The organism is Actinacidiphila bryophytorum, assembly GCF_016916835.1.
GTDB lineage: Bacteria > Actinomycetota > Actinomycetes > Streptomycetales > Streptomycetaceae > Actinacidiphila > Actinacidiphila bryophytorum.
The window spans coordinates 288358-401795 of record NZ_JAFFIX010000003.1 but is presented as its reverse complement, the minus strand read 5'-3'; the positions used below and the strand labels follow the sequence as shown (position 1 = coordinate 401795).

The window sequence follows — 113438 nt, the reverse complement described above, 5'->3', positions numbered from 1 at the left end:
GCGGGCCAGCGACCACTGGGTCAGCCCGATCCCTGCGGTGGCGAGCGGCTCGGGCGGGAAGGGCAGCGGCTTCCTGCGCACCATCTCCAGGCGGGTGCGCTCGGTGTCGGCGCCGGCCAGCAGGTCCAGGACCACCTCGGCGCCGAAGCGGCTGGCGCCCACCCCGAGCCCGGTGTAGCCGGCCGCGTAGCCGACCCGGCCGGCGCAGGCGGTGCCGAAGAAGGCGGAGAAGCGGGTGCAGGTGTCGATGGCGCCGCCCCAGGCGTGGCTGAAGGCCAGGCCTTCGAGCTGCGGGAAGCAGGTGAAGAAGTGCCGGGCCAGGGTGCGGTACGTCTGCGGGCGGTGGTCGTGCTCGGCGCTCATCCTGCCGCCGCGGGGATAGACCGCGTCGTAGCCGCCCCACAGGATGCGCTGGTCGGCGGTGAGCCGGAAGTAGTGGAAGCGGTTGGCGCTGTCGCCCAGGCCCTGCCGGCCGCGCCAGCCGACCGCGCGGCGGTGCTCCGCGGTGAGCGGGCGGGTGACCAGGGCGTAGTCGTAGACGGGGACGGTGTAGGGGCGGATCCTGCGGAGCAGGGAGGGGAACGCGTTGGTGCCCAGGGCGACGCGGTGGGCCAGCACCCGGCCGTAGGGGGTGCGGACCGCCATGCCGGCGCGGTGCCTGACCATGGCGGTGGCGGGGGTGCGTTCGTAGATGCGCACGCCCGCCTCCTCGGCTGCCCGCTGGAGGCCCCAGACCAGGCGGGCGGGGTTGACCATGGCGACACCGCGGCGGTCGTACAGGCCGCCGTGGAAGGTGGGCGAGTCGACCTCGGCGCGGACCTGGTCGCGGTCGAGCAGGTCGACCTCGACGCCGTTGGCCGCGGCAATTGCCGCGGCTTCGCGAAGCTCGGCATATTGCCACGGCTCGGTGGCCACGTCGATCTCGCCGGTGCGCTCGAAGTCGCAGTCGATGCGGTAGCGGGCGACGGCCTCCTCGATGGCGTCGAGGTTGCGCTCGCCGAGCGCGTGGAGCGCTCCGAACTCCGCGGGCCAGCGGGCCAGGCCGTTCATGGTGCCGTGGGTGAGGCTGGCGGCGCAGAAGCCGCCGTTGCGCCCCGAGGCGGCCCAGCCGACCCTGGCCCCCTCGACCAGCACCACGTCCCGGCCGGGGTCGCGCTCCTTGGCCAGCAGCGCCGTCCACAGGCCCGTGTAGCCGCCGCCGACGACCAGCAGGTCGCAGTCCTCCTCGCCGGTCAGCGCCGCCCGCGCGGCCGGCCGCGCGGGGTCGTCCAGCCAGTACGGCGTCTGCTCGGCGTCGGCGAGCGAGCGGGCTGCCGGGTCCATGCTTCCTCCGGTGGAGCTCGTGCGGGCGGTGCGGGCGGCCGGTCAGCTGCGCGCCCCCCTGCGGCGGCCGCCCACCAGCTGCCCTGCCACCACCAGCAGCACCGCGACCGCGAACATGGCCGTGCCGATCACGTTGACCTGCACGGGGGTGCCGCGCTGCGCGGAGCCCCAGACGAACATCGGGAAGGTCACCGTGCTGCCGGCGTTGAAGCTGGTGATGATGTAGTCGTCGAAGGACAGTGCGAAGGACAGCAGTGCGCCGGCCGCGATGCCGGGCGCCGCCAGCGGCAGCGTGATCCGCAGGAAGGTCTGGGCGGGGGTGGCGTAGAGGTCCTGGGCGGCCTGCTCGAGGCGCGGGTCCATGCTCATGATGCGCGCCTTGACGGCGACGACCACGAAGCTCATGCAGAACATGATGTGCGCGATGAGGATGGTCCAGAAGCCGAAGCGGATGCGCATGTTGAGGAAGAGGGTGCCCAGCGAGGCGCCCATCACCACCTCCGGCATCGCCATCGGCAGGAAGATCAGCAGGTTGGTGGCGGCCCGGCCGCGGAAGCGGTAGCGGGCCAGGGCGAAGGCCGTCATGGTGCCGAGCACGGTCGCGCCGAGGGTGGCGTAGACCGCCAGGCGCAGGCTGAGGGTGAGCGAGCCGCACATGTCGGCGACGCCGCAGGGGTGCTGCCAGGCGTCGGTGGAGAAGTGGTTCCAGGTGTAGTTGAAGCGGCCCTTGGGCTTGTTGAAGGAGAAGGCCAGCACCACCAGGTTGGGCAGGATGAGGTAGCCGAGCGCGAGGACTCCGGCGATCACCACGATGTTCCTGCACAGCCAGCGCATCGGACGCGTCTGCATCAGACCAGCTCCTCCGTCCCGGCTCTGCGGATGTAGACGGTGACGATCGCCAGGATGGCCGCCATCAGGATGAAGGACAGCGCGGCGGCCGTCGGGTAGTCCAGCACCCGCAGGAACTGCGACTGGATGACGTTGCCGATCATCTTCTGGTTGGTGGACCCCAGCAACTCGGCGTTGATGTAGTCGCCGGACGCCGGGATGAAGGTCAGCAGGGTGCCGGCGACGACGCCGGGCAGCGACAGTGGGAAGGTCACCTTGCGGAAGGTGGTGAAGGGCGTGGCGTACAGGTCGCCCGCCGCCTCGTGCAGCTTGCCGTCGATGCGCTCCAGCGAGGTGTAGAGCGGCAGGATCATGAACGGCAGGAAGTTGTAGGTCAGTCCGCAGACCACGGCCAGCGGGGTGGCGAGCACCCGGTCGCCCTGGGTGACGTGCAGCCAGGCGGTGACGTCCAGGACGTGCACGCGGTTGAGGAACCGCACCACGGGACCCTGGTCGGCCAGGATCGTCTCCCAGGCCAGGGTGCGGATCAGGAAGCTGGTGAAGAAGGGCGCGATCACCAGCACCAGGACGACGTTGCGCCAGCGCCCGGCCCTGAAGGCGATCATGTAGGCCAGCGGGTAGCCGATCGCCAGGCAGGCGGCGGTGGCGATGCCCGAGTAGAGCAGCGACCGCAGGAAGTGCGGCCAGTACTCGCGCAGCGCGTCCCAGTAGGTCGCCACGTGCCAGGTGACCTTGAAGCCCTTGTCGAGCGAGCCGGTCTGCACGGAGGTGGAGGCCTGGTAGACCATCGGGGCGACGAAGAAGACCAGCAGCCAGGCCACACCGGCCAGCAGCAGCAGATACGGAGTCAGGCGCCGCCGCCCCGCGGTCCTGCGGGGGGCGGCCTGTGCGGTTCCGGGGCCCGGCGCGGTCGGCGGCGGCCCCGCGGCCTGCGCGGTGGCGGCGCTCATGCGGCGGCCTCCTCCGCGTCGGCGTCGATCCCCGCGTCGATGTCCTGGGCCGCGTCGAGGCCGAAGGTGTGCGCGGGGTTCCAGTGCAGGACGACGGGGGCGCCGGGCACGAGCCGCCCGTCGCGTTCGACGTTGGGCACGAAGACCTCCAGCTCCGGGCAGACCGGGCTGTCGATCACGTACTGGGTGGAGACGCCGATGTAGCTGGAGTCGACGATCCGGCCGGGCACCCGGTTGCGCCCCTCGGCGACGGAGTCTTCGTCGTCGCGGTGGGTGAGTGCGACCTTCTCCGGGCGGATCCCGGCGAGCACCCTGCCGCCCGCGGCGACCTCGGCGGCGCAGCGGGCGGCGGGCAGGGTGAGCCGCTGCCCGGCGGCGACCAGCTGGATGTCGCCGCCCGAGGTGCCGGTGACCTCGGCCTCGATCAGGTTGGAGGTGCCGAGGAAGTTCGCCACGAAGGTCGAGCCGGGGTTCTCGTAGAGGTCGGCGGGGGCGCCGAGCTGCTCGACGCGGCCGGCGTTCATCACCGCGACGGTGTCGGCCATGGTCATGGCCTCCTCCTGGTCGTGGGTGACGTGGATGAAGGTGATGCCGACCTCGGTCTGTATGCGTTTGAGCTCGAGCTGCATCTGGCGGCGCAGTTTCAGGTCGAGGGCGCCGAGCGGCTCGTCGAGCAGCAGCACCTCGGGCTTGTTGATGAGCGCCCTGGCGACCGCGACGCGCTGCTGCTGCCCGCCGGAGAGCTGGTGCGGCTTTCGGCGGGCGAGGCCGCCGAGCTGCACCAGTTCGAGCATCTCGGCGACCTGCTTGGCGACCGACTTGATGCCGCGGCGGCGCAGCCCGAAGGCGACGTTCTCGTGGATGTCGAGGTGCGGGAAGAGCGCGTAGTTCTGGAAGACCGTGTTGACGGGGCGTTTGTACGGCGGCAGGGCGGTGACGTCCCGGCCGCCGAGGGCGACGGTGCCCGTGGTGGGCTCCTCCAGGCCGGCGATCATCCGCAGCGTCGTGGTCTTGCCGCAGCCGGACGCGCCGAGCAGCGCGAAGAAGGACCCGGCGGGGACGGCGAGGTCCAGCGGGTGGACGGCGGTGAAGGACCCGTAGGTCCTGCTGAGCCCGGTCAGGCGGACGGCGTCGCCGGGTTCTGCGGTGGGTGCGGTCGTCATGGCAGGTGTCCTCGGGTCAGGCGCCGATGAGCTTGGAGAACTTCTCCTCGTAGCGGGTGTCCTCGTCCTCGCTGAGGGAGCGGAAGCTGTGCGACTTGGCGTCCATCGCCGCGTCCGGGAGGATCAGCGGGTTCTTCGCCAGCGACGGGTCGATCTTCGCCAGGTAGGGCTGCACGCCCGCGACCGGGCACACGTAGGCGATGTACGCCGACACCTGGGCGGCGACCTGCGGCTCGTAGTAGTAGTCGATGAGGCGTTCGGCGTTGGTCTTGTGCCGTGCCTTCGCGGGGACCAGCAGGTTGTCGGTGGAGAACAGGAAGCCCGCGTCGGGGAAGACGTACTCGATGTCGGGGTCGTCGATCCGCAGCTGCACCAGGTCGCCCGCCCAGGCCACGCATGCGGCGATGTCGCCCTTGCTGAGGCCGTCGGTGTAGTCGTTGCCGGTGAACTTGCGGATCTGCTGGCTGTCGACGGCCTTCTGCACCCTGGCGAGCGCCGCGTCGTAGGTGTCGTCGGTGACCGTCTCCGGCTTGTGGCCCATGTCGAGCAGCGTCATGCCGATCGTGTCGCGCATCTCGGACAGCATCGCGACCCGGCCCTTGAGCGAGGGGTCGTCGAGGAGCTGCGATATGGAGGTGACCGCCCGCCCGCCGGTGGCTTTCTTGTTGTACGCGATGCAGGTCGCGATGCCCTGCCAGGGGTAGGAGTAGGCGCGGCCCGGGTCCCAGTCGGGGCTGCGAAAGCGCTGTTCGAGGTTGGCGAAGGCGTGCGGCAGGTGGGCGGGGTTGAGCTGCTGGACCCAGCCGAGCCTGATCATCCGGGCGGCCAGCCAGTCGGTGAGCACCATCAGGTCGCGCCCGGTGTCCTGGCCCGCGGACAGCTGCGGCTTGATCTTGCCGAAGAACTCGACGTTGTCGTTGATGTCCTCGGTGTACTTGACCTTGATCCCGGTGCGTCTGGTGAACGCCTCCAGGGTGGGGCGGTGCTTGCCGTCGTCCGAGACGTCGATGTACTCGGTCCAGTTGGAGAAGTCGACCGTCTTCTCCTGGGCCGAGTGGTCGCTGGACGCGGTGCTGTCGCCGGTGCGGCCTGCCGCGGGTATCCCGCACGCGGTCAGGCCCGCGGCGCCGGCGGCGCCCAGGCCCGCGGCGCGCAGGAACGTGCGCCGGCCCATCGCGCCCCGCCCGCCGCTCATACTGCGCCGCAGGGCCGCACGCAGCGGCGGGGGCAGGGGCTCGTACTGCTCCATGGGTGGTGCCCTCCGCTCTCGGGGCGTTCGCGGGGTTGTCGCCCTCCGACGTGGCCAAACCCCGGATTGGTGGCTGATCCTGGCAGAGGGGGCGCCCCTCAACAAGGGATTCCGTTGTTGCCTTTTGGTTACGCGACGAATTCTGTGCCCGAGGGCGGATTCACGGAGGGCCGCACCCGGGGCGGGCGGTGCTTCGCAGGCGGCGTTCTACGATGACGGGGCAGCACGGCCGCACCCCGGCCGCCGCCGCGCACGTGCCACCAGCCGAATCCGTACCGCTCGTCCAGGAGGACCCCGCATGTCCGACAGCGCCACCGCAGGCGGCCTCGACGCCTTCATCGCCGGACTGCCGAAGGCCGAGCTGCACGTGCACCACGTGGGGTCCGCCTCACCGCGCATCGTGGCCGAGCTGGCCGCGCGGCACCCGGACTCCGCGGTGCCGGCCGACCCCGCGGCGCTCGCCGACTACTTCAGCTTCCGGGACTTCGCCCACTTCATCGAGGTCTACCTGTCGGTCGTCGACCTGATCAGGGACGCCGAGGACGTGCGGCTGCTCACCTTCGAGGTGGCCAGGGACATGGCCCGGCAGAACGTGCGCTATGCCGAGCTGACCGTGACGCCGTACAGCTCGACCCGGCGCGGCATCCCGGAGCGGGAGTTCATGGCGGCGATCGAGGACGCCCGCAAGGCCGCGGAGGCGGAACTGGGCGTCATGATGCGCTGGTGCTTCGACATCCCCGGCGAGGCGGGGCTCGCGTCGGCGGAGGAGACCGCCAGGCTCGCGGTGGACCTGCGGCCCGACGGGCTGGTGTCCTTCGGCCTCGGCGGCCCCGAGATCGGCGTGCCCAGGCCGCAGTTCAAGCCGTACTTCGACCGGGCGCGGGCGGCCGGGCTGCACAGCGTGCCGCACGCGGGCGAGACCACGGGTCCCGAGACGGTGTGGGACGCGCTGCGCGAGCTGGGCGCCGAGCGGATCGGCCACGGCACCAGCGCGGCGGCCGACCCGCGGCTGCTGGACCACCTGGCCGAGCACCGCATCCCGCTGGAGGTCTGCCCGACCTCCAACATCGCCACCCGGGCGGTCGCGACGCTGGAGGAGCACCCGATACGGCGCATGGTCGAGGCCGGTGTCCTGGTCACCGTCAACAGCGACGACCCGCCGATGTTCGGCACCGACCTGAACACCGAGTACGCGGTCGCGGCGCGGCTGCTGGAGCTGGACCACGTCGGGGTGGCGGGGCTGGCGAAGAACGCCGTCGAGGCGTCGTTCCTCGACGCGCCGGGCAAGGCGCGGCTCGCCGCCGAGATCGACGCGTACGCCGCCGCGTGGCGCTGACCGTCGCCCACCGGGGCGACCCTTACGTCCACCGCGAGAACACGCTGCCGTCGGTCCGCTCCGCGCTGCTCAAGGGCGCGGACGCGGTGGAGGTCGACGTGCGGCTGACGCTCGACGGGGTGCCGGTGCTGCTGCACGACCCGTCGCTCGACCGCCTGTGGGGGCACCCGCAGGCGGTCGCCGGGCTCACCTCCGACGAGGTCTTCAAGCTCGGCGGCGGGCAGCTGCCGACCCTGCACGACGCCCTCGCCGAACTGCTGCGCCATGCGCGCGGGCGGATGCTGCTCGACCTGACCGGCGCCGACCAGGCGGCCCCCTCGCTGGCCGCGGTCCGCGACGCGGGTGCGCAGGAGCGGGTCTACTACTGCGGCGAGGCGACCGCGATGCGTGCCGTGCGGGACGCGGACCCGGCCGCGGAGATCGCGCTGACCTGGAAGACCTCGGCGTGGCCCGCGCCGGCGCTGCTGGCCGCCGTGGCGCCGCGCTGGCTGAACCTGCGCTTCGGGCTGGTCGACGCGGGGACGGTCGCCTACGCCCGCGAGCGCGGCCTGCTGGTGGCCGCGTGGACCGCCGACTGGCCGCGCTCGATGCGCCGCCTGCTGGCGCTGGGCGTCGACTCGGTCACCACCAACCGCCTGACGGCGCTGCAGCGACTGACGGGGCCGCCTGCCGCGTGAGCACGAGTGGGGGCCGCCCCTTCCGGAGGGCGGCCCCACTCGCGCGGGTCCAGCGGCTGCCGGACCCAGGCCGTGTTTTGGAAGTGGCGCCGTCCGCCCACAGGGCGGGCCCCGCGGCGTCCGGTGCGTGCGATCGCAAGGCGGAGGGTCGTCCTCGTAGTGGGCCTACTCGGACGACTCCGACAACGCAGCGAGCGTGCGTGCCAGGCGTCGCGGGGCAGGCGGGACTTCCAAAACACGGCCTAGTCGAGCGACGTCATGACGTGCTTGATCCGGGTGTAGTCCTCGAAGCCGTAGCCGGACAGGTCCTTGCCGTAGCCGGACTGCTTGAAGCCGCCGTGCGGCATCTCGGCGACCAGCGGGATGTGGGTGTTGATCCAGACGCAGCCGAAGTCCAGCCGCTTGGACATCCGCATGGCGCGGGCGTGGTCCTTGGTCCACACCGAGGAGGCCAGCGCGTAGTCCACGCCGTTGGCCCAGGTCACCGCCTGCTCCTCGTCGGTGAAGGACTGCACGGTGATGACCGGGCCGAAGATCTCGCGCTGGATCATCTCGTCGTCCTGCCGCAGCCCGGAGACGACGGTGGGCGCGTAGAAGTAGCCCTGCTCGCCGACCCGGTGGCCGCCGGTCTCGATCCTGGCGTGGGCCGGGATGCGCTCGATGAAGCCGCTGACCTGGTCGAGCTGGCGGGCGTTGTTCAGCGGGCCGTACAGGACGTCCTCGTCGTCGGGGCGGCCCGTCTTGGTGTCGGCGGCGGCCTTGGCCAGGGCCGCGGTGAACTCGGCGTGGATCGACTCGTGCACCAGGACGCGGGTGGCGGCGGTGCAGTCCTGGCCGGCGTTGAAGAAGCCGGCCACCGCGATGTCCTCGACGGCGCGCGGGATGTCCACGTCCTCGAAGACCACCACGGGCGCCTTGCCGCCCAGCTCCAGGTGGACGCGCTTGAGGTCCTTGGCCGCGGATCCCGCGACCTCCATGCCGGCCCTGACCGAGCCGGTGATCGAGGCCATCGCGGGCACCGGGTGCTCGACCATCAGCCGGCCGGTGTCGCGGTCGCCGCACACGACGTTGAAGACGCCCTTGGGCAGGTGCTCGCCCAGGATCTCGGCGAGCAGCACGGTGGAGGCGGGGGTGGTGTCGGACGGCTTGAGCACCACCGTGTTGCCCGCGGCGATGGCCGGGGCGAACTTCCACACCGCCATCATCATCGGGTAGTTCCAGGGCGCGACCTGCGCGCAGACCCCGACCGGCTCGCGGCGGACCATGGAGGTCATCCCCTCCATGTACTCGCCGGCCGAGCGGCCCTCCAGCATCCGCGCCGCACCGGCGAAGAAGCGGATCTGGTCGACCATGGGCGGGATTTCCTCGGTCGTGGTCAGGCCGATGGGCTTGCCCGTGTTCTCGCTCTCGACGGCGACGATCTCGGCGGCCCGCGCCTCGATCGCGTCGGCGATCCGCAGCAGCGCCTTCTGCCGGTCCGAGGGCGTGGTGTCGCGCCAGCCGGGGAAGGCGGCGGCGGCCGCGGCCATGGCCGCGTCGACGTCGTCCGCGCCGGACAGCGGCGCGGTGGCGTACGCCTGGCCGGTCACCGGGTTCACCACCTCGGTGGTCCGTCCGTCCGCGGCGGCACGGAATTCTCCGTCGATGTAGTTGCGCAGAGTACGGAGTTCGGTCACGGCGAATGCTCCCTGGTCGTCCGGATCGTGGTGCGGTGTCGGGTGTCCACGCACTGAGACAGCACCCAGCTTAGCCGGTGGACTGCCGTATTCGACATACCCACCTCCCACCGACAACCGAATCGGTATCCGCAGCGGCTCTCAGCGACGAATTTCATCGTGCGGGGCTTGCGGGACCGTCGACCTCTCCTGCACAGTGGGGCGCGTGGCCACACGTGACATGAACGGCACGCAGCCGTCGATAGACGCGGTGTCGAAGGCGATCATCGAGCAGCTCCAGGAGGACGGCCGCCGCCCCTACGCGGCGATCGGCAAGGCCGTGGGCCTGTCCGAGGCCGCGGTGCGGCAGCGGGTGCAGAAGCTGCTGGACCAGGGCGTCATGCAGATCGTCGCGGTGACCGACCCGCTCACCGTGGGATTCCGCCGGCAGGCCATGGTCGGCCTCACCGTCGAGGGCGACATCGACCCGGTCGCCGAGGCGCTGGCCGCGCTGGACGAGGTCGAGTACGTGGTGGTCACCGCCGGCTCCTTCGACCTGCTGGCCGAGATCGTGTGCGAGGACGACGACCACCTGCTCGAGCTGATCAACAAACGGATCCGCGCGCTGCCGGGCGTGCGCTCCACCGAGAGCTTCGTCTACCTCAAGCTCCGCAAGCAGACCTACACCTGGGGAACCAGATAGCCATGAGCGCAGACCTGTCGAAGACGGCGTACGACCACCTGTGGATGCACTTCACACGCATGTCGGACTACGCGGACGCCCCCGTGCCGACGATCGTCCGCGGCGAGGGCACGTACATCTACGACGACCACGGCAAGCGCTACATCGACGGCCTGTCCGGGCTCTTCGTGGTCAACGCGGGCCACGGGCGGCACGAACTGGCGCAGACCGCCTACAAGCAGGCGCAGGAGCTGGCCTTCTTCCCGGTGTGGAGCTACGCGCACCCCAAGGCCGTGGAACTGGCGGAGCGGCTGGCCCGGTACGCCCCCGGCGACCTGAACAAGGTCTTCTTCACCACCGGCGGCGGCGAGGCCGTCGAGACGGCGTGGAAGCTGGCCAAGCAGTACCACCGGCTGACCGGCAACCACAGCAAGTACAAGGTCATATCACGGGCCGTCGCCTACCACGGCACCCCGCAGGGCGCCCTGTCCATCACCGGGCTCCCGGCGCTCAAGGCGCCCTTCGAGCCGCTGGTGCCCGGCGCGCGCAAGGTCCCCAACACCAACATCTACCGGGCGCCGCTGCACGGCGACGACCCGGAGGCCTTCGGCCGCTGGGCCGCCGACCAGATCGAGCAGCAGATCCTCTTCGAGGGCCCCGAGACGGTCGCCGCGGTATTCCTTGAGCCCGTGCAGAACGCCGGCGGCTGCTTCCCGCCGCCGCCCGGCTACTTCCAGCGGGTGCGGGAGATCTGCGACACCTACGACGTGCTGCTGGTCTCCGACGAGGTGATCTGCGCCTTCGGCCGGCTCGGCACGATGTTCGGCTGCGAGAAGTTCGGCTACGTGCCGGACATGATCACCTGCGCCAAGGGCATGACGTCCGGGTACTCGCCGATCGGCGCGTGCATCGTCTCCGACCGCGTCGCCGAGCCCTTCTACCGCGGCGGCAACACCTTCCTGCACGGCTACACCTTCGGCGGCCACCCGGTGTCGGCGGCCGTCGCACTGGCCAACCTCGACATCTTCGAGCGCGAGGGCCTCAACCAGCACGTGCTGGACCACGAGGCCGGCTTCTTCCGCACCCTCGACCGGCTGCGCGACCTGCCCATCGTCGGCGACGTCCGCGGCAACGGCTTCTTCTACGGCATCGAACTGGTCAAGGACAAGGCGACCAAGGAGACCTTCACCGACGAGGAGACCGAGCGCGTCCTGTATGGCTTCCTGTCCAAGGCCCTCTACGACAACGGCCTGTACTGCCGCGCCGACGACCGCGGCGACCCGGTCGTCCAGCTCGCCCCGCCGCTGGTCTCCGACCAGGCGCTCTTCGACGAGATCGAGGGCATCCTGCGGACGGTGCTGACGCAGGCCTGGGCGAAGCTGTGACGCCCGCCGCCCGCGGGCGGTGACGGCTGCTCACCCGAACGGACGGATCGGCGCGGCCGGCCGCCGCGCCTGCGGGCGTACGCGCCCACCGCCTGCCTACGGTGCCGGGGAGTGACCGCCCACTCCCCGGCGTCGGCGACACACCGCCGCCCGCCGCCGGGGGACGACTCGCGGAGGAACGGCATGGTGGCACCGCCCGACAACGACGTGCTCTTCGCCCGCGCCCTGCGCCACTCCCACCGGGGCTCGCCCGCCCTGCTCGGCGTCTCGGTCGGGGTGCGCGAAGGGGAGATCCTCGGTGTCGTCGGTCCGCGCGGCAGCGGCAAGACGACGCTGCTGCGCTGCCTGTCGGGGCAGCTGGTGCCCGACCAGGGCGAGGTGTGGTTCAACAGCGGACCCGTCCACACGCTGTCCGCCGCCGCCCGTGACCAGTTGCGCAGGGAGCGCTTCGGCTGGGTCGGCAGCGAACCGCAGCTGCTGCCCGAGCTGACCGCGTGGGAGAACGCGGCACTGCCGCTGCTGATGCGCGGGGTCAGGTCGCGGGCCGCCCGCGCCAAGGCCCAGGAATGGCTGGACCGGCTCGACATCGGCGCCGCCGCCCGCAAGCACCCGGGGGCGCTGCTGCAGTCCGAGCGGCAGCGGATCGCGGTGGCCCGCGCCCTGGTCTCGGTGCCCGCGGTGGTCTTCGCCGACGACCCGGCCGCGCCGCTGCACCGCTCCGACCGCGCCCAGGTGCTGCGCACCCTCACCAGCGCGGCCCGCTCGCACGGTATGACGGTGGTACTCGCGGGCACGGACCCGGACACCGCCGGCTACGCCGACCGCACGCTGTCGCTGCGGGACGGCCGCCCGGACACCGCCTCCCCCGTCCGGGACCGCGAGACCCCCGACCCGGCACCGGCGAACGCATGACGCGCCCGGCACCCGCGTCCCGACGGGACCTGGACCACGCGACCGCGTACGCCCACCCCGGCACGCCCGGACGGCGCACCGGATGCGGTACGCCTCCCGGCCTCGTCGCCTGCGACGGGCGGGCGAGGGCATCGGCCCTACCGCGCCCGCAACCCCGTACGCTTTCGGGCGGCGTCGCCTGCGCGCGGCGGGCGACGGCATCCCACGCGCCCTGTCACGGCCGCCTTACGGCTCCTGACGTCGTCTCCCGCACCGGGCAGGTGGCGGCATGCTGAGCTGGCGGGTGGTGCGCGGGGCGCGGCTCGGCGCCATGGGGCGCTGGCTGACCGTGGTCGGGGCCGCGGGCGGTGCGGGACTGCTGCTGCTGTCGGCGCTCGGATGGGCGCTGGGCCATGCGCAGCCCGGCACCGGGGCCGGAGTGCGGCTCGTGTGGTGCCTGCTGCCGGTCGCGGTGACCGTGCACCTGGCGGCGGCGGTCGCCCGCGCCCAGCCGCTGGGGTGGCCGGACTCGGGTCTGGCCGCGGTCGGGCTCGGCAAAACCGCGACGGTGCTGATCGGCGCGGCGGGCGCCGCGCTGGCCTGCGCCGTCGGCAGCGGGCTGGCGCTGCTGCTCTTCGTCTACCTGCGCGGCGACCTGGGCGGCGTGCCGTACTCGGGGTCCGCTTCCGGTGTGCTGGGAGCCGGGCACCACCTGCCGGTCGCGGGGGCCGCGACGCTGCTGTCGGTGGTGCCGCTGGCCGCGGCCGGGGTCGCCGCGGCCGGGCTGTGGCAGCCGCGGACGGCACGCAAGCCGGGCGCCGCACCCGTGGGCCTGCCGTGGGGCGTGGCGCTGACCGCGGTCGGGCTGGCCGTGCAGGTGAGCGCGCCGCGCGGCGACGCGCTGCCGCTGCCCAGCGGCCTGGGCTCCGTGTCGCCCGCGACGGCGGCCGGCTGGCTGGTCGCGTCGGCGGGTCTGGTCGTCGCGGGGCCGGGTCTCGTGCACCTGTGCGGGCGGCTGCTCGCCCTGCACCGCCCCGGGGCGCTGCGGCTGCTCGCCGGGCGGGCACTGCAGCAGGAGGCGCGCAGGATCGGCCGCCCGCTCGGCCTGCTGTGCGCGACGGCCACGGCGGCCGTTGCCGCCTACGACCTGCAGAACGGCGACGGGCAGCGGCTCGGCCCGCTGACCGCCTTCGCGGCGGGCCTGATCGGCGTGTGCGTCCTGGCGATCGCGGGCACCGCGGTACTGGAGGCCAGGAGCGCCAGGGCGCGCTCCACCGCCGCGCTGCGCGACCTCGGCGCCTCGCCGGGTCTGCTGCGCGGGGCCGTCGCGCTGCGCGCGGGTGTGCTGCTCGCGGTGGCGATTCCCCTGACGGCCGTGATCGCCGGGCTCGCGACCGTACCGGCCACGCGGTGAGCAGACCGGCGGGCTATCGTGCTGGCGTGCCTGCCGACGCCTCCGCCCCGCCTGTCCGTGAGATCGAGACCCTGGAGGAGTTCGACCGGGTCGCCCTGACCGGCTCCTTCGCCGGATACCGCCTGCAGGCCGTCGACCTGACGGACCGTACGTTCGCGCTGCTGGTCGCCGACACCACGCAGGCGGTCTTCCTCGGCTGTCCGATGGAGCCGCAGGCGCTCGCCCATGTCAGGGCCGGCGGCGCCCTGGTCTTCCCGCCGGTCCCGCACCTGCCCTTCGACCCCTACCGGGCCGCCCTCTACAGCCCCGCCGAGCTGTACGCGGACCTCGCGGGCGGCTACGAGCACACCCCGGACGCGCGGGCGTACGAGTGGTTCACCTCGACCTCGGCGAGCGGCGACATACTCGCGTCGATGCTGCGCTCGATCCACGACGACGCGGTTGCCGACGCCCTGGACGAGCACCTGTCGGGCGCCCGGGTGGTGGGGGTCATGGGCGGCCACGCCATGAAGCGCGGCACCGACGCCTACGCCGGAGCCGCACGACTCGGCCGAGCCCTGGCGCGCGAGGGCCTGACGGTGGCCACCGGCGGCGGACCCGGCGCGATGGAGGCGGCGAACTTCGGCGCCTACGCGGCACCGCACGACGACGTGATGCTCGGCAAGGCGCTGTCGGTGCTCGGCGGGGCGCCGTCCTTCCGCCCGTCGGTCGGCGAGTGGGCGCTGACCGCCTTCGAGGTGCGCGAGCGCTGGCCCGAGGGCGGCACCTCGCTAAGCGTGCCGACCTGGTTCTACGGCCACGAGCCGCCGAACGCCTTCGCCTCGCACGTGGCGAAGTTCTTCGCCAACGCGGTCCGGGAGGACGCCCTGCTGGCCCGCTGCGATGCCGGCGTCGTCTTCCTCCCGGGCGCGGCGGGCACGGTCCAGGAGATCTTCGACGCGGCCACCCCGAACTACTACTCCTCGCGCGGCGAGCCCACCCCGATGGTGCTGGTCGACCGGGCACACTGGACCGAGCAGCTGCCGGCCTGGCCGCTGCTGAGCGCGCTGGCCCGCGACCACCCGATGGCCTGGCGCATCGCGCTGGTCGAGTCGGTCACCGAGGTGCCGGAGGCGCTCGCGCGGCTCGCGGAGAAGTGAGCGGGCGGCGTCCGCCGGGGAAGGCCGGAGCCGGCGGCGGCCGCGGGAAGGTCAGCCGGCCGCGGCGACCGCGTCCTCCAGCTCCTGGATCACGATCTTCTTCATGCCCAGCATCGACTTGACCGCGGCCTGGGACTTGGCCGGGTCGGGGTCGGCGATCAGCTCCTCAAGGCGCCGGGGCACGATCTGCCAGGACAGGCCGTAGCGGTCCTTGAGCCAGCCGCAGGGTCCCTCCTCGCCGCCGTTGCCCGACAGCGCGGCCCACAGGCGGTCGACCTCCTCCTGGTCTGCGCAGTCCACGGACAGCGACACGGCCTCGTTGAAGGTGAACTCGGGGCCGCCGTTGAGCGCGAGGTAGCGCTGCCCCGCCAGCTCGAACTCCACGAGCATGACGCTGCCGGGCGTGCCGGGGCCTGCCTCGCCGTAGCGCTGCACGCTGACGGTCCGCGAGTCCTCGAAGAGCGAGGTGTAGAACTGCGCGGCCTCTTCGGCCTGGCCGTCGTACCAGAGGAAGGTCTTGATCTTCTGCATGGTGTGCGCTCCCGGGTCTCGTCGTCCGGAGGGCGTCGTCGCGCCTCCAGCAGTAGGACGGTCCCGGGCCGGAAAACTCATCGGTCAGCGCGGCAGGACCACGATGTCGCCGGGGTCGAACCCGACGCCGACCGTCTCGCCCTCGCGCGGGGCGTCCCGCAGGGCGCACTCCGCTTCGAGCAGCGGCCCGCGCTCGGGCCGCAGCCGCACCCCGACATGGCCGCCGCGGAAGGTGCGGGCGACGACCTCGCAGCGCAGGGCGCCCCCGGCGGACAGCACGACACCGGTGGGCCGCACGAGCAGCCGGCACGGCCCTTCCGCGGTGCCCTCGGGCACCGGCAGCGGCCCCCACTCGGTGGCGGCGGCGGTGCCGGTGACGACGGCGTCGGCGATGGTGTCGAAGCCGAGGAAGCGGGCCACGAACTCGTCCGCCGGGTGCTGCCACACCTCGTACGGTGTGCCGCTCTGGGCGACCGTGCCGTCCCGCATCAGCACCACCCGGTCGGCCAGTGCGAAGGCCTCGCCCTGGTCGTGCGTCACGGCGAGCACGGTGGTGCCGAGCCGCCCGAAGAGCTGCCGCAGCTCCACCACCAGGCGTTCGCGCAGCGAGCGGTCGAGCTGGCCGAGCGGCTCGTCGAGCATCAGCAGCCGCGGCTCGGGCGCCAGCGCTCGGGCCAGCGCGACGCGCTGCTGCTCGCCGCCGGACAGCGTGGCGACGGCCCGGGCCTGCGCGTCCGGCAGTCCGACCAGGTCGAGCAGTTCCGCCACCCGGCGCTGCCGCTGCTCGCGCGGCGCCTTGTGCATACGCGGCCCGAAGCCGACGTTGCCGCCGACGTCGCGCTGCGGGAAGAGCTGGTGGTCCTGGAACATCAGCCCGACGCCGCGGCGGTGCGCGGGCACGTCGCGCTGGTCGGCGCCGTCGAGCAGCACCCGGCCCGCGTCCAGCGGGGTCAGGCCCGCGACGGCCCGCAGCAGCGTGGACTTGCCGCTGCCGCTGGGGCCCAGGACGCAGACGATCTCGTGCTCGGCGACGTCCAGGTCGAGGGCGTCCAGTACGGTCCGCGCCCCGAAGCGTACGGTCGCCGCGTCCAGCCGCAGCAGCGCGGTGTCCGCGGCCTTCGCGGCGCCCGCTTCCTCAGGTGCCGTGGTGTGTGCGGTGCTGTTTGCGGTGCTGTGTGCGGTCACAACTCCCCCGATCCGGTGGTGCGCAGGGATTCGAGCACCAGCAGCGAGGCGGCGCAGACGAGCATCAGGACGGTGCTCAGGGCCATCGCCTGGCCGTAGTTGAGCGCGCCCGCCCGGCCCAGCAGCCGGGCGACGGCGACCGGCAGGGTCGGGTCGTCGGGGCGGGCGATGAAGACGGTGGCGCCGAATTCGCCCAGCGAGACGGCGAAGGCGAAGCCCGCGGCAATGGCCACGGCCCGGGAGACCAGCGGCAGTTCCACCTCGCGCCAGACCCGCCAGGGGGACGCCCCGAGCACCGCGGCGGCCTCGCGCAGCCGCTCGTCGACGGCCCGCAGCACCGGCAGCATCACCCGTACCACGAAGGGCGTGCCGACCAGCGCCTGGGCGAGCGGCACCAGCAGCCAGGAGTCCCGCAGGTCCAGCGGCGGCTTGTCCAGAGCGATCAGGAAGCCGAAGCCGACGGTGACGGCCGAGGTGCCCAGCGGCAGCATCAGCAGCGCGTCGAAACCGCGGACCAGCCGCCCTGACGACCTGCGCACCAGTGCCGCGGCGGCGAGGCCCCCGACGGCCAGCGCGATGACGGTGGCGATGGCGGCGAAGCGCAGCGAGTTGCCCACCGTCTGCCAGGGGGCGACGCTGAAGGTGCCGCCGTCGGTGGAGCCCAATGCCCGGTAGAAGGCCAGCCCGTAGCCGCTGGGGGTGTCGAAGGAGCGGGCGACCAGTACGCCGAGCGGCAGCAGGATGAGCAGGGCCACCACTGCGAGCACCCCGCCCAGCAGCGTCCGTTCCGCCGCCCCGCGCGGGCGGTGCGCGGTCAGCGCCGGGTCCACCAGGCGCAGCGCGGACTGGCTGCGGCGTACCGCCCAGCCGTGCAGCGCGAGGATCACGGCGACCGCGGCGAACTGCAGCAGCGTCAGCACGGCGGCGGTAGGCAGGTCGAAGACCTCGGCGGTCTGCCGGTAGATCTCCACCTCCAGGGTGGAGTACATCGGGCCGCCGAGTACCTGGATCACGCCGAAGGAGGTGAAGGTGAACAGGAAGACCATCAGTGCCGCCGCGGCGACCGAGGGGCCGAGGGCGGGCAGCGTGACCCGCCGCCAGGCGGCGAGGCGGGAGGCGCCGAGCATCCTGGCGGCCTCCTCCTGCGCCGGGTCGAGCTGCGCCCACAGCCCGCCGACGGTGCGGACGACCACGGCGTAGTTGAAGAAGACGTGCGCGATCAGGATCGCCCACACACCGGTGTCGAGCCGCACCCCGAACAGCGAGTCGGTGAAGCCGTCGCGGCCCAGCAGCGCCAGGAAGGCGGAGCCCGCGACGACGGTCGGCAGCACGAAGGGCACCGTCACCACCGCGCGCAGCAGTCGCCGCCCGGGGAAGTCCAGCCGGGCGAAGACGTACGCGCCGGGCAGCGCGACCAGCAGGGTCAGTGCGGTGGACGCGGCGGCCTGCCAGCAGGTGAACCACAGCACATGGCGGATCCCGGCGTCGCCTGCCACGTCGGCGATCCTGCCCAGGTGCCAGTTGCCGCCCTCGTGCAGGCCGCGGGTGACGATCGCCGCCACCGGGTAGGCGAAGAAGGCCGCGAAGAACAGCAGCGGGAGCGCCATCAGGGCGGCGCGTACCCCGGCCCTGCGCCGGACCGCGGCAGCCGCGGGGTGTGCGGTGCCGCGGGGTGTGCGGGCGCCGCGGCCGTACGCCGTCCGCAGCGCGCTCACCGTGCGCTCACTTCAGGACGATCGAATTCCACGAGCCGACCCAGTCGTCGCGGTCGGCGGCGATCTTGTCGGGCGGCATCGTCGCGGGGTGGTCGACCGTCGCGCCGTACTTGGTGAAGACCGGCGGCAGGGCCGCGTCCTTGCGGACCGGGTCGACGTACATCTGCAGCGGCATGTCCTCCTGGAAGGCCTTGCCGAGCATGAAGTCGATCAGCGCCTGGCCGCCCGCGGTGTTCTTGGCGCCGTGCAGCAGACCGGCGAACTCGATCTGCTGGAAGCAGGTGCCGGTGGCCACCCCCACGGGTGACTGCGCGGGCTCGGGGGTGACGCCGACGACCTCGGCGGGCGGGCTTGAGGCGTAGGAGACGACCAGCGGCCGGTCGCCCTTGGCCTGCTTGCCTGCCGAGGAGCCGGAGAAGCGGTCGTTGTAGGCCTGCTCCCAGCTGTCGACGACCTCGACGCCGTTGCTCTTGAGCTGCTTCCAGTAGCCCTGCCATCCGCCGTCGCCGTAGGTGGCCGCGGTGCCCAGCAGGAAGGCCAGGCCCGGCGAGGACGTCGAGACGTTCTCGGTGACCAGCAGGTTCTTGTAGGCGGGCTTGACCAGGTCGGCGAAGCTCTGCGGCGGCGCCAGGTGGTGGGCGGTGAAGTAGCCGCGGTCGTAGTTCACGCACACCGCACCCGAGTCGATCGGGGTGACGCGGTGCTTGCCCGCGTCGAGCTGCAGCCCGGCGGGCACCTGGCCGAGGTCCTTGGCCGTGTACGGCGTGAACAGGCCGTTGTCGAGCGCCCGGGACAGCAGGGTGTTGTCGACGCCGAAGAAGACGTCGCCGCGCGGGTGGTCCTTGGTCAGGATGGCCTGGTTGACAGCCGCGCCCGCGTCGCCGCCGCGCAGCACCTTGACCGTGTAGCCGGTCTCCTTGGTGAATTCCGCGAGCACGGACTTCGAGGCGGCGAAGGAGTCGTGGCTGACCAGGGTGACGGTCTTCGAGCCGGAGTCCCCCGCGGCCTTGTCGCCGCCCTTGTCCTTGCTGTCGCTGCCGCACGCGGCCAGCACGATGGCGGCGGCGGTGGCGAGGGCCAGCGCGCCCATGGCACGCCGAGCTGTGGTTCTCATCGTCTGTGACTCCCTACGCCGGCATGACCCGGATCAGGTGGGAGGGTCTGCGGCCTGGGATCCTCGGTCAGATCCCTCGCCGCACTCTCAGCGCCGTCTCAGGCGCTCCCCTGTCGGAAATGTTCTGTTGTACGACCGTACGACGGTATGTCTGCCGCCGGTCGCCGACCGTACGATAGCAGCAGGTCAGCGCTCGGCTGCCGCGAGCTGCCCGCAGGCGCCGTCGATCTCCTGGCCGCGGGTGTCCCGTACCGTCACCGGCACACCGTGCGCCTCGAGCGCGGCCACGAAGGCCCGCTCGTCCTGCGGCCTGGACGCCGTCCACTTCGAGCCCGGCGTCGGGTTGAGCGGGATCAGGTTGACGTGCACGCGGTGGTTCTTCAGCAGCCTGCCCAGCCGGTCGGCCCGCCACGCCTGGTCGTTCACGTCGCGGATCAGCGCGTACTCCACGGAGATCCGGCGCCCGGAGACCTCGGCGTAGTGCCAGGCGGCGTCCAGCACCTCGCGGACCTTCCAGCGGGTGTTGACCGGCACCAGGGTGTCGCGCAGCTCGTCGTCCGGGGCGTGCAGCGACACCGCCAGGCGGCACTTGAAGCCCTCGTCGGCGAAGCGGTACATCGCCGGCACCAGGCCCACCGTGGAGACGGTGATGCCGCGCTGCGACAGGCCCAGGCCGTCGGGCTCGGGGTCGGTGAGCCGGCGGATGGCGCCGACGACCCGCTTGTAGTTGGCCAGCGGCTCGCCCATGCCCATGAAGACGATGTTCGACAGCCGGGCCGCCCCGCCCGGGACCTCGCCGTCGCGCAGCGACTTCATGCCGGCCACGATCTGGTGCACGATCTCGGCGGTCGACAGGTTCCGGTCCAGGCCCGCCTGCCCCGTCGCGCAGAAGGGGCAGTTCATGCCGCAGCCGGCCTGTGACGAGATGCACATGGTGACCCGGTCGGGATACCGCATCAGCACCGACTCGACGAGCGTCCCGTCGAAGAGCTTCCACAGCGTCTTGCGGGTGTCTCCGTCGTCGCACGTGGCGTGCCGCACCACGGTCATCAGCTCGGGCAGCAGGTCCTCTGCCAGCTTTCCGCGGGCCGCCGCCGGGATGTCCGTCCACGCGGCCGGGTCGTCGGCATACCGCGCGAAGTAGTGCTGCGACAGCTGCTTGGCCCGGAAGGGCTTCTCCCCGAGCGCGGCCACCGCCTCACGTCGCTCGGCGGGCGAGAGGTCCGCAAGATGCCGCGGGGGCTTCTTGGCCCCGCGCGGCACGGCAAAGGTGAGTTCTCCGGGTGCAGGCATGATTCCCCCAGTGTCGCAGACTCCGCGGGGTCAGCCCTTGCCGACGAAGGCGACCAGGAGCAGCCACACCACCGGGGCGGTGGGGAGCAGGCTGTCGAGGCGGTCCATGATGCCGCCGTGGCCCGGGAGCAGGGTGCCCATGTCCTTGATGTCGAGGTCGCGTTTGATCATGGACTCGCCGAGGTCGCCGAGGGTGGCGCTGACGGCCGCGGCCAGGCCCAGCAGCAGGCCCTGCCACCAGTGGCCGCCGTCGATGACGTACTGCATGAGCAGGGCGCCGGCGACCATGGCGAAGGTGATGGCGCCGAGCAGGCCCTCCCGGGTCTTGCCCGGGCTGATGCGCGGGGCGAGCTTGCGGCGGCCGAAGCGCCAGCCGACCGCGTACGCGCCGGTGTCGCTGATCACGGTGAGCAGCAGGAAGACCAGGACCCGGCGCGGGCCGTCGTCCGCGGCGAGCATCATCACCACGAAGGTGGCCAGGAACGGCACGTAGAAGGCGGCGAAGACGCCTGCGGTGACGTCCCTGAGGTAGCCGTGCGGGGGCTCGGTCATCCGCCACACCAGGACGGCGAGCGAGGTGAGCGCCATCGCCACCCAGGCGCCGTCGGCGCCCCGCAGGTAGCCGGCGACCACCATGGCGGCCCCGCCGACCGCGAGCGGGATCAGCGGGGCACGGATGCCCTTGCGCTCGGCGAGCCGCGAGGTCAGCTCCCACAGGCCGACGACCACGGCGGCCACGACGACGCCGACGAAGACCGCCTTGACGATGAAGAGGGCGGCCAGGACGATCACGCCCAGCCCGACCCCGACCCCTATCGCGGCCTGGAGGTTCCGCCCCGCGGACTTCTTCGCTGGGGCGGGAGGCTGCGGCGGCGGCTGGGGCGCCGAGGCCGGGGGTGGCGGTGGCATAGGAGGAGTCTTCCCCCTGGTGCCGCTTTCCGCGGCGGAACCCGCCGTGGCCGTGACCGTGTCCTCGGGCGCTCCCCAGTGGCCGGCGCGTGGCGAAGCGCCCCAGGAAGAGTCGTTCACTGAGCTTCGCCTCGCGTCGTCGTCGGGGTGGTGAGAGCCGGGACCCGGGCGGGGTCCTGGCGGCGGGTGCCGGGAGCGGGCCGGGAGGTCAGACCTCCAGCAGCTCGGCTTCCTTGTGCTTGAGCAGTTCGTCGACCTGCGCGACGTACTTCGCGGTGGTGTCGTCCAGCTCCTTCTCCGCGCGGCGCACCTCGTCCTCGCCGGTGTCGCCGTCCTTGACCATCTTGTCCAGGGTCTCCTTCGCCTTGCGGCGGATGCTGCGGATGGAGATCTTGGCGTCCTCGCCCTTGGTCTTGGCGACCTTGATGTACTCCCGCCGGCGCTCCTCGGTGAGCTGCGGGAAGACCACCCGGATGATACGGCCGTCGTTGCTCGGGTTGACACCGAGGTCGGAGTTGCGGATCGCCTCCTCGATGTTGCGCAGGCTGCTGCTGTCGAAGGGGGTGATCACCGCCATCCGCGGCTCGGGCACCGCGAACGAGGCCAGCTGGTTGATCGGGGTGACGGCGCCGTAGTACTCGGCCACGATCTTGTTGAACATCGCCGGGTGCGCACGGCCGGTGCGGATCGCCGCGAAGTCGTCCTTGGCGACGGCGACAGCCTTCTCCATCTTCTCCTCGGCTTCGAGGAGGGTTTCTTCAATCACCATGTGCTCCTGGTATTCAGAAGGCGGAGCCCTGGAGGCGCGGCCCCTGCGTGCGTCTGCTCTGCACGGTGTCCGACCGGCAGCGTGTTGTCCATCCCCCGTGGCGGGTTGCGACTAGTCCCGGGTGCCCTGGGTGTTGACCAGTGTGCCGATCTTCTCACCCTTCACCGCCCGCGCGATGTTGCCCTCGGCGAGCAGCTCGAAGACCAGGATCGGCAGCTTGTTGTCCTGGCACAGGGTGATGGCGGTGAGGTCGGCGACCCGCAGGTCGCGGGCGATGACCTCGCCGTACTCCAGGGCGTCGAACTTGACCGCCGCCGGGTTCAGCTTGGGGTCGGAGTCGTAGACGCCGTCCACGCCGTTCTTGCCCATCAGCATCGCGGACGCGTCGATCTCCAGGGCGCGCTGGGCCGCGGTGGTGTCGGTGGAGAAGTACGGCATGCCCATACCAGCGCCGAAGATCACCACGCGGCCCTTCTCCAGGTGCCGTACCGCCCGCAGCGGGATGTACGGCTCCGCGACCTGGCCCATGGTGATCGCGGTCTGCACCCGGGTCTCGACGCCCTCCTTCTCCAGGAAGTCCTGGAGTGCCAGGCAGTTCATGACGGTGCCGAGCATGCCCATGTAGTCCGAGCGTGCCCGGTCCATGCCGCGCTGCTGCAGTTCCGCGCCGCGGAAGAAGTTGCCGCCGCCGACGACGAGGGCGATCTCGTAGCCGTCCGCGACGACCGCGGCGACCTCGCGGGCGATGGCGTGCACGACGTCGGGGTCGACGCCGAGGCCGCCGCCGCCGGCGAACGCCTCACCCGACAGCTTGAGCAGGAATCGGCGGCGCCGGCCGGCGCCGCTGCCGGCGGAGCCGGGTGCGCTGGTCGGGGCCTGTGCGGCGGCTTCGTTCATGGAGTCTCCTCGTGCACGTACAAAGGAGGCCATTGCCGTGGGTCCTTGTGGGTTCCCGGTACGGCAATGGCCTCCTTGTCACATCTGCGGCCGGCCGGCGGGGGGGCCGACCGCCTACGACCCTAGCGGGGCCGCGGGGCGTTCGCTGCCCGGTGGCAGCCGCTGCCGGCCTGCGGGTGTGGCGGTCAGACGCCGACGCGGAAGCGGGCGAAGCGCACGAGCTTCACACCGGCCTCGTCGAGCACCTTCTGGACGGTCTTCTTGGCGTCCTTGGCGAACGACTGCTCCAGGACGACGTTCTCCTTGAAGAAGCCGTTCACCCGGCCCTCGACGATGCGCGGCAGGGCGGCGTCGGGCTTGCCCTCCTCGCGGGCGGTGGCCTCGGCGACGCGGCGCTCGTTCTCGACCGTCTCCGCGTCGATCTCGTCGCGGGTCAGGTACTTCGGCGCGAACGCGGCGATGTGCTGGGCGACGTCCTTGGCGGTCTGCGCGTCGGCCTTGTCCAGCTCGACCAGCACGCCGACCTGCGGGGGCAGGTCCGGGCTGGTGCGGTGCAGGTAGGAGGCCACGTAGCCGCCGGTGAACTGCGCGAAGCGGTCGAGCACGATCTTCTCGCCGAGGGTGGCGTTCGCCTCGTCGACGAAGGCCTGCACGGTCTGGCCCGGCTTGATCTCGGAGGCGAGCAGCACGTCGATGTCGGCCGGCTTGACGCTCGCCACGTGGGCGGCGACGGCGTCGGCGACGGCGACGAACTTGTCGCCCTTGGCGACGAAGTCGGTCTCGCACTTCAGCTCGACGAGTACGCCCTCGGAGTTGTCGTCGGCGATCAGGGACACCACGGCGCCGTTGGAGGCCGAGCGGCCCTCGCGCTTGGTGACACCCTTCTGGCCCTTGACCCGAAGGATCTCGACGGCCTTGTCCAGGTCGCCTTCGGCCTCCACAAGGGCGTTCTTGCAGTCCATCATGCCCGCGGCGGTCAGCTCGCGGAGCTTCTTGACGTCAGCGGCGGTGAAGTTCGCCATGGGTTTGAGTCTCTTCCCGAATGGTCGGTGGATCTACGGGTGGACGGCGGGGGCATCTGCCCCCGCCGTCGTCACGCGTGGTGCCCGGCGGCTGCGGGCCGCCGGCGCCTGGTCAGGCCTGCTCGGCGTCGCCCTCGGCGGCCGGCGCGTCCGCGGCCGGGGCCTCGGTCGCCGGGGCCTCGGTGGCGGGAGCCTCGGCAGCGGGTGCCGCCTCGGTCGCGTCGTCGGCCTTCTTCTCGCCCTCGAGCAGGTCACGCTCCCACTCGGCCAGCGGCTCCGCGGGGGCGCCCTCGGCCTTCTTGTCGCTGAGCGCGGCGCCGGAGCGGGCGATCAGGCCCTCGGCGACGGCGTCGGCGATCACGCGGGTGAGCAGCGTGACGGAGCGGATCGCGTCGTCGTTGCCCGGGATCTTGTAGTCGACCTCGTCGGGGTCGCAGTTGGTGTCGAGGATCGCGACCACCGGAATGCGGAGCTTGCGCGCCTCACCGACGGCGATGTGCTCCTTCTTGGTGTCGACGATCCACACCGCGCTAGGCACCTTCTGCATCTCGCGGATGCCGCCCAGGGTCTTCTCCAGCTTGTCCTTCTCGCGGGAGAGGACCAGCAGCTCCTTCTTGGTGAGGCCGGACGCGGCCACATCCTCGAAGTCGATCTCCTCGAGCTCCTTCAGGCGCTGCAGGCGCTTGTAGACGGTCGAGAAGTTGGTGAGCATGCCGCCCAGCCAGCGCTGGTTGACGTAGGGCATGCCGACGCGCGAGGCCTGCTCGGCGATGGCCTCCTGCGCCTGCTTCTTGGTGCCGACGAACATGATGGAGCCGCCGTGCGCGACGGTCTCCTTGACGAACTCGTAGGCGCGGTCGATGTACGACAGCGACTGGAGCAGGTCGATGATGTAGATGCCGTTGCGCTCGGTGAAGATGAAGCGCTTCATCTTCGGGTTCCAGCGACGGGTCTGGTGCCCGAAGTGGACGCCGCTTTCGAGCAGCTCCCGCATCGTGACGACGGCCATGGCCGTACTCCTTGATGTGCTCGGTTACCGCGGCCGCCGGACGGCGGTCGCGCCTGACGCCCCGGCGCGCCGTGCCACGAGGGACCGAGGGGCGCGGCCACCGTCCCGGTGAGGGGAGTGGGTGGCGGGGCGTGCGAAGTCGACCCGGTGACCCGGATCGCCAGAGAAAGTGTACGGGACCGGCGGAGCCACCGGCGACACCCGAGTTATCCACAGGCTACGACCATGATCATCTCTTGCGGCCGGAATGCGGGATCGTCGTGTCATGGCATTCACGGCGATGTGGTGGACGGTGGTCGCGGTACTGCTGGCGGGCGCGGGCGGCACCGCGCCGCCACGCGAGGCGGTGCCGCAGGGCGGCAGGAGCTGGCCGGTCTCCGGGCACGGTCCGCGCGGGCGGCCGGCGGTACTGCGGGCCTTCGCACCGCCCGCGACGGGCTGGGGCGCCGGGCACCGCGGGGTGGACCTGCGGGCGGGACCCGGTGCGGCGGTACGGGCCGCGGCGCCGGGCGAGGTGGTCTTCGCGGGGCGGGTGGGCGGCACGGGGGTGCTGGTCCTGCGGATCGGCCCGGGCCTGCGGGTCAGTTACGAGCCGGTGCGCGCGACGGTGCCGGTGGGCGCGCAGGTGGCGGCGGGGCAGCAGGTCGGGGTGCTCGACGGCGGGCTCGCGCACTGCCCGGCCAGCTGCCTGCACTGGGGGCTGATCAGCTCGGGGCCGGGCGGCGACGCCTATCTGGACCCGCTGTCTTTGCTGCCGTCGTGGATACGCCGGTCCGGCCCGTCGCGGCTGCTGCCCGTCCGCGGGGTCCCGGCGCCGGCGTGAGCCGGCGCACACGGGGGGCGGGGCGGGGTCAGCCAGTGACGCCGCGCAGGGCCATGGATATCGCGGCCCGGGTGATCCGCTCGGGGTCCTCGGCGGCGCCCAGCTCGATCCGGCGGACCGCCGCGTCGACCACGCCCTGCAGCAGCATCGCGGTCAGCCGCGGCTCCTCGTGGCCGAGGTCGGAGAGCGCGGCGACCACCATGGCGACCAGCCCGCCGTGGGCGGCGCGGATCTTCTCCCGTGCGCCGGGGTCCAACTCGCCCGCGGAGATCGCCGCGACGGCGCGGTGCCTGCGGTCCCCGACCAGGGCGAGCTGGCTGCGGACATACGCCTCGATGCGGCCCTCGGCGGTGTCGGCGGACTCCATCGCAGACTCCACCTCGGCGGCCCAGACCGGGAAGTCGACCGCGCACAGCTCCTCGACGACCGCGGCCCGGGAGCGGAAGTACTCGTAGACCGAAGAGCGGGCCAGCCCGGTCCGCTCGGCCAGGGCGGGGAAGGTCAGTGCCTCGGTGCCGCCCTCGGACAGCAGTGCGCGGGCGGCGTCCAGCAGGGCCCGGCGCTGCATCGTGCGGTGTTCGGCCACCGAGGCCGCTCGAATCCTGGGCATCCCACCACTGTAGACAGTGCGCGGGGGCGCTCAGCGGCCGACGTCGGCGAGCTTTGCCCGCAGTTGAAGCACCGACTTGGTGTGGATCTGGCTGACCCGGCTCTCGGTGACACCGAGGACCTGGCCGATCTCGGCGAGCGTCAGGCCTTCGTAGTAGTAGAGGGTGACGACGGTCTTCTCCCGCTCGGGCAGGGTGTTGACGGCGCGGGCGAGCAGCCGGCGCAGCTCGCGGTCCTCGGCGACCTCGACCGGGTTGTCGGCGCCGGTGTCCTCCAGGGTGTCCACCAGGCTGAGCCGGTCGCCGCTGTCCGCGCCGACGTGCAGCAGCTCCTCAAGCGCCACCACGTTGGCCAGCGACAGGGCGCTGAAGACGCCGTGCAGCTCCTCAAGCCCGACGCCCATCTCGGCGGCGACCTCGGGTTCGCTGGGGGTGCGCCGGAGCTTGGCCTCCAGGGTCGCGTACGCCCGCTCGACCGCCCTGGCCTTCTGCCGCACCGAGCGCGGGATCCAGTCCAGGGCGCGCAGCTCGTCGATCATGGCGCCGCGGATCCTGGTGATCGCGTAGGTCTCGAACTTGATGGCACGGTCCGGGTCGAACTTCTCGATCGCGTCGATCAGCCCGAACACGCCCGAGGAGACGAAGTCCGCCTGCTCGACGTTGGCCGGCAGCCCCACGCTGACCCGGCCGGCGACGTATTTCACCAGCGGCGAGTAGTGCAGGATCAGCTGCTCGCGCAGCCGCGCGTCCCCCGTGGACTTGTAGGTCCGCCACAGCGCGTCCAGCGATGTGGGGGCGGCGGGCCGAGGGGCAGCGGGGGCGGTGGTCGCGGCCGTCGCCCGTTCGGACCCGGGGGTGTACTGGGGCATGCGTCTTTGTGCGCCGTTCTGCCGTGACGTGGACGGGAAATCGAGCCTCCGAGAGCGTAGCGTGACCATAGTGTCGCTTATTGCTACATCCTCCGTATGGGACATGCGCAGATACGTTCCTCTACGGGTGCGTGGACGCCGGCCGCTCGCGGCGCCGGACGCCGGGGCCGCCGGACGTCCGCATCGAGCCATCATGGGGTGCGCCGGCGGCCCCGGCTCCGCCTCCGGCGATTCCCCCAGGTCATGGGCTTCCGCTGTCACCTGATGGTGTAGCCGCCGCGTCAACCGGCGTGCTGTGCGCGGCCGTCCCCTGCGGTACGGACCAACTGCCACCTCCCGTCCAGCCGTTCGACGAAGCCGAGCGCCTGCAATTCGTAGAGCCTGCTCAGCGTGTCGTCGCAGGTGGCCCCGGCGGCCTCGGCGATCTCCCGCACGTCCACCGCACCCCGGCCGGGCAGCATCTCCAGCACCCGGGCCGCCGCAGGGCCGAGCAGGTCGCGGGGCAGCACCGGGCCGCGCCGCAGCGGTGCCAGGTCGGCGCCGATCTCGCCGACCAGCTCCACGACTTCGGCCGCGTCCGTCACCAGCGCCGCTCCCCCGCGCAGCAGTTCGTGCACCCCTTCCGACAGCCCGCTGGTGCACGGCCCCGGCACCCCCATGGTCACCCGGCCCAGCGCCGCCGCCCTGCGGGCGGTGATCAGCGAACCGCTGCGGTAGCGGGCCTCGACCACCACCGTGCCGCGGGTCAGGGCGGCGATGACCCGGTTGCGCAACACGAACCGGCTCCTGGTCGGGTGTTCGCCGGGCGGCAGCTCGCCGACCAGCAGCCCGGCGGCGGCGATCCGCCCGATCAGCTCGGCATTGCCCGGCGGATAGGCCACGTCCACCCCGCAGGCCACCACCCCGATGGTCGCGCCGCCCTCCGCCAGGGCGCTGCGGTGCACCACGCCGTCCACCCCGTAGGCGGCGCCGGACACCACCACCCAGCCTGCCCTGGCCAGCCCCGCGCCCAGCTCCGCGGCCATGTGGGCGCCGTAGTCCGTGCAGGCCCTGGCCCCCACCACGGCGACCGACCGCAGCGCCCACAGCCGCAGTGACGGCCGCCCGCGCACCCACAGCCCGAAGGGGCGTTGCGGCCCGAGGTCGTCGAGCTGGCCCGGCCAGTCCCCGTCGCCGGGGCAGACGAAGCGCGCACCTGCCCGGTGGGCGGCGGCCAGGTCGGCGATCGGGTCGGCGCGGGCCGCCCGCCGGGCGTAGGAGGCGGTCCGCCGCGGGCTCGCCCCCGGCAGCCGGCGCCCGCCGCGGGCCGCCCGCAGCGCACCCTGCACCCCGCGGTCGCGTATCGCCCGCCCCATCACCTCATCCCCCGGGTCGGCGATCCTGGTCAGCGCCGCCCTGGCCAACCGCTCCTCCCACCCGGTGCACTCCGCCAGCCCCTCGGCCGCCGCCCCGCCCTCACCCCCGCTCCGGTAGGCCCAGCGCAACTCCTCGACCAGCCCCTCCTGCCCGCGCAACCTCCCGCGCACCGGCCTCCGGCCCAGCCCGGCGCCCGCGTCGGGCACCCCCGCATCGGGCTCGCCCAGATACGCCCCGCCCGGGCCGGGCTCGCTCACAGGCGCCACCCCGGCCACGCCCGACTGTGCCGCGTCCCCCTCGGCCGCGTCGGGCACCCTCGGGCCGGGCTCGCACGATTCTGGGGCGCCCACCTCCGGCTCGCCCACGCCCACCTCGCCCGGGCCGGGCTCGCCCACATCCGCCCCGCCCGGGTCCGGCCCGCCCGGGTCCGGCACCTGCCGGCTCATCGGGTGCCGGCCGGGGTCGGGCCGCGGCTGACGCCGGTGCGCAGGTGGAGTGCGGCTCTGACGTCCTCGACGTCGGGGCGGTCGTGGCCTGCCAGGTCGGCAAGGGTCCAGGCGACCCGCAGGACGCGGTCGAGGCCGCGGGCGGTGAGCAGCCCGCGCTCCATGTCCCGCTCGGCCGGGTGCATGGCGCCCGGGGCGACCGGCCAGCGGGTGCGCAGCTCGTGCCCGGGGACGTCGCCGTTGGCACTCCACGGGGTGCCGGCGTAGCGGGCGGCGGCCCGCGCCCGGGCCTCCCGCACCCGGGCGGCGACGACCGCGGTGCTCTCCCCAGGGCCGCGGCCGATCAGCTCGGAGCGGCTGACCGCCTCGACCTCGACCCGCAGGTCCACCCGGTCGAGCAGCGGCCCGGACAGCCTGGCCTGGTAGCGGCGCACCGCCGTCGGTGAGCACTCGCACCCGGCGCCCAGCAGTGAATAGCGCCCGCAGGGGCAGGGGTTCGCCGCGAGCACCAGCATGAAGTGGGCCGGCAGCCGTATCACGCCGGCCGAGCGGGCCACCACGACATGCCCGGACTCCAGCGGTTGGCGCAGCGCTTCGAGTGCCTTGACGGTGAATTCCGGCGCTTCGTCGAGAAAGAGCACTCCCCTGTGCGCGAGCGACACCGCTCCGGGTCTGGGCAGTCCGCTGCCGCCGCCGACCAGCGAGGGCATGGTGGCCGAGTGGTGCGGGGCGCAGAAGGGCGGGGTGTCCACCAGGGGGCGGCCCACCGGGAGGATGCCGGCCACCGAGTGGACGGCGGTGACCTCCAGGGACTCCTGCCGGGTCAGCGGAGGCAGGATGCCGGGCAGCCGCTCGGCCAGCATGGTCTTGCCCGCTCCCGGCGGACCTTTGAGGTACAGGTGGTGTGAGCCCGCCGCGGCGATCTCCAGGGCGAGCCGGGCCGCGGACTGGCCCGCCACGTCGGCCAGGTCAGGACCGGCGGGCCGGTCGCCGTCCCCGCGGCAGGACCCGGTGCCGCTCAGCCCCGCGGGCAGTCCCGAGCCCACCCCGCCGCCGTGGGCGGTGAGCCCGGCCAGCATCGGGTCGGGGCGGCCCTGGCCGTAGGGGCCGTCGTCCTCCTCCTCGGGGACGGGCTCGTCGTTGAGCACCGCCACCAGCTGCCGCAGGCTGCGCACCCCGAGCACCGATACGTCCGGCACCAGGGACGCCTCCGCGGTGGTGCGCTCGGGGACCACGACCTGCCGGTAGCCGGCCTCGGCCGCCGCGAGCACCGCGGGCAGCACACCGCGCACCGGCCGGACCCGGCCGTCCAGGCCCAGCTCGCCGATCATCATCAGATCGGCGATCGACGCGGGCGCGATCCGCTCGTTCGCCGCGAGGAGCGCGCAGGCCACCGCCAGGTCGAAGCCCGAGCCGCCCTTGGGCACGGACGCCGGGCTGAGGCCCACCGTCAGCTTCTTCTGCGGCCAGGCCTCGCCGCTGTTGACGATGGCGGCGCGCACCCGGTCCCGGCTCTCGACCAGGCTCTTGTCGGGCAGGCCGACCAGGGTGAAGGCGGCGAGGCCGGGTTCCAGGTCGGCCTGGACCTCGACGACCACTCCCTCGACGCCGATCAGCGCGACCGAGCACGTACGGGCGAAGCCCATCACGCCACCCCCCGCACATGCTCGACCGCGGGGGCACCTCGGTCGGGGAGGATCACGCCGACCAGGTCGATCCGCACCCCGCCCGGCGGCGCCCCGCCGCGCTCTGCGGTCCATCGCTCGGCCAGCGACCGCAGCCGCTCCAGCTTCGCCGGGGGCAGCGCCGCCATCGGGTGCTGGAACGGCCCGGCCCGCCGGGTCTTGACCTCGCAGACCACCAGGGCGTCGCCCTCGGACGCGAGGATGTCGATCTCACCGCCGCGGCCGTGCCGCCAGTTCCGCCCCAGGACCGTCAGGCCCGCTGCCTGCAGGGCGCGGACGGCGACCTCCTCGCCGTACCGCCCCAGCGCACCTCGTGCGTTCATGCGTACCACCTCCGTCACTCACTGTGACAGAGGTGGCCCCACTCAAGATGATCTTGCTCGCCGGCCTGTGGATAACTTCTGAAGGCCCTCAGCCGTTGAAGCCCGAGTCGTCCGACGGCAGATCCAGATCCGCCTTGTTCAGCTCCTCGATGTTCACGTCCTTGAACGTGAGCACCCGCACCTGCTTGACGAACCGGGCGGGCCGGTACATGTCCCAGACCCACGCATCGGCCATCGAGACCTCGAAGAACACCTCGCCCTGCACCGAGTGCACCTGCATCTCGTAGTCGTTGGTGAGGTAGAAGCGCCGTTCGGTCTCGATCACGTACTTGAACAGGCCGACGACGTCGCGGTACTCCCTGTAGAGCTTCAGCTCCATCTCGGTCTCGTACTTTTCGAGGTCCTCGGCGCTCATCGTGTGTTCCCCTTCAGCCGTGCGTTCCCCCATTGTGCGTCACACGGTCTCACGACCGCGCGGAAGTTCCGCGCACCCGGGACGTCCACGGAGGTCACCGGCGCCTGAACAGTCTGGCCACCGGGTCGTAGGCGGCGCCGCCCAGAATCAGCACGGCTCCGGCGATGACCGCGATCGTGAGCGGGCCGAGCGGCCCCTGCCCGGGGGACCCGCTGCCGGGGACCGCGTCGAAGGCGGAAGTCGGCGACAGCAGGCCCATCCGGGACGCGGGCCAGGCCACACCGTCCACCCGTGCGCGTACGTCGCTGACCGGGACGGAGCCCCCCTCGGCGTCCGCCAGGTGGATGCGGGAGTCCTCGGAGACCGCGCGGTTGTCGCCGAGCAGGAATATCTCACCGGCCGGGACCCGGGTGCGGAAGGGTTCGAGCGAGGCGGGGCCGCCGTCCTTGAGGTAGGTCTCGTCGATCGCCTTGCCGTTCACCATGAGCCGGCCCTTGGCGTCGCAGCACGACACCGTGTCACCGCCGACCCCGACGACCCGCTTGACCAGCGGCTCGCTGCCCCACAGCTTGTCCTTGAAGACCACCACGTCGCCGCGGTGCACGTCGGAGCCCGACACCTTCTGGGCCAGCAGCCGGTCGCCGGGCTGCACGGTGGGCACCATCGAATTCGTCGGCACCGTGTAGGGGCGGTAGACCACGGCGGCCCACACCGCGGCGCCCAGGAAGAGCACACACCCCAGCGCGATGACCGCGCCGGACAGCCGGTGGCCGAGTCTTCCCCTGCCGCCGGCTGTGCCGCGTCCTGCGGTGCTGCTCCCTGTGGTGCTGGTCATCGCACCGCTGCTGCTGCTCATGGACCGGAACCCTACCCGGGGGTACGGTCCCCGGTCAGCAGTCTTCCGCGCTCTCCTGCACCGGCCCGGCCTTCGACAGCAGCCGCCGCCTGCGCCACATCACCAGCGGCAGGGCGCCCGCGAGGCCGGCCGCCGCGGGGACGGCCGTACCGGCCGCGGCATTGATGCCGGGCTGCGAGAAGGTCCCGGGGATGGACAGCACGTCCCAGCGGGTGACCGGCCAGGCCACCACGACGGCGCGGCCCACCACGTCGCTGTTCGGGACGGTGCCGCCGCCCGGGAGCGTGGTATGGAAGCGGGAGTCGAGCGAGTCCTGGCGGTGGTCGCCCATCACCCAGATCCTGCCCTTGGGTACGTGCACGGTGAAGGGCACCTCGGGGCTGCACGCGGTGTTGCCCGGGAAGATGTACGGCTCGTCCAGCGCCTTGCCGTTGACCATCACCGGTCCCGTGCCCTTGCACGACACGGTGTCGCCGCCGACCCCGATCACCCGCTTGATCAGGTCCTTCTCGTCGGCGGACGGCATCAGACCGATGAAGCTCAGGCCCTTCTGCAGGCCGCGCACCACCACGTTGCTGCTCGGCGAGGGGTTCTCCGGCAGCCAGCCCCCCGGGTCGTGGAAGACGACGACCTCGCCGCGGGTCGGCGTGGAGCCGAACCACGGGGTGAGCTTGTCGACCAGCACCCGGTCGCCCTTGAGCAGGGTGTTGTTCATCGAGTCCGACGGGATGGAGAAGGCCTGCACCAGGAAGGTCTTGATCAGCAGCGCCAGCACCAGGGCGATGCCGATCAGCAGCGGCAGCTCCTTCCAGAACGACCGCTGCTTGCGGCCGTGCGCGGGCCGCCCCTCGTCCTCGTCGTCGTCCGGGTCACGCCCCGGTCCTGCGGGGCCGACCGGGCCGACCGGCTCGCCGGGAACGCCGCCGGCCATCGCCGGAATGCCGTTCGCGGGCAGACCGCCGCCCTGCGGGCCGCTGCCGGGCACGCCAGGCCCGGGCACGCCGTGCCCCGGCAGACCGTTCCCGGGCAGCCCGGAGCCCACCGCCGGGTCCGCCTCCCATGCGTCCTTGGCGGGGCTGCCGCCCGCCGCCGGGTCAGGCTTGGCGGGAGCCATGTCCGCACCGTCGTCGTAGACCGGCCCGGCCGGGGGGTGTCCGGGGACCGCGGCGTCTGCCGCCGATTCGTCGGCAGGGGGCACCTCGGCATCCCGCTTCTCGGGCTCGCCGGGTCCAGACCGTGCGCCGACCACCAGGTCCCCCACATCCACTCCTCACTCCAGTCCGCCGCCCGCGCCCCATCCGGCGCAGGCCCGCCACTCCCATAACGAGCGAGAGTTCCGCAGGAGTCGGTAGCTGGTTCGTCCTTTGACCGTTGTTGGCCGAGCCCACACTAGTGGGCTCAGCTGTGGCTCCCGCGGCGGCCGACCCCGGGGCCGGCACCGCGGAGAAGGTTGACGGCTCCTTGAGCCGCTGCCAGTGGCCGATCGGCCAGCCGATCGCAAAAGCCCGTCCGACCACCAGACTCTCCGAGATGGTGCCGCCCCCGGGCTCGTCCATGTGGTACCGCGAGTCGGCCGAGTCGGAGCGGTGGTCGCCCATCACCCACAGCCGGCCCTGCGGCACCTTCCTGACGAATTTCGTCAATGAGGGTGGATTTCCCGGATACAGATAGCGCTCGTCGATGGGCTTGCCGTTGACCAGCAGCCGGCCCTGGGCGTCGCAGCACTCGACGGTGTCGCCGCCGACCCCGATGACCCGCTTGATCAGGTCCTGCTCGCCGGTGGCGGGCAGCAGCCCGATGAAGGTCAGGACCTGCTTGACCTGCTTGACGACCACCGGGTCGGGTTTGGGCGCCGGCTCGCCCTTGAGCCAGGTGCCGGGGTCCTTGAAGACGACGACGTCACCGCGGTGCGGCTCGGAGCCGAACCAGGGGGTGAGCTTGTCGACCAGCACCCGGTCGCCGATCTTGATGGTCTGCTCCATCGACCCGGACGGGATCACGAACGCCTGCAGCAGGAAGGTCTTGAGCACCAGGGCGATCAGCAGGGCCACCATGACCAGCAGCGGCACCTCCTTGGCCAGCGAGCGCCGCCGCTTGCGGCGGACCTTGCGGGCCAGCCGGCGCCGCTCGATCCGGGTGTGGCCCGGCAGTCTCGGCGGCTGGGAGTCGTCGGGCGCCTCCTGCTCGGGAGCCGCCTCGCGCGCCCGGCCCGCGGCCGGACGCGCCTTGCCGCGGCTACCCATGTGCGCCGGCCGGGGCGGGGATCGCGGCGAAGGCGGCGGGGCGGCGCAGCCGGGTCCAGTGGCCGACGGGCCAGCCGACCCAGTCGGCCCGGCCGATCACCTTGCCCACGGGAACGGTGCCGCCGCCGGGATCGCCGAGGTGGTCGCGCGAGTCGCGCGAGTCGTCGCGATGGTCGCCCATCACCCAGAGTCTTCCGTCCGGAACCACGATGTCGAACGGTACCCGGGAGGGCGTGTCGCCGGGATAAAGGTAGCCCTCGTCCAGCGGGTGGCCGTTGACCAGCAGCCGGCCCTGGGGGTCGCAGCAGGTGACGCGGTCGCCGCCGACGCCGATCACCCGTTTGACGAAGTCCGTGCCGCCGCCTTCCGTGAACGACCCCTCGCCGTCGAACACGATCACGTCCCCCCGCCGCGGAGTCCCGCCGAAGCGGTACGCCAGCTTGTCCACCAGCACCCGGTCACCGATCCGCAGCGTGCCTTCCATGGAGCCGCTGGGCACTTGGAAGGGCTGCACCACGAAGGTGCTGACCAGCAGCAGCGCGGCCACAGCGGCGAGCGCGAGCAGGATCGTACGCCGCCATTCGGCCCACCACACAGGCACGGAACGCGCAAGGGCCGAGAGCAGCACGACAGAACGCGACCGCTCCTCCGGTTCCGCCTCGTCGGCGGCAGAGGAACGGTCGCGTTCCGGTACGGCTGCTTCGGTGTTCATCGAGGCCAGAGCTTATCCGGCCGCTGCCCCGATACGCCGAGCGGTCAGTTGTCGCGCTTCTCCTTGATCTTCGCGGCCTTGCCGCGCAGCTCACGGAGGTAGTACAGCTTGGCACGGCGGACGTCGCCGCGGGTCACGACCTCGATCTTCTCGACGATCGGGGTGTGCACGGGGAAGGTGCGCTCGACACCGACGGAGAAGCTGACCTTGCGGACGGTGAAGGTCTCGCTGACGCCCGCGCCCTGGCGGCGGATGACGACGCCCTTGAACTGCTGCACACGGGAGCGGTTGCCCTCGATGACGCGCACGTGGACGTTGATGGTGTCACCGGGGCGGAAGGCCGGGATGTCGGTGCGCAGGGACGCGCTGTTGACGCCCTCGATCAGGTTGGTCACTGGTGTCTGCTTCCTCGCCGATGCCACAGGTCATCGGCGGAACGTGGTGTTTCGTCAGGGGGTTCGCCGCCCCTTCCGGTCGGCGTCGTTCCCCCTGTGGCAGGGGCGCGCGCCGGACGGGCAGCAGCCGCTCATTCTTCCACGGCGTAGGGGCTGGGCCCAAATCGCCCGTCGGGTCCCGGCTGCCAGCCCAGGATGCTGAGCATCTCCCGGTCACGCCGGTCGAAGACGGCGGGGTCGCAGCGCTGCACCAGGTCGGGCCGGTTGGCCACGGTACGCCGCAGGGCCTCGTCCCGCCGCCAGCGGGCGATCTTGCCGTGGTGGCCGCTGAGCAGCACGTCGGGGATGCCGCGGCCGCGCCACTGGGGCGGCTTGGTGAAGACCGGCCCCTCCAGCAGGTTTGCCATCGCGCCGGGCGCAAAGGAGTCGTCGCGGTGCGACTGCGCATTGCCGAGCACTCCGGGCAGCAGCCGGGCCACCGCCTCGGTGATGACCAGTACGGCGGCCTCGCCGCCGGCCAGCACGTAGTCGCCGATGGAGACCTCATGGACCGGCATCCTGGTGCGGTACTCGGCGGTGACACGGCTGTCGATGCCCTCGTAGCGGGCGGGCGCGAAGATCAGCCAGGGGTGCGCGGACAGCTCGGCGGCCAGCACCTGGGTGAAGGGCCGGCCGCTGGGGGTGGGTACGACGAGGGCGGGGCCGCCGGCGCCCGCCTCGTATCCCGCGGCCAGGGTGTCGTCGAGTGCCTCGCCCCACGGCCCGGTCATCATGACCATGCCGGGGCCGCCGCCGTACGGGGTGTCGTCGACGGTGTTGTGCCGGTCGTGCGCCCAGTCGCGCAGGTCGTGCACCTGTACGTCGAGCCGGCCCGCCGCGCGGGCCTTGCCGACCAGCGAGACCTTCAGCGGCTCCAGGTACTCCGGGAAGATCGTGACGACGTCGATGCGCATGTCAGCCGTCCACGGCGTCGTCGCCGGCGCCGGTCCCGCCGGGTTCGGTGTCCTGCGGCGCGATGTCGTCCAGCAGCCCGGGCGGCGGGTCGATCACCGCGCGCTGCTCCTCCAGGTCGATCTCCGGCACGATCTCGGCGACGAAGGGGATCAGCACCTCCGTGTCGTCCGGCCGCCGCACGACCAGCAGGTCCTGGTACGGCAGGTGGCTGATCTCGGCGATCCGGCCGACCTCGCGGCCGTCGCGGGTGACGACGTCGAGGTCGATCAGCTGGTGGTCGTAGAACTCCTCGGGATCCTCCGGGGTCTCCTGCGGGTCCACCTCGGCGATCAGCAGCGTGTTGCGCAGCGCCTCGGCGCCCGTGCGGTCGCTGACGCCCTCGAAGCGCAGCATCAGCCTGCCGCTGTGCACCCGGCCCGCGGCGATGGTCAGCGGCCCGGTGGCGGCCGGATCCGTGGCCAGGACGGCGCCGGGCGCAAGCCGCAGTTCCGGCTCGTCGGTGCGCACCTCGACGCTCACCTCGCCCTTGATGCCGTGGGCGCGGCCGATCCTGCCGACTACCAGCTGCATGGAGCGCTTCACCTCTCGTACGTGATCGGTACGTGATCGCCACGTGGTCCGGTCCGCGGTCCGGCCCGCGGCCGTTTCGTACGACCTCGGGTCGTACGGCATACGGCTCGGGCCGGGAGCGGCATCGCCACCCCCGGCCCGAGCCGGTCTTCCGTGCGGTACGGCCGGCGCTCAGCGCACCTGGTCGACGTCGACCAGGTCGACGCGGATGCCCCGGCCGCCGAGCGCGCCCACGACGGTGCGCAGCGCGCGGGCGGTACGGCCGTTGCGGCCGATCACCTTGCCGAGGTCGTCGGGGTGCACCCGGACCTCCAGCACGCTGCCACGGCGCAGGGTGCGCATGTCCACCTGCACATCGTCGGGATTGTCGACGATGCCCTTCACGAGGTGCTCAAGAGCCTCCTCAAGCACGCTCAGGCCTCGGTGGACTCAGCCGCGGCCGGGGCCTCGGCGGTGTCGTCGGCCTTCTTGTCGGCCTTCTTCGCCTTGGGGGTGATCGCCTCACCCTTCGGCTCGTCGGCGCTGTCCTTGGCCGCGGCCTCGAACAGGGCGCGCTTGTCGGCCTTGGGCTCGGCGACCAGCAGCGGCGCGGGGGCCTCAAGGCCCTTGTACTTCTGCCAGTCACCGGTGAGCTTGAGGATGGCGAGCACGGGCTCGGTCGGCTGCGCGCCGACGGAGAGCCAGTACTGGGCGCGGTCCGAGTCGACCTCGATACGCGACGGGTTCTGCACCGGGTGGTACAGGCCGATCTCCTCGATGGCCCGGCCGTCACGGCGGGTACGGGAGTCGGCGACGACGATGCGGTAGTGAGGCGAACGGATCTTGCCCAGACGCTTCAGCTTGATCTTGACTGCCACGGGAGTGGGTTCTCCTGGTGTTGACGTGTTTGGGCACAGCGGACTTCCACGTGGGGTTGCGGGAGTCGTGCGCCCGATGGACGCGTCAGCCGAAGGAGAGAGGGTTCCTGCACGGCTGTCGAGTTCTCAGCTGGACATTCTGCCACACTCAGGCGGCACCCACGACCTCGGGGATACGGAAGGGCTGCCCGCAGGCACCGCACATGATGGGCGCCTGCGCGAGCACCGACGGCACGACGCGCACATTGCGCCCGCAGTCGCAGACCGCCTTGACCCGCACACCGCCGCCCGACGAGCCGTGGCGTGCGGCGGGGCCGCGGAAGGAGCTCGCGGTGTCCGCCGTGGTGGCCACAGTGTGGGCCTTGAGGGCGCGCTGCAGCCGGTCGATGGTCACCCGATATCGCTTGCGGGTGTCCGGGCGCATCACCACGAGCGAGAAGCCGCTGCTGGGGTGCGGCTCCTCGGCGTGGTCGAGGCCCATCTCGTCGGCGATGGCCAGGAATCGGCGGTTGTGGTAGCGGCCGGCACGCGAGGTGTCACGGATGCCGCGCGCTGCGGCGATCCCGTGCACGGCCTCATGCAGCAGCCTTTCGAAGGAGAGTGCGTTTCCGCAGGCGGACGACGACTCTCCGATCAGGGACTCGGGGGCGGCCAGATCGGGCAGCTCGGGGTGGTGCCGTTGAATGTCGGCCCACGCGACTGCCAGCTCGGCGGCGAGAACAGGTGGTGTCGTGCTCACGCCGTGACAACGAGCCGGGCGCTCCCGGTGTTCCGATTCCGGGCCAGCCCAATTAATTTGCACTGATCGGTCAGTTCCGGATGATGCGCCGTGGATGGGCGTGGATGGGCATGACGCAGGGCGGGTGCGGAGGACAGTGGAGAAGCCGCGCACCCGCCCCATCGAAGGACGAACCACGTATTACGTACATCGGTTTTCGGTCAGCGGACACCCGGGGGTGCCGCGCGGGGGCTAGTACGCCCGCGCGACGATCGCCAGGGTGCCGGGAGCGTCGTCCGAGTCGGGCACTGCGCCGTCCTTGGTGACCAGGCAGCGCACGGAAACGCCCTGCTGGGCCAGCTCCTCCTCGCCCACCGGACCGAGGTCGGCCCACGGGATGCGCGCCCAGCCGGTGGCCGCGGCCTCGGCCGCCTCCTCGACGGTCGCGACGTCCACGGTGCGGGATTCCCGGCGCTCGCGGGACTCCCGCAGCAGCTGCGCCTGGTCCTCCTCCAGCACCGTCGGCAGCAGCTGCGCCAGGCTGTCGAGCGCCACCGGCGCCTTGCCGCCGGGGATGCGCCGGGCCAGCATCGCGGTGCCGGCCTCCAGGTCGCGCGGGCCGATCTCGATGCGGACCGGCACGCCCTTCAGCTCCCAGTCGACCGCGCGGCGGCCGAAGGGGGTGTCGGTGCGGTCGTCCACGACGACCCGCAGCCCCGCGGCGGTCAGCTTCTCGCCGACCTCCCGCACCTTGGCCACGACCTCGTCGTCGCCCTTGATCGCCAGGACCACGACCTGCACATGGGCGAGCCGCGGCGGCACCCGCAGGCCGTTGTCGTCGCCGTGCATCATGATCAGCCCGCCGACCATGCGCGTGCTGCTGCCCCACGACGTCTGCCACACGTGCTCCTGCCCGCCCTCGGCCGACAGGTACTGGGTGTGGAAGGCCTTCGCGAAGTTCTGGCCCAACTCGTGGCTGGTGCCCAGCTGCAGGGCCTTGCCGTCGCCCATCATGCCCTCGAGGGTGAGGGTGTTGATGGCGCCGGCGAAGCGCTCCTTGGCCGTCTTGCGGCCCAGCACCACGTCCATGCCCAGCACGTTGGCCATGAAGTCGGCGTAGACCTCGCGGTGGATGCGCGCCGCGTAGTCCCGCGCGTCCTCGTACGTGGCGTGCGCGGTGTGGCCCTCCTGCCAGAGGAACTCGGTGGTGCGCAGGAAGACGCGCGGCCGCATCTCCCACCGCACCACGTTCGCCCACTGGTTGATCAGCAGCGGCAGGTCCCGGTAGCTCTGCACCCACTTCGAGAAGTACTCGTTGATGATCGTCTCGGAAGTGGGGCGGACCACGACCGGCTCTTCGAGGTCCTTGCCGCCGCCGTGCGTGACGACCGCCAGCTCCGGCGCGAAGCCCTCGACGTGCTCTGCCTCCCGGGTCAGGAAGGACTGCGGGATGAAGAGCGGGAAGTACGCGTTCTGCGCACCCGCCTGCTTGATCCGGGTGTCCATCTCCTGCTGCATCCGCTCCCACAGGCCGTAGCCGTACGGTCGGATGACCATGGTGCCGCGGACCGGGCCGTTGTCGGCCAGCTCTGCCTTGTTGATCAGGTCCTGGTACCAGCGCGGGAAGTCGTCCGCCTGGGGGGTGAGAACGGGAGCCTTTGCCATGCAGGCGATGGTACGTGTCGAGGCGCCCGCAGCGTGAATCGGTTACGGCTGCGGGACCGGTCGCGGAACGTGTGAAAAACGCCTTCCGCGGCCCCTGGACGGGGCGGGCAAACAGCAGTTGTCTGGCTCTCGGGGACGAAAGCGGCACACATTCCCACGGGGGCACACGGCGAAGCGTGGCTGATTGGGGCTTCGATGGCACCTACCCTCTATCGCGGATCCAGGCCGGAGACGGCACACCAGGACCGGGCGCGGGACTGGGCCGAGATCCAGGAACGCATGCTCGTACCGCTCTACGACACCGTCAACGACCGGCTCGACGTCGGCCCCGGCACCGGAATCCTCGCTCTGAACTGCGGTTCCGGCCTCGCACTGCTGCTCGCCGCGGCGAGGGGCGCGGCCGTCACCGGATACGACGCAGACCCCGGCCGGCTGCGCCTTGCCGCGGAGCGGATGGCCGTACCGCAAAGGCTCGGTACATTGCCGCGCGGCGCACTCGTGGCGGACACCGCGGCCTGCCTGCGCACCGGCGCACCCACATCGGCGGACGTGCGCGCCGGCGGCTACGACGTCGTCACCGCGCTCGACCCCGCCACGCCCGCGCAGGACCTGCGGCCCGCACTGTCCGCGGTCGCCGCCGACGCCCGGCCCGGCACCGCGGTGGTGCTGGCCGGCTGGGGGCCGCCGGAGCGCTGCTCGGCCGCCAGGGTGCTCGCCGTCGCGGCCCGGCTGGCCGAACCGCGCGGCGAGGCCGCGCCGACGCCGGGGATCGGCGGCAGGGACGACCTGGAGGACCTGGCCAGGGGCGCGGGGCTGCGCCCCGACGGCTCGGGCCGGGTGTCCTGCCCCTTCGGCTACCAGGACCAGGCCAGTGCGGTGCGTGGCCTGCTGGCGACCGGCCTGTTCGAGGCGGCGGTGGCCGCCACCGACCAGCAGCAGGTGGACAAGGAGATCGCCGAGGCACTGCACCCTTACCGGCGCCCCGACGGCACCGTCCGGATGGAGAACGTCTTCCGCTACCTGATCGCCCGCGTCTGACCGCCCACCCCACCGACCCCACCGACCGGCCCCCGCGAATTCGCTGGCCGCCTGCCGCGGCATCGGCAAGGCTGGGGGCATGCCCACCACTCCCCTGCCGCCCGGCACCCCGGTGTCCGTGCGCCTGGTCAAGGCCGGCCGCGACAAGGTCAGCTACCCCGCGACCGTGGTCGCCGACGACGGTGTCCGCGTCACGGTGACCGCACCCTGGTCGCTGCCCGACGTCCGGGACTTCGGCTTCGTACGCTTCGAGCCCGGCGACGTCTTCACCGAGCGCTACTGGCGCGACCGGTGGTATTCGGTCAAGGAAGTGTGCGACGCCCGCGGTGTGCGCAAGGGCTGGTACTGCGACATCACCCGCCCGGTGCTCGCCGCGGGCGGCGAGCTGGTCTCCGAGGACCTCGACCTGGACCTGTGGGTGTCGGCCGACGGCAGCCGGGTGCTGCGGCTGGACGAGGACGAGTTCGCCGACAGCGGCCTGGCCGAGCGCGACCCGGACGCGGCCGGGCGGGCGGTCCGTGCCCTGGACGAGCTGGAGGCGCTGGCCCGCCGCAAGAGCGGGCTGGCTCCCCTGCTGGACTGAACCGCGGCCTTGCGCCGGCAAATGCGCCGGGTACGGGCCGCGGTCCGTACCCGGCTACAGGCCGGGCCATTCCTCCGCGGTCATGGCGAAGCGTTCGTGGTCGCGCCAGGCGTCGTTGATGTAGAGCATCCGCGGTGAGAAGCCCTCGTGCCGGAAACCGAGCCGCTTGGCCATGGCCACCGAGCGGACGTTGTCCGGCTGCACGCTGATCTCCAGCCGGTGCAGGCCGAGTCCGTCCGGCTCGGCGGCGAAGCAGCGGTCCACGACCAGCCGCAGGCCCTCGCTCATCCGGCCGGTGCCGTTGTACGGCACGTAGCTGTCGTAGCCGAGCGCGCCGTTGCGGAAGCGGGCCATGACGATGTTGGCGACATTGCACTTGCCGACGATGCCGCCGTCCTCGTCGTTGATGATCAGGAAGGTCCGCAGCCCGGGGCCCTGCCGCCGCAGCAGCTCGGGCAGGACGTCGGGCTCCACCGGATTCCACGGCGCAAGGTGCTCCACGGACCGCAGCACCGCACCGCGGTGCGCCTCGGCGTCACTGGACCTGGGCTCTCTGATCGATACGCGCATGCACCCATCATCCCGCGAGGCCGCGGCGCCCCCGCATCAGCCCATGAACTTCTTGAACTCGTCGGGCAGTTCGAAGTCCTGGCCGCCGCCGGGCAGGCCGAACGGGCTGCCGCCCTGGCCGGCGCCCTGGCCCTGCTGCTGCTCCTCGCGGCGGGCAGCCGCCGCGGCCGCGTCGGCCTTGCGCTTCATCGGGTTGCCGCTCTGCCGCCGGCCCTTGGCCTGCTTCTGCTGCTTCTTCTGCCGGCCGGGGCCGCCGCCCATGCCGGGCATCCCCGGCATCCCGGGCATGCCGCCGCCCTGCGCCATCCGCGACATCATCTTGCGCGCCTCGAAGAACCGCTCGACCAGGCTCTTGACCGCGCTGACCTCGACGCCCGAGCCCTTGGCGATACGCGCCCTGCGGGAGCCGTTGATCAGGTGCGGGTCGGCGCGCTCGCCCGGGGTCATCGACTTGATGATCGCGGCGGTGCGGTCGACGTCCTTCTCGTCCAGGTTGTTGATCTGGTCCTTGATCTGGCCCATGCCCGGCAGCATGCCGAGCAGCTTGGAGATGGAGCCCATCTTGCGGACCTGCTCCATCTGGGCGAGGAAGTCGTCGAGCGTGAACTCCTTGGGGCCCTTCGCCAGCTTGGCCGCCATCTTCTCGGCCTCGGCCTGGCTGAAGGTCTGCTCGGCCTTCTCGATCAGCGACAGCATGTCGCCCATGCCCAGGATGCGCGACGCCATCCGGTCCGGGTGGAAGGCGTCGAAGTCGTCGAGCTTCTCGCCGTTCGAGGCGAACATGATCTGCTTGCCGGTCACGTGCGCGATCGACAGGGCGGCACCGCCGCGGGCGTCGCCGTCGAGCTTGGAGAGCACCACACCGTCGAAGCCGACGCCGTCGCGGAAGGCCTCCGCGGTGTTGACCGCGTCCTGGCCGATCATCGCGTCGACGACGAAGAGGATCTCGTCGGGGTGGGTGGCGTCGCGGATGTCCGCGGCCTGCTGCATCAGCTCCTGGTCGACGCCCAGCCGGCCCGCGGTGTCCACGATGACGATGTCGTGCTGCCGCGACGTGGCGAACTCGATGGAGTCCTTGGCGACCTTGACCGGGTCGCCCACGCCGTTGCCCGGCTCGGGGGCGTAGACCGCGACTCCGGCGCGCTCGGCGACGACGCTGAGCTGGTTGACCGCGTTGGGCCGCTGGAGGTCGCAGGCGACCAGCAGCGGGGTGTGGCCCTGGCCCTGGAGCCACTTGCCGAGCTTGCCCGCGAGCGTGGTCTTGCCGGCGCCCTGGAGTCCGGCCAGCATGATCACGGTCGGCGGCTGCTTGGCGAAGCGCAGCCGGCGGGTCTCGCCGCCGAGGATGGTGATCAGTTCCTCGTTGACGATCTTGATGACCTGCTGCGCCGGGTTCAACGCCTGCGAGACCTCGGCGCCCGAGGCCCGCTGCTTGACGTTGGCGATGAAGGCGCGTACGGCGGGCAGCGCCACGTCCGCTTCGAGGAGCGCGATCCGGATCTCGCGCGCGGTGGCGTCGATGTCCGCCTCGGACAGACGGCCGCGCCCCCGGAGGGTCTTGAAGGTATTCGCGAGGCGATCAGACAGAGTGTCGAACACGGTGGTCGCAGATCCTCGGGGTCGGGAGTGGGAAACGTCGCCTCCCAGAGTATCCGTCCGGGAAGAAAGCCGGTCCGCTCCCGGCAGGAAGCCGGTCCCGCCCGCCGGGGTGCGGCGGGCGGGACCGGGCTCAGCGCAGCGCCGCCTCGACCTGTCGTGCCACGTCCGCGGCCCGGGGCGGGGGCAGCGGGTTGCCGTCCTTGCCGACGACGTAGAAGGCGTCGACCGCGTTGGCGCCCAGCGTGGAGATGCGGGCCGAGCGCACGGTGACGCCGGTCGCGGTCAGGGCCAGGCCGATGCGGTGCAGCAGGCCGGGGGCGTCGTGGGCGCGGACCTCGATCACCGTCGCGGTGTGCGAGGTGTGCCCGGGGGCGACGGTGACCCGGGGCGGCGGCGCGGTGATGCCGCGGCGCCTGGGGTAGGCGGCCTCCCGCTCCGCGAGCCTGGCCTCGATGTCCAGGGTGCCCTCGAAGGCCCGCGCCAGGTCGGCCCGCAGCCTCGCGGTCTCGGGCAGTGCCCCGTACTCCGCCGAGACCCGCCAGCTGAGCAGCGCGACCTGGCCCTCGCCGATCGGGTCGACGGCCCGCAGGTCGGCGGCCCTGACGCCGAGCCGGTGCAGTGCCAGGACACCCGCGGCCTGGGCGAGCAGAGCGGGCCGGTCCGGGACGGCGAGCAGCAGTTCCACGCCGAGCGCCTCGTCCAGGGCGTCGCCCTCGCCGTCGGGCTCGGCGTGGGCGTGCAGGGCGAGGACGGGGCCGCCGGTGCGGGCGGCCTCGACGGCCAGGCGCTCCTCCTCCGCGGTGGAGTCCCGCTCTGCGGCCTCGGGCAGCGCACCGGTGTCCAGCGCCCCCGCGACCCGCTCGACCAGGTCGGCCAGCAGCGAGGCCCGCCAGGTGCTCCAGGCGGCCGGTCCCGTGGCCAGGGCGTCGGCCTCGGTGAGGGCGGCCAGCAGCTCCAGCGTGGAGGTGTCGCGTACGGTGCCGGCCACCGCACGGATGGTCTCCGGGTCGTCCAGGTCGCGCCGGGTCGCGGTGTCGATGAGCAGCAGGTGGTGGCGTACCAGCAGGGCGAGGGTGTCGGCGTCGGCGCTGGTGAAGCCGATCCTGGTGGCCATGTCGCGGGCGATGACCTCGCCCGCCTCGCTGTGGTCGCCGGGCCAGCCCTTGCCGATGTCGTGCAGCAGGGCCGCGGTCAGCAGCAGGTCGGGGCGGCCGACCCGGCGGGTGAGGCCGGCTGCCTGCACCGCGGTCTCGACCAGGTGCCGGTCGACGGTGAAGCGGTGCACCGCGTTGCGCTGCGGGCGACAGCGGACCCGCTCCCAGTCCGGCAGCAGCCGGGTGACCAGGCCTTCGGCCTCCAGGGCCTCCCACACCTGCACGGTGGACTCGCCCGCCCCCAGCAGCCTGACCAGCTGCTCGCGGGCTTCCGCGGGCCACGGCACGGGCAGCGGGCGGGCGGCGGCGGCCAGCCTGCGTACGGCGTGCAGCGACAGCGGCAGGCCAGCCTGGGCGGCGGCCGCTGCGGCCCGCAGCGGCAGGACGGGGTCGCGGTCGGGTTTCGCCACGAGCGCGAGCACCGCCTCGCCCTCCTGCTCCACGACGCCCTCGGCCAGCGGGACGCGCTCGGGTGTGCCGGCGCCCAGGGTGTTCCTGCCGCGGCCGAGCAGCCGCCGGCGCGGGCGGGACTCGCGGGCCTGCAGCACCCGGCCGACCTCGCGCCAGGTGACGTCGGACGCGTAGGAGATCCGCCGGGCGGCCTCGTAGACCTGGCGCAGCAGGGCGTCGGCGTCGAGCAGGCCGAGGGCGGCGGCGACCTGGTCCTGCTCCTGGAGGGCGAGCCGGTCGGTGGCCCGCCCGGTGACCAGGTGCAGGGCGTCACGGGCGTCCAGCAGCCGGGTGCGCGCCTCCTCCAGGCCCTCGCGGGGGGCGTCGGCCAGCCAGGACGCGGCGACGGCCCGCAGCGCCGTGGCGTCCCGCAGGCCGCCGCGGGCTTCCTTGAGGTCGGGTTCGAGCAGGTAGGACAGCTCGCCCTGGCGCTCGGCCCGTTCCTGGCACAGTTCGAGCAGTGCGGGCAGCCGCTTGGGCGCCTGGTTGCGCCAGTCGGCCAGGACCGCGGTGCGCAGGGCGGAGCCGAGGGCGGGGTCGCCGGCGATGTGGCGGGCGTCGAGCAGGCCGAGCTGGACCTTGAGGTCGTCGGCTGCGGCCTTGCGTGCCTCGTCGGGGGTGCGCACCGAGTGGTCCAGGGCCAGGCCCAGGTCCCACACCGGGTACCAGAGCCGGTCGGCCAGGGCGCCGACGGACTTCTCCGAGTCGTGCAGCAGCACCAGGTCCAGGTCGCTGCGCGGCGACAGCTCGCCGCGGCCGTAGCCGCCGACGGCGAGCAGCGCCCAGCCGCCGGTGCCGGTCGCCGCGGCGGCGTCGGTGGCAAGGCCGCTGAGCCAGCGGTCGGTGAGGGCGGCGAGGGCCGCACGGCGCGGCGGCCCGGACCGCGCCTCCTGGGTGAGGAGGCGCAGCCGGGCCGCCGCGTAACTGTCGTCCTGCGCTTCGACGCTGTCGGTCACTCGTTCTCCAGCGCTGGGTTCGGGGGTCAGAGCGCGTCGGGTCCGCGCTCGCCGGTGCGGACCCGCACGGCCGTGTCGACCGGCAGGCTCCAGACCTTGCCGTCTCCGATTTTGCCGGTTCTGGCCGCTTTCACCACGACGTCGATGAGCTGGTCGGCGTCGGAGTCCTCGACCAGGACCTCTATGCGGATCTTCGGCACCAGGTCGACGGTGTACTCGGCGCCGCGGTAGACCTCGGTGTGGCCGCGCTGTCTGCCGTAGCCGCTGGCCTCGGTCACGGTCAGTCCGTGGACCCCGAAGGCCTGCAGGGCTTCCTTGATCTCGTCCAGGCGGTGTGGCTTCACGACCGCGGTGATGAGCTTCACGCGTCCACCTTCTTGCTCGCCGCGGTGCCGACACCCGCCGGTGCCGCCGCGTGTCCTGTGCTGCCGATGCCGGAGAAGTCGTACGCGGTCTCCGCGTGCTCGGCCTGGTCGATGCCGCTGACCTCGATCTCCTCGGGAACCCTGAAGCCCATCACCAGGTCGATGGCCTTGGCGAGGATCGCGGAGACCACCACGGAGTAGCCGAGGACGGAGAAGACACCGACGGCCTGGACGCCGAACTGGTGCCAGCCGCCGCCGTAGAAGACGCCCTTGACGTCCTGGCCGACGCCGCCGGTGGCCAGCAGGCCGATGAGCAGCGAGCCGACGATGCCGCCGACCATGTGGACGCCGACCACGTCGAGCGAGTCGTCGTAGTTGAAGCGGTACTTCAGGCCCACAGCGGCGGCGCAGATCACACCGGCGATGACACCGACGGCGATGGCGCCCAGCGGGCTGACCGAGGCGCAGGACGGGGTGATCGCGACGAGTCCTGCGACCGCGCCGGAGGCGGCGCCCAGGGTGGTGAAGGAGCCGTGCCTGATCCGCTCGTAGAGCAGCCAGCCGATCATGGCGGCGGCGGTGGCGATCTGGGTGTTGATGAAGACGGTGGACGCGACGCCGTCGGCGGTGATCTCGGAGCCGGCGTTGAAGCCGAACCAGCCGAACCACAGCAGGCCGGCGCCGAGCATGACCCACGGCATGCTGTGCGGGCGCATGGGGTCGCGCTTGAAGCCGACCCGCTTGCCGATCACCAGGATGACCCCGAGGGCGGCCGCACCGGCGTTGATGTGGACCGCGGTGCCGCCGGCGAAGTCGATGACGCCCTTCTTCATCAGCCATCCGCCGCCCCACACCCAGTGGGCGACGGGGAAGTAGACCACGGTGGCCCACAGGGCGATGAAGACCGACCAGGCCACGAACTTGACGCGGTCGGCGAGTGCGCCGCTGATCAGCGCGGGGGTGATGATCGCGAACATCAGCTGGAAGGCGGCGAAGGCGAATATCGGCGTCCCGGTGGCCCCCCACAGGTCATCGGGGGCGATGTCGCGCAGGCCGAGCCAGTCGGTGCCGCCGATGAATCCGCCGTGGTCGCCGTCGAAGGCGAAGCTGAATCCGTAGCCTGTCCACAGCAAGGTGATGATCCCCAGGCTGATGAAGCTCATCATCAGCATGTTCAGGGCGCTTTTCACCCGGACCATACCGCCGTAGAAGAACGCAAGGCCCGGTGTCATCAGCATCACCAGCGCGGAGCTGAGCAGCAGAAACGCGGTATTGCCGGAGTCGAGCTTGGGCGCATCTGCGGCCAGTGTGAAGATGGCTGGTGCCATCGGCGTCTCCTCGTCATCCGAACGGCCCGAGCGGGCTGTGCAGGGGTGGGCCGGTTTTCGCCATGAGAGTGGCTGAGCCGGGTTTCGCCCGATGCCGCAGGGTGTTTCGCCGCCGTGACGAAGAAGTCGCGTGTGTTACGTGGAGATGAACCGTCCCCCGGTGCGGTGAAAGATGTATACGGGTGGGGAAAGAGATCGCGGGCCGCGGCCCGGGGCGCGCGACCGCGCGCTAGGCGGTCTCGGCGACCTCGGGCAGTTCGACCGCGAGCCGGTCGGAGAGCTGCAGGACCGCGGGGACGTCGCCGAAGTCGCGCACCGCGGTGCCGGTGGTTTTGCGGATACGGGTGTTGACCCTTTCCGACCTCACCCTTTTCGCGACCGTCATGGCCTGCTCGGTGAAATGCGCGGCCTGCTCGGGTTCGCGCTGCAGCAGGTGGACGCTGGCCAGCCCGACCAGGTTGAGGGCGTAGGCGCGCTGGTGGACGGGGTCGTTGCTGAAACCCTCGACGGCCTTCTCCATCACCGGGTGGGCCAGCGAGGCGTAGGCGGGGCTGCGGCCCGCAACATAGGCCAGGTCGCGGTAGGAATGGGCGTTCTCCGCGTGCAGCTCGGCCTCGTTGAAGAAGCTGATCCAGCTGGGGTCCTCGGCCGTTCGGGACTCGGTGAAGGTGTCCTCGGCGGCCCGGACGGCCCGGTGGCACTTGTTGACCTGGCCCATGTTGGCGTACGCCCTGGCCTCCAGCGCGTACAGCATCGCCTGGGTGGTGGCGCTCGCGGACTCGCGGCTGCCGTACTGGGCGAGGTGGATCAGTTCCAGGGCGTCGTCCGGCCGGTCCAGGTGGATCATCTGGCGGCTCATCGAGGACAGGATGAAGGCGCCCAGCGGGCGGTCGCCCGCCTCCTTGGCCGCGTGCAGCGCGAGCACCAGGTACTTCTGGGCGGTGGGCTGCAGCCCCACGTCGTAGCTCATCCAGCCGGCCAGCGCCGCCAGGTCGGCGGTGACGCGGTAGAGGCGCTGGGCGACGGCCTCGGGGTGCGACTCCTGGAGCAGGTCGGTGACCTCGTGCAGCTGGCCGACGACCGCCTTGCGGCGCAGGCCGCCGCCGCACTGGTTGTCCCACACGCGGAACATCTCCGCGGTGGACTCCAGCAGTTGCAGCTCCTGCTCGGACAGCCGGGAGGGCCGGGCGCCCCCTCCGCGGGGGCCGCCGATGACGGGGCCGGCGGCGGACGGCGAGTTCGGCACGAGCCAGCGCTGCATGGGCTCGATCAGGGCCGGCCCCGCGGACAGCACCAGGGAGGCGCCGAGGAAGCCGCGGCGGCCGAGCATCAGGTCGCTGCGGGAGAACTCGCTGATCATCTCGACGGTCTGCGGCCCGGCCCACGGCAGGTCCACGTCGCCGCCGGCCTGCGGCTGGTGGGCGGAGCGCAGGCCCAGGTCCTCGACGGGCACGACGCAGCCGAAGCGCTCGGAGAACAGCTCGGACAGGATGCGCGGTATCGGTTCGCGCGGCTGCTCGCCGTCGAGCCAGCGGCGCACCCGCGAGGTGTCGGTGCTGACGTGGTGCGCGCCGAGCTGGCGTGCCCTGCGGTTGACCTGCCGGGCCAACTCGCCCTTGGACCAGCCGCTGCGCACGAACCACGACGTCAGCTGCGCATTGGGCTGCTTTTCTGCTGTGCCGCCCACGGTCAAGCCCCCATCCCGGTCTCGCTCGACCCGTCCACCCAGTGATTACCAGGGTCCCTCGGGTCCTGTCCGCCGGTTGCCGAAAGTGTCGGCGGCCGGTCCGGTGGCCATGGACCGGACGGAGGTGCCTGCGGCACATGCGCAGGATGCGAACGGTTCACTGCCATGAACTCACGAACTGAAAGTAGTCCCAGCATCACTCGTCCGGCGACCACGGGTGGGGAAACGCCACCATTCGCCACCCCTTCGAATGAACTCGGTTGCGACTCCAGGCGATTCACTTGACACATGCCGGTCGCACGAGGTCGGGCGGGCGCGTAACCATCGCGGCGGCGATCCGTTGGAGGTGTCATGGTGTTCACGATCGGCAGCATGCGGGAGTCGCGACAGCAGCGGAACGGCGTACGGGAAGCCCTCGGCGCGGGGGCGCGGCCGGCAGTGCGTACCGGCGTGCGCCGGCGGACGCACGCCGGGGTGTGCACCACGGTCGGCGATTACGCAGGCCGCTGCGGCTGGGCGGTGGTGCCGGGAGCCCGGGTGGCCCGCGGCGGCGGAGCCTGCTCGTGCGGCAACGCAGAGTGCCGCGAACCGGGCGCGCATCCGCTGCCCTTCGCCGACGAGATCCCGGCCGGTGCGGCTCCCGCGGGCGCCGCGGAGGCGTGGGCGCGGGTGCCGGGCGCGGCGGTGCTGCTGCCGGCCGGCCGCTCCTTCGACGTGATCGAGGTGGCCGAGGCGCCGGGCCGCCGGGCACTGGTGCGGCTGGAGCGGATGGGGCTGCGGCTCGGCCCCGTCCTGCTGACGCCGGCCGGACGCGCGCAGTTCTTCGTCGCGCCGGGCGCGGCGGCCGAACTGCCGCACCTGCTCTACCGCATGGGCTGGGACGACGCGGAGCTGGACCTGCGCTGCCTGGGTCCCGGCGACCACGTCACCGCTCCCCCGTCGGACCTCGGCGGCCTCGGCCCGGTGCGCTGGCTGCGCGAGCCGCTGCCTGGCACCGCCCCGCAGCCCCCCGAGGCCAGGCTGCTGCTCGGCACGCTCGCCTTCGTGTGCCACCGTGCCCGGGCGTACGCCTGAACCGGCGGTACGCGTGAGCCGGCCGCCTCGGCCTGGCCGTCCGCATGGCCGAGGCGTGCGCATGACCGGGGCGTGCGCGTGACCGTACGCGTAAGGGGCGCCCGCAAGTACGGGCGCCCCTTACCGCTGTCCTGGCTGCGGCCTACTCGCCGATCAGCGCGTCCACGAAGGCCTCGGGCTCGAAGGGCGCGAGGTCGTCGGCGCCTTCGCCCAGGCCCACCAGCTTGACCGGGACGCCCAGCTCGCGCTGCACGGCGATCACGATGCCGCCCTTGGCGGTGCCGTCGAGCTTGGTCAGCACGATGCCGGTGATGTCGACCACCTCGGCGAAGACCCGGGCCTGGACCAGCCCGTTCTGACCGGTGGTGGCGTCCAGGACCAGCAGCACCTCGTCGACCGGGCCGTGCTTCTCGACGACCCGCTTGACCTTGCCCAGCTCGTCCATCAGGCCGGTCTTGGTGTGCAGCCGGCCCGCCGTGTCGATGAGCACGGTGTCGGCGCCCTCGGCGATGCCCTCCTTGACCGCGTCGAAGGCGATCGAGGCGGGGTCGCCGCCCTCGGGGCCGCGTACGGTCCGCGCGCCGACCCGCTCGCCCCAGGTCTGCAGCTGGTCGGCGGCGGCGGCGCGGAAGGTGTCGGCCGCGCCGAGCACGACGCTGCGGCCGTCGGCGACCAGCACCCGGGCGAGCTTGCCCGTGGTGGTGGTCTTGCCGGTGCCGTTGACCCCGACGACCAGCACGACCGCGGGCGACTCCTCGTGGCTCTCGGTGCGCAGCACCCGGTCGAGCGAGGGGTCGACCAGCGTGAGCAGTTCCTCGCGCAGCAGCCCGCGCAGCTCCGCGGGCGTCCTGGTGCCGAGCACCCGCACCCGGGTGCGCAGCCGCTCGACCAGCTCCTGGGTCGGGGTGACGCCGACGTCCGCGGTGATGAGGGTGTCCTCGACCTCTTCCCACGTGGCGTCGTCCAGGCGCTCCCTGGACAGCAGCGTCAGCAGGCCCTTGCCCAGGGTGTTCTGCGAACGGGACAGGCGGGAGCGCAGCCGGATCAGCCGTCCTGCGGTCGGCTCGGGCTGCTCGACCGGCGGCGCCGCCGGGACCTCCACCTCCTCCAGGGCCTCGGGCGCGAGGGTCGCCCCGGGCAGGGGCACCTCTTCGATGGTCCTGCGGGCTTCCTCCCGCGGGGGCGCGGCCTCGTCCCCGACGTGCGGTTCCGCGGGCGGCGCTGTGGTCTTCCGGATGCTCGGCGGGGCGCTGGGCGGCAGCTGCTGCTTCCTGCGGCGGCTGCCGACGACCAGTCCGCCGGCCGCGAGGACCACGACCAGGGCGATGACTACGACAAGGATGACGATTTCCATAACCCCCCCAGTATCGGGTACGCGGGCGCCGGCACCGGCCCGATACTCCGAGTACCGCCGGCCGGGTCACCGCGTCCGCTACCCCATCTCCTCCAGCGTCTTGCCCTTGGTCTCCTTCACGAAGAGCAGCACGAAGGGGATGGAGAGCACCGCGAAGCAGGTGTAGATGACGTAGGTGCCCGACAGGTTCCAGTCCGCGAGGGTCGGGAAGCTCGCGGTGATCGCCCAGTTGGCGATCCACTGGGCGGAGGCGGCGACGCCCAGGGCGGCGGCGCGGATCTTGTTCGGGAACATCTCGCCGAGGAAGACCCACACCACGACGCCCCAGGACAGGGCGAAGAAGAGCACGAAGACGTGGGCGGCGGCCAGCGCGACGACGCCCTGGGCGTGCGGCAGGGTGTCGCCGCTCTTGGCGGAGAAGGCCCAGGCCTCCAGGGCGAGCGAGACGGCCATGCCGCTGGAGCCGATCAGGGCGAGCGGGCGTCGGCCGATCCGGTCGACGAAGACCATCGCGATGGCCGTGCCGATGATGTTCACGATGGAGGTCGTGAAGGAGTAGAAGAACGAGCCGGACGGGTTGATGCCGACGGACTGCCACAGCGTCGAGGAGTAGTAGAAGGCCACGTTGATGCCGACCAGCTGCTGGAAGACCGACAGGCCGATGCCGATCCACACGATGGGCAGGAAGCCGAAGCGCGAGCCGAGCAGGTCGGAGAAGACCGACTTGTGCTCGCGGCGCATCGCGGTGCGGATCTCGTCCACCCGGGCGTCCAGGTCGGTCTCCTTGCCCTCGACGTCGGCGAGCACCGCCCTGGCGTCGGAGTCCCGGCCGACGGAGAGCAGGAAGCGCGGCGACTCGGGGATGACGAAGGACAGCAGCCCGTAGATCACCGCGGGGATGACCATCACACCGAGCATGACCTGCCAGGCCTCCAGGCCGATGACCTTTCCGCGCTGGTCGCCGTCCGCGATCTGCAGGATGCCGTAGTTCACCAGCTGCGACACCGCGATGCCGAGCACGATCGCGGCCTGCTGGAAGGACGCGAGCCGGCCGCGGATGGCCGGCGGCGAGACCTCGGCGATGTAGGCGGGGCCGATGACCGAGGCCATGCCGATGGCGAAGCCGCCGATGATCCGCCAGAAGGCCAGGTCCCACAGGGCGAAGGGCAGGGCAGAGCCGACCGCGCTGATGGTGAACATCACCGAGGCGATCTGCATGCAGCGGATACGGCCGATGCGGTCGGCGATCCGCCCGGCGGTGGCGGCGCCGATGGCACAGCCGATCAGGGCGATGGCGATGACCTGGGCGAGGGTGCCGGAGCCGATGTCGTACTTGTCGCGGATCGCCTCGACGGCGCCGTTGATGACAGAGCTGTCGTAGCCGAAGAGGAAGCCGCCCATGGCGGCGGCTGCGGTGATGAAGATGACGTGGCCCAGGTGTTCGGGCCGCGGGGACTTCTCGTCCGTCCCCGGGACGCCTTCCGTGCTGGTCACATCAGCTCCTCGTCCCCGGTGTCCGGCCCCCGCACGAGGGCTGGATCTTCAAGTCTTGGCCGACCGCGCGGCGGCCACCACTTGGAGGGGGCCGTCAGGCGGTCTTACGGCCGCCTTCCCGCAGACGCTGACTAATCACCTTGGACACGCCGTCGCCCTGCATCGAGACGCCGTAGAGGGCGTCGGCGACCTCCATCGTCCGCTTCTGGTGGGTGATGACGATGAGCTGGGAGCTTTCCTGCAGCTCCTCCATGATGCGGATCAGCCGCTGCAGGTTGGTGTCGTCCAGGGCGGCCTCCACCTCGTCCATCACGTAGAAGGGGCTCGGCCGCGCCTTGAAGATCGACACCAGCATCGCCACCGCGGTCAGCGAGCGCTCGCCGCCCGACAGCAGCGACAGCCGCTTGACCTTCTTGCCCGGCGGCCTGGCCTCCACGTCGACGCCCGTGGTGAGCATGTTGTCCGGGTCGGTGAGCAGCAGCCGGCCCTCGCCCCCGGGGAAGAGCCGGGAGAAGACGCCCTCGAACTCCCTGGCGGTGTCGTGGAAGGCGGCGGTGAAGACCTGCTCGACGCGCTCGTCGACGTCCTTGACCACCTGGAGCAGGTCGGCCCTGGTCTTGCGCAGGTCCTCCAGCTGCTCGGTGAGGAATTTGTGCCGCTCCTCAAGGGCCGCGAACTCCTCGAGGGCCAGCGGGTTGACCTTGCCGAGCTGGGCGTACGCCTTCTCCGCCGCCTTGAGGCGCTTCTCCTGCTCGGGGCGCACGAAGGGACGCGGCAGGTTGCGCGGGTCCTGCGGGTCCTCGGGCAGCACCTCGCCCTCGGCGGGCAGCGACGGCGGCACGGGCTGGTCGGGGCCGTACTCGGCGACCAGGCCGGCCGGCTCCATGCCGTGCTCCTCCAGCGCCCTGGCCTCCAGCTGCTCGATCCGCAGCCGCTTCTCCGCGCCCAGCACCTCACCCTTGTGGACGTCGCCGGTGAGCCGGTCGAGCTCGCTCTTCAACTCGCGGCCGCGGCGGCGCTCCTGGCCCAGTTCCGCCTCGCGCTCGGCCCTGGCCTGCTCGGCGGCCACGCGTTCCGCCTCGGCCCGGGCCAGTGAGACCTGAACGCAGTCCAGCAGCCCGCGCGCCCCGTCCCGCACCGCGGCGGCCACCGACGCCTCGTAGGCCAGCCGCAGCCTGCGGCGCTCGGCTCTGGCCCGGGTCTCGCGTTCTGCGCGGGCGGCCCGGTCCAGGCCGTCGGCCCGTCCCGCCAGTCCCTTGACGCGCTCCTCGTGCGTACGCAGCTGGAGCCGCGCCTCCATCTCCGTCTGCCGCGCGTTGGCACCGTCGGCGGCGAGCCGGTCGCGTACGGAGGTGTCGGGCTCCTCCTCGCCCGGCTCCTCCTGGGCCTCGCTCAGCCGGTAGGACAGTTCCTCGAACTCCTCGCGTGCCGCGGCCAGCGACTCCTGGCTGCGGCCGACCGCGGTGGCGGCACGGTCCGCCTCGCCCGCGGCGGCCCGGGCCTGGCCGCCGAGCCGGCCGAGCTGCTGGGCGACCGACGACTTGGCCTTCTCCGCGGCCCTGCGCCGCTGGCCCAGCTCGTCCACGGCCCTGGCCGCCGCCGAACGCCGCTCCTTGGCCTCCTGCTGGCGGTCCGCCAGCTGCGCGCACTGCTCTTCCAGCCGCTCCAGCTCCGCGGTCGCCTCGTCCACCTGCGCCTGGACCTCCAGCAGGCTCGGCGCCTTCGCACTGCCGCCGACCGCGGTGTGCGCGGCCAGCAGGTCGCCCTCCGCGGTCACCGCGGTCAGCTCGGGCCGCGCGCCGACCAGGGCCTCGGCGTCCTCCAGCGACTCCACGACGACGACGTCCCGCAGCAGCACCCGAACGGCGGGCATCAGGTCCTCGCCGCCCGCCACCAGGTCCGCGGCATAGCGCACGCCGGCCGGCAGCGACGCCCGCCGCTGCTCGGGCAGCCCCGTCACCGGCGCGGCGACCTGCGGCTCGCCGCCGCCACCCGCACCGGCGGCACCCACCGGGTCCCCGGCGAAGCCGAGCGGCTGCGCGCCGGACGCACCCAGGTGACCCTGCCCGTGCTCGCCGCCGCCCTGGCCGGAGTCATACCGCCCGCCGCCGGGCTGCCGCTCACCGCCGCCGCCCGGGTCGGACGGGGCGTGGCGCTCGTCGCCAGGGCGCGGTTCGGGGACGCCGGGCAGGGGGGTGGGGGTCGCGAGGAGGAGGGCGGCGCGGCCTGCGTCCTCCTTGCGGAGCATCCGCAGGGCCTCGGCGGCGGCCGACAGGCCGCTGACCGCGACCGCGTCGGCGGCGGCGCCCAGCGCCGCGGCGACCGGGATCTCGTAGCCGGGGGCGACCCGGAGCAGGGTCGCGGCGGGGCCGAGGACCCCGGTGAGCGGGCCGCCGGCGCCGTCGGCGGCACCGGCCAGCAGCGCGCCGCTGCCGTCCTTGCGGCGCAGCGCGGGCGCGAGGGCGTCGCGGCGGGCGGCGACCGCGGCCCTGCGGCGCTCGGCGGCGGTGGCGGCCTCGCGGGCGGCGGTGAAGTCCTCGTCGGCCGCGGCCTGGTCGGCGCGGGCCGCCTCGAAGCGGGCCTCGAGCTCGGAGTCGTCGGCGTCGAGGCCCTCGACCTGGGCGCGCAGCTCCTCGTACTCGGCCTGCGCGGACTCGGCCCGGTCGCGGGCCTCGTCGCGGGCGGCGGCCAGCCGGCCGATCTCGGCCTCAGCGGAGGCGGCCTTGGAGCGGGCGGCGTTGACCTGGCCGCTGAGCCGGGCCAGGCCTTCGCGGCGGTCGGCGATGGCGCGGGCGGCGCTGCGCAGCCTGCCTTCCTCCTCCGCGAGCCGGTGTTCCAGCTCGGCACGGTGCCCGACCGTGTCGTCCAGGGCGCGCTGGGCGGCATCCAGCGCCTCGCTCAGCTCGGCCTCCTGCTCGCGGATGCGGGCGGCTTCGCGTTCCATGTCCTCGGGGTCGCGGCCGCGCCGCTCCTCGGCGGGCTGGCCGGTGGCGTGCCGGTGCCGCTGCTCGGCGAGGCCGATGGTGCCGCGGACCCGTTCGGTCAGCTGGGACAGCGCGTACCAGGTGGCCTGCGCCTCGTTGACCCGCGGGGTCAGCTCGCGGACCTGCTCCTCAAGCCGGGCCTCGCGGCGTACGGCCTCGGCCAGTTCGGTCTCGACGGCCTCCTTGCGCTCCTTGAGGGCGGCTTCGTCCGCGACCTCGGCGCGCAGCGCCTCGCGCAGCGTGACCAGGTCGTCGGCGAGCAGCCGCAGCCGGGCGTCGCGCAGGTCGGCCTGGATGACGGCGGCCCTGCGGGCGACCTGGGCCTGCCGGCCGAGCGGTTTGAGCTGGCGGCGCAGTTCGCCGGTGAGGTCGGTGACGCGGGCGAGGTTGGCCTGCATCGCGTCGAGCTTCCGCAGCGCCTTCTCCTTGCGCTTGCGGTGCTTGAGGACACCGGCCGCCTCCTCGATGAAGGCGCGCCGTCCCATGGGGTCGGCGTGCAGCACCGAGTCGAGCTGGCCCTGGCCGACGATGACGTGCATCTCGCGGCCGATGCCGGAGTCGGACAGCAGTTCCTGGATGTCCAGCAGCCGGCAGGTGTCGCCGTTGATCTGGTACTCGCTGCCGCCGTTGCGGAACATGATCCGCGTGATGGTGACCTCGGCGTACTCGATGGGCAGCACACCGTCGGTGTTGTCGATGGTCAGCGACACCTCGGCGCGGCCCAGCGGGGGCCGCCCCGTGGTGCCGGCGAAGATGACGTCCTCCATCTTGCCGCCGCGCAGCGACTTGGCCCCCTGCTCGCCCATGACCCAGGACAGCGCGTCGACCACATTGGACTTGCCGGAGCCGTTGGGGCCGACGACGCAGGTGATTCCGGGTTCGAAGCGCAGCGTCGTCGCCGAGGCGAAGGACTTGAAGCCGCGCAGCGTGAGGCTCTTGAGATGCACGCCCGCCGACTCTACTAGCCGCCTGGCGTTTCACCAGGGAATGTGCAGGGCACATCAGACGGTAAGGAGCGGCAAGGGGCCGGTCTCAAGGGGGAGGGTGCCACGACGAAGGGACGCCGAAGCGTCCCTTGCGGTTACTGCAGATTCTGCGGTGTCAGCCTGTGAGCTGCTGCACAGTCCCAGGCGGTGTCCCTGGACAACCCGGTCCGGCGGGGTCGCCGGATCAGGCGAGTACGGGCTCCGCGTGAGCGACGTCGATGCTGAGCAGCGACTCTTCGTGCGACGCGACAGTCAGCGCGTCGTTCTGGGCCTGCATCCGGATCAGCTCGGATTCCAGGTCCTGAACACGCTGCTGCAGCCTTCGCATCTCGGCGAGGAGTCGCGGGTCGGGACCGCCGACGTAACCGAGAAGCGCCTTTGCCATGATGGATGGTCCTCCACGCTGAGTGACCGACCGAAGCGGTTTGGGTCGTGGGTGAGGGGTACGCGCCCGCGCAAGCTTGGATGCCGTGACCGCCGCTGAGCATTCGTTGGAGCCACGTTGCGCGGGGCTTCCAGCGTCTCACCAAATAAAAGAACGGTCAACACGATCACAGCCCAGTCGTCGGGTCCGCCTCAGAAATCACGGCGCAAAAGGCGCCGCGGGCTGCCCGCGTGGCATCGAGATCATCCTCGTGGGGGCAGCCTGACACGACATCCGCGATATGGCAACCGGTCGTGCCCGTCCAATCGCGGAACTTCGGCCACCCGGGTGCTGCCGCCGCGGGCCGCCGACGCGGGCGGCGTGACGGTCAGCGGATCTCGAACCCGTCGTACCCACCGCGCGGCTCCGACCAGATTTCCGTGACGCCGTCGGCGCGGCCGGGCGTGTCGCCGTGCTGCAGCCAGTCGAGCAGCTGCTGACACTGGTCACGGGCGCCTTCGGCGACGACCTGCACCCGGCCGTCGCCGAGGTTGCCCGCGTAACCGGACAGGCCGCCGATCTCCAGCGCGGTGGCCCTGGTCCACCACCGGAAACCCACACCCTGCACCCGGCCCCGCACCCAGGCGGTGAGCCGGACATTTTCGTTCATGCGGGGAGGTTATCCGGTCGGCAGGCCACCGGTTGCGACCGGAGCACCGCACCGCGAGGCGCGATTCGCTACAGTCGCCCCGCAGCAGGACTTCACTCGAACAGGTGAAGCACCGTGAAGCATGGAGGAGCGCACCGATGGGCCGACACAGCCGTCAGGCGCAGCCTGCCGCGTCGCAGCCCGGTCCGCACAGCCACCGGGGCCGCCGCCGGCACCACCCGGTGCGCACCGGGCTGCTGACCACCTCTGCGGTCATGGCGGTGGGCGCGGTCGCCGCGTCGTCCGGGCTGCTGTCAGGAGTGACCGGCGGGCTGACCTACGACGGCGGCGGCAGGGGCGGCGCACAGGCCGACGGGCCGAGCGGCCCCGCACAGACCGGCAGCGACCTCCCCTCGCCCCAGGGCACCAGCCACACCGCCATCCCCGGCACCGGCAGCCCCTCGCTCTCTGCGACGCCCTCCCCTTCCGCGACCACACCGACGGTGCGGGCTTCCGCGGCCCCGACGACCGCCAAGCCGTCCGCGAGCGCCTCGCCGACGCCGACCCGTACGGTGGCGGTGCCCACCACGCCCGTGCGCACCCCCGCCACCAGGGCGCCCGCCCCGAGCCCCAGCAGCGACAAGCTGACCGCCACCAGGGCGGCCATCCTGTCGCTGGTCAACAAGGAGCGCGCCACGGCCGGCTGCAAGCCGCTGACCGCCAGCTCCTCGCTCGACGGGCTCGCGCAGGCCTTCAGCGACGACATGGCAGCCCGCGGCTTCTTCGACCACACCGACCCCGACGGCCACACCCCCTGGGACCGCGCCAAGGCCCGCGGCATCAGCAACCTCGGCGGCGAGAACATCGCCCGCGGCCAGGCGGACGCGGAAGCGGTGATGACCGCCTGGATGAACAGCCCCGGCCACCGCGCGAACATCCTCAACTGCGACTACACCACCCTCGGCGTCGGCATCCACTTCGGCACCGGCGGCCCGTGGTGGACCCAGGACTTCGGCTTCTGAGCCGCTTCCCCGGCCGCGGCGGGTCCCGCTGGGGGGCGCTGTCGCGGGGTACGCTCTGGCCATGGGTGAGAGCGGGGTGCGGGTGGCGGACGTCTTCGACGTCTTCGAGCGGGACTGCCCCTCGCGCTCCACGCTTGGGCACGTCACCGGCCGCTGGGGCAGCCTCACACTGAGCGCGCTGCGCGAGGACGCGCTGCGCTTCAACGAGCTGCGGCGCCGGGTCGACGGGGTCAGCGAGAAGATGCTCTCGCAGACGCTGCACGCCCTGGAGCGCGACGGCCTGGTCGTCAGGGACGCCCGGCCGACCAGTCCCCCGCACGTCGAGTACCGGCTCACCGAACTGGGCGCGGACACCGCGGACCGGCTGCTCGCCCTGATCGGCCTGGTCGAGGAGCGGATGCCCGAGGTGCTCGCCGCCCAGCGGGCCTACGACGCGGCGCGCGGCACCGGCTGACAGCGCGGGCAGAAGTAGCTCGACCTGTTCATCCACGCACGGCGCCTGATCGGCGTACCGCAGCGGCGGCACGGCTGGTCCTCGCGGCCGTACGCGTCCAGCGACCGGTCGAAGTAGCCGGACTCGCCGTTCACGTTGACGTACATGCTGTCGAAGCTGGTGCCGCCGGCGGCCAGCGCGTCGCCCATCACCTCGCGGATGTGCCGGACCAGCTCGGCGGTACGCGGACGGGTCATGCCCGCGGTCGGCCGCTCGTAGTGCAGTTTGCTGCGCCACAGCGCCTCGTCGGCGTAGATGTTGCCGACGCCGCTGATCAGGCTCTGGTCCAGCAGCGCCCGCTTGACGGTGGTGCGCTTGCGGCGCAGGGCCGCGTGGAAGGCTTCCTCGTCGAACTGCGGGTCCAGCGGGTCGCGGGCGATGTGCGTCAGGGCCTGCGGCAGGCTCTCCGGGTCGCCGGGGACGGTCTCCTGGAGCGACAGCCCGCCGAAGGTGCGCTGGTCCACGAACCGCAGGTCCGTGCCCTCGTCGTCGGCGAAGGTCAGGCGCACCCGCAGATGGGTCTCCGCCGGTGCGCCGGCCGGGCGGATCAGGAACTGCCCGCTCATGCCGAGGTGAGCGAGCAGGGCTGCCCGGTCTGTGACCGGCAGCCACATGTACTTGCCCCTGCGGTGGGGGGCGCCCAGCTCCTGGCCTTTCAGGCCCGCAGCGAAGTCCTCCGCGCCGGCCGCGTGGCGGCGTACGGCACGCGGGTGCAGGACGCTCACCGTCTCGACGGTTCGGCCTGCTGCCCAGCGCGCCAGTCCCCGCCGCACCACTTCCACTTCCGGCAGCTCCGGCATGCCCTTTCCTTCCACGAAGGGTCCCCCTTCGGCAGGGGTAACCCCAGGGGGCGCGGGGAACTGCCCGCCCAGCCCCCCACCGGCGGGTGGTCCGTCTCCGACAGCAACAGCCCCTTCGGGCCGGTGACGACGTGCAGCCCGTCGACGGCTGGTCGCGCAGTTCCCCGCGCCCCTGGGGGGTGCCCCCCTGCGCAAGGGAACCGCACGGCCACCGCGGCCCGCGGAAGGGGCGCCGGCCCGGGGCACCCGGAGGCACCCCGGGGGGTGCCGTCAGCTCGCGGCGGCGGAGGTTTTGCGGATGGAGCGCCAGGCGGCCTCGGCCGCCTGCTGCTCGGCTTCCTTCTTGCTGCGGCCGGTGCCGGTGCCGTACTCGACACCACCGACGCGGGCGGCAGCCGTGAAGGTCTTCTCGTGGTCGGGTCCCGACTCGGAGACGACGTATTCGGGGACGCCCAGGCTCTCGCTCGCGGTGAGTTCCTGGAGGCTGGTCTTCCAGTCCAGGCCTGCGCCCAGGTTGGAGGACTCCTCGATGAGCGGGTCGAAGAGCCGGTGGACCAGCTCGGAGGCCGCGTCGAGGCCCTGGTCGAGGTAGACGGCGCCGATCACCGCTTCGAGGGTGTCCGCGAGGATGGAGGCCTTGTCCCGCCCGCCGGTGCCCTCTTCGCCGCGGCCCAGGCGGATGAACGCGCCGAGGTCGAGCCCCCGGCTGACGCCCGCGAGTGCCCGGGAGTTGACCACCGCGGCCCGCAGCTTGGCCAGTTGGCCTTCCGGCAGGTCGGGGTGGGTGCGGTAGAGGGTGTCGGTGACCACCAGGCCGAGCACGGAGTCCCCGAGGAACTCCAGCCGCTCGTTGGTGGGCAGCCCGCCGTTCTCGTACGCGTACGAGCGGTGGGTGAGCGCACGCACCAGAAGGGCGGGCTCAAGGTGATACCCGAGCCGCCCTTCCAGAAGCGTGTGGGACGAGGCTGTATCCGTCGTGGCGTCCGTCGCGGCCTGCTTCGGCGCTGAGGCGTCTGACATGGAGCCTGTCACCTGCCGATCAGACGTCGAGGACCTGACGGCGGTTGTAGGTGCCGCAGTTGGGGCACGCGATGTGCTGCAGCTTCGGCTCGTGGCAGCGCTCGCACGCCACCAGGCTCACGGGCGCAGCCTTCCACTGCGAACGGCGGTGGCGCGTGTTGCTGCGCGACATCTTCCGCTTGGGAACAGCCACGGCTACTTCTCCTGATCGTCGTCGGAGCCGTTTCCGGCACCGTTCTGCTGGGTTGTCGGATCCACGGTGAGATCCTGCAGGGCCGCCCACCGGATGTCGGTGACGTCGTGGTGGTGGTCCGGGTCGTCGGCGAGCCGGGCTCCGCACGTGGAGCACAGGCCCGCGCAGTCCTCCCGGCACACCGGCTGCATGGGCAGTGCGAGCACCACCGCGTCTCGCAGCACGGGTTCGAGGTCGAACAGGTCGTCCTCTAGTTCAAGCGTGTCCTCGTCCTCGGCGTCGTCACCGGCTTCGTCCCTGCGGGCGGTCCGGGTGTCGGCGTCGGGGTAGGAGAACATCTCCTGGAAGTCCGCGTCCAGCTCGCGCTCGACCGGCTCCAGACACCTTACGCACTCCCCCGTGACCGGTGCATGGGCGGTGCCGGTGACCAGCACGCCCTCCATGACCGACTCCAGGCGGAGTTCCAGCTCGACGGTGGCGCCCTTCGGCACCCCGATGACGTCGGCGATGCCGAGGTCGTCGGGGGCCGGCACCGAGCGGGAGACCTTCTTCATCGCGCCCGGGCGCCTGCCCAGCTCGTGCGTGTCGAACACGAGGGGGTTGCGGTGGTCAAGGCGGGTGTTCAGGGCTCCTGCTTTCCTCGGTCTTACCTGCGGCGCCCGTGGGTGGGCGGGCAGGCGGAAGCGCCGGCGATTCACACGGCTGGAAGTGACAGGATACTGGACGCGCAGCCCCCGCCCAAACGGGCCAGTGCGGGCCCGACCGGCGCGGACCGGTCAGCGGCCCTGCTCCAGTTCCCGCAGCCGGTTGAGGTCGATCATCCCGGTGTCGAAGAAGCTGGTCTCGTCCAGTGCGGCGGCCGGCTGCGCATACCCCTGGCCCTGCTGCTGGTACGGGATCTGCGGCGGGTACTGCTGCTGGTCGTAGCCGGGCTGCTGCTCGTAGCCCTGCTGGCCGCCCTGGCCGTAGTCGTAGCCCTGGTCCTGGCCGTAGCCGGGCTGCGGGGCGTACGGGTCGGCGTAGCCGGCCTGCTGGGCGTAGTCCTGCTGGTAGCCGTCGTCCTGGTAGCCGTCGCCGGGCTCGGCCGCGTAGGCCTGCTGCGCGTACGCCTCCTGCTGCCCCTGGTAGCCGTAGCCGGGGTCCTGGGCCGGCGGCTGGGGCTCGGCGGGCTGCGCCTGCGGGTCGTAGCCGTACTGCGACAGGTCGGCCTGCTCGGGCGCGGGCGCGGCCAGGCCCGCCAGGTAGTCGGCGTCGGACTGCTGGTGGTGGTGCTGCGGGTCGCCCTCGGCGCCGTCGGCCGCGGCGATCTGCGCGGCCAGGTCGTCGATGGGGTTGTGCCCGGTGAGCTTGAGCCGGCCGCGGCCGACGGCCTCCAGGGTCTTGCTGAGCACCGCCTCGAAGGCGCCGAGCTTGGTGTCGACGTACTCGTCGGCGCGGCGGCGCAGCGTCTCGGGGTCGGTGCTGCGCTCGGGGGCGTCCGGGTCGTCCTCGACGGGGAAGCCCTGCTCGTCGAAGTCGGGGTGGCGGCCGAGCAGCTTCTCGCGGCCGCGGTCGACCGAGCCGATGGTCTTGGTGAGGACCACCTCGAAGTTCGCCAGCTTGCTGTCGACGTAGTCGTCGGCCTCGGCGCGGATCTCGTCGGCCTCGCGGCGGGCCTCGGCGACGATCCGCTCGGCCTCGTCCTTGGACTGCCGGGCGATATGGGTGTCGGAGACCAGCGAGCCGCGTTCGGCGTGCGCCGACTCGATGATCCGCCGGGCCTCCGCCCTGGCCTCCTCGACCATCTGCTCACGGTCGCCGAGCAGCCCTTCGGCCTGGGCGAGGGAGTCGGGCAGCGCGGCGGACACCTCGTCGAGCATGGCGAGCAGCTCGGCCCGGTTCACCACGCAGGAGGCCGACATCGGCATCGACCGGGCGTTCGCCACGGTGGCCGCGATCTCATCGAGCTTCTTCTGGACGTCCACGCCGAAGACTCTAGCGCTGCCGCAGCTTGGTGTTCAGCGCCTCCAGAACCGGAGCCGGAACCAGGTGCGAGATGTCCCCGCCCCACTGGGCGACTTCCTTCACAAGGGACGAGGACAGGAAGCTGTAGGCGGGGTTGGTGGGGACGAAGAGCGTCTCGACACCGGACAGGCCGATGTTCATCTGGGCCATCTGCAGTTCGTAGTCGAAGTCGCTGACCGCCCGCAGGCCCTTGACGATGGCCGGGATGTCGCGCTGCTTGCAGAAGTCCACCAGCAGCCCGTGGAAGGACTCCACCTGGACGTTGCCGAGGTCGGCCGTGACCTCCTCGATCAGCGCGATCCGCTCGTCGATGCCGAAAAGGCCCTGCTTGGACTGGTTGATCATCACCGCGACGTGCACGACGTCGTAGAGCCGGGAGGCGCGGGCGATGATGTCGAGGTGGCCGTTGGTGACCGGGTCGAAGGACCCGGGACAGACTGCGCGGCGCATTGCTGGCTCCTCGCTCTGCGAACGGGCGTTACGCGGGTTCATGACCCGGCGGTAACTTGGGCGGCGCGACCGTACCAAAGAGTCGCCTCGCCGTACCGCCGGGAGCGCAGTGCTTCGAATCCGGCCGGCCAGTCGAAGGCACCGCCCCGGGTCCTGCGTTCCACGGTGACGAGTGTGTCCTGTGCGAGCCAGCCGCCGGTGCCGAGTGTGAGCAGGATCTCCCGCAGGTCCGCGTCCGGGGTGTCGTAGGGCGGGTCGAGGAAGACCACGTCGTACGGCTCGGCGGGCGGCGCCACGGCGACGACCTTCTCGGCCCGGCCGGCCCGCACCTCGGCGCCCGGCAGGCCGATCGCGGCGGCGTTCTCCCGGATCGTGCGGGCCGCCCGCGGGTCGGACTCGGCGAGCAGCACATGCGCGGCGCCGCGCGAGAGCGCTTCGAGGCCGACAGCGCCGGAACCGCCGTACAGGTCCATGAACCTGGCCCCCACCAGGGTGCCGCGCAGCGACTCCAGCGTGGAGAACAGGCCCTCCTTGGCCCGGTCCGACGTCGGCCGGGTCGCGGTGCCCGGCGGTACGGCCAGCCGCCGGCCGCCGGCCGCCCCGGCGATCACCCGCGTCATCTGCTGCCCACCCTTCGCGTCACGCTCCGCAGCCTATCCGCCCGCGCCGGTCCGGCTCCCGCTGCCGCCTCAGCCCTTGTCCAGATACTGCTCGCGGTCCGCGTCCAGCAGGCTGTCGAGGGCGCTGCGCAGGTCGGGGTGGCCGGTCAGCTCGGGGTCGGCCGACACCACGGCGACGGCCTCCTGCCGGGCCTGCTCGATGATCTCCCGGTCGTCGATCACCGTCAGCATCCGCAGGCTGGAGCGGCTGCCGGACTGGGCCTGGCCGAGCACGTCGCCCTCGCGGCGCTGCTGCAGGTCGATCTCGGACAGCTCGAAGCCGTCCAGGGTGCCGGCGACCGCGTCGAGCCTGCCGCGCGCCGGGCTCGCCTCGGGCGCCTCGGAGACCAGCAGGCACAGCCCGGCCGCCGACCCGCGGCCGACCCGGCCGCGCAACTGGTGCAGCTGCGAGACGCCGAAGCGGTCCGCGTCCATGATCACCATGGCGGTGGCGTTGGGCACGTTGACGCCGACCTCGATCACCGTGGTCGCCACCAGCACGTCCACCTCGCCGGCCGCGAAGCGCCGCATCACGTCGTCCTTGGCGTCCGGCGCCATCCTGCCGTGCAGCACCTCGACCCGCAGGCCGGCCAGCGGTCCCGCGGCGATCTGCTCGGCGACCTCCAGCACCGCCAGCGGCGGCCTGCGCTCGGCGTCGTCGGCCTTCTTCGCCGCCGCCTTGGCGTCCTCGTCGTCGCCGATCCGCGGGCACACCACATACGCCTGGTGCCCGCCCTCGACCTCCTCGCGCACCCGCTCCCAGGCCCTGCTGAGGAAGTGCGGCTTCTCCGCCGCCGGTACGACATGGGTCGCGATCGGCGAACGGCCGGCGGGCAGCTGGTCGAGCACCGAGGTCTCCAGGTCGCCGAAGACCGTCATCGCGACGGTCCGCGGGATCGGGGTCGCCGTCATCACCAGCAGATGCGGCGGCTGCGGCGCCTTGGCCCGCAGCGCGTCGCGCTGCTCGACCCCGAAGCGGTGCTGCTCGTCGACCACGACGAGCCCCAGGTCATGGAACTTGACCTTGTCCTCGATCAGCGCGTGGGTGCCCACCACGATGCCCGCCTCGCCCGTGACGAGGTCAAGCAGCGCCTGCCGGCGGGCGGCGGTGCCCATGGAACCGGTCAGCAGCACCACCTTGGTGCCCAGCTCCGAGCCGCCGAGCATGCCGGCGGACTCCGCCAGCTCGCCCATCATCTCGGTGACGGAGCGGTGGTGCTGCTGCGCGAGCACCTCGGTCGGCGCGAGCATCGCGGCCTGCCCGCCCGCGTCGACCACGCCGAGCATCGCGCGCAGCGCCACCAGGGTCTTGCCCGAGCCGACCTCGCCCTGCAGCAGCCGGTGCATCGGGTGGTCGGTGGCCAGGTCGGCGAAGACCTCGGCGGAGACGGTGCGCTGGCCGTCGGTGAGGGTGAAGGGCAGCTTCGCGTCGAAGGCCGCGAGCAGCCCGTCGGCGGCCGGGCGGCGCGGCACCGCGGGCAGCGCGGACTCCGCGGCCCGCCGCCGCGCCAGCGCGACCTGCAGCACGAACGCCTCGTCCCAGCGCAGCCGGTCCCTGGCCGCGCCGATGTCGGCCTTGGTACGCGGCCGGTGCACCTTCTCCAGCGCCTCGGGCAGCGAGGCAAGGCCGCGGGAGGCGCGCAGCTGGTCGGGCAGCGGTTCGCCGACGCCCGCCCAGCCGGTGCCCTCCAGCGAGTTCAGCGCGGTCTCCACGGCCTGCGCGATCTTCCACGAGGTGATCTGCTTGCACGCCGGATACAGCGGGATCAGCCGGTTGGCGAATGCGTCGACAGCCGCGACGGTCGCGTCGCCCGCGTCGCCCGCGTCGTCGGCGTCCAGCAGCTGGTAGTCGGGGTGCGCGAGCTGCCGGGTGCGGTTGAAGACCGACACCTTGCCGGAGAACATCCCGCGGCGGCCCGGGATCAGCCGGTGCGCGTGCGCATGCGCGGCCTTGCTGAAGAACACCAGCGTCAGGGTGCCGCTGCCGTCGCTGACCACGACTTCGAGGCGTACGCCGGAGCCGCCGCCGTACGTCCGCTTGTCCGCCTTGGAGATCTGCGCGACCACCGTCACGTACTCGTCGACCGGCAGGTCGGCCAGGCGGGTCAGCTCACCGCGCTCGGCATAGCGGCGCGGGTAGTGGTGCAGCAGGTCGCCTGTGGTGTGCAGGCCGAGGTGCTCGCCGAGCACCTTGGCGGTGCGGTCCCCGACGATCTTGCGCAGCGGTTCGTCCAACGGGTTGCCAGTCATCGCTCCCCATCTTGGCGCACACCCCTGACAAAACCGCGGCCCGGCAGCAGGTGGCTACTCCACGCCGATCAGCAGCGGGCAGGCCGCCTGCCCGCCCTGGTACGTCACCGTGTCCACCGCCAGGTGCCGGTCGCGGACGTGCGACTCCAGGCGGTCGGCGAGCCCGGGCGGCGCGGTCGCGCCCAGCACCAGGGTCACCATCTCGCCGCCGGCCGCCAGCATCCGGTCCAGGACGTGGACGGCGGTGTCCGCGACGTCGGCGCCGATCACCGCCACGTCGCCGTCGATCAGGCCGAGGACGTCGCCCGCCTGGCAGACCCCCGCCATCGTCCACGACTCGTGCTCGGCGACGGCGACCTCCGCGTATCGGGTGGCACCGGCCGCGGACGTCATCGCGACGACGTCCTCGTCGAAGCGGCGGGAGGGCTCGTGGACGGCAAGCGCCGCGATGCCCTGGACCGCGGAGCGGGTGGGGATCAGGGCGACCCGCACGCCGTCAGCGCGCGCCTGCTCCACCGCGGCGCCGGCGGCGGGCCGCAGCTCGGTGTCGTTCGGCAGCAGTATCACCTCGCGGGCGCGCGCCCTGCGGATCGCGGCGGCGATCTCACCGCTGGCCGGCGGCTCGCCCGGGCGCAGCGCCAGCACCGTCGCGCCGGCCTGCGCGCACAGCTGCGCCATCCCGTCGCCCCGCACCAGGGCCACCACGGCCCGCTCGTGGCGCTCCGCGGTACGCCCCGCCTGCTCCCCGAAGTGCGTCACACGGATCCGATACGGCCGCCCGGCGTCGATGCCCGCCTCGATGGCGGCGCCCACGTCGTCGACGTGCACATGCACGTTCCACAGGCCGTCGCCGCCGACGACGACGAGCGAGTCCCCGAGGCCGTCGAGGCGCTCGCGCAGCGCCGGGACCGCTGCCGCGGACGCCTCCAGCAGGTAGATCACCTCGAAGGCCGGCCCGCCGACGACCGCGCAGGTCTCGACGTCGGCCGCCGTACCCGGCACCGACGAGGTGCCCGCGCCCGGCACGGTCGCCGGGTCGCCGGTCACCGCGACGTCGCCCACCGTGCCCGGCAGGAACGACGTGCCCGCACCCGGCACCGACGAGGTGCCCGCGCCCGGCACGGTCGCCGGGTCGCCGGTCACCGCGACGTCGCCCACCGTGCCCGGCAGGAACGACGTGCCCGCACCCGGCGCCGTCGACGTGGCGCTCGGCGGGTCACCGGTCACCGCGTCGGACAGCGCCGCCAGAACCGCGACCAGGCCGAGGCCGCCGGCGTCCACCACACCGGCCGCCCGCAGCGGGCCGAGCTGCCCGGGGGTCGCCGCCAGGGCGGCACGGGCGCCGGCGTGGGCCGCGCGCACCACCTCGGCCAGGCCGCCGTCCGCCGCCTGCGCCGCGTCCGCCGCCGCGCTCGCCACCGTCAGTATCGTGCCCTCCTGCGGGTGGGCGACCGCCTCGTACGCGGAGTCCGCCGCCGAGCGCAGGGCGCGGCGCAGGGCGTCGGCATCCGGGCTGCCGCCCGCGGTGAGCGGCTCGTTCATGCCGCGCAGGAGCTGGGCCAGGATCGTGCCGGAATTGCCCCGGGCACCGATGAGGGCGCCGTGCGACATCGCCCGGAAGGCCTCCGGCAGCGTCGGCCCCGCCACCGGGTCCGCCGCCGCATGGGCGTCGAAGACGGCCTCGACGCTCTGGGCCGCGGACTCCACGGTCAGGTAGAGGTTCGTGCCGGTGTCGCCGTCGGCGACGGGGTAGACGTTGATCGCGTCGATCTCCTCCCGGGCCAGGCCCAGGGCCGCGAGGGCGAGCCGGCACCAAGTGCGCACCTGGGGTGCGGCGAGCGAGGGCGGCACGAAACCTCCTGCGGAGAGCGATTTCTCCGAGCCTAGCCGCCCCGGCCCCCGGGCTCCCCCTTCCCCCGGGTGGTCGGCTCGTCTCGCGGTTCCCCGAGCCCCTCGGCGATTGCCACTTGCTGTGGCGTTGCCTGCTTTCCCGCTCCTCGGGCTGGGCGCCAGTTCCCCGCGCCCCTGAAAAACGCTCCCCCTTCCTGCCCAGAGGGCGCCTCCTGAAAAACGCTCACCCTGCGCAGGCAGACGGCGCCGCCTAAAGGCGCCCGCTTCTGTGGGAAGAGGGCAACAACCAGGGGCGCGGGGAACTGCGCGACCGGCCACGACGGCGGGAAGAAGGCAACGCCACAGCAAGTGGCACCCACGCAGGGGCTCGGGGAACCGCGAGACGAGCCGCGCACCGGCGGGAGGGGGCCGGGGGACCCCCGGGGGCGTGGTAGTTTCGTTGCATAGGCGCAGCCGTTGTATGCTGCTCCGGTTGCCTGGGGCTCTCCCGGGCTTTTCCTCGTAAATGCATCTGAAGTCTTTGGAGTGTCCCGTGGCTGCCAACTGCGACGTCTGCGGCAAGGGGCCGGGCTTCGGCAACAGCATTTCCCACTCGCACCGCCGTACCCCGCGCCGTTGGAACCCCAACATCCAGCGGGTGCGCGCGGTCGTGGGGAAGACGCCGAAGCGGCTCAATGTCTGCACCTCGTGCATCAAGGCCGGCAAGGTCTCGCGCTAGCGCGTGACCCCTCCGCGCTGACGCGTTCTCGCAGCGGCGCAGCCGTCCGGCTCTCAGGAAGCCGGTCCACCTCGCGGTGGGCCGGCTTTTCGGCGTCACCCCGTCCGCAGGGACCTGGCCTGCCAGCCGTGGTCGACGGGGCCGATGCCGGCGCCGAGGGGGAAGCCGGCGGCGATGGCGCCGGTGACGTAGGACTTGGCGAGGCCGACCGCGGTGGGCACGTCGTGGCCCTGGGCGAGGCAGGTGGCCAGTGCGCTGGCCAGGGTGCAGCCGGTGCCGTGGGTGTGGCGGTTGGGGTATCGGGGGGCGTGGTACCAGCGTTCGGTGCGGCCGTCGGAGAGCAGGTCGGCGCACTCGGCGTACTGCTCGGCGTCGGGCAGGTGGCCGCCCTTGACGAGCACCCAGCGCGGGCCGCAGGCCAGTACGGCGTCGGCGGCGGCCCGCATGCCCTCCTGGTCGGTGACGGTGATGCCGGTGAGCCGGGTCACCTCGTCCAGGTTGGGCGTGGCGACGGTGGCCAGCGGGAGGAGTCTGCGGCGGACGACGTCGGGGGCGTCGCCGCGCAGCAGGGCGTCGCCGTGCTTGGAGGTGCCGACCGGGTCCACGACGACGGGCACGTCGAGCCCGGTGAGCAGGTCGGCGACGGTGCCGGCGAGTGCGGCGGAGCCGAGCATGCCGGTCTTGACGGCCTGGACCCCGATGTCGTCGACGACGGCGCGGAACTGCGCGCGTACCGCCCCCTGCGGCAGGTCCCAGGTGCCGTGCACGCCGAGGGAGTTCTGCGCGGTGACGGCGGTGACGACGCTCATGCCGTGGGCGCCGAGGGCGAGCATGGTCTTGAGGTCGGCCTGTATGCCGGCACCGCCGCCGGAGTCGGAACCGGCGACGGTGAGCACCCGGGCGGGCGGACGGTTCACGCGTCGTCGCCGAAGTGGTCCCAGCCGCCGGCCTTCTCCCAGGGGGCGCCGTCGACGGTGACCTGCGGGGTGCGTCCTGCGGGTGCGGTGACCGAGCCGATGACCCGCCAGCGGGCGGGCAGTTTCACGTCGGGCGGGAAGGTGGCGACGATGGCGTGGTCCTCGCCGCCGGTGAGCACCCAGTGCAGCGGGTCGACGCCGACGGCGGTGCCGATGTCGGTCATCTGCGCGGGCACGTCGACGGCGGCGGACCGCAGGTCGATGTCGGCGCCGCTGGCCGCGGCGATGTGGCCGAGGTCGGCGACCAGGCCGTCGCTGACGTCGGTCATGGCGGTGGCGCCGAGTTCCGCGGCCGCGGGTCCCGCGTGGTACGGGGGCTCGGGGCGGCGGTGGGCCTCGACGAAGGCGCGCGGGGAGCGGAAGCCGCGGGAGAGGACGGCGAGCCCTGCGGCGGACCAGCCGAGCCAGCCGGTGACGGCGACGACGTCGCCGGGACGCGCCCCCGATCGGGTGACGGCACTGCGGTTGCGCAGGTCACCCAGTGCGGTGACGGCGACGGTGATGGTGTCGCCGCGGACGACGTCGCCGCCGACGACGGCAGCGCCGGCGACCTGGCACTCGTCGCGGATGCCGTCCATCAGCTCGATGGGCCAGGTGGCGGGCAGGTCGGTGGGGACGACCAGGCCGAGCAGCACGGCGGTGGGGACGGCGCCCATGGCGGCGATGTCGGCGAGGTTCTGCGCGGCGGCCTTGCGGCCGACGTCGTAGGCGGTGGACCAGTCGCGGCGGAAGTGCCGTCCTTCGACCAGGATGTCGGTGGTGGCCACCACCCGCCGGTCGGGCGCGGTGACGACGGCCGCGTCGTCACCGGGGCCGATTTTCACGGCCGGGGTCGAGGTGAGGCGGGAGGTCAGTTCCCTGATGAGCCCGAACTCCCCCAACTCGCCCACAGTCCCCTTCATCTCATCGTCCCCTTAGGTCTCGGCATTCGCCGGTTCTGCTGCGTGTTTCCCGTCAATACGGGGGTCAGGTACCGCGCGGGTCTCCCCGCTGTGCGCGACGACGCGATAACGTGGCGTCCCCCTTCCCACATGATCCTCGTAGCCGCCCTGGAGGTTCCGTGGTACAGGCCTACATCCTGATCCAGACCGAGGTCGGCAAGGCCTCGGCAGTAGCGGAGGTGATCTCCAAGATCGACGGTGTCATCCAGGCCGAGGACGTCACGGGTCCCTATGACGTCATCGTCAGGGCCCAGGCGGACACGGTCGACGAACTCGGCCGGATGGTGGTCGCCAGGGTCCAGCAGGTGGACGGCATCACCCGAACCCTGACCTGTCCCGTGGTCCATATCTAGCCCCCGATATGCTCGCCCGGTGGCGCTCTTCCACCGGGTGGTTCTCATCAACGTGTCCGCCGTCGCGTGCCTTGCCGCGGCGGCGGCCTACGGTTTCGCGACGTCCGGTAGCGGTGACGGCGCCGTCGCCGTACCGGTTCCTGACGCGCGTACCGCCGGCTACTGCCGTGCGCTGCACGACGCGCTGCCGCAGAAGGTCCAGGGGCTGTCGCGGCATGGTGTGGGGTCGCGCTCCGAGCTGGTCACCGGGTGGGGGGACCCGGCGATCGTACTGCGCTGCGGGGTGCCGCGACCGGCGGTCGACGACGATCCCGAGGCCGACGGTGTCGACGCGGACGGGGTGAGCTGGTCGGTCGAGAAGGGGTCGGGCGGTTCGCTGGTGCTCACCACGACGCTGCGCCTGGCGTACGTCGAGGTGCGGCTGCCGAAGGAGCACGCCGTCGACATCGGTCCGCTCACCGACCTCGCCGCCGCCGTGAAGAAGACGATCCCCGAACTGTGAGGCCCCGCGGGTGGGCCGCGGGGCCGCAGGGACGTTTCAGCGCAGCCCGGTGGAGCGCCGCAGTGCCGCCTGGATGAGCCGGTCGACCAGCTCGGGGTAGTCCACGCCGCTCTCCTGCCACATCCGCGGGTACATCGAGATCGGGGTGAAGCCCGGCATGGTGTTGATCTCGTTGATCACGAACTCGCCGCTGTCCAGCAGGAAGAAGTCCGCCCGCACCAGGCCCTCGCAGGACGCGGCCTCGAAGGCGGCCACCGCGAGCCGCTGCACCTCGGCGGTCTGCTCGGGGGTGAGCGGCGCCGGCACGACGCCTTCCGCCGAGTCGATGTACTTCGCCTCGAAGTCGTAGAAGGCGTGGGTGGTGACCGGCGGGATCTCGGCGGGCACCGACGCGCGCGGCCCGTCCTCGAACTCCAGCACCGCGCACTCGATCTCGCGGCCGCGCAGCAGCGCCTCGACCACCAGCTTGGGGTCGTGCCTGCGGGCCTCGGCGATGGCCGCGTCGAGCCCTTCGGGGCCGTCGACCTTGCTGATGCCGAACGAGGAGCCGCCGCGGGCGGGCTTCACGAACAGCGGCCAGCCGTGCTCGGCGGCGAAGCCGGTGAGGCGTTCGCGGACGGCGGCCGGGTCGCGGTCCCACTCCCGCGGGCGGACCACGGTGTAGGGGCCGACGGCCAGGCCGAAGGAGGTGAAGATCCGCTTCATGTACTCCTTGTCCATGCCGACGGCGGAGGCGAGCACGCCCGCGCCGACGTAGGGGACGCCGGAGAGTTCGAGCAGACCCTGCAGGGTGCCGTCCTCACCGTAGGGGCCGTGCAGCAGCGGGAAGACCACGTCGACCTCGCCCAGTGCCTTGGGCACCGCGCCGGCCTCGGTGTAGACGACCTCGCGGCTTGCCGGGTCGACCGGCAGGACGACGGCGCCCTCGTGGTCGGCGACCTGCTCGACGGTGGGCATCCGCCGGTCGGCGATGGCCATCCGGTCGGGCTCGTCGGCGGTCAGCGCCCAGCGGCCCTCGGTGGTGATGCCGATGGGCAGGACGTCGTACTTGGTGCGGTCGATGGCGCGCAGCAGGCTTGCCGCGGTCACCACCGAGACACCGTGCTCGGAGCTGCGGCCGCCGAAGACGACGGCGACCCGCGGCTTGCGTGCGTAACCGGACGGCGCCTGGCGGACGGCGGGCTCGTCGGGTCCCGGGCTCTGGGGGGAAGGCAGGTTGCTCATGACGCGTTGACCTTACCTTTCGGACTTCGCGGACCGTGACATCAACTCCCGCACGGCCACGACCGGCGGCTTTCCGTTGTGCACGATATCGACCACGGTCTCCGTGATCGGCATGTCCACGCCGTGGCGGCGGGCGAGATCGGCCACCGACTCGCAGGACTTGACGCCCTCCGCGGTCCGCCGGGTGACCGCGATGGTCTCGGCCAGGCTCATGCCGCGGCCGAGGTTGGTGCCGAAGGTGTGGTTGCGGGACAGCGGCGAGGAGCAGGTGGCGACCAGGTCGCCCATGCCGGCCAGGCCCGCGAAGGTGAGTGCGTCGGCGCCCATCGCCATGCCCAGCCTGGTGGTCTCGGCCAGGCCGCGGGTGATCAGCGACGCCTTGGTGTTGTCGCCGAGCCCCATGCCGTCGGCGATGCCGACGGCGAGCCCGATCACGTTCTTGACCGCGCCGCCGAGTTCGCAGCCGACCACGTCGGTGTTGGTGTACGGGCGGAAGTACGCGGTGTGGCAGGCGGCCTGGATGCGGCGGGCCACCGCGTCGTCCCGGCAGGCGACGACGGACGCGGCGGGCTGCCGTTCGGCGATCTCGGGCGCCAGGTTGGGCCCCGACAGGACCGCGACCCGGTCGGGTCCGGTCTTGGCGACCTCCTCGATGACCTCGCTCATCCGCTTGGCGGTGCCCAGCTCGACGCCCTTCATCAGGCTGACCAGCACCGCGTCGCCGCGCAGCAGCGGCGCCCACTCGGCGAGGTTGCCGCGCAGCGTCTGGGAGGGCACGGTGAGGAAGACCAACTCGGCGTCGTGCGCGGCCTGCGCCGCGTCGGCGGTGGCGGTGACGGCGGCGGGCAGTTCCAGCTCGGGGAAGTACTCCGGGTTGTGCCGGGTGGTGTTGATGGCGTCGACGAGGGCGGGCCTGCGCCCCCACAGCGACACCTGGCACCCGGCGTCGGCGAGCACCATGGAGAAGGCGGTGCCCCACGACCCCGTGCCGTAGACCGCGCAGCGCACCGTCACTTGCCCTCCCGTGCCTTGCGCGGGTCGAAGAGCCCCTCGGGGGCCGGTTCGCCGCGCAGTTCCGCGAGCAGCTCGGTGACGGCGCGCATGATGGTCTCGGTGACAGCGCGCAGCGTCTCGGCGGTGGGCTCCAGGCCGTAGTAGGCGTCCAGGTCGACGGGCGGTCCTGCGACGACGCGCAGCGTCTTGCGGGGGAAGAAGCGGAACTTCTTCTCCTTCGCGTACGGCGGCATGGCCTCGTTGGCGCCCCACTGGGCGACCGGGATGACGGGGGCCTTGGTGAGCAGGGCGACGCGGGCGACGCCGGTCTTGGAGACCATCGGCCACATGTCGGGGTCGCGGGTGAGGGTGCCCTCGGGGTAGAAGGCCACGCACTCGCCCGACTCGATCGCGGTGACCGCGGCGCGGAAGGCGTTGGCGGCGTCGGTGGACTCCCGGAAGACCGGGATCTGGCCGGTACCGCGCAGCACTGTGCCGACGAAGAACGGCTTGAACAGGGCGGCCTTGGCCAGGAAGCGCGGCACCCGTCCGGTGTTGTACTGGAAATGCGCGTACGACAGCGGGTCGAGGTACGAGTTGTGGTTCACCGCCGTGATGAATCCTTCGTCGGCCGGAATGTGCTCCATTCCGCGCCAATCCCGCTTGAACAGCACAATGAGCGGCGGTTTCGCGATGACGGCCGCCAGGCGGTACCAGAAACCGATTCTGCGGCGGGACACCCGGACTCCTCTACGTTGCGATGGCGCTGCCGCTCAGCATCGCGGCTACCAGAGACTAACGCCAGGTCTCGGGCCGCCGGGGGGCACCTCTGACACTCGGTGACAATGGTGGGGTGGATGTGACGGGGATGTGGTCGCTCGTGGTGCCGCTCAAGCCGCTTGCCGTGGCCAAGAGCAGGCTGGCGGGGGCGGCGGGGGCGGTACGGCCCGCGCTGGCGCTGGCTTTCGCGCTGGACACGGTGGGCGCGGTGCTGGAGTGCGCGGAGGTGGCGGACGTCACGGTGGTCACCGACGACCCGACGGCGGGCGCGGAAGTGGCCGGGCTCGGGGCGCTCGTGGTGCCCGACGTCCCGGCGGCCGGGCTGAACGCGGCACTGCGGTACGGGGCGGGTCTCGTACGGCAGCGGCGCCCGTCGGCGGCGGTCGGAGCGCTGAACGGCGATCTCCCGGCCTTGCGGGCCGCCGAGCTGGGTGAGGTGCTCAGGGAGGCCGCGCGGCTGCCGGGGCGGGCGTTCCTGGCCGATACGGCGGGTCCGGGGACAACGTTGCTCACCGCGTCGCCCGGTGTCGCCCTCTCCCCCGGCTTCGGCGGCGCCTCACGGGAGCGCCACCTCGCCTCCGGCGCGCGCGAGATCACACTGCCGGGGGTGCCCTCGGTGCGGCAGGACGTGGACACCGCCGCCGACCTGGAGGCGGCCCGCGCACTGGGCCTGGGACCGCGCACCGCGCTGCTCTTCCCGGCCCGCACCGCCTGACTAGGCTGGGGCCATGCAAGCGACGGCGTTCACCTTTGACCCCGGCACCCGGGCGGGCAGTGTGCTGCTGGACGACGGGACGCCGGTGGCGTTCGACGCGGCGGCCTTCGACGCGGGCGGCCTGCGGCTGCTGCGGCCCGGCCAGCGGGTGCGGATCCGCACCGAGGGCGAAGGGGACGCGCGGCGGGTGGTCTTCGTGACGCTGCAGACGTATCCCGACCCGGGCGCGTAAGGCGGGGCACAGGGCAGCACGGAGGCGACGGCACCAGGCAGAGCCGAAACGGCCGCGCAAGGCAGGCCGAAAGCGGGCGCGTAAGGCGGGCCGGGACCGGGCAGGCACGCAGCGGGAGAACGGCGCGGGCCGGGCCACCCCTTGCGGGGTGCCCGGCCCGTCGCGGTCGTCCGGCGGCGCCGGAGTGCTACCTGGCGGCAGCCCGCTTGGCGGTGGTCTTGCGCGCCGAGGTCTTCTTGCCCGGCGTCTTCTTGGCGGTGGCCTTCTTGGCCGGCGCCTTCTTGGCCGCGGTCTTCTTGGCCGCGGCCGCCTTCTTCGTGGCGGTCTTCTTGGCCGCGGTGGTCTTCTTGGCGGCGGTCTTCTTGGCCGCCGTGGTCTTCTTCGCCGCGGTCTTGCGGGCGGTGGTGGCCTTCTTGGCGGCGGCCTTCTTCGTGGTGGTCCGCGCGGTGCTGGAAGCACCACCGGTCAGGCTGCCCTTGGGGGCCTTCTTGACCGCGACCTCGCCGCCGCGCGGGAGCTTCTTGGCCCCGCTGACCAGGTCCTTGAAGCCCTGCCCTGCGCGGAACCGCGGCACGGAGGTCTTCTTGACCCTGACCCGCTCCCCGGTCTGGGGGTTGCGAGCGTAGCGGGCCGGGCGTTCGACCTTCTCGAACGAACCGAACCCGGTGACCGAGACCCGGTCGCCGGAGACCACCGCGCGGACGATCGCGTCGAGAACCGCGTCAACCGCGTCCGCGGCGGCCTGCCGGCCGCCTACCTTGTCGGCAATCGCTTCTACGAGCTGCGCCTTGTTCACGTCTTCCCCTTCGGAAACTTGCCCGGCGAATGAGTGCGGGCCTTTTCGCACGCTAGGCGGATATATACCGCAAATCAAATACGAAACGGGCGAATCACCCTTGTGCCGCAACGAACTCGGGGGGCTGCGTGATCAGCGATCGGGGATTCCGAGCTCGTCCAACTCGGCCTCCAACACGTCCAGACGCCGTGCCGCGTCGGCGAGATCGTGCTTCGCCGCGGCGGTCACCGCCAGGAGCCTTCGGGTCAACTCCCGCCTGGTCTCATCAGGGACTTCGGCGTTGACCACCCGTGTGTGCGCGTGCTTCAGGCGCGCGGCGAGAACCCCGTAGAGGCGGAGTTGGCCGTCGCGTTCCATGCGTCGATTGTGCCATCTGCGGCGAGTTGTCAGCAGTGACAGGGCCAACCGGGTGTTCCGGGGTCCTTCCATCGGACTTTTGGACGGCCCGCGGGGCCTTGCGGCCGGCACTGTCGATCATGCCCCGCACCCCTTCCGGGCACACGAAAACGCCCCCCGCGAGGTCGCGGGGGGCGTTCTGCGGCCGACGGGAGCCGGCGGGAGCGGTGTCAGGCCCTGACGGTGCTCGGCTTGTGGGAGGGCCGGCGGCTCTCGAACGCGGCGATGTCCGCCTCGTTGCCGAGCGTCAGGCTGATGTCGTCGAGCCCTTCGAGCAGTCGCCAGCGGGCGTTGTCGTCCAGCTCGAAGGGGGCGGTCACGCCCTCGGCGCGCACCTCGCGGGCCACCAGGTCGACGGTGACCTCGGCGGTCGGGTCGGCCTCGGTCAGCTTCCACAGCTGCTCGATGACCTCCTGCGGGAGGACCACGGTGAGCAGGCCGTTCTTGAGCGAGTTGCCGCGGAAGATGTCCGCGAAGCGGGACGAGAGCACGGTCTTGAAGCCGTAGTTCTGCAGTGCCCACACGGCGTGCTCGCGCGAGGAGCCGGTGCCGAAGTCGGGTCCCGCGACCAGCACGGTCGCGCCCTTGCGCTCGGGGGCGTTGAGCACGAAGGACTCGTCCTTGCGCCAGGCCTCGAACAGGCCGTCCTCGAAGCCGTTGCGGGTGACCTTCTTGAGCCAGTGCGCGGGGATGATCTGGTCGGTGTCGACATTGCCGCGGCGCAGCGGCACGGCCCGGCCGGTGTGGGTGGTGAAGGCTTCCATCGGGCTCAGACCTCCGTCAGGACAGGGGCGTCGGACAGGTCGGCGGGCGAGGCGAGGCGGCCGAGCACCGCGGTCGCGGCGGCCACCTGCGGCGAGACCAGATGCGTACGGCCGCCCTTGCCCTGCCGTCCTTCGAAGTTGCGGTTGGAGGTGGACGCGGAGCGCTCACCGGGCGCCAGTTGGTCGGGGTTCATACCCAGGCACATCGAGCAACCCGCGTGCCGCCATTCGGCGCCCGCCGCGGTGAACACCTTGTCCAGGCCCTCGTCGACGGCCTGCAGCGCGACCCGTACGGAGCCCGGTACGACCAGCATCCGGACACCGTCGGCGATCTTGCGGCCCTGCACGACGGACGCGGCGGCCCGCAGGTCCTCGATCCTGCCGTTGGTGCAGGAGCCGACGAAGACGGTGTCCACGGCGACCTCGCGCAGCGGCTGCCCCGCGGTCAGGCCCATGTACTCCAGCGCCTTCTCCGCAGACAGGCGGTCGCCGGGGTCGGCGAAGGACGCCGGGTCGGGCACCGACGCGCTCAGCGGCGCGCCCTGGCCGGGGTTGGTGCCCCAGGTGACGAACGGCGTCAGCGCGTCCGCGTCGATCCGCACCTCGTGGTCGAAGACCGCGTCCTCGTCGGTGCGCAGCGTCTTCCAGTACGCCAGCGCCTCGTCCCAGTCCGCGCCGGTGGGGGCGTGGTCGCGCCCTTCGAGGTAGTCGAAGGTGATCTGGTCGGGGGCGATCATGCCGGCCCGCGCGCCCGCCTCGATCGACATGTTGCAGATGGTCATCCGGGACTCCATCGACAGCTTCTCGATGGCCGAGCCGCGGTATTCGATGACATAGCCCTGGCCGCCGCCGGTGCCGATCTGCGCGATCACGGCGAGGATCAGGTCCTTGGCGGTGACGCCCTCGGGGAGTTCGCCGTCGACGGTGACGGCCATCGTCCTGAAGGGGGCCATCGGCAGCGTCTGGGTGGCCAGCACGTGCTCGACCTGCGAGGTGCCGATGCCGAACGCCAGCGCGCCGAAAGCGCCGTGGGTGGAGGTGTGGCTGTCGCCGCAGACCACGGTGGTGCCCGGCTGGGTCAGGCCCAGCTGCGGTCCCACCACGTGGACGACGCCCTGGTCGACGTCGCCCAGCGGGTGCAGCCGCACCCCGAACTCGGCGCAGTTCTTGCGCAGCGTCTCCAACTGCGTGCGCGAGACCGGGTCGGCGATCGGCTTGTCGATGTCGAGGGTGGGGGTGTTGTGGTCCTCGGTCGCGATGGTGAGGTCGGTGCGGCGCACCTGCCGGCCGTTCATCCGCAGCCCGTCGAACGCCTGGGGGCTGGTCACCTCATGGAGCAGGTGGAGATCGATGAAGAGCAGATCGGGCTCGCCTTCGGCGCGGCGGACGACATGGTCGTCCCAGACTTTTTCCGCGAGTGTCCTACCCATCGCTGTCCCTCCGGCCCCGGCCTTCTTCGCCCCGGGCCAACTCGGTGTGTGGTCGGCGCCGTGTCTTCCGCGCCTGCATCCCAGCCTGACGGCTTCCCGGGAAAATTGAACTTGCGTTTCACAGTGTGAGACGCGAGTATCGTTGCATGGACAACTCTAGCGGCGTCGGCGTTCTCGACAAGGCTGCTCTGGTGCTCAGCGCACTGGAGTCAGGACCGGCCACCCTGGCCGGGCTTGTCGGCGCCACGGGCCTCGCCCGCCCCACCGCGCACCGGCTGGCGGTCGCGCTCGAACACCATCGCATGGTGGCCCGCGACATGCAGGGCCGCTTCATCCTCGGCCCCCGGCTGTCCGAGCTGGCCGCCGCGGCGGGCGAGGACCGGCTGCTCGCCACGGCGGGTCCTGTCCTGACGCACCTGCGGGACATCACCGGTGAGAGCGCCCAGCTCTACCGCCGGCAGGGCGACATGCGGATCTGCGTGGCCGCCGCCGAGCGGCTGTCCGGACTGCGGGACACCGTGCCCGTGGGCTCCACGCTGCCGATGAAGGCCGGCTCCGCCGCCCAGGTGCTGATGGCCTGGGAGGAGCCCGAGCGGCTGCACCGCGGCCTGCAGGGCGCGCGCTTCACCGCGACAGCGCTGTCCGGGGTGCGCCGCAGGGGCTGGTCGCAGTCGATCGGCGAGCGCGAGCCGGGTGTGGCGTCGGTCTCGGCGCCGGTGCGCGGCCCGTCGAACCGAGTGGTGGCCGCGGTGTCCGTGTCCGGGCCGATCGAGCGGCTGACCCGGCACCCGGGGCGTATGCACGCCCAGGCCGTCGTGGACGCCGCCGCACGGCTCTCCGAGGCGCTGCGCCGCTCCGGCTGACCGCCGCGCGCGGGCCGGCCGGCCAGTCCGCCTTCCCGGCCCGCGCCGTCCCCGCGGGCCGGGAGGGCGTTTTTCCTGCGTGGCCGGGCACGGATGAGCCGGGCCGGGAGTGCCCCGGGAAAACACCGAAGCCCGCCGCAGTTGCGACGGGCTTCACATTTTCCCGGTGCTGGTACCCCCGACCGGATTCGAACCGGCGCTACCGCCTTGAGAGGGCGGCGTGCTAGGCCGCTACACAACGGGGGCGGGCCTGGCGATCCTCGCGTCGTCACGTCCGGGAGCGACCCGGAGGGGACGGAATGAAAGGATCTGTACCCCCGACCGGATTCGAACCGGCGCTACTGCCTTGAGAGGGCAGCGTGCTAGGCCGCTACACAACGGGGGCTTGCATCGACATGCGCTGGGGTACCAGGACTCGAACCTAGAACAACTGAACCAGAATCAGCCGTGTTGCCAATTACACCATACCCCACCAGAACGCAACCCCTGCGGGCCTTGTTCGGCTTGCGCTCCCGGCCGGGCCTTTCGGCCCTCTCGGGCGGCGCAGGAAGAACATTACCCGATCAGGGACACCGCTCCAAAACGGGTATCGGAGCGCAGCAGCCCGGGCAGCTCGTGCAGTCCGGTGATCCGCGCCAGCTCCGGCCGCCCGCCGACCCCGTGCCGGTCGAGCCAGATCCCCAGCAGCCCCGCCTCCGACGCGCCACGGGCGTCGATGTCCGGCTCGTTGCCGACGTAGGCGACCTCGCGCGGCTCCAGGTCCAGCGCGCGGCAGGCGGCGTGGAACGCCTCGGCCTCGGGCTTGGAGACGCCCAGCTCGGCCGCGCACAGCAGCACCTCGAAGCGCTCCCTGACGCCGAGCGTGCGCAGCTTGCGGTCCTGGTGGGCGAAGGCGGAGTTGGACAGCACCGCGTGCCGGTAGCCGTCGGCCAGCCCGTCGAGCGCGGGCAGGGTGTCGGGGAAGAGCGCCCAGGCGGCCTCGTAGTGGACCATGTGGCGGCCGAACCAGGCCTCCGCCTCCTGGTCGGTCAGCGGCAGCCCGAGGAAGTCCCGTACGCGGTCCCTGCGCTGCCCCTCGAAGTCGCACTCGCCGTCGGCGAAGCGCCGCCAGTGCTCGACGGTCAGGTCCCGCCACAGGTCGAGGGCCTGACCGACGCTGTCACAGCGGTCGGGCAGGCCCTCGTGGTCCAGGTGGTGCCGCATACCAGTGCGCTCGGCACTCGCGTAGTCGAAGATCGTGTCGTCGATGTCCCAGAGCACCGCACGGATCGCCATACGGACAAATCTAGTGGCGTGCCGCCGGATCCCGCCGCCCTCGCGCAGATCCGGCGGCCGGTGGCCTACGGCCTCAGGCCGCCAGGCGGGCCAGGGCGGCGTCGATGCGGGCCAGGGCGCGGTCGCGGCCGAGGACCTGGAGGGACTCGAAGAGCGGCAGGCCCACCGTGCGGCCGGTGACCGCGACACGGACCGGCGCCTGTGCCTTGCCGAGCTTGAGGCCGTGCGCCTCGCCGGCGGCCAGCACGGCCTCCTTGAGCGCCTCCGGGCTCGTCCAGTCGGCGCCCGCCAGCTTCTCCCGGGCCGTGCGCAGCAGCGCGTCCGAGCCCTCCTTCATCGCCTTGGCCCAGGACGCCTCGTCGGCGACCGGCTCGGGCAGGAAGAGGAAGTCGACGTTGGCGGTGATGTCGGACAGCACCGTCAGCCGGGTCTGCGCGTGCGGCGCGATGGCCTGCCAGGCGGCCTCGTCGAAGTCCTCGGGCGCCCAGGGCGCGTGCGGGGCCCGCAGCCAGGGGGTGCAGGCCGCGGCGAAGGCCTCGGGGGAGAGCAGCCTGATGTGGTCGCCGTTGATCGACTCGGCCTTCTTCAGGTCGAAGCGCGCCGGGTTGGCGTTGACGTCGGCGATGTCGAACCTGGCGACCATCTCGGCGGGCGAGAAGACGTCCTGGTCGGCGGAGTAGGACCAGCCCAGCAGCGAGAGGTAGTTCAGCAGCCCCTCGGGCAGGAAGCCGCGCTCGCGGTAGAGGTTGAGCGAGGACTCCGGGTCGCGCTTGGAGAGCTTCTTGTTGCCCTCGCCCATGACGTACGGCAGGTGCCCGAAGTCGGGGATCTGCTTGGCCACGCCGAGGCCGATCAGCGCCTCGTACAGCGCGATCTGCCGCGGGGTGGAGGACAGCAGGTCCTCGCCGCGCAGCACGTGCGTGATGCCCATCAGGGCGTCGTCGACCGGGTTGACCAGGGTGTAGAGCGGGGCGCCGTTGGCGCGGACGATGCCGTAGTCCGGGACGTTGTCCGGGGTGAAGGTCAGCTCGCCGCGCACCAGGTCGGTGAAGGTGATCGTCTTGTCCGGCATGCGGAAGCGCACGATGGCGCTGCGGCCCTCCGCCAGGTAGGCGGCGGTCTGCTCGGCGGTGAGGTCGCGGCAGTGGCCGTCGTAGCCGGAGGGGCGGCCTGCGGCGCGGGCGGCCGCGCGGCGGTCCTCCAGCTCCTCGGCGCTGCAGTAGCAGTCGTAGGCGTGCCCGGCCTCCTTCAGGCGGCGGGCCACGTCGGCGTAGACGTCCATCCGCTGGGACTGCCGGTAGGGCGCGTGCGGGCCGCCGACCTCGGGTCCCTCGTCCCAGTCCAGGCCGAGCCAGCGCAGCGAGTCCAGCAGCTGGCGGTAGGACTCCTCGGAGTCCCGGGCCGCGTCGGTGTCCTCGATCCGCAGCACCAGGGTCCCCTGGTGGTGGCGGGCGAAGGCCCAGTTGAACAGTGCGGTGCGGACCAGGCCCACGTGCGGGTTGCCGGTCGGCGAGGGGCAGAAGCGGACGCGTACGTCCGTGGAGGGTGCGCTAGCCACGCGAGATCACCTTGTTGGTGAGAGTGCCGATGCCTTCGATGGTGACGGCGACCTCGTCGCCGGGGTGCAGCGGGCCGACCCCGGCCGGGGTGCCGGTGAGGATCACGTCGCCGGGCAGCAGGGTCATCGCCTCGGTGATGTTGACGATCAGGTCCTCGATGGAGTGGATCATCTGTCCTGTGCGGCCGGCCTGCCGCAGTTCGCCGTTGACGGTCGCGGTGATCGCCAGGTCGGCGGCGCCCGCCAGGTCGATGCCGGTCTCGATCCAGGGGCCGAGCGGGCAGGAGGAGTCGAAGCCCTTGGCCCTGGCCCACTGCTTCTCGGCCTGCTGGGTGTCGCGGGCGGTGACGTCGTTGGCGCAGGTGTAACCCAGGATGACGTCCTTGACCCGCTCGCGCGGCACGTCGCGGCACAGCCGGCTGATGACGACCGCCAGCTCCGCCTCGTGGTGGACCTCCTGGGAGAAGGTCGGGTAGACGATGCTGTCACCCGGGCCGATCACCGAGGTGGACGGCTTGAAGAAGGCCCAGGGCGCGGCCGGCACCTCGTTGCCCAGTTCCGCCGCGTGGGCTGCGTAGTTGCGGCCGATGGCGACGACCTTGTTGGGCAGGACCGGCGGCAGCAGGCGGACCTTGTCCAACGGCACCTTGGTGCCGGACAGTTCGAAGTCCGCGAAGGGGACGCCCTTGATGATGTCGAGGACGAGCCCTTCGAAGCCGCTGGGGCCGCCGGTGCCGGTCGGGTCGCCCTCGACCGCGCCGAAGGCGACATTCCCGTCGATGGAGAACCTGGCGATGCGCATGGGCTCAGCTTAGTAGTCCGGCACCGCTCCGCCCGCCGGCGCGTCGCCGCAGGTCAGGCCGCCGCGCGGGGGCGCTCAGCGGGTGACGGGGGCCTTCGGCAGCTCGTTGAGCACGGTGCGGCGCGGGTTGGCGGTGGTCTGCGGCAGCTCACGCGCCGCGGTCTGCGCGCCGGCGGCGGGGGCGGCCCCGAGTTCCGTCGCGTCCTTCAGATGCGCGAGAGTGGTACGCCGCGGGTTGGCGATCATCTGGCGGAACATCAGGGTGGTCTTCATCGGCCGTCGGGACCTCGGGGGCTCGGCGGGCCGCGCAGGGCGGACCGCGGTTGACAGAAATGGGCTCCGTGTAAACCACCACGCTAGCGGCGCCGATTCCCAGCGCCGGGCGGTCCAGACATCTGACGGGTTGTGATTTTGCTCACCAAGTGAGCGTCAATTCCGGCATTGCGGACACTCTCCGCCGCCTCGGGAATCCGACATCAGGCACCAACCACCGGAAACCGCCCGCGGGGCGGCCGTTGTGAGCGACCCGCGCGACCTGTGCGAGCTTGACCCCAAGGTCCGCATTGCCCCGGTTTCGGAGAATCGGAGGTCGACGGAACGTACGGGGCTCCGGACAGTCAGTCACGGAATCCAACAGGTCGGCTACGGGCCTTGTTGGGAGATCCAGCACTGTGCTGGAATTCCCCGGACCGCCGCATCACCATCGAGCCGGCGCGCAGGGGGCGCGTACGAGCACCGAGCGGCGGTGAAGGGCCTCCAAGGCCTCCTCGCAATCCGGGGCGGCCCGGGCAGGCCCCCATGACTCGACACCGTCCTGTCCGCTTCACCGCGGGGGACGCCTGGTCCAGAGGTTGCGACGCTAGTGCAGGGACGTTTCAAGAGGGACAGCGCCGCGGCGGGCGACCCGGAGCAGCAGCCCGGCGGGACCGGCAACGGTCCTGCCCAGGCGGCAGGCGAATCCGGAGGCGCCACGCCGGGAACGGCTGCGGCCACCGGACGGACGAGCACGCCCAGCGGTATCGAGGCAGGCCGGATCACCGGCCTGGACGGCAAGCCGGGGTCGCGAATACTGATGCGCAACTGGCGCATCAGCACCCGTCTGGTGTCGCTGCTGGCCCTGCCGGTGGTCACCGCAGGCGCGCTCGGCGGCCTGCGCATCCACACCTCGCTGCAGAACATCGACCAGCTGCAGCGCATGAACTCGCTGACCGACATCACCGAGCACGCGACCGACCTGGCCGACGCCCTGGCCGAGGAGCGCGACAGCTCGGCCGGTCCGCTCAGCGCCGGCAGCCCCACGGACGCGGTCGCCGCCTCCCGGCAGGCCACGGACCGCGAGCGCAAGCTGTACCGCGACGCGAGCGACAGCATCTCCTCGAACGACTCCCTCTTCAGCGGTGTGCGGTCCAGCCTGATCGCGATCGACACCCAGCTGACCCAGCTCAGCCAGCTGCGGGACCAGGCCTTCACCAGCCAGTCCTCGATCGCCTCGACTGTCAACGCCTACGACGGCCTCATCCAGGCGCTGCTCGGCCTGTCCGTCGACATGGCGCAGGCCACCCAGAACTCCGAGATGGTCACCAACACCCGTGCTCTTGCGGCCTTCTCGTCCGCCAAGGAGTACGAGTCGATCCAGCGCGCGGTGATCAGCGCCGCGCTGGCCAAGGGCGGCCCGCTCGACCCCAGCGACTACCAGCTGGTGAAGTCGGGTGCGGCCAACGAGGACATCAGCATCACCCGTTTCCAGAACCTCTACGGCACCAGCAGCGCCGCGCTGCTGCAGCCGATCGAGGGCGGCAACGACACGATCAGCGCGCACGACACGATGCGCGAGCGGATCGCGGCCACGCCGGACGCGATCGACGGCATGACCGTGTCGTACCTGGACTGGGACGACGCCGCCCGGGCGAAGATCGACGCGATGAACCGCATCGAGCGGTCGCTGCTGAACGAGATGCGGCAGAAGTCGCTCGAACTGCAGAGCAACGCCAAGCAGGACGCGCTGATCGCCGGTGCGATCATCCTGCTGGTGCTCGGCGTCGCCGTCGTCGGCGCCTTCGTCGTCGCCCGCTCCATGATCCGCTCGCTGCGCCGGCTGCAGCAGACCGCCCAGGACGTCGCCCAGAAGCGGCTGCCCGAGCTGGTCAAGCAGCTGTCGGAGTCCGACCCGCAGGACGTCGACACCTCGGTCGAGTCGATCGGCATCAACAGCCGCGACGAGATCGGCAAGGTGGCCCGCGCCTTCGACGAGGTCCACAGCGAGGCGGTCCGGCTCGCGGCCGAGCAGGCGCTCCTGCGGGGCAACGTCAACGCGATGTTCACCAACCTCTCCCGCCGCAGCCAGGGCCTCATCCAGCGCCAGCTGTCGCTGATCTCCGAACTGGAGTCCCGCGAGGCCGACCCGGACCAGCTGTCCTCGCTGTTCAAGCTGGACCACCTCGCGACCCGTATGCGCCGCAACGGCGAGAACCTGCTGGTCCTCGCCGGTGAGGAGCCGGGCCGCCGGTGGACCCGGCCGGTCCCGCTGGTCGACGTGCTGCGGGCCGCGGCCTCCGAGGTGGAGCAGTACGAGCGCATCGAGCTGACCTCGGTGCCGTCGGCCGAGGTCACCGGACGTATCGTCAACGACCTCGTCCACCTGCTCGCCGAGCTGCTGGAGAACGCCACCTCGTTCTCCTCCCCGCAGACCAAGGTGCGGGTCACCGGTCACGCGCTGCCCGACGGGCGGGTGCTGATCGAGATCCACGACACCGGCATCGGGCTGTCGCCCGAGGACCTGGCAGACATCAACGAGCGGCTGGCCAACCCGCCGACCGTGGACGTCGCGGTGTCCCGCCGCATGGGCCTGTTCGTGGTCGGCCGGCTGTCCCTGCGGCACGGCATCCGCATCCAGCTCCGCCCCTCCGACTCCGGCGGTACGACCGCGCTGGTCATGCTGCCGGTCGACGTCACGCAGGGCGGTGCGACCCCCAAGGCCAACGCGATGGGCGGCCGCTCCGGCGCCACTCCCCCGGCCCCCGCGGCGGGCGGCGGTTCGGGCATGGCCGCGGCGTTCGGCAACGCGCCGAACTCCTCGCAGGTCCCCAGGGCGCCGCAGCGCGGCCAGGTCGGCGGCGGCGCGCAGCGCCCGGCGCTGGCCCCGGGCGCGGGACGCCCCGGCGCCGGCGGGCCGCAGCAGCCGGGTACGCCCCGCTGGGCGGCGCAGGAGGGCTCGCAGGGCTTCCCGGCCGACGACCGGGGCATGCAGGACACCCCGCGCGGCCACGAGGACGTCGAGGCGGCTCCCGCGTTCGACGCCTTCGACACCGGCGGCGGCCAGGGCCAGGACACCGGCGCCAGGGCGGACTTCCGCCAGGGCGGCCCCGGCGGGCAGTTCCCTGCACCGCAGCCGCAGGGCACCGGGCCGAGCGGCTTCCGCTCCGACGTCTTCGGCGGCCGGCCGGGTCCCCGGCAACAGGGCGCCGGCGACCAGCAGCGCCCGCAGGGCGGCCCGGGCGACACCGCGCAGTTCCCCGCGGTGCCCGCGGCCCGCGACGACTTCCCACAGGGCGGCGGCACGGGCCAGTTCCCGGCCCCGCCGCAGCGCGGCAACGACGGCCAGGACTTCGGCCGCCCGCCGCGTACCCCGCAGGAGACCTACGGCACGGGCCAGTTCCCGGTCCAGGGCGGCCCCGGCGACACCGGGCAGTTCCCGGCCCAGGGCGGCCCCGCTGACACCGGGCAGTTCGCCCGCCCCGGCCAGCCCCGCAACGACGGCACGGGCCAGTTCCCGGTCCAGGGCGGCCCCGGCGACACCGGGCAGTTCGCCCGCCCCGGCCAGCCCCGCAACGACGGCACAGGCCAGTTCCCCGTGCAGAGCGGCCCCGGCGACACCGGGCAGTTCGCCCGCCCCGGCCAGGGCAGGGGCGAGGGGACCGGCCAGTTCGCCAGGCCCGGCCAGCCGCAGGGCGACGGAACGGGCCAGTTCCCGGTCCAGGGCGGCCCCGGCGACACCGGGCAGTTCCCGGCCCAGCAGCAGCCCGGGCAGGGCGGTCCCGGCGACACCGCGCAGTTCCCCGCGGTCCGCTCCGACGACACCTTCGGCGTCGGGCAGTACGCCTCCCCGGCCGGCGGCCGCGGGCAGGGTGCGCCCGGCTTCCGCGACGGCGGCGTACCGCAGCCGCCGTACGACCCCTCGGGCCGGCCGCAGGGGCCGGGCCAGGAGCGCACCGACGTCACGGGGCAGCACCCGGTGGTGCCGCAGCAGGGCATGCCGGGCACTCCCTTCCAGCAGCGGCCCGGGCAGCAGCCGGCCGAGCCGATGGCGCTGCCGCCCGCACAGACCAGGGGCGACGAGCCGACGCCGATCTTCTCGGCGATCGAGTCCGACTGGTTCCGCACCGGCCAGGCCGAGCGGATGCAGCAGATCCACGTCGAGCAGAGCGCACGCGGCCAGCAGGCCGCGCCGGCGCCCCGCCCGGTGGGCCGCACCGCACCGCCGCAGCGGCCGCGTACCGAACGCCCGACCCCGGCAGGCCCGCAGCGGCCCGGCACCAGCGCGCCGCAGCAGGCGCCGCAGTCTGCGCCCGCTCCCGCGGGCTCGGGGCCTGCGGCCGCCGCGACCGCGTCGGCGCCGCCCGTGCCCTCCGCCCAGCCGCTGCCGCGCGAGACGCCGAACTGGCGTACGTCGCCCAACGACGCGCTGCGCCAGCGGGCCGAGGCGGTCCGCGAGCCGTCGGCCGGCGGGGTGACCCCCTCGGGGCTGCCGCGCCGGGTGCCGCGCGCGAACCTCGTCGCCGGGGGCGCGGCCCAGCCGCCGCAGCCCCAGCAGGGCGGCCCGCAGGTCTCCCGTTCGCCCGACGACGTGCGCGGGCGGCTGACCAATCTCCGGCGGGGTATTCAGCAGGGCCGGGAGGCCGGCGGCACGACCGATGGCCGCGGTTTCGGTACGAATCATCAGGAGCGTTAGTTGAGTGCGATGAGCCAGGCGGCACAGAACCTGAACTGGTTGATCACCAACTTCGTGGACAACACCCCCGGGGTGTCCCACACCGTGGTGGTCTCCGCCGACGGCCTGCTGCTCGCGATGTCCGACGGATTCCCCCGCGACCGGGCAGACCAGCTCGCCGCCGTCGCCTCCGGCCTGACCTCGCTCACCGCCGGAGCCTCCCGCATCTTCGAAGGCGGCAGCGTCAACCAGACCGTCGTGGAGATGGAACGCGGCTTCCTCTTCATCATGTCCGTCTCCGACGGCTCCTCCCTGGCCGTACTCGCCCACCCCGAGTGCGACATCGGCCTCGTCGGCTACGAAATGGCCCTGCTCGTCGACCGCGCAGGCACCGTACTGACCCCCGACCTCAGGGCCGAACTGCAGGGCAGCCTCATGCACTGAGTGTGCTGAGCCCACCCCGGTCCCGCCCGCACTATCCGCCCATCCGCCCGCTCGTTCCCGTTTTTCCGCACCGCGACACGCACTGCCCGGACACGGAGGACCCTCATGACCCCGCCACCCGCCTCGCCGGGCCAAGGCCCGTACGGCGCGTCCCACCACGCGCCGTACGGAGTGGAAGGTGATCAGCCGCTGGTGCGGCCGTACGCCATGACCGGTGGCCGGACCAGGCCGCGCTATCAGCTCGCGATAGAGGCGCTGGTCAGCACGACAGCCGACCCGGCGCAGTACGCGGGACTGCTGCCCGAGCACCAGCGGATATGCCACCTGACGCGGGAGATCAAGTCGGTGGCCGAGATCTCGGCGCTGCTGGCCATCCCGCTGGGTGTGGCCCGGATTCTCGTGGCCGACCTCGCCGAGGCCGGCATGGTGGCCATCCACCAGCCCGGCAGCGGCGAGGCCGGCGGCCAGCCTGACGTGACACTGCTTGAGAGGGTGCTCAGTGGACTTCGGAAGCTCTAGGGCGCAGCCGCAGCCTGCGTACGGTGCGGCGCCGCCGGCGCGTTCGACCACCTCCGCGAAGATCGTGGTGGCGGGCGGGTTCGGCGTGGGCAAGACGACCTTCGTCGGTGCCGTCTCCGAGATCAACCCGCTGCGCACCGAAGCGGTGATGACCTCGGCGTCGGCCGGCATCGACGACCTCAGCCACGTCCAGGACAAGACCACCACCACGGTGGCCATGGACTTCGGCCGGATCACGCTGGACGACGACCTGATCCTCTACCTGTTCGGCACCCCGGGACAGGACCGCTTCTGGTTCATGTGGGACGACCTGGTCCGCGGTGCGATCGGCGCCGTGGTGCTGGTCGACACCCGCAGGCTCGCCGACTGCTTCCCCGCGGTCGACTACTTCGAGAACAGCGGCCTGCCCTTCGTCATCGCCCTCAACGGCTTCGACGGCCACCAGCCGTACCGCCCCGAGGAGGTCCGCGAGGCCCTGCAGATCGGCCCCGAGGCACCCATCATCACCACCGACGCCCGCCACCGCGGCGAGGCGAAGAGCGCGCTGATCACCCTGGTCGAGCATGCGCTGCTGGCACGGCTCAAATAACTCGTGCCGCTGGCAACTTGCCACGTCGAAGGCCATGAGGGCCGGTTGTGTCGTCCGACACGGCCGGCCCGCCTTCATAACATTTCGACAGAGTTTCCGTCGATCGAGAACACGGCTCGCGCTCAGCCGATGTCGCAGCGCACACACTCTTGGGCATTTATGCCCGACTTCGTCCCTTTCGCCGGTTCTGCTGATCACCGAACACACGTACGTGTGCGGGTGCCGGACGTTTGGTCCGCACCCCCTTGGCGTGCTGAAATTCGCAGAACCCGAGCGTAGGAACGGCCTTCGTTGCGCCGTCGCCGAGAGGTTGTTGGTCCAGTGAGGAACACGAGGCGAGCCGAGGCGGGTGCCCAGCACGGCCCGCGCGGGAATTTCACGCCGCCGCAGCGTCCGGGGGGCACTCCCGCGGACCGGGCTGCCGACGTCCCCGTGCTGCCGGATTCCGGCGGCCGTCTGAGCCTGCGCAACTGGCGGGTGGCCACCCGGCTGAACGCGATCCTCCTGATACCCGTGCTCGTCGCACTGGTCTTCGGCGGCTTCCGGGTCAAGAGCTCGGTGGACACCTGGCACCAGGCCGACGACGCGGTGCGCACCGCGGACCTCGTCAGGGCCGCGGCGACGTACAGCAACGCACTGATCAACGAGCGCGACCTCACGGTGGTTCCGCTGCTGGCGGGCAAGCGCACCGACCCGGCGGTCACCACCGCGCGCGCGGCCACCGACGCCGCCGCCCAGGCCTTCGACGACACCGCGCAGCGGATGCCGCACGAGGCGGGCCTGGAACGCCGGATGGCCAACTTCCGCACGGTCGAGCCGGAACTGGCCAACCTTCGCAAGGCCGCTTACACCCGCCAGCTCTCCGGTGTGCAGACCGAGGAGTGGTACGTCAAGATCCAGCACCCGCTGATGGAGCTGGCCAACGAGCTGGGCTACGGCACCAGCAACATCACCGCCTACGGCCGTACGCTCTACGCCGTCTCGCTGTCGAAGGCCGCCGAGTCGCTGACCCGGTCGATCGGCATGCACGTCCTGGTCGAGGACAAGCCCTCGCGCAGCGAGCTGGCACTGCTGAAGACCTCGCTCGGCTCCTACCAGTACCTGGAGGGCATCGCCCTCGAGGAGTACAACGGCGGCGGCACCCCTGCCGACGTGCAGCGGCTCAAGGACGCGCAGAACGCGGCGCTGCAGAAGGGCCGCGACCAGGTCGCGGCGGCCAAGGAGAAGGCGACGGCCGCGGGGCAGCCCTTCGTGGTGCCGCCCGACCTGACCAAGATGGTCACCGAGATCGCGACCCCGGGCCGCACCACCGCCCAGCTCGCGGCCGAGGGCATCACCCCGGAGACCTACTTCGCCGCCTCCACGCTGTCCTTCGACGCCTACCGCGGTGTCGAGGTGCAGCTCGCCGACCAGGCCGCGAGCGACGCGTCGAAGATCGCGTCCAACGCCAAGCGGGACGCGGTCGTCAACTCCGCGATCGTGGTGGTCGCGCTGATCATCGCCTTCATCGTGGCCGGCATGATGGCCCGCTCGATGAGCCGCAGCATGCGGCGGCTGCGCGGTGCGGCCTTCGAGATCGCCGAGACCCGGCTGCCCGGCCTGGTCGACCAGCTCTCGCGCAGCGACCCGGGCCGGGTGGACACCTCGGTCGCGCCGATCCCGATCAACTCCCAGGACGAGATCGGCGAGGTCGCCAGGGCCTTCGACCAGGTGCACCGCGAGGCGGTCCGGCTGGCCGCCGAGCAGGCGCTGCTGCGGGGCAACGTCAACGCGATCTTCACCAACCTCTCGCTGCGCAACCAGGGCCTCATCCAGCGCCAGCTGACGCTGATCACCGAGCTGGAGAACAACGAGGCCGACCCGGACCAGCTGGAAAGCCTGTTCAAGATGGACCACCTGGCCACCCGCATGCGCCGCAACGGCGAGAACCTGCTGGTGCTCGCCGGAGAGGAGCCGGCCCGGCAGTGGAACCAGCCGGTGCCGCTGGTCGACGTGCTGCGGGCCGCGGCCTCCGAGGTGGAGGCCTACGACCGCATCGAGCTGGTCGGCATCCCCGAGAGCGACATCCACGGCAGCGCGGTCAGCGACCTGGTCCACCTGCTGGCCGAGCTGCTGGAGAACGCCACCACCTTCTCCTCGCCGCAGACCAAGGTGCGGGTGACCGCGACCCGGCTGCCGGACGGCCGGGTGATGATCGAGATCCACGACAAGGGCATCGGGCTGACCGCCGAGGACTTCGCGGACATCAACCACAAGCTGGCCGAGCCGCCCACGGTCGACGTGGAGATCGCCAAGCGGATGGGCCTCTTCGTGGTCGGCCGGCTCTCCGACCGGCACGGCATCCGGGTGCAGCTGCGGCCCTCGGGCGAGCAGGCGGGCACCACCTCGCTGGTGATGCTGCCCGAGCCGATCACCCACGGCGGTGGCGGCGACGAAGGCCTCGGCGAGGGCGAGAGCGACTTCACCGTCTCCCGGATCGCGCCGGAGGCCCCCGAGCAGCCGGTGCACACCCGCTCGCCCGAGTCCGACGAGCTGGGCCGGCGCACGGCGGCCGAGCTGGGCTTCGACGACTCGCGCTACGACCGGCCCGCGGCACTGGAGTCCGAAGGCACCCCGGCGCTGGACGCGGTGCGCCGCTCGCTGCAGCGCGAGGGGCGCAGGGCGCAGCTGGAGGCGGCGGTCTCGGTCGAGCGCGACGAACCGCAGCAGGCGCCCCAGCAGCCCCAACAGCCCTACCAGCCGCAGCAGTTCGAGCAGCAGCCCGCTCAGCAGCAGCCGGCTTTCGAGGCTTTCGACCCGTTCGAGCAGCAGCAGGCGCCGATGGAGCCCGCGGGCGGGCCGCAGCAGGCCCAGGAAGGCCCCTACGAGCCCCGCAGCGGCTACGAACCCGCAGGTTCGTACGACCAGAGCTTCGACCCCGGTTACCAGCAGCAGACGTACGACCAGGGCTTCCAGGACGGCTACGCCCAGCAGGCCTATCCGGCGCAGCCGGCGGGTGACGCGTACGAGCAGAACGGATTCTTCGCTCAGCCGTACGGATCGCAGGGCGAGCAGCCCGAGATGGTCTACGACCCCGGTTACGACCGCAACTTCGGGTCCGGCGACTTCAACGGGCTCCCCGAGCAGCCGTCCGACAGCGTAGGCTCCCCCTCGCTGACGGACGCCGGCCTGCCGCGCCGGGACCGGAAGCCCCGGAATTCACCACAGGAACAGCCTGCTCAGGAGTCGCCCGAGCCCCAGAACCAGCCGCTGACGGACGACTCCGGGTGGCGGTCGAACAACGACGAGAACTGGCAGCGGGCCGAGTCGGTCCGCGAGCCGAAGGCAGGCGGGGTCACCCCCTCCGGCCTGCCACGGCGGGTGCCCAAGGCCAACCTGGTCCCGGGTACCGCGACGCAGACCCCGCAGGGCGGCCCACAGGTCTCCCGCGCACCCGAGGACGTACGCGGCAGGTTGAGTAACCTGCGGCGTGGCGTCCAGCAAGGGCGCACTGCTGGAACTGACACGAACGGACAGGCCACCGACCGCAACTTCGGCGGCCCCCAGAACCAGGAGCGCTAAGTTGAGTCCGATGAGCCAGGCGGCACAGAACCTGAACTGGTTGATCACCAACTTCGTGGACAACACCCCCGGGGTGTCCCACACCGTGGTGGTCTCCGCCGACGGCCTGCTGCTCGCGATGTCCGACGGATTCCCCCGCGACCGGGCAGACCAGCTCGCCGCCGTCGCCTCCGGCCTGACCTCGCTCACCGCCGGAGCCTCCCGCATCTTCGAAGGCGGCAGCGTCAACCAGACCGTCGTGGAGATGGAACGCGGCTTCCTCTTCATCATGTCCGTCTCCGACGGCTCCTCCCTGGCCGTACTCGCCCACCCCGAGTGCGACATCGGCCTCGTCGGCTACGAAATGGCCCTGCTCGTCGACCGCGCAGGCACCGTACTGACCCCCGACCTCAGGGCCGAACTGCAGGGCAGCCTGCTGAACTAGCCGTACCAGGAGGAGGACTCGTGAGCACGTCTCCCGGCGCAGAGCCGTATGGCAGCCCGCACCAACCGCCTGTGAACCCGTACTTCCCACCGGCGCAAGCCCCGGCACCGGAGCCCTACCGGCCGCCGCGGCAGCCGCACATCCAGCCGTACCAGCCGCCGCAGGCGCCCGCGCCGCGCGGCGGCCAGGATGCGGCCGGCGGCGGGCAGGCAGGCGGGACCGGCGGACGGCGCTCACAGACCCCCACCGGGTTCGTACGCCCGTACGCGATGACCGGCGGCCGCACCAGGCCGCGCTACCAGCTCGCCATCGAGGCGCTGGTCAGCACCACAGCGGAACCCGAGCGGCTGCGCGGGCAGCTGCCGGAGCACCAGCGGATCTGCCTGCTGTGCCGGGAGATCAAGTCGGTCGCGGAGATCTCCGCGCTGCTGACGATCCCGCTCGGTGTGGTCAGGATCCTGGTGGCGGACCTGGCCGAGGCCGGCCTGGTCACGATTCACCAGCCCGGCGGCGACGAGGCCGCGGGCGGACAGCCAGATGTGACATTGCTTGAGAGGGTGCTCAGTGGACTTCGGAAGCTCTAGCGGCCCGACGCGCGCCACTACTTCCGCGAAAATCGTGGTGGCGGGCGGATTCGGCGTGGGCAAGACCACGTTCGTCGGTGCCGTCTCCGAGATCAACCCGCTGCGCACCGAAGCGGTGATGACCTCCGCATCGGCCGGCATCGACGACCTGACGCACGCGCCCGACAAGACCACCACCACGGTGGCCATGGACTTCGGCCGGATCACCCTGGACCAGGACCTGATCCTCTACCTGTTCGGCACCCCGGGACAGGACCGCTTCTGGTTCATGTGGGACGACCTGGTGCGCGGCGCCATCGGCGCGATCGTGCTGGTCGACACCCGCAGGCTCGCCGACTGCTTCCCCGCGGTCGACTACTTCGAGAACAGCGGCCTGCCCTTCGTCATCGCCCTCAACGGCTTCGACGGCCACCAGCCCTACGGGCCAGAGGAGGTCCGCGAGGCGCTGCAGATCGGCCCCGAGGCACCGATCATCGTCACCGACGCCCGCCACCGTGCCGAGGCCAAGAGCGCGCTGATCACCCTGGTCGAGCACGCGCTGATGGCGCGGCTGCGCTAGCGGCCCGCGGCAGCAGACACGGCGAAGGCCCCGCACCGGTCGGTGCGGGGCCTTCGCCGTGCGCTGTGCGGGTCGTTCAGCCCTGCCAGGAGTGCGGGGCGCGGAAGCCCGGGGTGCGCTCCAGGCGCCGCCACTTGGCGGTGGACCTGACCGGGCTGTCCGGGGCGCTGTCGCTGCCTGCGGCGGCCCTGGCGAGCAGGATCGCGGTGATCGCGGCCAGCTCCTCGGGGGCGACATGGCCCTTCTCGACGCGCACGAGGGAATCAGCGGGAGTGCTCACAGTGGTCTCCATGGCTACTGGGGAGGATTACCGTGCTTACGCGACGGTAGATCCGCGTGCTTGGTGCGGAGCATGGACAGCGAGCTGATCAGTACCTCGCGGGTCTGCGCCGGGTCGATGACGTCGTCCACCAGGCCGCGTTCCGCGGCGTAGTAGGGATGCATCAACTCGGACTTGTACTCCTTGACCATGCGGGTGCGCATGGCCTCCGGGTCGTCCGCCTCGGCGATCTGCCGGCGGAAGATGACGTTGGCCGCGCCTTCCGCGCCCATCACCGCGATCTCGTTGGTGGGCCACGCGTAGGTCAGGTCGGCGCCGATGGACTGGCTGTCCATCACGATGTACGCGCCGCCGTATGCCTTGCGCAGGATCAGCGAGATCCTCGGGACGGTGGCGTTGCAGTACGCGTACAGCAGCTTCGCACCGTGCCTGATGATTCCACCGTGCTCCTGGGCGACGCCCGGCAGGAAGCCGGGGACGTCCAACAGGGTGACGATCGGGATGTTGAAGGCGTCGCACATCTGCACGAAGCGGGCCGACTTCTCCGACGCCTCGATGTCCAGCACGCCGGCGAGCGAGGCCGGCTGGTTGGCGACGATGCCGACGACCTGGCCGTCCAGCCGGGTCAGCGCGCAGATGATGTTGGTGGCCCAGCGCTCGTGGATCTCCAGGTACTCGCCGTCGTCGACGATCTCCTCGATGACCTTGTGCATGTCGTACGAGCGGTTGCCGTCGGCGGGCACCAGGTCGAGCAGTATGTCCGCGGTCCTGTCCACCGGGTCGTGGCACTCGACGGCCGGCGGGTTCTCCCGGTTGTTCTGCGGCAGCAGCGAGAGCAGGTAGCGGACCTCTTCGAGGCAGGTCTGCTCGTCGTCGTACGCGAAGTGCGAGACGCCGGAGACCGCCGAGTGGACGTCGGCGCCGCCCAGCCCGTTCTGCGTGATCTGCTCACCGGTGACGGCCTGGACGACGTCCGGCCCGGTGATGAACATCTGCGAGGTCTCGCGGACCATGAAGACGAAGTCGGTCAGCGCCGGCGAGTAGGCGGCGCCGCCCGCGCACGGGCCGAGCATGACGCTGATCTGCGGGATGACGCCTGAGGCGCGGGTGTTGCGCTGGAAGATGCCGCCGTATCCGGCCAGCGCCGAGACGCCTTCCTGGATACGGGCGCCGGCGCCGTCGTTGAGCGAGACCAGCGGGGCACCGGCCGAGATGGCCATGTCCATGATCTTGTGGATCTTCGTGGCGTGCGCCTCGCCGAGTGCGCCGCCGAAGATCCGGAAGTCGTGCGCGTAGACGAAGACCGTACGGCCGTGGACCATGCCCCAGCCGGTGATCACACCGTCGGTGTAGGGCCGCTTGGCCTCCAGGCCGAACCCTGTCGCCCGGTGCCGGCGCAGCGGCTCCACCTCGTGGAAGCTGCCCTCGTCGAGCAGCAGGTCGATCCGCTCGCGGGCGGTCAGCTTGCCCTTGGCCCGCTGCGCCTCGGTGGCCTTCTCGCTCGGCCCGCGGACGACCTCCGCACGGATGGCGTGCAGCTCTGCCACCCGCCCGCGGGCGTCGTTCACCTCTGCGGGCGCCTCTTGAGATGTGGTCATGCAACGACAGTACGAGCCGCGGGCCGGAAAACGGGCCATCGACTTCGTACAGTGTCCGTCGCCGCTTCATGGCGGGTCCCGACAGAAACGCACGAAGGCGGGGTTCCGCTTCACGGCCGCGGCACCCCGCCTTCCACCTGCCGCCACCGGGCGGCAGCCCGCGCATGCGTCAGCGGCCCTCCACCGCGGCGGCCAGCGCCAGCACCCGCCTGGCCTCCTCGACATGGAGGTTCTCGATCATCCTGCCGTCCACCGTGACCACCCCGCGACCCTGTGACGTGGCCTGATCGAAGGCCTCGATGATCCGCCGGGAGCGCTCGACCTCGGCCTGGGCGGGGGCGAAGACCCGGTTGCAGGGCTCCAGCTGGCGAGGGTGGATCAGCGTCTTGCCGTCGAAGCCCAACTGCCGTGCCTGGACGCATTCCGCTTCGAAGCCGGCCAGGTCCTGGACGTCGTTGTAGACACCGTCCAAGATGACCTTCCCGGTCGCGCGCGCCGCGAGCAGGGCCATCGACAGGGCGGTGAGCAGCGGCTCCCTGCCCGGCACGTGCTCGGCGTGCAGTTCCTTGGCCAGGTCGTTGGTGCCCATCACCAGGACGGTCAGCCGCGGGTCGGCCGCCGCGATCCGCCGCGCCTCGAACATCGCGGCGGGCGTCTCGACCATCGCCCACACCGCGGTGCGGTCCTGCGCGCCGGCCGCCTCCAGCGCGGCCACCACCGCGGTGACCGTCTCCGGCGAGTCGACCTTGGGCACCACGACCGCGTCGGGTCCCGCCTCGGCCGCCGCCCGCAGGTCGTCGGCGTGCCAAGGGGTGCCGGGCGCGTTGACCCGGATCGTCACCTCGCGGTGCCCGTACTCCCCGCTCGCGGCGGCCGCCGCGACCCGGTCCCTGGCCTCCTTCTTCGCGTCGGGCGCGACCGAGTCCTCCAGGTCCAGGATCAGCGCGTCGGTCGGGAGGGAGCGGGCCTTCTCCAGGGCGCGCTCGTTGGCGCCGGGCATGTACAGGACGGAGCGGCGCGGGCTCGGGGTGCCGGTCACCGCCTGGCCACCTTGTCCGCCGCCGCGTAGGACGCGGCCAGCTGGGGGTCCCGCTCGGCCAGGGCGTCCGCCAGGCCCACCACGACCTGGCACTGCTTGAACGTGGCGTCGTCCTGCATCTTGCCGTCGATCATCACCGCGCCCGTACCGTCACCCATCGCCTCGATCACCTGCCGTGCCCAGGCCACGTCCTCCGGCGCGGGCGAGAACACCCGCTTGGCGATGTCGATCTGCACCGGGTGCAGCGACCACGCGCCGACACAGCCCAGCAGGAAGGCGTTGCGGAACTGGTCCTCGCACGCCGTGACGTCCTGGATGTCCCCGAACGGCCCGTAGTACGGCAGGATGTCGTGCGCCGCACACGCATCAACCATCCGCGCGATCGTGTAGTGCCACAGGTCCTGCTGGTACGTCACCCGGGGCGCGTCGCTGGGGGTCCCCCCGCCGAAGGTAGGGGGCGGATCCTCACGCACCAGGTACCCGGGATGGCCGCCGCCGACCCTGGTCGTCTTCATCCGCCGGCTCGCCGCGAGGTCGGCAGGGCCGAGCGAGATGCCCTGCATCCGGGGGCTGGCCGCGGCGATCTCCTCGACCGCCGCCACACCCGCCGCGGTCTCCAGGATCGCGTGCACCAGGATCGGCCGCCGCAGGCCCGCCCTGGCCTCCAACTGGGCCAGCAGCCGGTCCACGTAGTGGATGTCGTGCGCGCCCTCCACCTTCGGCACCATCACCACGTCCAGCTTGTCGCCGATCTCGGTGACCAGGGTGACCAGGTCGTCCAGCGCCCAGGGCGAGTCCAGGCTGTTCACCCGGGTCCACAGCTGCGTCGCACCGAAGTCGGTCGCCCGCGCCACGGAGACCAGCCCCGCACGGGCCGCCTCCTTGCGGTCCGCGGCGACCGCGTCCTCCAGGTTGCCCAGCAGCACGTCCACCTGCGGCGCCAGGGCGGGGACCTTGGCCGCCATCTTCTCGTTGCCGGGGTCGAAGAAGTGGATCATCCGCGAAGGCCGGAACGGCACCTCGCGCGGGGGCGCCGGCGCCCCCACTGCCAGCGGGCGGAAGAAGTCCTTCGCCGAGCGCATGCGATCTCCCGGAGGGTCGGGTCGAGGGTTCGCCGCTCACCCTATGGCCGCCGGGCCGCGGAGATTACCCGTCAGTACGTGTGCTGTTGGTCACCGGCTGCCAGCGCATCGTCAGATCCGGTTCGTTCTCCATGTTGCGCGATCCGTCGCTGCTGTCGACGACCGTGAAGCCGTGGCGCGCGTAGAAAGCGCGCGCTCCGGTGTTCTTCTGGAACACCGCGAGCGTCAGGCCCGCCGGGCTGTGCGCCTTCGCTGCGCTCAGCAGTGCGGTGCCGATGCCTTGCCGGCGGACGCCGGCCAGCAGGTACAGGGCGTCCAACTCGTCGCCCTCGACCGCCGCGTAGCCGACGACCTCGCCGTCGGGGCCGACGGCCACCCACACGGTGGCCTTCCGCAGGACCACGTCCCGCACCCACGCCACCACCTCGGCGTCGGTGCGACGCCTCGGCGGCAGGTACGGCATCGTCGCCTCGCGTGAGGCGATGTGCACGTGTGCCACTGCGGCGGCATCCTCGGGCCGCGCGCCCCGAACCCTGTACGTCTCGTCGCCCACCCCCGCACCCTAGGCTCCCCCGACCCCCCGGGTACACGCCTTTTCGACTGCCGCGGCGCCGGGTGGATGCCCCTTGCCCTTGGCGTTCGGCTTCCCCTCCGTCGTGGCCGGCCGCGCAGTTCCCCGCGCCCCTGAAAAACGCTCACCCTCTTCCACAGAGGGTGCCGCCTGCAAGCGCCGCCTCTGCGCACAGAGGGCAACCGTCAGGGGCGCGGGGAACTGCGCGCCCCATCACGATGGCGGGAAGGAAGGCAACGCAACAGCAAGTGGCACTCACCCACTCCCGGCCCCGCCGGAAGGGGCCGTCACCCCAGGAGGGGTGGGAGGTGGAGACGGCCGGGGCCGTCGCGGAGGTCGCGGTGGACGGTCGGGGGGCCGACCAGGGACCCGGCGACATCAGTCGTGAGGGTCAAGGCGTGGTTGCCCTGAACCGCACCCTCCTCGTGGAATACGACATGCACCCGCACCCGGTCCACCCGCCCCGGAACGAGCCGCGTACGGCTCATCACCCCGCTCACCCCGGCACCGGGCATGGCTTCCGCCAGCCACGCGGCGGCGTTCGCCGCCACCGCGTCCTCGTAGCGCTGCCACAGCGCGAACGGCTGCACGAGGCTCACCTCCGGCGTGCCCCGCACGCCGAACGACGCGCGGTAGTACGGCCGCCGCCCACTCAGCGCGGCCAGCCTGCGGTGGGCGTTGAGCCGCAGCGGCGTCGGCAGCGACGGGTCGCGGTCCCGCGGCAGCGCACGGACGACCGCCGGGTCGGCGATCATCACCGACGCCGGCAGCAGCCGCGGCTGCCCGCTCAGGCAGGCGTGCAGGCTGGACAGCACATCCTCGACGGTGTCGTTGGAGAGTGCCGCGGCGATCCACGGGTCGGCGACGAGCCGGCCCAGGCCGTGCACCTCGTGCCCGCCCCGGCGCAGGGCGCCCGACAGCTCACGCCACCTGCCGGCCGCGGCCAGGCCCGCGTCCACGGCGTCGCGCAACTCCGCCGGCGCCGGCGGTACGCGGTCCACGCGCAGGCGGACGAAGGCGTCCGGGTCGTCCGCCACCCGGAAGAGGATCTCGGCGCCGCCGGAAGCGGGGAAGCAAGGCCGCGCCGAGATCACCGTCAGCCGGGCGGGGTGCGAGGTTGCGGCTGCGTCCTCAGCCAGTCGCTTCGCGCGGCGTGCCGCAGGCAGGCCGGCTGCTCTGCCGAGCAGCATCACCGCTGAAACGATCATGGTTTCCGCACCCCCTGCGACCTCGGCTCCGCCGAGGCTATGCGGGGTGCCCCCGCCCCCGCCTGAGCACGCGTACTCATCTCCCGCCCCAACTGGCCCTAGTCACCCCCCACTTGCGGTGGGCGGTCGCCTTCCCCACCATCGCGGCCGGCCGCGCAGTTCCCCGCGCCCCTTCAGGTCCTGCCCCTTGCGGTGGGTGGTCGGCTTCCCCCCGTTCGGGCCGGCCGCGCAGTTCCCCGCGCCACCGGGAACCGTCGTCGGGCCCGGACGCGGAGGCGGAGGCGGAGATCCACCAGCGGCTGCGCGAACTGCGCTCGGGCAGGGCCAGCCTGCTGATCAGCCACCGGCTCGGCACGGTCAGGGACGCCGACCGGATCGTCGTCCTGGACGGCGGCCGGATCACCGAGTCGGGCGACCACGCCTCGCTGCTCGCAGCCGGCGGCACCTACGCCCGGCTCTTCCGGCTGCAGGCCGACGGCTGCCGGGACGGGGGGCCGCCGGCGGGGCCGCAGGGGTCCGCGGCCCCGCCTGCGGCGGCAGGTCAGCAGCCGCAGCTGTAGTACAGGGCGTCCCAGTGGGTGCCCTCGTCCGCGTAGATGTTGCCGGACGCGGCCTGCCACTGCGGGTATCCGTCGCCGCGCAGGCCGATGTAGCTGAAGGCGTTGTGCACGTAGTTGTTCAGGCAGGTGTTCTTGCTGTAGTCGAGCTTGTAGCCGTTCCAGTGCGAGTACGTGCCGCTGGCGTGGCCGGTCTCGGTGCCGCCGGTGATGTTGATGGCGCAGCCGCTGGCGTGCTTGAGGGTGACCGCGCCCTGGGCGGTGGCCAGGTTGAGCTGGTCGAAGGAGGTGCAGGTCGACACGTTGCGGTTGGAGCAGCCGCCGGACGAGGACCAGGTGATGCCCGCGTCCCTGAACATGGCGGTGGCCTGGGCCTGGGTGAGTTTGGTGACGGCGAAGGCGTCGGTGGACGTGGCGAGTCCGACGCCGGGGGCGAACAGGGCGGTGCCGACGAGGGTGAGCGTGCTCACCGCGGTACGGATGCGCTTGCGCATACGGGTTCCTCCTGCTGGATCCGCTGGGGTGGGCGTGGTGCAGGTGGCGCAGGAGGAGTGTGCCCGAGGTCTACGCGCGTCGCCAGGGTTTTGCAAATGAACATGACACAGCGGTCGCCCGACGGGTGAACCCCCGCCGGGCGACCGCCCCGCCGGCCGGGTCACTCCTGCGGGTCGACACCCGCCCGCAGCAGCCCGTACGCATACGCGTCGTCAAGTGCCTGCCAGGACGCGGCGATCACGTTGTCCGCGACGCCGACCGTGGACCACTCGGCCTCGCCGTCGGTCGTCGTGATCAGCACCCGGGTCGTGGAGTCGGTGCCCGACGTGCCCTCCAGGATGCGGACCTTGTAGTCCACCAGGGCGAACTCGGCGAGCTTGGGGTAGATCCGCTCCAGCGCGTGCAGCAGCGCCCGGTCCAGCGCGTTGACCGGGCCGTTGCCCTCGGCGGTGGCGACGATCCGCTCGCCCTTGGCCCACATCTTCACCGTCGCCTCGTTGGCGTGCGTGCCGTCCGGGCGGTCCTCGGTGATGACCCGCCAGGACTCGGTACGGAAGAAGCGCTGCGGACCGCCGGTGATCTCCGAGCGCAGCAGCAGGGCGAAGGAGGCGTCGGCGGCCTCGTAGGTGTACCCCTTCAGCTCGCGCTCCTTGACCCGCGCCACCACCCGGCCGACCAGCTCGCGGTCCTCGCCCAGGTCGATGCCCAGCTCGCGGCCCTTGAGCTCGATCGAGGCGCGGCCGGCCATGTCGGAGACCAGCATCCGCATGGTGTTGCCGACCATCTCCGGGTCGATGTGCTGGTAGAGGTCGGGGTCCACCTTGATCGCCGACGCGTGCAGGCCCGCCTTGTGTGCGAAGGCCGAAACCCCCACATAGGGCTGGTGGGTGGACGGCGGCAGGTTGACGACCTCGGCGATGGCGTGCGAGATGCGGGTCATCTCGCCCAGCGCGCCTTCGGGCAGCACCCGGCGGCCGTGCTTGAGCTCCAGCGCGGCGACCACGGGGAAGAGGTTGGAATTGCCGACCCGCTCGCCGTAGCCGTTGGCGGTGCACTGCACATGCGTCGCACCCGCGTCCACCGCGGCCAGCGTGTTGGCGACCGCGCACCCGGTGTCGTCCTGCGCGTGGATGCCGAGCCTGGCCCCGGTGTCGGCGAGCACCAGCCCGGTGACGGCCTGCACCTGGGCGGGCAGCATCCCGCCGTTGGTGTCGCACAGCACCACGACCGAGGCGCCCGCCTCGTGCGCGGTCCGTACGATCTGGGTGGCGTACGAGGCGTTGGCCTTGTAGCCGTCGAAGAAGTGCTCGCAGTCCACGAACACCCGCCGCCCCTGGCCGACCAGGTAGGAGACGGTGTCGGCGACCATCGCCAGGTTCTCCTCCAGCGTGGTGCGCAGCGCCAGTTCGACATGGCGGTCGTGCGACTTGGCGACCAGGGTGATCACCGGGGCGCCCGAGTCGAGCAGCGCCTTGACCTGCGGGTCGTCCGCGGCCTTGGCGCCGGCCCTGCGGGTCGCGCCGAACGCCACCAGCGTGGCGTGCTTCAGCTCAAGCTCCTTGGCGGCACGGGCGAAGAACTCGGTGTCGCGGGGGTTGGCACCCGGCCAGCCGCCCTCGATGAATCCCACCCCGAAGTCGTCCAGGTGCCGGGCGATCGTCAGCTTGTCGGCGACGGTGAGGTTGATCCCCTCACGCTGGGCGCCGTCGCGCAGCGTGGTGTCGAAGACGTGGAAGCTGTCGTCCGGTTCGGCGGTCATGGCTGATGTAACTCCTGTCGGGTGAGTGGGTTGCCGCCGGATGTCCTGACATCCGGAGGGTCCAGCTCCACTTGCCCCCATCATCCCTCGTGCGTCTCCGCCTCCGGCGCGGGTGGTCCGGGAAACGAAAAAACCTCTCGCGGATGCGAGAGGTCTGCACGCGGGTCTGGGACACGGTGACGTTCCACTGGGGTCAGCGGAAGGTCACTGCGGACCGGCGTGCCTGCTGCCAATAATGACGGCGTACGGGTGCACGCCGTCAGTCTGGCATACGGGTGGGCTCACCCGGGAAGCGTCTCACCATCCGGTCCGGGCGCCCTGTCCCCCACGCCTGGGGCGGCACCCCCAGGGGCGCGCGCCCCTGAAAAACGCTCTTCCGGGGGCGCTAGGCGCCCAGGCGATGCATCCAGCCGTGGGGGTCCGGGGCGTGGCCGGTCTGGATGTCGAGGAGGGCGGACCGGAGCCGCATGGTCACGCGCCCGGGGGCGCCATCAGCCACCGGCCAGCTGGCCCGGGTGGACTTCACCGAGCCGACCGGGGTGATGACCGCGGCGGTGCCGCAGGCGAAGACCTCCGTGAGGGTGCCGTCCTCGTGGTGGCGGCGCCAGTCGTCCACGCTGATGCGGCCCTCGCCGACCTGGTAGCCGAGGTCCGCGGCGATGGACAGCAGCGAGTCGCGGGTGATGCCGGGCAGCAGGGAGCCGGTCAGCTCAGGAGTGACGATTCTGTCGCCGTACACGAAGTACAGGTTCATCCCGCCCATCTCCTCGATCCAGCGGCGCTCGATCGCGTCGAGCCAGACCACCTGGTCGCAGCCGTGCTCGATGGCCTGGGCCTGGGCGACGAGGGAGGCGGCGTAGTTCCCGCCGGTCTTGGCCGCGCCGGTGCCGCCGGGCGCCGCGCGGACGTACTCCTCGGACAGCCACACCGAGACGGGCTTGACGCCGCCGGAGAAGTAGGCGCCGGCCGGGGAGGCGATGACCAGGAAGAGGTACTCGTTGGCCGGGCGGACGCCGAGGCCGACCTCGGTGGCGACCATGAAGGGCCGCAGGTACAAGGACGCCTCGCCCTCGCTTGGCACCCACTCCTTGTCCTGCCGCACCAGCAGGTCGCAGGCCTCGACGAAGGTCTCCACGGGCAGCTCGGGCATCGCCAGGCGCCGTGCGGAGTCCTGGAAGCGCCGGGCGTTGGCCTCGGGCCTGAAGGTGGCGACGCCCCCGTCGGGCTGCCGGTAGGCCTTGAGGCCCTCGAAGATGGTCTGCGCGTAGTGCAGCGTCATGTTGGCCGGGTCGATCGACAGCGGCGCGTACGGGACGAGCTGCCCGTCGTGCCAGCCGCGGCCCTCGGTCCACTTGATGGTGACCATGTGGTCGGTGAAGTGCCGGCCGAAGCCGGGGGCGGCCAGGATCGCGTCGCGCTCGGTGGCGGACAGCGGGTGGGCGGACGGCTTCAGCTCGATCGTGGGCGTCGTCATGTGTGTGTCCTTCACCGTGTCTCGTGTCTCGCTGCCGACTTGTGCCGCCCCCACTAATAGGACGTCCAAGTTTCCCGCCGTAACGCGGCCCCGCCTCTGTCGATTATCGCAGCGGCGGGGCCGGGTACCTACCTCTGGTGCCGGGTCAGCCGGATACCCGGGCGGCCAGCGCGTCGCCGATCTCGACGGTGGAGCGTACGGGCAGGTCAGCGCGCTCGGCGAGGTCGGCCTGCACGGCGGCGTCGATACGGTCGGCCTCGGTGTCGTAGCCCAGGTGCCGCAGCAGCAGCGCCACGGACAGGACCGTCGCGGTCGGGTCGGCCTTGGACTGGCCGGCGATGTCCGGCGCGGAACCGTGGACCGGCTCGAACATCGAGGGGAACTCGCGGCCGGGGTTGATGTTGCCGCTGGCCGCGACGCCGATGCCGCCGGAGACGGCAGCGGCGAGGTCGGTGATGATGTCGCCGAAGAGGTTGTCGGTGACGATGACGTCGAAGCGCTCGGGCTGGGTGACCAGGAAGATGGTCGCCGCGTCGACGTGCAGGTAGTCGGTGCTGACCTCGGGGTACTCGGCGCCGACCGCCTGGAAGATCCGGGTCCACAGGTGGCCGGCGTGCACCAGCACGTTGTTCTTGTGCACCAGGGTCAGCTTCTTGCGCGGGCGGGCCTGCGCGCGGGCGTACGCGTCGCGCACCACCCGCTCGATGCCGAACGCGGTGTTCAGGCTGACCTCGGTGGCGACCTCCTGCGGGGTGCCGGTCCTGATCGAGCCGCCGTTGCCGGTGTAGGGGCCTTCCGTGCCCTCGCGGACGACGACGAAGTCGATCTCCGGGCTCCCGGCGAGCGGGGTGCCGACGCCGGGGAAGAGCTTGCTGGGGCGCAGGTTCACATGGTGGTCGAAGGCGAACCGGAGCTTGAGCAGGAAGCCGCGCTCCAGCACACCCGACGGCACCGAGGGGTCGCCGATGGCGCCCAGCAGGATCGCGTCGTGCTCCTTGAGCCGGTCGAGGTCCTCGTCGGTGAGGGTCTGGCCGGTGGCGTGGTAGCGCTTCGCGCCGAAGTCGAACTCCCGGGTCTCCAGCTTGACGTCCTGCGGAAGGACCGCAGAGAGGACCTTGAGGCCCTCCGCGACGACTTCCTGGCCGATTCCGTCACCGGGGATCACTGCGAGGCTGAGGCTTCGAGACATGTCCGGCACCGTACTCCCCATCCCAGCGGGTGACATCGGATGTCCGCATGCCGGACACTGTGCGCGTGGGACCGGGACCCGGGGTCAGTGCGACTCGTGGCCCGCGCTGCCGCCGTTGTCGCGGCGGTCGAGGCTGCGCTGCAGGGCGCGCAGGGCGTTCTGGCGGGCGGTGTCTTCCATACGGGCGGTGTCGTCCACGGGGATCAACTCCTGGGAAAGCAGGCGGAAGCCGGGAAAGCGGGCGGAGAAGGTGCTGCCGCGGAACGGGGCGGGGGTCCCGGCAGCGGGGGTGACCCGCTCGGCAACTGCTCAGGACGCGCATCCGCCGCTCACCGGATGAGGTGAGACGTTCGGCTCCCTACAAAGCTAGAACAGCCAGGTCGTGCTGTCGCCACAATTACTCGGACTTCCTACTATCTGAGACAGACGATCACCCGTTCGCGGGCACCGCAGGCCGCGAACGGGTGATCGTCAGGAGTCGCCGCAGGTCAGCCCTGGTGCGGGTACCGGTAGTCGGTGGGCGGCACCAGGGTCTCCTTGATGGACCGGGTGGAGGTCCAGCGCTGCAGGTTCTGCGCGGCGCCCGCCTTGTCGTTCGTGCCGGACGCCCGGCCGCCGCCGAAGGGCTGCTGGCCGACGACGGCGCCGGTGGACTTGTCGTTGATGTAGAAGTTGCCGGCCGCGTCCCGCAGCCGCTCCATCACCTCGGCCGCCGCGACCCGGTCCCTGGCGATGACCGAGCCGGTCAGCGCGTAGTCGGAGACCGACTCCATCTGGGTGAGCATCGCGTCGAAGTCGGCGTCGTCGTAGACGTACACGCCCAGCACCGGGCCGAAGTACTCCTGCCGGAAGATCTCGTTGTCCGGGTCGGTGGAGACCAGCACGGTCGGGCGCACGAACCAGCCGACCGAGTCGTCGTAGGTGCCGCCGGCGACGACCTCGACGGTCGGGTCGGCCTTGGCGCGGTCGATGGCCGCCTTGTTCTTGGCGAAGGCCCGCTCGTCGATCAGGGCGCCGACGAAGTTGGACAGGTCGGTGACGTCGCCCATGGTGATGCCGTCGACCTCGGCGGCGAAGTCCTCCTTGAAGCCGGACTCCCAGATCGAGCGGGGGATGTAGGCGCGCGAGGAGGCCGAGCACTTCTGGCCCTGATACTCGAAGGAGCCGCGGGTCAGTGCCGTCTTGAGCACCGCGGGGTCGGCCGAGGGGTGGGCGACGACGAAGTCCTTGCCGCCGGTCTCGCCGACGATGCGCGGGTAGGAGCGGTAGCGCTCGATGTTCTCGCCGACCGAGCGCCACAGGTGCTGGAAGGTCCGGGTGGAGCCGGTGAAGTGGATGCCGGCCAGGTCGCGGTGCGGCAGCGCGGCCTCGGAGACGGCCAGGCCGTCGCCGGTGACCAGGTTGATCACGCCGTCGGGCAGCCCGGCCTCGCGCAGCAGCCGCATGAGCAGCACGGCCGAGTGGGTCTGGGTCGGCGACGGCTTCCACACCACGACGTTGCCCATCAGCGCGGGCGCGGTCGGCAGGTTGCCGGCGATGGCGGTGAAGTTGAACGGCGTGATCGCGTAGACGAAGCCTTCGAGCGGGCGGTGGTCGAGCCGGTTCCACACGCCGGGGGCGTTGGCGACCGGCTGCTCGGCGAGGATCTGCCGGGCGAAGTGGACGTTGAAGCGCCAGAAGTCCACCAGCTCGCAGGGGCTGTCGATCTCGGCCTGCTGCACGGTCTTGGACTGGCCGAGCATGGTGGAGGCCACCAGCGTCTCGCGCCAGGGTCCCGCCAGCAGCTCCGCCGCCCGCAGGATGATCGCGGCTCGGTCGTCGAAGGAGGTCGCGCGCCAGCCGGGGGCCGCCGCCAGGGCCGCGTCGATCGCGTCCCGCGCGTCCTGCGCGGTGGCGTTGCCGTACGTGCCGAGGACGGCGCCGTGGTTGTGCGGCTGCACGACGTCGAAGCGCTCGCCGCCGCCCATGCGCTCCTGGCCGCCGATGAACATCGGCAGCTCGACGGGGCTGCCTGCCAGCTCCTTGAGCTTGGCTTCCAGCCGGGCGCGCTCGGGGCTGCCGGGGGCGTACGTGTGCACCGGCTCGTTGACCGGAGCGGGGACCTGGGTCACGGCGTCCATGGGCGTGTCTCCTGGTGAGAGTCGGGGTGCGTCAGCGGCCGGCGGGAACGAAGGAGCGCAGGAAGAAGGCGAGGTTGGCCGGGCGCTCGGCGAGGCGCCGCATGAAGTAGCCGTACCAGTCTGCGCCGTACGGGACGTAGATCCGCATACGTTCGCCTTCGTCCGCGAGCCGCCGCTGCTCCGCGGTCCTGATGCCGTAGAGCATCTGGAACTCGTAGCTGCCGGCCGGGCGCCGGTAGCGGGCGGCGAACTCCTGGGCGATGGCGATCATGCGCGGGTCGTGCGAGCCGACCATCGGGTAGCCGTCGCCGGCGAAGAGGGTGCGCAGGGCGCGGACGTAGGCCTTGTCCACGTCCCGCTTGTTCTGGAAGGCGACCCGGGCCGGCTCCTTGTAGGCGCCCTTGACCAGCCGCACCCGCGAGCCGGCCACGGCCAGCGCGCGGGCGTCGTCCTCGGTGCGGAAGAGGTAGGACTGCAGGACCGCGCCGGTCTGCGGGTGCTCCTTGCGCAGCTCGGCCAGCACCGCGAGCGTGGAGTCGACGGTGGTGTGGTCCTCCATGTCGAGGGTGACCGTGGTGCCGATGGTGGAGGCCAGCTCCGCCACCTCGGTCACGTTCGCCAGCGCGATGTCGTGGCCGCCGTCGGGCAGCGCCTGGCCGAACGCGGACAGCTTCACCGAGACCTCGGCGCGCGGGCCGAGCCGGTCGTCGCGCAGCGTCTCCAGCAGCCGCAGGTAGGCGTCCCTGGTGGCCTGGGCCGTGGCCCGGTCGGTGACGTCCTCGCCGAGGTGGTCGAGGGTGACGTCCAGGCCGCTCGCGGTGAGCGTCCTGACCGTGTCGAGCGCCGGGTGCAGCGCGTCGCCGGCGACGAAGCGGTCGACCACCGGGCGGGTGACGGGCGCGGCGGCGACGACGCGGCGCATACGGTCGCTGCGCGAGGCGGCGAGCAACACGGGACCGAACACGGGGGGGTGTCCTTCCAGACCGGGCGGAAGAGGATTTTCGGCGAACAGGCTCCGACACCGTGAATCTAGGATTCGCCTACCCGTCGGACCATCGACACCTGTCACGCATCGCCCCGCCGTCCCTCATACAGATGTATGAGGGACAATGGCCGCGTGCGTGCTGAGTACGGGGACTACGGCGACTTCCAGGACCTGGTCGACGAGGTGTCGGCGCTGCTCGGCGCCCCCGCGACGCTGGAGGACCGGGACTTCCGGCTGATCGCCTTCGGGGTGCACGACAGCGACGACGACGCGGCCATGGACCCGGTCCGCACCCGCTCCATCCTGACCCGGCAGTCCACCGCCGAGGTGCGCGCCTGGTTCGAGCGCTTCGGCATCGCGCGGGCCACCGGCCCGGTCCGCATCCCCGCCGCCCCCGACGCGGGCGTCGTACGCGGCCGGCTGTGCCTCCCGGTGCGGCACTCCGGTTTCGTCTACGGCTACGTGTGGCTGCTGGACGAGGCCGAGCACTCCCCCGCGCAGCTGGCCTCCGCCATGGCGGTCGCCGCCAGGATCGGCGAGCGCCTCGCCGCGATGTCCCAGGCCGGCGCCGAGACCGGCCGGGCGCTGCGCGGCCTGCTGACCGCGCCCGCCAGGGCGGACCGCGACGCCGCCGAGGACGCGCTGCGGCTGGCGCTGGACCGGGACGCGGACGAGCCGCACGCGCTGGTGTGCGTGCGCGCTCCCGAGCACGGCACGCCGGGTCCGCTGCCGGGCCTGCGCACCATCCCGTCCGCCGCCGCGCTGGCCCGCCTTCCCGAGCGGCGCCGCGGCGAGCTGGTCGCGCTGCTGGTGCGGCTGCGGTCGCTGCAGGTGCTGGCCCCGGCCCGCACCGCCGCGGCCCGGCTGCTGGACGCGGTCGGCTCGCAGGGCGTGGTCGCCGGGATCAGCGCCTCCCGCGGTTCGCTGGCCGAGCTGCCGGGGGCCTGGCAGGAGGCGACCGCGGCGGCCAGGGCCGCCCATGCGCAGCCGATGCTCGGCCCGATCGCGAAGTGGTCCAACCTCGGCCCCTACCGGCTGCTGACCGCGCTCCCCCAGGACACCCCGCAGGACCCGGCGGTCGCCCCGCTGCTCACCCCGGCCCACCAGGAGCTGGCGCACACCGCCGAGGTGTTCCTGGACCACGCGGGTCAGGCCGGGCGCACCGCGACGGCGCTGGCCATCCACCGGCAGACGCTCTACTACCGGCTGTCGCGGATCGAGCAGCTCACCGGTCTGGACCTCGCCGACGGCGAGGCCCGGCTGCTGCTCCACATGGCATTGAAGGCGGCCAGGCTCTGAGCTTGCGCGTCGCGCGGCCCGACGCGAACGGCGCCGCCCCCCGTGCTTGCGGGAGGCGGCGCCGGACGGCGTACGGGGACGGGTCAGTCGGTCAGGTCGACCGCGCGGGCCGAGGTGGCGCCGATCTCGCCGGCGATGTCGGTGAGCACACCGGCCGGGATGCTGGAGTCGACGGTCAGCGCGACCAGCGCGTCGCCGCCGGCCGCGGCCCTGGCGACCTGCATGCCGGCGATGTTCACGCCGACCTCGCCGAGGATGCGGCCGATGGTGCCGACGACACCCGGGCGGTCGGTGTAGCGCAGGAAGGCCATGTGGTCGGCGAGCACCAGGTCCACGTCCTCCTCGCCGACGGCGACGACCTTCTGGACGTGCTTGGGGCCTGCCAGGGTGCCCGAGACCGACACCTCGGTGCCGTCGGCCAGGGTGCCGCGCACGGTCACCACATTGCGGTGGTTGGGCGACTCCGAGCTGGTGGTCAGCCGGACCTCGACACCGCGCTCCTGGGCGAACAGCGGCGCGTTCACGTACGACACCGTCTCGTCCACGATGTCCTCGAAGACGCCCTTGAGCGCGCTCAGTTCGAGGATCTTCACGTCGTGCTGGGTGACCTCGCCGCACACCTCGACGTCGAGCCGGGCCGCGACCTCGCCGGCCAGCGAGGTGAAGATCCGGCCCAGCTTCTCGGCAAGCGGCAGCGCGGGCTTGACGTCCTCGGCGATGACACCGCCCTGGACGTTGACCGCGTCCGGGACCAGCTCGCCGGCCAGCGCGAGGCGCACCGACTTGGCGACCGCGATACCGGCCTTCTCCTGCGCCTCGTCGGTGGA

108 protein-coding genes, 3 tRNA genes and 1 riboswitch (2 of these 112 only partly in view) are annotated in these 113438 nt (G+C 72.2%); of the genes, 29 read left to right on the top strand and 82 right to left on the bottom strand.

The window, feature by feature from the left end; genetic code table 11:
- The 5 genes in view from JT723_RS06965 to JT723_RS06945 are tightly spaced (at most 42 nt apart) and all read right to left on the bottom strand, a layout consistent with a single transcriptional unit that may run on beyond the window.
- Positions 1–1323, bottom strand: the 5' portion of a protein-coding gene (locus tag JT723_RS06965) for an NAD(P)/FAD-dependent oxidoreductase (RefSeq protein WP_205043570.1). The gene continues 75 nt to the left of window position 1, outside the view; 1323 of the gene's 1398 nt are visible here — the first part of the coding sequence; the start codon lies at positions 1321–1323; its stop codon lies off the left edge, out of view.
- Between the two features lie 42 nt (positions 1324–1365).
- Entirely contained in the window at positions 1366–2157 is a 792-nt protein-coding gene (locus tag JT723_RS06960) for an ABC transporter permease (protein WP_205043661.1), read from the bottom strand.
- A 14-nt stretch (positions 2158–2171) separates the two neighbouring features.
- Positions 2172–3122 carry an ABC transporter permease gene (locus JT723_RS06955; protein ID WP_205043569.1) on the bottom strand — a complete coding sequence of 317 codons (951 nt, stop codon included), beginning with the start codon at positions 3120–3122 and terminating at the stop codon, positions 2172–2174.
- Positions 3119–4285 (bottom strand): ABC transporter ATP-binding protein, encoded by a 1167-nt coding sequence (locus JT723_RS06950; RefSeq protein ID WP_205043568.1) that lies wholly within the window; start codon positions 4283–4285, stop codon positions 3119–3121. Before JT723_RS06950 ends, JT723_RS06955 begins: the two co-directional genes overlap by 4 nt.
- 16 nt (positions 4286–4301) lie before the next feature.
- Positions 4302–5534, bottom strand: a complete 1233-nt coding sequence (locus JT723_RS06945) for a polyamine ABC transporter substrate-binding protein (RefSeq protein WP_205043567.1) — start codon at positions 5532–5534, stop codon at positions 4302–4304.
- A gap of 298 nt (positions 5535–5832) precedes the next feature.
- Here JT723_RS06945 and JT723_RS06940 point away from each other — a divergent pair, with 298 nt between their 5' ends.
- Positions 5833–6870 (top strand): adenosine deaminase, encoded by a 1038-nt coding sequence (locus tag JT723_RS06940; protein WP_205043566.1) that lies wholly within the window; start codon positions 5833–5835, stop codon positions 6868–6870.
- Positions 6861–7547 (top strand): glycerophosphodiester phosphodiesterase, encoded by a 687-nt coding sequence (locus JT723_RS06935; protein WP_205043565.1) that lies wholly within the window; start codon positions 6861–6863, stop codon positions 7545–7547. Before JT723_RS06940 ends, JT723_RS06935 begins: the two co-directional genes overlap by 10 nt.
- Before the next feature lie 242 nt (positions 7548–7789).
- On the opposite strand, the gene JT723_RS06930 is transcribed toward JT723_RS06935, so the two are convergent.
- Complete coding sequence (locus JT723_RS06930) at positions 7790–9223, bottom strand: gamma-aminobutyraldehyde dehydrogenase (protein WP_205043564.1); 1434 nt, start codon at positions 9221–9223, stop codon at positions 7790–7792.
- 220 nt (positions 9224–9443) lie between these two features.
- On the opposite strand from JT723_RS06930, the gene JT723_RS06925 reads away from it, so the two are divergent.
- The 5 genes from JT723_RS06925 to JT723_RS06905 all read left to right on the top strand — a co-directional run bounded on the left by JT723_RS06925 (position 9444) and on the right by JT723_RS06905 (position 14713).
- The gene (locus JT723_RS06925) at positions 9444–9905 is read left to right on the top strand and encodes an Lrp/AsnC family transcriptional regulator (RefSeq protein WP_205043660.1); all 462 of its coding nucleotides are present in this window, start codon (positions 9444–9446) and stop codon (positions 9903–9905) included.
- A 2-nt stretch (positions 9906–9907) separates the two neighbouring features.
- Entirely contained in the window at positions 9908–11269 is a 1362-nt protein-coding gene (locus JT723_RS06920) for an aspartate aminotransferase family protein (RefSeq protein WP_205043563.1), read from the top strand.
- A 183-nt stretch (positions 11270–11452) separates the two neighbouring features.
- The gene (locus JT723_RS06915; protein ID WP_205043562.1) at positions 11453–12181 is read left to right on the top strand and encodes an ABC transporter ATP-binding protein; all 729 of its coding nucleotides are present in this window, start codon (positions 11453–11455) and stop codon (positions 12179–12181) included.
- Positions 12182–12449: 268 nt separating this feature from the next.
- The gene (locus tag JT723_RS06910) at positions 12450–13574 is read left to right on the top strand and encodes a hypothetical protein (RefSeq protein WP_205043561.1); all 1125 of its coding nucleotides are present in this window, start codon (positions 12450–12452) and stop codon (positions 13572–13574) included.
- Positions 13575–13600: 26 nt separating this feature from the next.
- Entirely contained in the window at positions 13601–14713 is a 1113-nt protein-coding gene (locus JT723_RS06905; RefSeq protein ID WP_205043560.1) for an LOG family protein, read from the top strand.
- A gap of 51 nt (positions 14714–14764) precedes the next feature.
- On the opposite strand, the gene JT723_RS06900 is transcribed toward JT723_RS06905, so the two are convergent.
- The 10 genes from JT723_RS06900 to rpsB all read right to left on the bottom strand — a co-directional run bounded on the left by JT723_RS06900 (position 14765) and on the right by rpsB (position 25157).
- Complete coding sequence (locus tag JT723_RS06900) at positions 14765–15244, bottom strand: VOC family protein (RefSeq protein WP_205043559.1); 480 nt, start codon at positions 15242–15244, stop codon at positions 14765–14767.
- Between the two features lie 84 nt (positions 15245–15328).
- The gene (locus JT723_RS06895) at positions 15329–16345 is read right to left on the bottom strand and encodes an ABC transporter ATP-binding protein (protein ID WP_205043659.1); all 1017 of its coding nucleotides are present in this window, start codon (positions 16343–16345) and stop codon (positions 15329–15331) included.
- An 80-nt stretch (positions 16346–16425) separates the two neighbouring features.
- Entirely contained in the window at positions 16426–18036 is a 1611-nt protein-coding gene (locus tag JT723_RS06890) for an ABC transporter permease (protein ID WP_205043658.1), read from the bottom strand.
- A 115-nt stretch (positions 18037–18151) separates the two neighbouring features.
- On the bottom strand, positions 18152–19258 hold the full coding sequence (locus tag JT723_RS06885) for a thiamine ABC transporter substrate-binding protein (protein WP_205043558.1): 1107 nt from the start codon (positions 19256–19258) through the stop codon (positions 18152–18154).
- Positions 19252–19380, bottom strand: a riboswitch (TPP riboswitch). Its footprint overlaps the gene before it by 7 nt.
- Positions 19381–19444: 64 nt before the next feature.
- Positions 19445–20551, bottom strand: coding sequence for a dual-specificity RNA methyltransferase RlmN (rlmN, locus tag JT723_RS06880; RefSeq protein ID WP_205043557.1), 1107 nt, complete (start codon positions 20549–20551; stop codon positions 19445–19447).
- 30 nt (positions 20552–20581) lie between these two features.
- The gene (locus JT723_RS06875; protein ID WP_205043556.1) at positions 20582–21580 is read right to left on the bottom strand and encodes a phosphatidate cytidylyltransferase; all 999 of its coding nucleotides are present in this window, start codon (positions 21578–21580) and stop codon (positions 20582–20584) included.
- Between the two features lie 88 nt (positions 21581–21668).
- Positions 21669–22226, bottom strand: a complete 558-nt coding sequence (gene frr / locus JT723_RS06870) for a ribosome recycling factor (RefSeq protein WP_205043657.1) — start codon at positions 22224–22226, stop codon at positions 21669–21671.
- 114 nt (positions 22227–22340) lie between these two features.
- A complete protein-coding gene (gene pyrH / locus JT723_RS06865) occupies positions 22341–23126 on the bottom strand; it encodes a UMP kinase (protein WP_205043555.1) in 786 nt (261 codons plus the stop codon).
- A 185-nt stretch (positions 23127–23311) separates the two neighbouring features.
- On the bottom strand, positions 23312–24148 hold the full coding sequence (gene tsf, locus JT723_RS06860; RefSeq protein ID WP_205043554.1) for a translation elongation factor Ts: 837 nt from the start codon (positions 24146–24148) through the stop codon (positions 23312–23314).
- Between the two features lie 112 nt (positions 24149–24260).
- Complete coding sequence (gene rpsB / locus JT723_RS06855; protein WP_205043553.1) at positions 24261–25157, bottom strand: 30S ribosomal protein S2; 897 nt, start codon at positions 25155–25157, stop codon at positions 24261–24263.
- 265 nt (positions 25158–25422) lie between these two features.
- On the opposite strand from rpsB, the gene JT723_RS06850 reads away from it, so the two are divergent.
- Positions 25423–25980, top strand: a complete 558-nt coding sequence (locus JT723_RS06850) for a murein hydrolase activator EnvC family protein (protein WP_240165157.1) — start codon at positions 25423–25425, stop codon at positions 25978–25980.
- Between the two features lie 28 nt (positions 25981–26008).
- Here JT723_RS06850 and JT723_RS06845 read toward each other — a convergent pair whose 3' ends face one another.
- The 17 genes from JT723_RS06845 to proS all read right to left on the bottom strand — a co-directional run bounded on the left by JT723_RS06845 (position 26009) and on the right by proS (position 40652).
- Positions 26009–26590: a TetR/AcrR family transcriptional regulator gene (locus JT723_RS06845; RefSeq protein WP_205043551.1), complete on the bottom strand. Its 582-nt coding sequence runs from the start codon at positions 26588–26590 to the stop codon at positions 26009–26011.
- Positions 26591–26620: 30 nt separating this feature from the next.
- The gene (gene whiG, locus JT723_RS06840) at positions 26621–27457 is read right to left on the bottom strand and encodes an RNA polymerase sigma factor WhiG (protein ID WP_205043550.1); all 837 of its coding nucleotides are present in this window, start codon (positions 27455–27457) and stop codon (positions 26621–26623) included.
- Positions 27458–27738: 281 nt separating this feature from the next.
- Positions 27739–29070, bottom strand: coding sequence for a DNA-processing protein DprA (gene dprA / locus JT723_RS06835; RefSeq protein WP_372441243.1), 1332 nt, complete (start codon positions 29068–29070; stop codon positions 27739–27741).
- A gap of 185 nt (positions 29071–29255) precedes the next feature.
- Positions 29256–30905, bottom strand: a complete 1650-nt coding sequence (locus JT723_RS06830; protein ID WP_205043549.1) for a YifB family Mg chelatase-like AAA ATPase — start codon at positions 30903–30905, stop codon at positions 29256–29258.
- Positions 30905–31267, bottom strand: coding sequence for a YraN family protein (locus JT723_RS06825; protein ID WP_205043548.1), 363 nt, complete (start codon positions 31265–31267; stop codon positions 30905–30907). Before JT723_RS06825 ends, JT723_RS06830 begins: the two co-directional genes overlap by 1 nt.
- A gap of 88 nt (positions 31268–31355) precedes the next feature.
- Positions 31356–31682, bottom strand: coding sequence for a DUF2469 domain-containing protein (locus tag JT723_RS06820; RefSeq protein WP_018562949.1), 327 nt, complete (start codon positions 31680–31682; stop codon positions 31356–31358).
- A gap of 94 nt (positions 31683–31776) precedes the next feature.
- On the bottom strand, positions 31777–32538 hold the full coding sequence (gene lepB / locus JT723_RS06815) for a signal peptidase I (RefSeq protein ID WP_240165156.1): 762 nt from the start codon (positions 32536–32538) through the stop codon (positions 31777–31779).
- A 34-nt stretch (positions 32539–32572) separates the two neighbouring features.
- Positions 32573–33469, bottom strand: a complete 897-nt coding sequence (gene lepB / locus JT723_RS06810) for a signal peptidase I (RefSeq protein ID WP_205043654.1) — start codon at positions 33467–33469, stop codon at positions 32573–32575.
- A 163-nt stretch (positions 33470–33632) separates the two neighbouring features.
- Entirely contained in the window at positions 33633–34781 is a 1149-nt protein-coding gene (gene lepB / locus JT723_RS06805; protein WP_205043547.1) for a signal peptidase I, read from the bottom strand.
- Positions 34774–35493: a signal peptidase I gene (gene lepB / locus JT723_RS06800; protein ID WP_205043546.1), complete on the bottom strand. Its 720-nt coding sequence runs from the start codon at positions 35491–35493 to the stop codon at positions 34774–34776. Before lepB (JT723_RS06800) ends, lepB (JT723_RS06805) begins: the two co-directional genes overlap by 8 nt.
- 44 nt (positions 35494–35537) lie before the next feature.
- Entirely contained in the window at positions 35538–35888 is a 351-nt protein-coding gene (gene rplS, locus JT723_RS06795) for a 50S ribosomal protein L19 (RefSeq protein ID WP_205043545.1), read from the bottom strand.
- A 131-nt stretch (positions 35889–36019) separates the two neighbouring features.
- Positions 36020–36841, bottom strand: coding sequence for a tRNA (guanosine(37)-N1)-methyltransferase TrmD (trmD, locus tag JT723_RS06790; protein ID WP_205043544.1), 822 nt, complete (start codon positions 36839–36841; stop codon positions 36020–36022).
- A gap of 1 nt (position 36842) precedes the next feature.
- Positions 36843–37412 carry a ribosome maturation factor RimM gene (rimM, locus tag JT723_RS06785; protein WP_205043543.1) on the bottom strand — a complete coding sequence of 190 codons (570 nt, stop codon included), beginning with the start codon at positions 37410–37412 and terminating at the stop codon, positions 36843–36845.
- Between the two features lie 171 nt (positions 37413–37583).
- Positions 37584–37823 (bottom strand): RNA-binding protein, encoded by a 240-nt coding sequence (locus JT723_RS06780; RefSeq protein WP_033173065.1) that lies wholly within the window; start codon positions 37821–37823, stop codon positions 37584–37586.
- 2 nt (positions 37824–37825) lie between these two features.
- A complete protein-coding gene (gene rpsP, locus JT723_RS06775) occupies positions 37826–38269 on the bottom strand; it encodes a 30S ribosomal protein S16 (protein ID WP_205043542.1) in 444 nt (147 codons plus the stop codon).
- A 148-nt stretch (positions 38270–38417) separates the two neighbouring features.
- Positions 38418–39008 (bottom strand): hypothetical protein, encoded by a 591-nt coding sequence (locus JT723_RS06770; protein WP_073500400.1) that lies wholly within the window; start codon positions 39006–39008, stop codon positions 38418–38420.
- A gap of 231 nt (positions 39009–39239) precedes the next feature.
- Positions 39240–40652 carry a proline--tRNA ligase gene (gene proS, locus JT723_RS06765; protein ID WP_205043541.1) on the bottom strand — a complete coding sequence of 471 codons (1413 nt, stop codon included), beginning with the start codon at positions 40650–40652 and terminating at the stop codon, positions 39240–39242.
- 195 nt (positions 40653–40847) lie between these two features.
- Between proS and JT723_RS06760 the strand changes: the two genes are divergently transcribed.
- Together JT723_RS06760 and JT723_RS06755 are read left to right on the top strand one after the other, a co-directional pair.
- A complete protein-coding gene (locus JT723_RS06760; protein WP_240165154.1) occupies positions 40848–41690 on the top strand; it encodes a class I SAM-dependent methyltransferase in 843 nt (280 codons plus the stop codon).
- Positions 41691–41769: 79 nt separating this feature from the next.
- The gene (locus JT723_RS06755; protein ID WP_205043540.1) at positions 41770–42273 is read left to right on the top strand and encodes a ribonuclease FAU-1 family protein; all 504 of its coding nucleotides are present in this window, start codon (positions 41770–41772) and stop codon (positions 42271–42273) included.
- Between the two features lie 54 nt (positions 42274–42327).
- On the opposite strand, the gene JT723_RS06750 is transcribed toward JT723_RS06755, so the two are convergent.
- The 6 genes from JT723_RS06750 to nsdA all read right to left on the bottom strand — a co-directional run bounded on the left by JT723_RS06750 (position 42328) and on the right by nsdA (position 50382).
- Positions 42328–42843, bottom strand: a complete 516-nt coding sequence (locus JT723_RS06750) for a GNAT family N-acetyltransferase (protein WP_205043539.1) — start codon at positions 42841–42843, stop codon at positions 42328–42330.
- 36 nt (positions 42844–42879) lie between these two features.
- Entirely contained in the window at positions 42880–44442 is a 1563-nt protein-coding gene (ffh, locus tag JT723_RS06745) for a signal recognition particle protein (RefSeq protein WP_205043538.1), read from the bottom strand.
- Between the two features lie 130 nt (positions 44443–44572).
- Positions 44573–47002, bottom strand: a complete 2430-nt coding sequence (locus tag JT723_RS06740) for a [protein-PII] uridylyltransferase (RefSeq protein ID WP_205043537.1) — start codon at positions 47000–47002, stop codon at positions 44573–44575.
- A gap of 26 nt (positions 47003–47028) precedes the next feature.
- The gene (locus JT723_RS06735; RefSeq protein WP_033173073.1) at positions 47029–47367 is read right to left on the bottom strand and encodes a P-II family nitrogen regulator; all 339 of its coding nucleotides are present in this window, start codon (positions 47365–47367) and stop codon (positions 47029–47031) included.
- Positions 47364–48695 carry an ammonium transporter gene (locus JT723_RS06730; RefSeq protein ID WP_205043536.1) on the bottom strand — a complete coding sequence of 444 codons (1332 nt, stop codon included), beginning with the start codon at positions 48693–48695 and terminating at the stop codon, positions 47364–47366. The genes JT723_RS06735 and JT723_RS06730 overlap by 4 nt, the downstream gene beginning before the upstream one ends.
- Positions 48696–48924: 229 nt before the next feature.
- Entirely contained in the window at positions 48925–50382 is a 1458-nt protein-coding gene (gene nsdA / locus JT723_RS06725) for a transcriptional repressor NsdA (RefSeq protein ID WP_251512474.1), read from the bottom strand.
- A gap of 351 nt (positions 50383–50733) precedes the next feature.
- On the opposite strand from nsdA, the gene JT723_RS06720 reads away from it, so the two are divergent.
- On the top strand, positions 50734–51456 hold the full coding sequence (locus JT723_RS06720; RefSeq protein WP_205043534.1) for a bifunctional DNA primase/polymerase: 723 nt from the start codon (positions 50734–50736) through the stop codon (positions 51454–51456).
- Positions 51457–51598: 142 nt separating this feature from the next.
- On the opposite strand, the gene ftsY is transcribed toward JT723_RS06720, so the two are convergent.
- The 5 genes from ftsY to JT723_RS06695 form a co-directional block, all read right to left on the bottom strand.
- Entirely contained in the window at positions 51599–52810 is a 1212-nt protein-coding gene (gene ftsY, locus JT723_RS06715; RefSeq protein ID WP_205043533.1) for a signal recognition particle-docking protein FtsY, read from the bottom strand.
- A 78-nt stretch (positions 52811–52888) separates the two neighbouring features.
- Positions 52889–54304: a sugar porter family MFS transporter gene (locus tag JT723_RS06710; RefSeq protein ID WP_251512472.1), complete on the bottom strand. Its 1416-nt coding sequence runs from the start codon at positions 54302–54304 to the stop codon at positions 52889–52891.
- 94 nt (positions 54305–54398) lie between these two features.
- Positions 54399–58235, bottom strand: a complete 3837-nt coding sequence (locus JT723_RS06705; protein WP_205043532.1) for an SMC hinge domain-related protein — start codon at positions 58233–58235, stop codon at positions 54399–54401.
- 223 nt (positions 58236–58458) lie between these two features.
- On the bottom strand, positions 58459–58659 hold the full coding sequence (locus JT723_RS06700; protein WP_033173079.1) for a hypothetical protein: 201 nt from the start codon (positions 58657–58659) through the stop codon (positions 58459–58461).
- Positions 58660–59026: 367 nt separating this feature from the next.
- Positions 59027–59308: an acylphosphatase gene (locus JT723_RS06695; RefSeq protein ID WP_205043531.1), complete on the bottom strand. Its 282-nt coding sequence runs from the start codon at positions 59306–59308 to the stop codon at positions 59027–59029.
- 137 nt (positions 59309–59445) lie between these two features.
- Between JT723_RS06695 and JT723_RS06690 the strand changes: the two genes are divergently transcribed.
- Both JT723_RS06690 and JT723_RS06685 read left to right on the top strand, forming a co-directional pair.
- Entirely contained in the window at positions 59446–60309 is an 864-nt protein-coding gene (locus JT723_RS06690; RefSeq protein ID WP_205043530.1) for a CAP domain-containing protein, read from the top strand.
- A 61-nt stretch (positions 60310–60370) separates the two neighbouring features.
- Entirely contained in the window at positions 60371–60763 is a 393-nt protein-coding gene (locus JT723_RS06685) for a winged helix-turn-helix transcriptional regulator (protein WP_205043529.1), read from the top strand.
- Here JT723_RS06685 and mutM read toward each other — a convergent pair.
- From mutM to JT723_RS06640, 9 genes are all read right to left on the bottom strand, one after another.
- Positions 60736–61602: a bifunctional DNA-formamidopyrimidine glycosylase/DNA-(apurinic or apyrimidinic site) lyase gene (mutM, locus tag JT723_RS06680; RefSeq protein WP_205043528.1), complete on the bottom strand. Its 867-nt coding sequence runs from the start codon at positions 61600–61602 to the stop codon at positions 60736–60738. The genes JT723_RS06685 and mutM overlap by 28 nt on opposite strands.
- Before the next feature lie 270 nt (positions 61603–61872).
- A complete protein-coding gene (rnc, locus tag JT723_RS06675) occupies positions 61873–62622 on the bottom strand; it encodes a ribonuclease III (protein WP_205043527.1) in 750 nt (249 codons plus the stop codon).
- 19 nt (positions 62623–62641) lie between these two features.
- Positions 62642–62815, bottom strand: a complete 174-nt coding sequence (rpmF, locus tag JT723_RS06670; RefSeq protein ID WP_073500419.1) for a 50S ribosomal protein L32 — start codon at positions 62813–62815, stop codon at positions 62642–62644.
- 2 nt (positions 62816–62817) lie between these two features.
- Positions 62818–63441, bottom strand: a complete 624-nt coding sequence (locus JT723_RS06665; RefSeq protein WP_205043651.1) for a YceD family protein — start codon at positions 63439–63441, stop codon at positions 62818–62820.
- A gap of 150 nt (positions 63442–63591) precedes the next feature.
- Positions 63592–64779, bottom strand: a complete 1188-nt coding sequence (locus tag JT723_RS06660) for a F0F1 ATP synthase subunit B (RefSeq protein ID WP_205043526.1) — start codon at positions 64777–64779, stop codon at positions 63592–63594.
- A 10-nt stretch (positions 64780–64789) separates the two neighbouring features.
- Positions 64790–65269 (bottom strand): pantetheine-phosphate adenylyltransferase, encoded by a 480-nt coding sequence (gene coaD, locus JT723_RS06655; protein WP_033173086.1) that lies wholly within the window; start codon positions 65267–65269, stop codon positions 64790–64792.
- A 38-nt stretch (positions 65270–65307) separates the two neighbouring features.
- On the bottom strand, positions 65308–65889 hold the full coding sequence (gene rsmD / locus JT723_RS06650) for a 16S rRNA (guanine(966)-N(2))-methyltransferase RsmD (protein ID WP_205043525.1): 582 nt from the start codon (positions 65887–65889) through the stop codon (positions 65308–65310).
- A 69-nt stretch (positions 65890–65958) separates the two neighbouring features.
- The gene (gene recG, locus JT723_RS06645) at positions 65959–68178 is read right to left on the bottom strand and encodes an ATP-dependent DNA helicase RecG (RefSeq protein WP_205043524.1); all 2220 of its coding nucleotides are present in this window, start codon (positions 68176–68178) and stop codon (positions 65959–65961) included.
- Positions 68179–68232: 54 nt separating this feature from the next.
- The gene (locus JT723_RS06640; RefSeq protein WP_251512470.1) at positions 68233–70029 is read right to left on the bottom strand and encodes a DAK2 domain-containing protein; all 1797 of its coding nucleotides are present in this window, start codon (positions 70027–70029) and stop codon (positions 68233–68235) included.
- Positions 70030–70561: 532 nt separating this feature from the next.
- Here JT723_RS06640 and rpmB point away from each other — a divergent pair.
- Entirely contained in the window at positions 70562–70747 is a 186-nt protein-coding gene (gene rpmB / locus JT723_RS06635; protein WP_033173090.1) for a 50S ribosomal protein L28, read from the top strand.
- 95 nt (positions 70748–70842) lie between these two features.
- Here the strand turns inward: rpmB and thiD are convergent, their stop codons facing one another.
- Together thiD and JT723_RS06625 are read right to left on the bottom strand one after the other, a co-directional pair.
- A complete protein-coding gene (thiD, locus tag JT723_RS06630; RefSeq protein WP_251512468.1) occupies positions 70843–71664 on the bottom strand; it encodes a bifunctional hydroxymethylpyrimidine kinase/phosphomethylpyrimidine kinase in 822 nt (273 codons plus the stop codon).
- Positions 71661–72626 carry a thiamine-phosphate kinase gene (locus JT723_RS06625; RefSeq protein WP_205043522.1) on the bottom strand — a complete coding sequence of 322 codons (966 nt, stop codon included), beginning with the start codon at positions 72624–72626 and terminating at the stop codon, positions 71661–71663. The genes thiD and JT723_RS06625 overlap by 4 nt, the downstream gene beginning before the upstream one ends.
- 158 nt (positions 72627–72784) lie before the next feature.
- Between JT723_RS06625 and JT723_RS06620 the strand changes: the two genes are divergently transcribed.
- Together JT723_RS06620 and JT723_RS06615 are read left to right on the top strand one after the other, a co-directional pair.
- Positions 72785–73018: an Lrp/AsnC family transcriptional regulator gene (locus tag JT723_RS06620; RefSeq protein WP_205043521.1), complete on the top strand. Its 234-nt coding sequence runs from the start codon at positions 72785–72787 to the stop codon at positions 73016–73018.
- A gap of 19 nt (positions 73019–73037) precedes the next feature.
- Entirely contained in the window at positions 73038–73520 is a 483-nt protein-coding gene (locus JT723_RS06615; RefSeq protein ID WP_251512466.1) for a DUF3515 domain-containing protein, read from the top strand.
- A gap of 36 nt (positions 73521–73556) precedes the next feature.
- On the opposite strand, the gene JT723_RS06610 is transcribed toward JT723_RS06615, so the two are convergent.
- The 3 genes from JT723_RS06610 to JT723_RS06600 are packed head-to-tail and all read right to left on the bottom strand — an operon-like array spanning position 73557 to position 76477.
- Positions 73557–74744 carry a D-alanine--D-alanine ligase family protein gene (locus JT723_RS06610; RefSeq protein ID WP_205043520.1) on the bottom strand — a complete coding sequence of 396 codons (1188 nt, stop codon included), beginning with the start codon at positions 74742–74744 and terminating at the stop codon, positions 73557–73559.
- 12 nt (positions 74745–74756) lie between these two features.
- Positions 74757–75758, bottom strand: coding sequence for an NAD(P)H-dependent glycerol-3-phosphate dehydrogenase (locus tag JT723_RS06605; protein WP_205043519.1), 1002 nt, complete (start codon positions 75756–75758; stop codon positions 74757–74759).
- Positions 75755–76477 (bottom strand): lysophospholipid acyltransferase family protein, encoded by a 723-nt coding sequence (locus JT723_RS06600; RefSeq protein WP_205043518.1) that lies wholly within the window; start codon positions 76475–76477, stop codon positions 75755–75757. Before JT723_RS06600 ends, JT723_RS06605 begins: the two co-directional genes overlap by 4 nt.
- A gap of 128 nt (positions 76478–76605) precedes the next feature.
- Between JT723_RS06600 and cofC the strand changes: the two genes are divergently transcribed.
- Together cofC and JT723_RS06590 are read left to right on the top strand one after the other, a co-directional pair.
- On the top strand, positions 76606–77232 hold the full coding sequence (cofC, locus tag JT723_RS06595) for a 2-phospho-L-lactate guanylyltransferase (protein WP_205043648.1): 627 nt from the start codon (positions 76606–76608) through the stop codon (positions 77230–77232).
- Positions 77233–77245: 13 nt separating this feature from the next.
- Positions 77246–77464: a hypothetical protein gene (locus tag JT723_RS06590; protein WP_205043517.1), complete on the top strand. Its 219-nt coding sequence runs from the start codon at positions 77246–77248 to the stop codon at positions 77462–77464.
- Positions 77465–77651: 187 nt separating this feature from the next.
- Here JT723_RS06590 and JT723_RS06585 read toward each other — a convergent pair whose 3' ends face one another.
- The 4 genes from JT723_RS06585 to leuC form a co-directional block, all read right to left on the bottom strand.
- The gene (locus JT723_RS06585) at positions 77652–78260 is read right to left on the bottom strand and encodes an HU family DNA-binding protein (RefSeq protein ID WP_205043516.1); all 609 of its coding nucleotides are present in this window, start codon (positions 78258–78260) and stop codon (positions 77652–77654) included.
- A gap of 132 nt (positions 78261–78392) precedes the next feature.
- Entirely contained in the window at positions 78393–78617 is a 225-nt protein-coding gene (locus JT723_RS06580) for an SCO5555 family protein (RefSeq protein ID WP_205043515.1), read from the bottom strand.
- A gap of 209 nt (positions 78618–78826) precedes the next feature.
- Complete coding sequence (leuD, locus tag JT723_RS06575) at positions 78827–79420, bottom strand: 3-isopropylmalate dehydratase small subunit (RefSeq protein WP_205043514.1); 594 nt, start codon at positions 79418–79420, stop codon at positions 78827–78829.
- 5 nt (positions 79421–79425) lie between these two features.
- Positions 79426–80850: a 3-isopropylmalate dehydratase large subunit gene (leuC, locus tag JT723_RS06570; RefSeq protein ID WP_205043513.1), complete on the bottom strand. Its 1425-nt coding sequence runs from the start codon at positions 80848–80850 to the stop codon at positions 79426–79428.
- A gap of 146 nt (positions 80851–80996) precedes the next feature.
- On the opposite strand from leuC, the gene ndgR reads away from it, so the two are divergent.
- Positions 80997–81713: an IclR family transcriptional regulator gene (gene ndgR / locus JT723_RS06565; RefSeq protein WP_205043512.1), complete on the top strand. Its 717-nt coding sequence runs from the start codon at positions 80997–80999 to the stop codon at positions 81711–81713.
- Between the two features lie 170 nt (positions 81714–81883).
- Here ndgR and JT723_RS06560 read toward each other — a convergent pair.
- The 7 genes from JT723_RS06560 to JT723_RS06530 all read right to left on the bottom strand — a co-directional run bounded on the left by JT723_RS06560 (position 81884) and on the right by JT723_RS06530 (position 85621).
- Positions 81884–81959: transfer RNA gene (locus tag JT723_RS06560), tRNA-Glu, on the bottom strand.
- A 66-nt stretch (positions 81960–82025) separates the two neighbouring features.
- Positions 82026–82098: transfer RNA gene (locus JT723_RS06555), tRNA-Glu, on the bottom strand.
- A gap of 15 nt (positions 82099–82113) precedes the next feature.
- Positions 82114–82185, bottom strand: a tRNA-Gln gene (locus JT723_RS06550).
- An 83-nt stretch (positions 82186–82268) separates the two neighbouring features.
- On the bottom strand, positions 82269–82988 hold the full coding sequence (locus tag JT723_RS06545) for an HAD family hydrolase (protein ID WP_205043511.1): 720 nt from the start codon (positions 82986–82988) through the stop codon (positions 82269–82271).
- A 73-nt stretch (positions 82989–83061) separates the two neighbouring features.
- Positions 83062–84546: a glutamate--tRNA ligase gene (gltX, locus tag JT723_RS06540; RefSeq protein ID WP_205043510.1), complete on the bottom strand. Its 1485-nt coding sequence runs from the start codon at positions 84544–84546 to the stop codon at positions 83062–83064.
- On the bottom strand, positions 84539–85348 hold the full coding sequence (locus tag JT723_RS06535) for a fumarylacetoacetate hydrolase family protein (protein WP_205043509.1): 810 nt from the start codon (positions 85346–85348) through the stop codon (positions 84539–84541). Before JT723_RS06535 ends, gltX begins: the two co-directional genes overlap by 8 nt.
- A gap of 75 nt (positions 85349–85423) precedes the next feature.
- Positions 85424–85621, bottom strand: a complete 198-nt coding sequence (locus tag JT723_RS06530; RefSeq protein ID WP_205043508.1) for a hypothetical protein — start codon at positions 85619–85621, stop codon at positions 85424–85426.
- A gap of 589 nt (positions 85622–86210) precedes the next feature.
- Between JT723_RS06530 and JT723_RS06525 the strand changes: the two genes are divergently transcribed.
- From JT723_RS06525 to JT723_RS06490, 8 genes are all read left to right on the top strand, one after another.
- On the top strand, positions 86211–90296 hold the full coding sequence (locus JT723_RS06525; RefSeq protein ID WP_205043507.1) for a sensor histidine kinase: 4086 nt from the start codon (positions 86211–86213) through the stop codon (positions 90294–90296).
- A gap of 9 nt (positions 90297–90305) precedes the next feature.
- The gene (locus tag JT723_RS06520; protein WP_205043647.1) at positions 90306–90719 is read left to right on the top strand and encodes a roadblock/LC7 domain-containing protein; all 414 of its coding nucleotides are present in this window, start codon (positions 90306–90308) and stop codon (positions 90717–90719) included.
- 105 nt (positions 90720–90824) lie between these two features.
- Positions 90825–91238, top strand: coding sequence for a DUF742 domain-containing protein (locus tag JT723_RS06515; protein ID WP_073503129.1), 414 nt, complete (start codon positions 90825–90827; stop codon positions 91236–91238).
- The gene (locus tag JT723_RS06510) at positions 91219–91827 is read left to right on the top strand and encodes a GTP-binding protein (RefSeq protein WP_205043506.1); all 609 of its coding nucleotides are present in this window, start codon (positions 91219–91221) and stop codon (positions 91825–91827) included. Before JT723_RS06515 ends, JT723_RS06510 begins: the two co-directional genes overlap by 20 nt.
- Positions 91828–92148: 321 nt before the next feature.
- Entirely contained in the window at positions 92149–95388 is a 3240-nt protein-coding gene (locus JT723_RS06505) for a sensor histidine kinase (protein WP_205043505.1), read from the top strand.
- 10 nt (positions 95389–95398) lie between these two features.
- Entirely contained in the window at positions 95399–95812 is a 414-nt protein-coding gene (locus tag JT723_RS06500) for a roadblock/LC7 domain-containing protein (RefSeq protein WP_033173109.1), read from the top strand.
- Positions 95813–95832: 20 nt separating this feature from the next.
- Complete coding sequence (locus JT723_RS06495; protein WP_205043504.1) at positions 95833–96396, top strand: DUF742 domain-containing protein; 564 nt, start codon at positions 95833–95835, stop codon at positions 96394–96396.
- A complete protein-coding gene (locus JT723_RS06490) occupies positions 96377–96955 on the top strand; it encodes a GTP-binding protein (RefSeq protein WP_205043503.1) in 579 nt (192 codons plus the stop codon). Before JT723_RS06495 ends, JT723_RS06490 begins: the two co-directional genes overlap by 20 nt.
- A gap of 76 nt (positions 96956–97031) precedes the next feature.
- Here the strand turns inward: JT723_RS06490 and JT723_RS06485 are convergent, their stop codons facing one another.
- From JT723_RS06485 to JT723_RS06460, 6 genes are all read right to left on the bottom strand, one after another.
- Entirely contained in the window at positions 97032–97247 is a 216-nt protein-coding gene (locus tag JT723_RS06485) for an acyl-CoA carboxylase subunit epsilon (RefSeq protein WP_205043502.1), read from the bottom strand.
- A gap of 2 nt (positions 97248–97249) precedes the next feature.
- Complete coding sequence (locus JT723_RS06480; RefSeq protein ID WP_205043501.1) at positions 97250–98833, bottom strand: acyl-CoA carboxylase subunit beta; 1584 nt, start codon at positions 98831–98833, stop codon at positions 97250–97252.
- Positions 98834–99002: 169 nt separating this feature from the next.
- On the bottom strand, positions 99003–99872 hold the full coding sequence (locus JT723_RS06475; protein WP_265934407.1) for an HpcH/HpaI aldolase/citrate lyase family protein: 870 nt from the start codon (positions 99870–99872) through the stop codon (positions 99003–99005).
- Complete coding sequence (locus tag JT723_RS06470) at positions 99869–100954, bottom strand: HpcH/HpaI aldolase/citrate lyase family protein (protein ID WP_205043500.1); 1086 nt, start codon at positions 100952–100954, stop codon at positions 99869–99871. Before JT723_RS06470 ends, JT723_RS06475 begins: the two co-directional genes overlap by 4 nt.
- Positions 100955–101018: 64 nt before the next feature.
- The gene (locus tag JT723_RS06465; protein ID WP_251512462.1) at positions 101019–101453 is read right to left on the bottom strand and encodes a GNAT family N-acetyltransferase; all 435 of its coding nucleotides are present in this window, start codon (positions 101451–101453) and stop codon (positions 101019–101021) included.
- A gap of 359 nt (positions 101454–101812) precedes the next feature.
- A complete protein-coding gene (locus JT723_RS06460; RefSeq protein WP_205043499.1) occupies positions 101813–102733 on the bottom strand; it encodes a hypothetical protein in 921 nt (306 codons plus the stop codon).
- A 113-nt stretch (positions 102734–102846) separates the two neighbouring features.
- Here JT723_RS06460 and JT723_RS34910 point away from each other — a divergent pair, with 113 nt between their 5' ends.
- Positions 102847–103293: a hypothetical protein gene (locus tag JT723_RS34910; RefSeq protein WP_372441239.1), complete on the top strand. Its 447-nt coding sequence runs from the start codon at positions 102847–102849 to the stop codon at positions 103291–103293.
- On the opposite strand, the gene JT723_RS06450 is transcribed toward JT723_RS34910, so the two are convergent.
- The 6 genes from JT723_RS06450 to JT723_RS06425 form a co-directional block, all read right to left on the bottom strand.
- Complete coding sequence (locus JT723_RS06450) at positions 103275–103784, bottom strand: hypothetical protein (RefSeq protein ID WP_205043498.1); 510 nt, start codon at positions 103782–103784, stop codon at positions 103275–103277. The genes JT723_RS34910 and JT723_RS06450 overlap by 19 nt on opposite strands.
- A gap of 161 nt (positions 103785–103945) precedes the next feature.
- A complete protein-coding gene (gene cimA, locus JT723_RS06445; protein WP_240165152.1) occupies positions 103946–105544 on the bottom strand; it encodes a citramalate synthase in 1599 nt (532 codons plus the stop codon).
- A 385-nt stretch (positions 105545–105929) separates the two neighbouring features.
- Positions 105930–107018 (bottom strand): branched-chain amino acid aminotransferase, encoded by a 1089-nt coding sequence (locus tag JT723_RS06440; RefSeq protein ID WP_205043496.1) that lies wholly within the window; start codon positions 107016–107018, stop codon positions 105930–105932.
- A 145-nt stretch (positions 107019–107163) separates the two neighbouring features.
- Positions 107164–108207 carry a 3-isopropylmalate dehydrogenase gene (locus JT723_RS06435; RefSeq protein ID WP_205043495.1) on the bottom strand — a complete coding sequence of 348 codons (1044 nt, stop codon included), beginning with the start codon at positions 108205–108207 and terminating at the stop codon, positions 107164–107166.
- Between the two features lie 488 nt (positions 108208–108695).
- Positions 108696–110327 carry an L-glutamate gamma-semialdehyde dehydrogenase gene (gene pruA, locus JT723_RS06430; RefSeq protein ID WP_205043494.1) on the bottom strand — a complete coding sequence of 544 codons (1632 nt, stop codon included), beginning with the start codon at positions 110325–110327 and terminating at the stop codon, positions 108696–108698.
- Positions 110328–110358: 31 nt separating this feature from the next.
- Entirely contained in the window at positions 110359–111291 is a 933-nt protein-coding gene (locus JT723_RS06425; RefSeq protein ID WP_205043493.1) for a proline dehydrogenase family protein, read from the bottom strand.
- Positions 111292–111426: 135 nt separating this feature from the next.
- Between JT723_RS06425 and JT723_RS06420 the strand changes: the two genes are divergently transcribed.
- A complete protein-coding gene (locus JT723_RS06420; protein WP_205043492.1) occupies positions 111427–112611 on the top strand; it encodes a PucR family transcriptional regulator in 1185 nt (394 codons plus the stop codon).
- An 83-nt stretch (positions 112612–112694) separates the two neighbouring features.
- Here the strand turns inward: JT723_RS06420 and serA are convergent, their stop codons facing one another.
- On the bottom strand, positions 112695–113438 hold the 3' end of the coding sequence (serA, locus tag JT723_RS06415) for a phosphoglycerate dehydrogenase (RefSeq protein WP_205043491.1). The gene runs 849 nt beyond the window's last position; the window shows 744 of its 1593 coding nt (coding positions 850–1593); its start codon lies beyond the right edge, outside the window — the gene reads right to left on this strand; its stop codon occupies positions 112695–112697.

Coding starts and splice junctions, on each gene's coding strand:
- lepB (WP_205043547.1), bottom strand. CDS start 34,781: ATGGGTAGCCGCGGCAAGGCGCGTCCGGCCGCGGGCCGGGCGCGCGAG.
- JT723_RS06590 (WP_205043517.1), top strand. CDS start 77,246: ATGCAAGCGACGGCGTTCACCTTTGACCCCGGCACCCGGGCGGGCAGT.
- trmD (WP_205043544.1), bottom strand. CDS start 36,841: ATGCGCATCGACGTCGTCACGATCTTCCCGGAGTACCTGGAGCCGCTG.
- rpsB (WP_205043553.1), bottom strand. CDS start 25,157: ATGGCCGTCGTCACGATGCGGGAGCTGCTCGAAAGCGGCGTCCACTTC.
- rsmD (WP_205043525.1), bottom strand. CDS start 65,889: ATGACGCGGGTGATCGCCGGGGCGGCCGGCGGCCGGCGGCTGGCCGTA.
- proS (WP_205043541.1), bottom strand. CDS start 40,652: ATGGCAAAGGCTCCCGTTCTCACCCCCCAGGCGGACGACTTCCCGCGC.
- JT723_RS06690 (WP_205043530.1), top strand. CDS start 59,446: ATGGGCCGACACAGCCGTCAGGCGCAGCCTGCCGCGTCGCAGCCCGGT.
- tsf (WP_205043554.1), bottom strand. CDS start 24,148: ATGGCGAACTTCACCGCCGCTGACGTCAAGAAGCTCCGCGAGCTGACC.
- whiG (WP_205043550.1), bottom strand. CDS start 27,457: ATGCCCCAGTACACCCCCGGGTCCGAACGGGCGACGGCCGCGACCACC.
- ftsY (WP_205043533.1), bottom strand. CDS start 52,810: ATGGAAATCGTCATCCTTGTCGTAGTCATCGCCCTGGTCGTGGTCCTC.
- JT723_RS06700 (WP_033173079.1), bottom strand. CDS start 58,659: ATGGCAAAGGCGCTTCTCGGTTACGTCGGCGGTCCCGACCCGCGACTC.
- JT723_RS06580 (WP_205043515.1), bottom strand. CDS start 78,617: ATGGAACGCGACGGCCAACTCCGCCTCTACGGGGTTCTCGCCGCGCGC.
- JT723_RS06545 (WP_205043511.1), bottom strand. CDS start 82,988: ATGGCGATCCGTGCGGTGCTCTGGGACATCGACGACACGATCTTCGAC.
- leuD (WP_205043514.1), bottom strand. CDS start 79,420: ATGGAAGCCTTCACCACCCACACCGGCCGGGCCGTGCCGCTGCGCCGC.
- JT723_RS06470 (WP_205043500.1), bottom strand. CDS start 100,954: ATGCGCTCGGCGAAGGACTTCTTCCGCCCGCTGGCAGTGGGGGCGCCG.
- JT723_RS06500 (WP_033173109.1), top strand. CDS start 95,399: ATGAGCCAGGCGGCACAGAACCTGAACTGGTTGATCACCAACTTCGTG.
- JT723_RS06850 (WP_240165157.1), top strand. CDS start 25,423: ATGGCATTCACGGCGATGTGGTGGACGGTGGTCGCGGTACTGCTGGCG.
- JT723_RS06830 (WP_205043549.1), bottom strand. CDS start 30,905: ATGGGCTTCGCCCGTACGTGCTCGGTCGCGCTGATCGGCGTCGAGGGA.
- JT723_RS06925 (WP_205043660.1), top strand. CDS start 9,444: ATGAACGGCACGCAGCCGTCGATAGACGCGGTGTCGAAGGCGATCATC.
- cofC (WP_205043648.1), top strand. CDS start 76,606: ATGTGGTCGCTCGTGGTGCCGCTCAAGCCGCTTGCCGTGGCCAAGAGC.
- leuC (WP_205043513.1), bottom strand. CDS start 80,850: ATGGGTAGGACACTCGCGGAAAAAGTCTGGGACGACCATGTCGTCCGC.
- JT723_RS06485 (WP_205043502.1), bottom strand. CDS start 97,247: ATGGAGACCACTGTGAGCACTCCCGCTGATTCCCTCGTGCGCGTCGAG.
- JT723_RS06695 (WP_205043531.1), bottom strand. CDS start 59,308: ATGAACGAAAATGTCCGGCTCACCGCCTGGGTGCGGGGCCGGGTGCAG.
- lepB (WP_240165156.1), bottom strand. CDS start 32,538: ATGAGCAGCAGCAGCGGTGCGATGACCAGCACCACAGGGAGCAGCACC.
- pruA (WP_205043494.1), bottom strand. CDS start 110,327: ATGGACGCCGTGACCCAGGTCCCCGCTCCGGTCAACGAGCCGGTGCAC.
- JT723_RS06755 (WP_205043540.1), top strand. CDS start 41,770: ATGCCCACCACTCCCCTGCCGCCCGGCACCCCGGTGTCCGTGCGCCTG.
- JT723_RS06450 (WP_205043498.1), bottom strand. CDS start 103,784: ATGCGCAAGCGCATCCGTACCGCGGTGAGCACGCTCACCCTCGTCGGC.
- coaD (WP_033173086.1), bottom strand. CDS start 65,269: ATGCGCCGCGCAGTCTGTCCCGGGTCCTTCGACCCGGTCACCAACGGC.
- cimA (WP_240165152.1), bottom strand. CDS start 105,544: ATGACCGCCGAACCGGACGACAGCTTCCACGTCTTCGACACCACGCTG.
- pyrH (WP_205043555.1), bottom strand. CDS start 23,126: ATGAACGAAGCCGCCGCACAGGCCCCGACCAGCGCACCCGGCTCCGCC.
- JT723_RS06940 (WP_205043566.1), top strand. CDS start 5,833: ATGTCCGACAGCGCCACCGCAGGCGGCCTCGACGCCTTCATCGCCGGA.
- JT723_RS06845 (WP_205043551.1), bottom strand. CDS start 26,590: ATGCCCAGGATTCGAGCGGCCTCGGTGGCCGAACACCGCACGATGCAG.
- JT723_RS06625 (WP_205043522.1), bottom strand. CDS start 72,626: ATGAAGGGGACTGTGGGCGAGTTGGGGGAGTTCGGGCTCATCAGGGAA.
- JT723_RS06885 (WP_205043558.1), bottom strand. CDS start 19,258: ATGAGAACCACAGCTCGGCGTGCCATGGGCGCGCTGGCCCTCGCCACC.
- JT723_RS06915 (WP_205043562.1), top strand. CDS start 11,453: ATGGTGGCACCGCCCGACAACGACGTGCTCTTCGCCCGCGCCCTGCGC.
- JT723_RS06955 (WP_205043569.1), bottom strand. CDS start 3,122: ATGAGCGCCGCCACCGCGCAGGCCGCGGGGCCGCCGCCGACCGCGCCG.
- JT723_RS06900 (WP_205043559.1), bottom strand. CDS start 15,244: ATGCAGAAGATCAAGACCTTCCTCTGGTACGACGGCCAGGCCGAAGAG.
- JT723_RS06890 (WP_205043658.1), bottom strand. CDS start 18,036: ATGGCGCTCCCGCTGCTGTTCTTCGCGGCCTTCTTCGCCTACCCGGTG.
- JT723_RS06920 (WP_205043563.1), top strand. CDS start 9,908: ATGAGCGCAGACCTGTCGAAGACGGCGTACGACCACCTGTGGATGCAC.
- JT723_RS06515 (WP_073503129.1), top strand. CDS start 90,825: ATGACCCCGCCACCCGCCTCGCCGGGCCAAGGCCCGTACGGCGCGTCC.
- JT723_RS06610 (WP_205043520.1), bottom strand. CDS start 74,744: ATGAGCAACCTGCCTTCCCCCCAGAGCCCGGGACCCGACGAGCCCGCC.
- rimM (WP_205043543.1), bottom strand. CDS start 37,412: ATGCAGCTGGTAGTCGGCAGGATCGGCCGCGCCCACGGCATCAAGGGC.
- JT723_RS06950 (WP_205043568.1), bottom strand. CDS start 4,285: ATGACGACCGCACCCACCGCAGAACCCGGCGACGCCGTCCGCCTGACC.
- ndgR (WP_205043512.1), top strand. CDS start 80,997: ATGGACAACTCTAGCGGCGTCGGCGTTCTCGACAAGGCTGCTCTGGTG.
- JT723_RS06910 (WP_205043561.1), top strand. CDS start 12,450: ATGCTGAGCTGGCGGGTGGTGCGCGGGGCGCGGCTCGGCGCCATGGGG.
- lepB (WP_205043654.1), bottom strand. CDS start 33,469: ATGGCCGGCGGCGTTCCCGGCGAGCCGGTCGGCCCGGTCGGCCCCGCA.
- JT723_RS06520 (WP_205043647.1), top strand. CDS start 90,306: ATGAGCCAGGCGGCACAGAACCTGAACTGGTTGATCACCAACTTCGTG.
- JT723_RS06480 (WP_205043501.1), bottom strand. CDS start 98,833: ATGACCACATCTCAAGAGGCGCCCGCAGAGGTGAACGACGCCCGCGGG.
- JT723_RS06460 (WP_205043499.1), bottom strand. CDS start 102,733: ATGATCGTTTCAGCGGTGATGCTGCTCGGCAGAGCAGCCGGCCTGCCT.
- JT723_RS06530 (WP_205043508.1), bottom strand. CDS start 85,621: ATGAAGACCACCCTGATGTTCCGCCAGATGATCGCCAACCCGCGGCGT.
- JT723_RS06730 (WP_205043536.1), bottom strand. CDS start 48,695: ATGGCACCAGCCATCTTCACACTGGCCGCAGATGCGCCCAAGCTCGAC.
- JT723_RS06420 (WP_205043492.1), top strand. CDS start 111,427: ATGAGGGACAATGGCCGCGTGCGTGCTGAGTACGGGGACTACGGCGAC.
- JT723_RS06440 (WP_205043496.1), bottom strand. CDS start 107,018: ATGACGACGCCCACGATCGAGCTGAAGCCGTCCGCCCACCCGCTGTCC.
- JT723_RS06750 (WP_205043539.1), bottom strand. CDS start 42,843: ATGCGCGTATCGATCAGAGAGCCCAGGTCCAGTGACGCCGAGGCGCAC.
- JT723_RS06720 (WP_205043534.1), top strand. CDS start 50,734: ATGGTGTTCACGATCGGCAGCATGCGGGAGTCGCGACAGCAGCGGAAC.
- JT723_RS06960 (WP_205043661.1), bottom strand. CDS start 2,157: ATGCGCTGGCTGTGCAGGAACATCGTGGTGATCGCCGGAGTCCTCGCG.
- JT723_RS06825 (WP_205043548.1), bottom strand. CDS start 31,267: ATGAACGCACGAGGTGCGCTGGGGCGGTACGGCGAGGAGGTCGCCGTC.
- recG (WP_205043524.1), bottom strand. CDS start 68,178: ATGACTGGCAACCCGTTGGACGAACCGCTGCGCAAGATCGTCGGGGAC.
- JT723_RS06760 (WP_240165154.1), top strand. CDS start 40,848: ATGGCACCTACCCTCTATCGCGGATCCAGGCCGGAGACGGCACACCAG.
- JT723_RS06820 (WP_018562949.1), bottom strand. CDS start 31,682: ATGAGCGCCGAGGACCTCGAAAAGTACGAGACCGAGATGGAGCTGAAG.
- JT723_RS06535 (WP_205043509.1), bottom strand. CDS start 85,348: ATGCGCATCGCCAGGTTCTCCATCGACGGGAATGTCGCCTTCGGCGCG.
- mutM (WP_205043528.1), bottom strand. CDS start 61,602: ATGCCGGAGCTGCCGGAAGTGGAAGTGGTGCGGCGGGGACTGGCGCGC.
- JT723_RS06435 (WP_205043495.1), bottom strand. CDS start 108,207: ATGTCTCGAAGCCTCAGCCTCGCAGTGATCCCCGGTGACGGAATCGGC.
- lepB (WP_205043546.1), bottom strand. CDS start 35,493: ATGAACACCGAAGCAGCCGTACCGGAACGCGACCGTTCCTCTGCCGCC.
- rlmN (WP_205043557.1), bottom strand. CDS start 20,551: ATGCCTGCACCCGGAGAACTCACCTTTGCCGTGCCGCGCGGGGCCAAG.
- rnc (WP_205043527.1), bottom strand. CDS start 62,622: ATGTCAGACGCCTCAGCGCCGAAGCAGGCCGCGACGGACGCCACGACG.
- JT723_RS06945 (WP_205043567.1), bottom strand. CDS start 5,534: ATGGAGCAGTACGAGCCCCTGCCCCCGCCGCTGCGTGCGGCCCTGCGG.
- JT723_RS06685 (WP_205043529.1), top strand. CDS start 60,371: ATGGGTGAGAGCGGGGTGCGGGTGGCGGACGTCTTCGACGTCTTCGAG.